This window comes from Clostridium sp. AN503 (assembly GCF_040719375.1).
In the GTDB taxonomy this organism is placed as follows: domain Bacteria; phylum Bacillota; class Clostridia; order Lachnospirales; family Lachnospiraceae; genus Brotaphodocola.
Genome location: NZ_JBFDTP010000002.1, coordinates 1,960,194 through 2,075,536 on the forward strand (window position 1 = coordinate 1,960,194; position 115,343 = coordinate 2,075,536).

Annotated in this window: 99 protein-coding genes and 1 riboswitch (2 of these 100 cut by a window edge); of the genes, 14 read left to right on the forward strand and 85 right to left on the reverse strand. The window is 51.0% G+C overall.

Features of this window, described 5'->3' with window-relative positions; genetic code table 11:
- From AB1I67_RS16445 to AB1I67_RS16460, 4 genes are all read left to right on the forward strand, one after another.
- Positions 1–530, forward strand: partial view of an ABC transporter permease gene (locus tag AB1I67_RS16445; protein WP_367030991.1) — the 3' portion only. The gene continues 115 nt to the left of window position 1, outside the view; the window shows 530 of its 645 coding nt (coding positions 116–645); its start codon lies off the left edge, out of view; the stop codon is at positions 528–530.
- Between the two features lie 80 nt (positions 531–610).
- Complete coding sequence (locus AB1I67_RS16450; protein ID WP_367032631.1) at positions 611–1,333, forward strand: ABC transporter ATP-binding protein; 723 nt, start codon at positions 611–613, stop codon at positions 1,331–1,333.
- Between the two features lie 42 nt (positions 1,334–1,375).
- Complete coding sequence (locus AB1I67_RS16455; protein WP_367030992.1) at positions 1,376–2,284, forward strand: glycine betaine ABC transporter substrate-binding protein; 909 nt, start codon at positions 1,376–1,378, stop codon at positions 2,282–2,284.
- Positions 2,285–2,664: 380 nt separating this feature from the next.
- On the forward strand, positions 2,665–3,573 hold the full coding sequence (locus AB1I67_RS16460; RefSeq protein ID WP_367030994.1) for an Rpn family recombination-promoting nuclease/putative transposase: 909 nt from the start codon (positions 2,665–2,667) through the stop codon (positions 3,571–3,573).
- Between the two features lie 104 nt (positions 3,574–3,677).
- Here AB1I67_RS16460 and AB1I67_RS16465 read toward each other — a convergent pair whose 3' ends face one another.
- The 4 genes from AB1I67_RS16465 to AB1I67_RS16480 form a co-directional block, all read right to left on the reverse strand.
- A complete protein-coding gene (locus AB1I67_RS16465; RefSeq protein ID WP_367030995.1) occupies positions 3,678–5,966 on the reverse strand; it encodes a hydratase in 2,289 nt (762 codons plus the stop codon).
- Positions 5,967–6,037: 71 nt separating this feature from the next.
- The gene (locus tag AB1I67_RS16470) at positions 6,038–7,180 is read right to left on the reverse strand and encodes a PrpF domain-containing protein (RefSeq protein ID WP_367030996.1); all 1,143 of its coding nucleotides are present in this window, start codon (positions 7,178–7,180) and stop codon (positions 6,038–6,040) included.
- Between the two features lie 31 nt (positions 7,181–7,211).
- The gene (locus AB1I67_RS16475) at positions 7,212–8,504 is read right to left on the reverse strand and encodes a 2-hydroxycarboxylate transporter family protein (RefSeq protein WP_367030998.1); all 1,293 of its coding nucleotides are present in this window, start codon (positions 8,502–8,504) and stop codon (positions 7,212–7,214) included.
- 13 nt (positions 8,505–8,517) lie between these two features.
- Positions 8,518–9,372: a DUF6282 family protein gene (locus AB1I67_RS16480; RefSeq protein WP_367031000.1), complete on the reverse strand. Its 855-nt coding sequence runs from the start codon at positions 9,370–9,372 to the stop codon at positions 8,518–8,520.
- A 218-nt stretch (positions 9,373–9,590) separates the two neighbouring features.
- Here AB1I67_RS16480 and AB1I67_RS16485 point away from each other — a divergent pair, with 218 nt between their 5' ends.
- Positions 9,591–10,553 (forward strand): sugar-binding domain-containing protein, encoded by a 963-nt coding sequence (locus tag AB1I67_RS16485; RefSeq protein ID WP_367031001.1) that lies wholly within the window; start codon positions 9,591–9,593, stop codon positions 10,551–10,553.
- A 113-nt stretch (positions 10,554–10,666) separates the two neighbouring features.
- Here AB1I67_RS16485 and AB1I67_RS16490 read toward each other — a convergent pair whose 3' ends face one another.
- The 9 genes from AB1I67_RS16490 to AB1I67_RS16530 form a co-directional block, all read right to left on the reverse strand.
- Entirely contained in the window at positions 10,667–12,955 is a 2,289-nt protein-coding gene (locus AB1I67_RS16490) for a hydratase (RefSeq protein WP_367031002.1), read from the reverse strand.
- A gap of 122 nt (positions 12,956–13,077) precedes the next feature.
- Positions 13,078–14,421 carry an MATE family efflux transporter gene (locus AB1I67_RS16495; RefSeq protein ID WP_367031004.1) on the reverse strand — a complete coding sequence of 448 codons (1,344 nt, stop codon included), beginning with the start codon at positions 14,419–14,421 and terminating at the stop codon, positions 13,078–13,080.
- A gap of 162 nt (positions 14,422–14,583) precedes the next feature.
- Positions 14,584–15,402 carry a MerR family transcriptional regulator gene (locus AB1I67_RS16500; RefSeq protein ID WP_367031005.1) on the reverse strand — a complete coding sequence of 273 codons (819 nt, stop codon included), beginning with the start codon at positions 15,400–15,402 and terminating at the stop codon, positions 14,584–14,586.
- Entirely contained in the window at positions 15,399–16,700 is a 1,302-nt protein-coding gene (locus AB1I67_RS16505) for a 4Fe-4S binding protein (protein ID WP_367031006.1), read from the reverse strand. Before AB1I67_RS16505 ends, AB1I67_RS16500 begins: the two co-directional genes overlap by 4 nt.
- Before the next feature lie 47 nt (positions 16,701–16,747).
- Positions 16,748–17,626: a patatin family protein gene (locus AB1I67_RS16510; protein ID WP_367031008.1), complete on the reverse strand. Its 879-nt coding sequence runs from the start codon at positions 17,624–17,626 to the stop codon at positions 16,748–16,750.
- Positions 17,627–17,653: 27 nt separating this feature from the next.
- Positions 17,654–19,831 (reverse strand): ATP-binding protein, encoded by a 2,178-nt coding sequence (locus AB1I67_RS16515; protein ID WP_367031009.1) that lies wholly within the window; start codon positions 19,829–19,831, stop codon positions 17,654–17,656.
- Positions 19,821–20,510, reverse strand: a complete 690-nt coding sequence (locus tag AB1I67_RS16520) for a response regulator transcription factor (RefSeq protein WP_367031011.1) — start codon at positions 20,508–20,510, stop codon at positions 19,821–19,823. The genes AB1I67_RS16515 and AB1I67_RS16520 overlap by 11 nt, the downstream gene beginning before the upstream one ends.
- A 192-nt stretch (positions 20,511–20,702) precedes the next feature.
- Entirely contained in the window at positions 20,703–22,001 is a 1,299-nt protein-coding gene (locus AB1I67_RS16525; RefSeq protein WP_367031012.1) for a citrate:proton symporter, read from the reverse strand.
- A gap of 81 nt (positions 22,002–22,082) precedes the next feature.
- On the reverse strand, positions 22,083–22,751 hold the full coding sequence (locus AB1I67_RS16530; protein ID WP_367031013.1) for a YkgJ family cysteine cluster protein: 669 nt from the start codon (positions 22,749–22,751) through the stop codon (positions 22,083–22,085).
- 281 nt (positions 22,752–23,032) lie between these two features.
- On the opposite strand from AB1I67_RS16530, the gene AB1I67_RS16535 reads away from it, so the two are divergent.
- Positions 23,033–23,473: an Hsp20/alpha crystallin family protein gene (locus tag AB1I67_RS16535; RefSeq protein WP_367031015.1), complete on the forward strand. Its 441-nt coding sequence runs from the start codon at positions 23,033–23,035 to the stop codon at positions 23,471–23,473.
- Positions 23,474–23,578: 105 nt separating this feature from the next.
- Here AB1I67_RS16535 and AB1I67_RS16540 read toward each other — a convergent pair whose 3' ends face one another.
- The 6 genes from AB1I67_RS16540 to AB1I67_RS16565 form a co-directional block, all read right to left on the reverse strand.
- A complete protein-coding gene (locus AB1I67_RS16540; RefSeq protein WP_367031016.1) occupies positions 23,579–24,103 on the reverse strand; it encodes a low molecular weight protein-tyrosine-phosphatase in 525 nt (174 codons plus the stop codon).
- Positions 24,087–24,653: a methylated-DNA--[protein]-cysteine S-methyltransferase gene (locus tag AB1I67_RS16545; protein ID WP_367031017.1), complete on the reverse strand. Its 567-nt coding sequence runs from the start codon at positions 24,651–24,653 to the stop codon at positions 24,087–24,089. The genes AB1I67_RS16540 and AB1I67_RS16545 overlap by 17 nt, the downstream gene beginning before the upstream one ends.
- A 269-nt stretch (positions 24,654–24,922) precedes the next feature.
- Positions 24,923–25,561 carry an acetyltransferase gene (locus AB1I67_RS16550; RefSeq protein WP_367031019.1) on the reverse strand — a complete coding sequence of 213 codons (639 nt, stop codon included), beginning with the start codon at positions 25,559–25,561 and terminating at the stop codon, positions 24,923–24,925.
- Positions 25,562–25,571: 10 nt separating this feature from the next.
- On the reverse strand, positions 25,572–26,372 hold the full coding sequence (locus AB1I67_RS16555; protein WP_367031020.1) for a PHP domain-containing protein: 801 nt from the start codon (positions 26,370–26,372) through the stop codon (positions 25,572–25,574).
- On the reverse strand, positions 26,372–27,268 hold the full coding sequence (locus tag AB1I67_RS16560) for a PHP domain-containing protein (RefSeq protein ID WP_367031021.1): 897 nt from the start codon (positions 27,266–27,268) through the stop codon (positions 26,372–26,374). The genes AB1I67_RS16555 and AB1I67_RS16560 overlap by 1 nt, the downstream gene beginning before the upstream one ends.
- Positions 27,261–28,526, reverse strand: a complete 1,266-nt coding sequence (locus tag AB1I67_RS16565) for an MFS transporter (RefSeq protein WP_367031023.1) — start codon at positions 28,524–28,526, stop codon at positions 27,261–27,263. Before AB1I67_RS16565 ends, AB1I67_RS16560 begins: the two co-directional genes overlap by 8 nt.
- A gap of 149 nt (positions 28,527–28,675) precedes the next feature.
- Here AB1I67_RS16565 and AB1I67_RS16570 point away from each other — a divergent pair, with 149 nt between their 5' ends.
- Positions 28,676–29,620: an AraC family transcriptional regulator gene (locus AB1I67_RS16570; protein ID WP_367031024.1), complete on the forward strand. Its 945-nt coding sequence runs from the start codon at positions 28,676–28,678 to the stop codon at positions 29,618–29,620.
- Here AB1I67_RS16570 and AB1I67_RS16575 read toward each other — a convergent pair.
- From AB1I67_RS16575 to AB1I67_RS16645, 15 genes are all read right to left on the reverse strand, one after another.
- Positions 29,565–30,284, reverse strand: a complete 720-nt coding sequence (locus AB1I67_RS16575; RefSeq protein WP_367031025.1) for a biosynthetic peptidoglycan transglycosylase — start codon at positions 30,282–30,284, stop codon at positions 29,565–29,567. The genes AB1I67_RS16570 and AB1I67_RS16575 overlap by 56 nt on opposite strands.
- Positions 30,285–30,508: 224 nt before the next feature.
- Positions 30,509–32,695: an ATP-binding protein gene (locus AB1I67_RS16580; RefSeq protein ID WP_367031027.1), complete on the reverse strand. Its 2,187-nt coding sequence runs from the start codon at positions 32,693–32,695 to the stop codon at positions 30,509–30,511.
- 1 nt (position 32,696) lies between these two features.
- Positions 32,697–36,683 carry a diguanylate cyclase gene (locus AB1I67_RS16585; RefSeq protein WP_367031028.1) on the reverse strand — a complete coding sequence of 1,329 codons (3,987 nt, stop codon included), beginning with the start codon at positions 36,681–36,683 and terminating at the stop codon, positions 32,697–32,699.
- 23 nt (positions 36,684–36,706) lie between these two features.
- Entirely contained in the window at positions 36,707–38,728 is a 2,022-nt protein-coding gene (locus AB1I67_RS16590; RefSeq protein ID WP_367031029.1) for an ATP-binding protein, read from the reverse strand.
- Positions 38,729–38,744: 16 nt separating this feature from the next.
- A complete protein-coding gene (locus AB1I67_RS16595; RefSeq protein ID WP_367031030.1) occupies positions 38,745–41,111 on the reverse strand; it encodes an ATP-binding protein in 2,367 nt (788 codons plus the stop codon).
- Positions 41,112–41,282: 171 nt separating this feature from the next.
- Positions 41,283–42,590 (reverse strand): extracellular solute-binding protein, encoded by a 1,308-nt coding sequence (locus AB1I67_RS16600; RefSeq protein WP_367031032.1) that lies wholly within the window; start codon positions 42,588–42,590, stop codon positions 41,283–41,285.
- 192 nt (positions 42,591–42,782) lie between these two features.
- Positions 42,783–43,931: a class II fructose-bisphosphate aldolase gene (locus tag AB1I67_RS16605; RefSeq protein ID WP_367031033.1), complete on the reverse strand. Its 1,149-nt coding sequence runs from the start codon at positions 43,929–43,931 to the stop codon at positions 42,783–42,785.
- Positions 43,932–43,991: 60 nt separating this feature from the next.
- Complete coding sequence (locus tag AB1I67_RS16610) at positions 43,992–45,491, reverse strand: lactate racemase domain-containing protein (RefSeq protein WP_367031034.1); 1,500 nt, start codon at positions 45,489–45,491, stop codon at positions 43,992–43,994.
- 17 nt (positions 45,492–45,508) lie between these two features.
- Positions 45,509–46,348, reverse strand: a complete 840-nt coding sequence (locus tag AB1I67_RS16615; RefSeq protein WP_367031036.1) for a triose-phosphate isomerase family protein — start codon at positions 46,346–46,348, stop codon at positions 45,509–45,511.
- The gene (locus AB1I67_RS16620; protein ID WP_367031037.1) at positions 46,345–47,571 is read right to left on the reverse strand and encodes a diphosphate--fructose-6-phosphate 1-phosphotransferase; all 1,227 of its coding nucleotides are present in this window, start codon (positions 47,569–47,571) and stop codon (positions 46,345–46,347) included. The genes AB1I67_RS16615 and AB1I67_RS16620 overlap by 4 nt, the downstream gene beginning before the upstream one ends.
- A 28-nt stretch (positions 47,572–47,599) precedes the next feature.
- The gene (gene nagA, locus AB1I67_RS16625) at positions 47,600–48,751 is read right to left on the reverse strand and encodes an N-acetylglucosamine-6-phosphate deacetylase (protein WP_367031039.1); all 1,152 of its coding nucleotides are present in this window, start codon (positions 48,749–48,751) and stop codon (positions 47,600–47,602) included.
- A 17-nt stretch (positions 48,752–48,768) separates the two neighbouring features.
- Complete coding sequence (locus AB1I67_RS16630; protein ID WP_367031041.1) at positions 48,769–49,590, reverse strand: glucosamine-6-phosphate isomerase; 822 nt, start codon at positions 49,588–49,590, stop codon at positions 48,769–48,771.
- Between the two features lie 84 nt (positions 49,591–49,674).
- Complete coding sequence (locus AB1I67_RS16635; protein WP_367031043.1) at positions 49,675–50,757, reverse strand: ABC transporter substrate-binding protein; 1,083 nt, start codon at positions 50,755–50,757, stop codon at positions 49,675–49,677.
- Between the two features lie 42 nt (positions 50,758–50,799).
- On the reverse strand, positions 50,800–51,591 hold the full coding sequence (locus AB1I67_RS16640) for an ABC transporter ATP-binding protein (RefSeq protein ID WP_367031045.1): 792 nt from the start codon (positions 51,589–51,591) through the stop codon (positions 50,800–50,802).
- On the reverse strand, positions 51,567–52,373 hold the full coding sequence (locus tag AB1I67_RS16645; protein ID WP_367031047.1) for an ABC transporter permease: 807 nt from the start codon (positions 52,371–52,373) through the stop codon (positions 51,567–51,569). The genes AB1I67_RS16640 and AB1I67_RS16645 overlap by 25 nt, the downstream gene beginning before the upstream one ends.
- Positions 52,374–52,624: 251 nt before the next feature.
- Between AB1I67_RS16645 and AB1I67_RS16650 the strand changes: the two genes are divergently transcribed.
- Together AB1I67_RS16650 and AB1I67_RS16655 are read left to right on the forward strand one after the other, a co-directional pair.
- Positions 52,625–53,680 carry a LacI family DNA-binding transcriptional regulator gene (locus AB1I67_RS16650; RefSeq protein WP_367031049.1) on the forward strand — a complete coding sequence of 352 codons (1,056 nt, stop codon included), beginning with the start codon at positions 52,625–52,627 and terminating at the stop codon, positions 53,678–53,680.
- A gap of 32 nt (positions 53,681–53,712) precedes the next feature.
- Entirely contained in the window at positions 53,713–54,597 is an 885-nt protein-coding gene (locus tag AB1I67_RS16655; protein ID WP_367031051.1) for an aldose 1-epimerase family protein, read from the forward strand.
- A 111-nt stretch (positions 54,598–54,708) separates the two neighbouring features.
- Here the strand turns inward: AB1I67_RS16655 and AB1I67_RS16660 are convergent, their stop codons facing one another.
- The 4 genes from AB1I67_RS16660 to nrdD all read right to left on the reverse strand — a co-directional run bounded on the left by AB1I67_RS16660 (position 54,709) and on the right by nrdD (position 61,189).
- On the reverse strand, positions 54,709–56,709 hold the full coding sequence (locus AB1I67_RS16660; protein ID WP_367031053.1) for an FMN-binding protein: 2,001 nt from the start codon (positions 56,707–56,709) through the stop codon (positions 54,709–54,711).
- Positions 56,710–56,851: 142 nt separating this feature from the next.
- Positions 56,852–58,453, reverse strand: coding sequence for a potassium/proton antiporter (locus AB1I67_RS16665; RefSeq protein WP_367031055.1), 1,602 nt, complete (start codon positions 58,451–58,453; stop codon positions 56,852–56,854).
- Positions 58,450–58,977, reverse strand: coding sequence for an anaerobic ribonucleoside-triphosphate reductase activating protein (gene nrdG, locus AB1I67_RS16670; protein ID WP_367031057.1), 528 nt, complete (start codon positions 58,975–58,977; stop codon positions 58,450–58,452). Before nrdG ends, AB1I67_RS16665 begins: the two co-directional genes overlap by 4 nt.
- Before the next feature lie 61 nt (positions 58,978–59,038).
- A complete protein-coding gene (gene nrdD, locus AB1I67_RS16675; protein WP_367031059.1) occupies positions 59,039–61,189 on the reverse strand; it encodes an anaerobic ribonucleoside-triphosphate reductase in 2,151 nt (716 codons plus the stop codon).
- Positions 61,190–61,557: 368 nt separating this feature from the next.
- Here nrdD and AB1I67_RS16680 point away from each other — a divergent pair, with 368 nt between their 5' ends.
- The gene (locus AB1I67_RS16680) at positions 61,558–61,752 is read left to right on the forward strand and encodes a helix-turn-helix transcriptional regulator (RefSeq protein WP_367031060.1); all 195 of its coding nucleotides are present in this window, start codon (positions 61,558–61,560) and stop codon (positions 61,750–61,752) included.
- Positions 61,753–61,756: 4 nt separating this feature from the next.
- The gene (locus AB1I67_RS16685; RefSeq protein WP_367031062.1) at positions 61,757–62,194 is read left to right on the forward strand and encodes a DUF6773 family protein; all 438 of its coding nucleotides are present in this window, start codon (positions 61,757–61,759) and stop codon (positions 62,192–62,194) included.
- A 278-nt stretch (positions 62,195–62,472) separates the two neighbouring features.
- Here AB1I67_RS16685 and AB1I67_RS16690 read toward each other — a convergent pair whose 3' ends face one another.
- Positions 62,473–64,227, reverse strand: coding sequence for an ABC transporter ATP-binding protein (locus tag AB1I67_RS16690; RefSeq protein ID WP_367031063.1), 1,755 nt, complete (start codon positions 64,225–64,227; stop codon positions 62,473–62,475).
- A 1-nt stretch (position 64,228) separates the two neighbouring features.
- On the reverse strand, positions 64,229–65,998 hold the full coding sequence (locus tag AB1I67_RS16695) for an ABC transporter ATP-binding protein (protein ID WP_367031065.1): 1,770 nt from the start codon (positions 65,996–65,998) through the stop codon (positions 64,229–64,231).
- 153 nt (positions 65,999–66,151) lie between these two features.
- Between AB1I67_RS16695 and AB1I67_RS16700 the strand changes: the two genes are divergently transcribed.
- Positions 66,152–66,988, forward strand: a complete 837-nt coding sequence (locus AB1I67_RS16700; protein WP_367031067.1) for a YihY/virulence factor BrkB family protein — start codon at positions 66,152–66,154, stop codon at positions 66,986–66,988.
- 27 nt (positions 66,989–67,015) lie between these two features.
- Here the strand turns inward: AB1I67_RS16700 and cysK are convergent, their stop codons facing one another.
- The 24 genes from cysK to ruvA all read right to left on the reverse strand — a co-directional run bounded on the left by cysK (position 67,016) and on the right by ruvA (position 92,342).
- Positions 67,016–67,948 (reverse strand): cysteine synthase A, encoded by a 933-nt coding sequence (gene cysK, locus AB1I67_RS16705; protein ID WP_367031069.1) that lies wholly within the window; start codon positions 67,946–67,948, stop codon positions 67,016–67,018.
- 104 nt (positions 67,949–68,052) lie between these two features.
- A complete protein-coding gene (locus AB1I67_RS16710) occupies positions 68,053–69,087 on the reverse strand; it encodes an NUDIX domain-containing protein (protein WP_367031071.1) in 1,035 nt (344 codons plus the stop codon).
- A gap of 3 nt (positions 69,088–69,090) precedes the next feature.
- Positions 69,091–69,408: a hypothetical protein gene (locus AB1I67_RS16715; protein WP_367031073.1), complete on the reverse strand. Its 318-nt coding sequence runs from the start codon at positions 69,406–69,408 to the stop codon at positions 69,091–69,093.
- 142 nt (positions 69,409–69,550) lie between these two features.
- Entirely contained in the window at positions 69,551–71,260 is a 1,710-nt protein-coding gene (locus AB1I67_RS16720) for a S8 family peptidase (protein WP_367031075.1), read from the reverse strand.
- A gap of 83 nt (positions 71,261–71,343) precedes the next feature.
- Positions 71,344–72,807: a carboxypeptidase M32 gene (locus tag AB1I67_RS16725; protein ID WP_367032632.1), complete on the reverse strand. Its 1,464-nt coding sequence runs from the start codon at positions 72,805–72,807 to the stop codon at positions 71,344–71,346.
- 164 nt (positions 72,808–72,971) lie between these two features.
- Positions 72,972–74,792, reverse strand: coding sequence for an ABC-ATPase domain-containing protein (locus AB1I67_RS16730; protein WP_367031076.1), 1,821 nt, complete (start codon positions 74,790–74,792; stop codon positions 72,972–72,974).
- A gap of 71 nt (positions 74,793–74,863) precedes the next feature.
- Entirely contained in the window at positions 74,864–75,385 is a 522-nt protein-coding gene (locus AB1I67_RS16735; protein WP_367031077.1) for an isochorismatase family cysteine hydrolase, read from the reverse strand.
- Between the two features lie 278 nt (positions 75,386–75,663).
- On the reverse strand, positions 75,664–75,927 hold the full coding sequence (locus tag AB1I67_RS16740) for a DUF2164 family protein (RefSeq protein ID WP_367031078.1): 264 nt from the start codon (positions 75,925–75,927) through the stop codon (positions 75,664–75,666).
- Positions 75,928–75,977: 50 nt separating this feature from the next.
- A complete protein-coding gene (locus AB1I67_RS16745; protein WP_367031079.1) occupies positions 75,978–76,958 on the reverse strand; it encodes a hypothetical protein in 981 nt (326 codons plus the stop codon).
- 141 nt (positions 76,959–77,099) lie between these two features.
- The gene (locus AB1I67_RS16750; RefSeq protein ID WP_367031081.1) at positions 77,100–77,693 is read right to left on the reverse strand and encodes a DNA-3-methyladenine glycosylase I; all 594 of its coding nucleotides are present in this window, start codon (positions 77,691–77,693) and stop codon (positions 77,100–77,102) included.
- 151 nt (positions 77,694–77,844) lie between these two features.
- On the reverse strand, positions 77,845–77,967 hold the full coding sequence (locus AB1I67_RS16755; RefSeq protein WP_367031082.1) for a hypothetical protein: 123 nt from the start codon (positions 77,965–77,967) through the stop codon (positions 77,845–77,847).
- A gap of 16 nt (positions 77,968–77,983) precedes the next feature.
- Positions 77,984–78,232, reverse strand: a complete 249-nt coding sequence (locus tag AB1I67_RS16760; RefSeq protein WP_367031083.1) for a hypothetical protein — start codon at positions 78,230–78,232, stop codon at positions 77,984–77,986.
- Positions 78,229–79,167, reverse strand: a complete 939-nt coding sequence (locus AB1I67_RS16765; protein ID WP_367031084.1) for a hypothetical protein — start codon at positions 79,165–79,167, stop codon at positions 78,229–78,231. The genes AB1I67_RS16760 and AB1I67_RS16765 overlap by 4 nt, the downstream gene beginning before the upstream one ends.
- A 34-nt stretch (positions 79,168–79,201) precedes the next feature.
- Complete coding sequence (locus AB1I67_RS16770; protein ID WP_367031085.1) at positions 79,202–80,671, reverse strand: tetratricopeptide repeat protein; 1,470 nt, start codon at positions 80,669–80,671, stop codon at positions 79,202–79,204.
- A 191-nt stretch (positions 80,672–80,862) separates the two neighbouring features.
- A complete protein-coding gene (locus tag AB1I67_RS16775) occupies positions 80,863–81,342 on the reverse strand; it encodes a hypothetical protein (RefSeq protein ID WP_367031086.1) in 480 nt (159 codons plus the stop codon).
- 37 nt (positions 81,343–81,379) lie between these two features.
- Positions 81,380–81,634, reverse strand: coding sequence for a DUF3781 domain-containing protein (locus AB1I67_RS16780; protein ID WP_367031087.1), 255 nt, complete (start codon positions 81,632–81,634; stop codon positions 81,380–81,382).
- Complete coding sequence (locus AB1I67_RS16785; RefSeq protein ID WP_367031088.1) at positions 81,631–83,892, reverse strand: excinuclease ABC subunit UvrA; 2,262 nt, start codon at positions 83,890–83,892, stop codon at positions 81,631–81,633. Before AB1I67_RS16785 ends, AB1I67_RS16780 begins: the two co-directional genes overlap by 4 nt.
- Positions 83,893–84,127: 235 nt before the next feature.
- Positions 84,128–84,580, reverse strand: coding sequence for an NUDIX domain-containing protein (locus AB1I67_RS16790; protein ID WP_177960179.1), 453 nt, complete (start codon positions 84,578–84,580; stop codon positions 84,128–84,130).
- A 151-nt stretch (positions 84,581–84,731) separates the two neighbouring features.
- Positions 84,732–86,159, reverse strand: coding sequence for a penicillin-binding transpeptidase domain-containing protein (locus tag AB1I67_RS16795; RefSeq protein WP_367031089.1), 1,428 nt, complete (start codon positions 86,157–86,159; stop codon positions 84,732–84,734).
- Complete coding sequence (locus AB1I67_RS16800; RefSeq protein ID WP_367031090.1) at positions 86,140–87,468, reverse strand: FtsW/RodA/SpoVE family cell cycle protein; 1,329 nt, start codon at positions 87,466–87,468, stop codon at positions 86,140–86,142. Before AB1I67_RS16800 ends, AB1I67_RS16795 begins: the two co-directional genes overlap by 20 nt.
- Positions 87,469–87,482: 14 nt before the next feature.
- The gene (locus AB1I67_RS16805) at positions 87,483–89,807 is read right to left on the reverse strand and encodes a DUF3656 domain-containing protein (RefSeq protein WP_367031091.1); all 2,325 of its coding nucleotides are present in this window, start codon (positions 89,805–89,807) and stop codon (positions 87,483–87,485) included.
- An 85-nt stretch (positions 89,808–89,892) separates the two neighbouring features.
- Positions 89,893–90,573, reverse strand: coding sequence for a cell division protein ZapA (locus tag AB1I67_RS16810; RefSeq protein ID WP_367031093.1), 681 nt, complete (start codon positions 90,571–90,573; stop codon positions 89,893–89,895).
- Between the two features lie 107 nt (positions 90,574–90,680).
- Positions 90,681–91,679 (reverse strand): Holliday junction branch migration DNA helicase RuvB, encoded by a 999-nt coding sequence (ruvB, locus tag AB1I67_RS16815; protein ID WP_367031094.1) that lies wholly within the window; start codon positions 91,677–91,679, stop codon positions 90,681–90,683.
- 45 nt (positions 91,680–91,724) lie between these two features.
- Complete coding sequence (ruvA, locus tag AB1I67_RS16820) at positions 91,725–92,342, reverse strand: Holliday junction branch migration protein RuvA (RefSeq protein ID WP_367031095.1); 618 nt, start codon at positions 92,340–92,342, stop codon at positions 91,725–91,727.
- A gap of 195 nt (positions 92,343–92,537) precedes the next feature.
- Between ruvA and AB1I67_RS16825 the strand changes: the two genes are divergently transcribed.
- Entirely contained in the window at positions 92,538–93,635 is a 1,098-nt protein-coding gene (locus tag AB1I67_RS16825; RefSeq protein WP_367031096.1) for a ribonuclease H-like domain-containing protein, read from the forward strand.
- Between the two features lie 20 nt (positions 93,636–93,655).
- On the opposite strand, the gene AB1I67_RS16830 is transcribed toward AB1I67_RS16825, so the two are convergent.
- Both AB1I67_RS16830 and AB1I67_RS16835 read right to left on the reverse strand, forming a co-directional pair.
- The gene (locus tag AB1I67_RS16830) at positions 93,656–93,892 is read right to left on the reverse strand and encodes a helix-turn-helix transcriptional regulator (RefSeq protein WP_367031097.1); all 237 of its coding nucleotides are present in this window, start codon (positions 93,890–93,892) and stop codon (positions 93,656–93,658) included.
- Positions 93,861–94,565, reverse strand: coding sequence for an AraC family ligand binding domain-containing protein (locus AB1I67_RS16835; protein WP_367031098.1), 705 nt, complete (start codon positions 94,563–94,565; stop codon positions 93,861–93,863). The genes AB1I67_RS16830 and AB1I67_RS16835 overlap by 32 nt, the downstream gene beginning before the upstream one ends.
- A 216-nt stretch (positions 94,566–94,781) precedes the next feature.
- Here AB1I67_RS16835 and AB1I67_RS16840 point away from each other — a divergent pair, with 216 nt between their 5' ends.
- Complete coding sequence (locus AB1I67_RS16840) at positions 94,782–96,182, forward strand: MATE family efflux transporter (RefSeq protein ID WP_367031099.1); 1,401 nt, start codon at positions 94,782–94,784, stop codon at positions 96,180–96,182.
- 3 nt (positions 96,183–96,185) lie between these two features.
- Here the strand turns inward: AB1I67_RS16840 and AB1I67_RS16845 are convergent, their stop codons facing one another.
- From AB1I67_RS16845 to AB1I67_RS16935, 19 genes are all read right to left on the reverse strand, one after another.
- Positions 96,186–97,166: an immunoglobulin-like domain-containing protein gene (locus tag AB1I67_RS16845; protein ID WP_367031100.1), complete on the reverse strand. Its 981-nt coding sequence runs from the start codon at positions 97,164–97,166 to the stop codon at positions 96,186–96,188.
- 50 nt (positions 97,167–97,216) lie between these two features.
- Positions 97,217–97,936 carry a 5'-methylthioadenosine/adenosylhomocysteine nucleosidase gene (locus tag AB1I67_RS16850; RefSeq protein WP_367031101.1) on the reverse strand — a complete coding sequence of 240 codons (720 nt, stop codon included), beginning with the start codon at positions 97,934–97,936 and terminating at the stop codon, positions 97,217–97,219.
- Between the two features lie 73 nt (positions 97,937–98,009).
- Complete coding sequence (locus AB1I67_RS16855; protein WP_367031103.1) at positions 98,010–98,702, reverse strand: aspartate/glutamate racemase family protein; 693 nt, start codon at positions 98,700–98,702, stop codon at positions 98,010–98,012.
- A gap of 86 nt (positions 98,703–98,788) precedes the next feature.
- Positions 98,789–99,457, reverse strand: a complete 669-nt coding sequence (locus AB1I67_RS16860) for an HAD family phosphatase (RefSeq protein WP_367031105.1) — start codon at positions 99,455–99,457, stop codon at positions 98,789–98,791.
- Between the two features lie 132 nt (positions 99,458–99,589).
- Positions 99,590–100,882: an adenylosuccinate synthase gene (locus AB1I67_RS16865; RefSeq protein ID WP_367031106.1), complete on the reverse strand. Its 1,293-nt coding sequence runs from the start codon at positions 100,880–100,882 to the stop codon at positions 99,590–99,592.
- A gap of 269 nt (positions 100,883–101,151) precedes the next feature.
- A complete protein-coding gene (locus AB1I67_RS16870; protein ID WP_367031108.1) occupies positions 101,152–101,970 on the reverse strand; it encodes an Rpn family recombination-promoting nuclease/putative transposase in 819 nt (272 codons plus the stop codon).
- A 378-nt stretch (positions 101,971–102,348) separates the two neighbouring features.
- Positions 102,349–103,779, reverse strand: a complete 1,431-nt coding sequence (gene purB, locus AB1I67_RS16875) for an adenylosuccinate lyase (RefSeq protein ID WP_367031109.1) — start codon at positions 103,777–103,779, stop codon at positions 102,349–102,351.
- A 13-nt stretch (positions 103,780–103,792) separates the two neighbouring features.
- The gene (gene purC / locus AB1I67_RS16880; protein WP_367031110.1) at positions 103,793–104,503 is read right to left on the reverse strand and encodes a phosphoribosylaminoimidazolesuccinocarboxamide synthase; all 711 of its coding nucleotides are present in this window, start codon (positions 104,501–104,503) and stop codon (positions 103,793–103,795) included.
- Positions 104,504–104,681: 178 nt separating this feature from the next.
- Positions 104,682–105,068 (reverse strand): hypothetical protein, encoded by a 387-nt coding sequence (locus tag AB1I67_RS16885; RefSeq protein ID WP_367031111.1) that lies wholly within the window; start codon positions 105,066–105,068, stop codon positions 104,682–104,684.
- Between the two features lie 145 nt (positions 105,069–105,213).
- Positions 105,214–105,567, reverse strand: a complete 354-nt coding sequence (locus AB1I67_RS16890; protein ID WP_367031112.1) for a hypothetical protein — start codon at positions 105,565–105,567, stop codon at positions 105,214–105,216.
- Positions 105,568–105,743: 176 nt separating this feature from the next.
- The gene (gene dapB, locus AB1I67_RS16895) at positions 105,744–106,508 is read right to left on the reverse strand and encodes a 4-hydroxy-tetrahydrodipicolinate reductase (protein ID WP_367031113.1); all 765 of its coding nucleotides are present in this window, start codon (positions 106,506–106,508) and stop codon (positions 105,744–105,746) included.
- A 77-nt stretch (positions 106,509–106,585) separates the two neighbouring features.
- Positions 106,586–107,470 carry a 4-hydroxy-tetrahydrodipicolinate synthase gene (dapA, locus tag AB1I67_RS16900; protein WP_367031115.1) on the reverse strand — a complete coding sequence of 295 codons (885 nt, stop codon included), beginning with the start codon at positions 107,468–107,470 and terminating at the stop codon, positions 106,586–106,588.
- A 131-nt stretch (positions 107,471–107,601) separates the two neighbouring features.
- Positions 107,602–107,774, reverse strand: a riboswitch (Lysine riboswitch).
- 49 nt (positions 107,775–107,823) lie between these two features.
- Positions 107,824–109,728, reverse strand: a complete 1,905-nt coding sequence (locus AB1I67_RS16905) for a PfkB family carbohydrate kinase (RefSeq protein ID WP_367031116.1) — start codon at positions 109,726–109,728, stop codon at positions 107,824–107,826.
- Between the two features lie 135 nt (positions 109,729–109,863).
- Positions 109,864–110,865 (reverse strand): nucleoside hydrolase, encoded by a 1,002-nt coding sequence (locus tag AB1I67_RS16910; protein ID WP_367031117.1) that lies wholly within the window; start codon positions 110,863–110,865, stop codon positions 109,864–109,866.
- 28 nt (positions 110,866–110,893) lie between these two features.
- On the reverse strand, positions 110,894–111,529 hold the full coding sequence (locus AB1I67_RS16915; RefSeq protein WP_367031119.1) for a YitT family protein: 636 nt from the start codon (positions 111,527–111,529) through the stop codon (positions 110,894–110,896).
- Between the two features lie 22 nt (positions 111,530–111,551).
- Complete coding sequence (locus AB1I67_RS16920) at positions 111,552–112,511, reverse strand: nucleoside hydrolase (RefSeq protein ID WP_367031121.1); 960 nt, start codon at positions 112,509–112,511, stop codon at positions 111,552–111,554.
- A gap of 13 nt (positions 112,512–112,524) precedes the next feature.
- Positions 112,525–113,460, reverse strand: coding sequence for an ABC transporter permease (locus AB1I67_RS16925; protein WP_367031123.1), 936 nt, complete (start codon positions 113,458–113,460; stop codon positions 112,525–112,527).
- Positions 113,460–114,554, reverse strand: a complete 1,095-nt coding sequence (locus AB1I67_RS16930; protein ID WP_367031124.1) for an ABC transporter permease — start codon at positions 114,552–114,554, stop codon at positions 113,460–113,462. The genes AB1I67_RS16925 and AB1I67_RS16930 overlap by 1 nt, the downstream gene beginning before the upstream one ends.
- A protein-coding gene (locus tag AB1I67_RS16935) for an ABC transporter ATP-binding protein (protein WP_367031125.1) crosses the window boundary here: on the reverse strand, positions 114,551–115,343 show its 3' portion. 758 nt of this gene lie beyond the right edge of the window; 793 of the gene's 1,551 nt are visible here — the last part of the coding sequence; its start codon lies off the right edge, out of view; its stop codon occupies positions 114,551–114,553. The genes AB1I67_RS16930 and AB1I67_RS16935 overlap by 4 nt, the downstream gene beginning before the upstream one ends.

Here is a 115,343-nt window from a genome sequence, read left to right on the forward strand (position 1 = left end):
TGGTACTGGGCGTCCTGATCAGCGAATACCGGAAATATTCCACCTGGATCATCGGGGTCATCAATATCGCCTATACGATCCCGTCCATTTCCATGCTGGGATTTTTGATCCCGCTGACAGGGATCGGTGATAAGACTGCCACCATCGCACTGACCATCTACGGCCTGCTGCCCATGGTCCGCAATACCTACACCGGGATCACCACCATCGAACCTTCCGTCCTTGAAGTGGCGAGAGGGATGGGCAGCACGCCCTGGCAGATCCTCTACAAGGTAAAACTACCCTTAGCGCTCCCTGTCATTGTCTCCGGGATCCGCAGCATGGTCGTCATGACCATCGCTTTAAGCGGTATTGCATCTTATATCGGAGCTGGAGGGCTGGGCGTAGCCATCTACCGCGGCATTACCACCAACAATGCCGCCATGACCTATGCCGGAAGTATCCTGATCGCCGCTGTCGCGCTTTTTTCTGACCAGCTTGTAGCCTTTATCGAGCGCCATATCCGAAAGAAATGGCATCTTGCACCTTAAGGGCATCTTCCTTTTAAAAGGACGGCACACAAAAAGGCCAGTGTATAAAGGGCCGGAAGTAATGAAGAATGGAGAATGTTATGAGTGTCATCGAACTGACAGACATCACTGCTTCCTACGGGGAGCAGCGGATACTGGAGCATTTCAACCTGACTGTGGAACAGGGGACCTTCCTCACGATCATCGGCAGCTCCGGCTGCGGCAAGACAACCGCACTGAAGCTGATGAACGGTCTTTTGACACCGGAAAAAGGCACGGTACGGATCAACGGCGAGGACATCGCCCGGACCGACATCCACGAACTGCGCCGGAATATCGGTTATGTCATCCAGGAGATCGGCCTCTTCCCCCACATGACCATCGAGAAAAATATCAGCTATGTTCCGAATCTTTATAAAGAAAAAGACAAAGCTGCCATCTCGGCACGCGCCAGGGAGCTGGCCGAGACCGTCGGTCTCTCTCCGGATATGCTGGCACGCTATCCAAGCGAGCTGTCCGGCGGACAGCGCCAAAGGGCCGGCATCGCCCGCGCTCTGATGAACCGGCCCAAAATCATCCTGATGGACGAGCCTTTTGGAGCCGTGGACGAGATCACCCGCCGGAAGCTGCAGGAAGAGATCCTGCGCATTCATGGAGAGCTTGGCGGCACCATCGTGTTCATCACCCACGACATTGAAGAAGCTTTAAAGCTGGGAAGCCGGGTCCTGGTCATGGACGAGGGGCAGATCATTCAGGACGGGACGCCAACTGAGGTCAGGAATCATCCTGCAACCGATTTTGTCCGCAGGCTTGTGGGCGGTTGAATCAAGCATTGAATCATTTAAAATAACAGGAGGTAATCTATTATGAAAAAGAATCTCAAGAAAAGAATTGCTGTTGTCACCATGGTTGGCGCTGCTGTTGCTGCGCTCTCCCTCAGCGCCTGTGGGAAAAAGGAACAGGGCACCATCAAGATCGCATCCAAGCCCATGACCGAACAGTATGTGCTCACGGAGATACTGGGCGCGCTCATTGAACAAGATCTCGGCGTCAAGGTGGAGATCACCAAGGGAGTGGGCGGCGGTACCACCAACATCCATCCCGCCCTGCTGAAGGGTGATTTTGACTTGTATCCAGAATACACCGGCACCGGCTGGCTCACTGTACTGAAAAAGGAACAGGAGAACGATCCGGACGTCCTTTATGAGAATCTGCAGAAGGGCTATGAGGAGATGGGGCTTCACTGGACCGGCCTTTATGGATTCCAGAACTCCTATGTGCTGGCAGTCCGGAAGGAAGCTGCTGACCAGGATCAGCTGAAGACCTTCTCTGATCTGGCTTCCGTCTCAAACAAGCTGGTCTTCGGCGGCAACCCGGACTACATGGAGCGCGAGGATGGCTTTAACTACCTGGCGTCCGCCTACAATATGGATTTTAAGGATGTGAAGGACATCGATATCGCCCTCAAATACAAAGCGATGGAGGGCAAGGAGATCGACGTCACTAACGCCTACACCACCGACGCCCAGTTAAGCGCCGCAGACGTCACTCTCCTGGAGGATGATAAACACATTTTCGCCACCTACTACGGAGCAACCGTTGTCCGCCAGGATACCCTCAAGAAATACCCGAAGCTGGAGGAGACTCTGGAAAAACTCACCGGCCTTATCTCGGACGACGAGATGCGCGCCATGAACTATGCAGTTGAGATCGATAAGAAGGACGAGAAGGACGTTGCAAGGGACTTCTTGAAAAGTAAGGGTCTTTTGAAGTAAGCAGCCTGGACAGATTTTGTCCTGAACTGTTATGATAAAACAATGATTGAGAAAACACGGGAGGCATTCTAAGCCCTCCCGTGTTTTTTATTCCCTGCTCTGCCCAAATGCTCTGCCCAAAACAAAAAACACTTGCAGAAGCGTCCTCTGTCTGCTATACTGAATTCACTTTTCTCAGAAGCTTTCTGCCAGAGGCATGATGAGAGGTATCATTCCTGCGGATTCCAACCGCAGAAATATCCGCTGTCCGCCAGAGACAGTCTTATGGCAGGGTATCTTTCCTGCTGTGTTTAGCCAAGTTCGGCTGATGTTCGTAGTTTCATATATTACCGCTTGTATTTGTATTTTAAATTCAGTATACTATAAGGAGGAGTATCACATTGGGTGATAAAGATATTCAGGAAAAGCTGCTGGAGGATTGTGAAGATGTCTTTGCCGATATCGTGAACGTATTAGGCTTCCAGGGAGCACGGATCGTGACGGAGGAATCCCTTGTGCCGGGTCCCACCGTATCCATTTACAAAGCGCAGGATGGCCGGAACCGGGAACAGCTCCGGGACGTGACGAAGTTTGATACTAAGCTGGGCGCTGTTATGATGCTTTTAGGTCTGGAGAACCAGACCGATGTGGACTATGACATGGTTTTCCGCGTCATGCGGTACGACGGAGCATCCTACAAGATCCAGGAGGAGGAAGCAGAAAAATATCCTGTGATCACCTGGGTTCTGTATTTCGGGATGAAACGCTGGCGTGCGCCAAAAAGTATTCATGAAGCGATCATTAAAGGATTTCCAAACTGGAAGAAAATGATCCGGACGGTTCCCAACTATCATATCAATCTGATCGAGGTAGCGTTTCTGCCAAAGGAAATACGGGAACAGCTCACCTCTGATTTCCGGATCATAGCGGACTACTTCCATGCGGTCCGGACCGGCACGGAAAGGGAGTTTTATGAAGGCCCCGAGGGAAAGCGCCGGATCCGGCATGTGGAGGCTATGATCGATTTTCTCCAGGCCTTTGCGCAGGATTCCCGATACGCGGATATGAAAGAAACATTTTGTAAGAATGTCAGGAAAGAGGAGGATGTTACAATGTGCAGTATGTTGGATTATGCGGAAAATAAGGGGTTAGAGCAGGGGTTACAGAAAGGAATCCAGGCACTGATCGAAGCCGGATTCGCCTTCGGTCAGACCTATGACAGTACGTTTAACATGGTCATGGAAAAGTACTCCATGGATGCGGAGACTGCCAAAGAAAAGATGCAGTTGTATTGGAAAGGGCGTTCCTGACACGGATGTCTTAGGGTTATGATGAAAAGTCCGAAACCAGATCATATACAGTATCTTGATTTGATTTCGGACTTTCGCTGTTTTATTAAGACAATAAAACAAGGTTATCTGCTGCGGTTATAATTGATCAGACTCCCCGCCTTCACGATCTTCTTTTCGTCATCTGTCATCTCCGCAATATAGAGCTTGATCTCCTTTACGGTATCCCCGATAACATATGCTTTGATATCCCTCATATCCCCGTCCAGGGCCGCCTTGATCCCCGGTACATAGATATAGTCTCCCACCTCGAATTCCGGCTCCGCTTCCATCTGGAACGGCAGCATTCCCCAGTTCATCACGTTGGAACGGTAACGTTTGGTGGCGTACTCTTTACAGATATTTGCCAGACCGCCGATGACCCTCTGGCAGCTTGCCGCCTGCTCGCGGGCGGAACCGTCGCCGGGCTTCACCGCGTAGACCATGCTTCCGATCTCAGTCTCGGACGCCTTGACGCTCTCATTGCCAGGAATCGTCCGGATCATCTCAAACACCGTTTCCAGCTCCGGCTCTGCCTTGACCGGGCAGGCTCCCGCTGCTCTCGCCTTCTCGATCCGGTCCACGGCCTTACTCCTGCCCACATACTCCGGGTCCCTTCTGGATAAGGTAAACTCTGCCAGCCCCAGAGGGTTGGAACGGTAGGAGGAGGTCTCGCCGGACGGGATCAGCTCGTCTGTCGTGGTCACCGGGTCCATGATCTTTGAGCAGACCTTTAAAAGGATATTGTCGGTCAGCGGGCTCATCTCCGGCCAGTCCTTGATGTTCGGGCCGTATACCAGCGCCGCATTCTCATCGCCCTTTTGATACCCCTGATAAATTCTCGCCTTATATACCGCATCGTCAAAATGGTATTCCGGCACCTTATAATCATCGATCACTGCCGTGGCTGAGGTGAGAAGACCTCCATTTGCGGCGGTCGCCGCGATGGAGCGGGCATCCATAAGGGCCACTGCCGCCATCTGGCCCACTCCCGGCTTGGAGCCTTCCCGGTTCGGGAAGTTGCGGGTGGTATGACGGATGGAGAATCCGTTGTTGGCGGGGGTGTCACCTGCGCCAAAGCACGGTCCGCAGAACGCGGTCTTAAGCACTGCGCCTGCCGCCATCAGATCCGCAACCGCCCCCTTCTTCACCAGATCGATATACACCGGCTGGGAAGACGGGTATACCGATAAGGAGAACTCGTCCGCGTCGCAGCTTGCGCCCTTTAAGATATGGGCCGCCTCCATCACATTGGTGTAGTTGCCGCCCGCGCAGCCTGCAATGATCCCCTGGGTCGCGCGCAGCCTTCCATGTTCAATCTTATCTGTAAGCTTGAAATCGATATCCGGGTTTCCGGAAATCTTCGCCGCTTCCACCTCGATGCCTCTCAAAATATCCCCCAGATTGGCGTTCAGCTCATCGATCTCGTAGGTGTTGCTGGGATGGAACGGCAGGGCGATCATGGGTTTCACCGTACTTAAGTCCACATAGACCACGCCGTCGTAGTAAGCCACATCTGCCGGGTTCAGCGCTTTAAAATCCCCTCCTCTGCCATGCTCCGTCAGAAATGCCTTTGTATCTTCATCCGTTCTCCAGATGGAGGAGAGACAGGTAGTCTCCGTGGTCATCACGTCCACACCGTTGCGGAAATCGGTAGTCATGGAGGAGATACCCGGCCCCACAAACTCCATCACCTTGTTCTTCACATAACCGCATTTGAATACGGAACCGATGATCGCAAGAGCGATATCCTGAGGCCCTACGCCCGGCTGAACCTGGCCGTCTAAATAGATTGCCACCACCCCCGGATAGCTGATATCGTATGTATCGCACAGAAGCTGCTTTACCAGCTCTCCGCCGCCCTCTCCGATCGCCATGGTGCCCAATGCGCCGTAGCGGGTATGACTGTCAGAACCGAGGATCATTTTCCCTCCTCCGGCCATCGTTTCACGCATATACTGGTGGATGACTGCAATGTGCGGAGGCACGAAGATACCGCCGTATTTTTTACAGGCCGACAGGCCGAATACATGGTCGTCCTCATTGATGGTGCCGCCCACCGCGCACAGGGAATTGTGACAGTTGGTGAGCACGTAGGGAAGTGGGAACGTCTCCATGCCGGACGCTTTCGCAGTCTGGATGATCCCTACGAACGTGATATCGTGGGAGGTCATGGCATCAAACTTAAGCTTTAACTGTTTCATATCACCGGATGTATTGTGGGCTTCCAGGATGGAATACGCCATGGTGCCTTTTCCTGCTTCTTCCTGATTGACTTCTTTTCCGGTAAGGGCTTTTACTTTAGCCGCATCCTGTTCCGGCACCAGCTTCTCTCCGTTTATGAGATAAGCGCCCTGATCATATAACTGAACCATATGGATTCTCCTTTATTCTATCATTTGATTTTTAACGTTTTGCCGCAGCCTGGAAACGCAGTCCTGACAGGCTACTCTCTCACATACACCGTGCCGTCCATGATCCTTCTTGCGGTTCTCTGCACCGCTACGCTGGGCAATCCGATGTCGCCGTTCTCCTTAACGATCTCCGGGCACATAGTCATCACGCCGCTGGGATGGCCGATACGCACGGTCTCCACGCCTGCTTCCGGCGCGCCTAAAGTATCATAGAGCAGGGACCCTTCCAAAAATGCCGCCACGGAAATGGAGCTGGCAGAAGTCAGCGGGCACGCCTTGTGGCATTTGAACACGGAGATCACACGCGCACACACATCCATCTCCTCTTTTTTTACCTGCTGCCCCGCAATATCCGTATAATCCTTCGGCGTGGTGAAAAATCCCACCTTCGGCACCGCCGGGCTGTTCTGAGTGGCATCCTCAAGATCCTTCGCAAACCCCATCATGCAGGCAGCGGTCCCCCGGATCTTCTCAAGCAGTTCGCTGACCCGGCTGTTCTGGTTCACTTCCTCCGGAAGCTCGGTGCCGGTCATGCCGATATCCTCCGCACGGACCAGAACCATCGGGTTTGACACGTCCAAAATGGTGGCCTCGATGTTCCCGAACCCGGGAATGTCCAGGATATCCTTTACATTCCCGGTGGGAAGCAGTTTTCCGGTCTTGGCCCCTGCCGGATTCATAAATTTTACCTTCAGCTCCGCAGCCGTTCCATCCACACCGGCGATCGCGCAGTCCCCATCCTGGGCAAAGGTTTTTGTGGCGGGGTCGATGGGCACGGTCACCTGGATATGCTTATCCGTATTCCGGTTCAGCATGCGGACCGTTGTTACCGGCTCCACAATATCCACCATGCCCTCCTCCACCGCATAAGGACCTACCGCAGCGGTCATATTGCCGCAATTGGACTTGTAGTCCACCTGGCTCTTGCCGACGATGACCTGTCCTACCAGATACTCCACGTCCACATCCGGCTCCTGGCTCTTCCAGACGATCACGATCTTATTGTTGGAAGATACCGTACCGCCCAGGCCATCGATCTGCTTGGGGTCCGGGTCCCCCATGCACTGTAAAAATATTTTATCCCACTCCGACTGGTCTGCCGGTAAGTCCTCCTTATGGAACATGCACCCCTTGCTGGTGCCTCCACGCATAAATACGGTTTTGAATTTTCTCATGATATGCTCCTCCTTGTTAAATGAAATTCATTTATAAAAACTGAAAGATCAGGCTTCCCAACAGCAGTACCACAGCGCCGCCGATCCGGGAAGAGATCTGCGCGTAACTCATTAAGTTCATCCGCTTTGCCGCTCCGAGGACCGCCAGGTCTCCGGCTCCCCCCATATTTGCCATGCACAGTCCCGCCGTGATCGCACATTCCACCGGGTAAAATCCCACGAGCAGGCCAAACAAAGCGGTTCCCAGGACAGCTCCCAGGACGATCAGAATTGTGATCACCAGATTCCCGACACTTAAAACGCCAAGCATCTCATTAAAATCAATCAGCGTGATGCCGCAGCCCACCATCTGGATCCAGATCAGCTTGCTGCCGCAGAACTGCTGGCATTTCTGCGCGCCGCTTTTTAGATTTTCCGGGATTAAGTTTAACACATTGGCAAGGGCCGCAAAAATGATCAGGTAGGCAAAGTTCGGGATTGCCACCCCAAAGATCGACGGGAGCAGCTTCTTTGCCACCAGCTGGGACAGGATAAAGAATCCCGCCGTCAGGAATATCCCCGCCGCCACATCATCCATGGTTACACGGATTTCTTCCTTCTTCTGGATCTCAATATTTTTCCCTTTCCGGACCAGCTCCCCTTTTCCGGTGATGGCCGGAACGATCTCTCCTGCCGCATTCAGGATCACCGCAAAAACCACGGAGACGATATTTCCCACGGCCAGGATCGCCAGCGCAAAGGAAAGGTAGCTGGAAGAATCCTGCCCTGTAACGTCCGCGTAGACCTGGGCCATAGGCACAGCGCCCGCCCCGGCGCCGCCTCCCATGATCGGAAGGACATAGGCGGTCAGGATCTCAACCGGTGATTTACCAAACAGGACTCCGCCAAGCATCCCGCACAAGGCTGCCCCCACAAGGCCGGCCAGAATCGCCGGCAGGTACAGCACGCTGGATTTGATCAGCATATCCCGGTCCAGTCCAAGAAGGCTTCCCACCACCAGGAACGCAATAAACAGATTCAGGAAGCTGTAGTCGTTCATCCATCCCTTAGAGATCGCCACGACGCCCTCCGGCATCATCCCCTTGTAGGTCAGCAGGCCGCACACTAAGAATGCAAGGATCGCGCCTCCGCCGCAGTATTTATTCCAGATCGGGATCCGCTCGCCGATCTCCCCCAGTATGATCCCCAGCGTGAACATAACTGCGATCGCTCCGATCAGCTGATTCGGCACGATCCCATAATAGATCGCCAGCAGTACAACCGCTCCGAAAAATGCAAATATGTACCATTCCATCCCGTATATCTTAAAACCCTTCTTCTCCATTATATCCCCCTGTTCATAAAATACCAAGCATCTTTGCCGGATTTGTCCTGGTCATCTGATCGATCTCTTTCTGGCTGAAGCCCGCGTCATACAGATAATCCACATAAGCTTTGATCGTGCAGAACCACTCCGGGTTCTGCATCTGCCCGCTGTCGGTTGCCACGATGAAATGCTCACAGCCGATCTCCCGCATGGCTTCTGCGTTGTCCTTCAGATTGATCTTGTAATCCCCTCCTCCGATGGGCTGCGCATATACACGCTCCAGAAGCACGCCGTAATCCTTCACGATACGCTTCTGCTGTTCTAAGGTCATTCCCACTATATGGAATTCCGGATGAGTGATCACAATTTTTTCCACCCCTGCGTCCCGGGCCGCTTCTGCTACGGCAAAGCACTCGTCAGCAGAGATATGCCCGGTTTCCAGCACCGCATCATAATCCCGGATCAGACGGAAAATAGCTTGCAGCTCCTCCACTGCCCTGCCATCCTTCACACAGGATACAAAATCGCCTTTGCCTTCCTTTTTACAGTGGTTCTCCGATGTGTTGGTCGGCAGCCATACCACCTTTCCGCCCAGCTTCAGGGCTGTCTCCACCGCCCAGGGATTTAAGCCCCCTACAAACCGGTTCAGCGCGATCCCCCCGAACATCTGGAAATCAGACGAGCCTCCATATTTTTCTTCCTTCACACGGTTTACCAGATACGCCCTGTCCACGGTCGGCACATGATGGGATTTGATCACGACCGCGCGCACCCCGCGCGCAACTGCCGCCTCCATGATCTGAAGGTCATCCATCTTCCGCTCCCTGACATCCGGCGCGGAATGAATGTGCAGATCGATAATTCCTTTTAAACGCCCTGTTTCCATAACCTCCTCCTGTCTTTTCTCATTTGTTAATTTAATTAACATTTGTTACTATCCAGATGATATCATTTTATCATTTGTTTTTCAATATCACATTTGTTTAATAATATTTTTTCTTTTTGTCACATTTGCACAAAATACATACATATGAGATTCCTGTTTGCATTTTCATATGGAATATGGTACAGTTTAACCAAGAAAATCCAACAGGAGGGATACACGTGGACTTTGAAAGACTATCCAAAAAGGAACGGTATGACGCCCTGACCGAGATGGCGGACATGTATTACAATCAGGGGAAAACCCAGGTTGAGATTGCCGATCATTTTGACACCAGCCGCTTTAAAGTGGCAAAGCTGCTTCAGGATGCCAGGAATGAACAGATTGTTGAGATCAAGATCAATTTTTCCAATGAGCGTAACAAATCCATGGAGCAGGAGCTTTTAGATACGCTTCCTCTGAAAAAGGCGATCGTGGTCAACACCCAATACACTCCCTACATTGACAGCCTTCGGCAGGTTGGACAAGTCGGGGCTGCCTATTTAAACAAGCTTTTGGTTCCCAACTCCGTGCTGGGCATCTCCTGGGGCAAGACGATCCAGACCGTGGTCGGGCAGCTTCCGCAGAAAGCCCACAACCCGATCGCCGCCATCCAGCTTGCGGGCTTCATGCCGCTGTCTAATCCGGCCGCTGAGTCCAGGGAACTGGTGCGCGCCGCTGCAGCTGCTTACTTCGGCGCGATCCATTATCTGAACACCCCGTTATACATCAACAGCCCGGAGGTGAGATCCCGGCTGCTGGCAGAGCCGGATATCCACAACACGCTCTGCAAGGCGAAGGAGCTGTCGGTTGTTCTGACCGGAATCGGAGGACGTTCCAGTCTTCCCCTTATCAATCCGGTCTTCCGCCCTTACTTGACCGAGAAGGACATTGCGGCGGCAGAGCACTGCTGCGGCAGTATTTTCGGGTATATATTGGATAAAAATGGACAGATCGCAGACCTTGACCTGAACCGGAAGCTCATGGCTGTACCGGCAGATGACATCCTGGCGGCCCCCCACCGGATTGCCGTAGTATATGGGAGGCATAAGGCACAGATCACGGCCCTGGCTGTCAAGAACCAGTTTATCAACGAACTGGTCACGGACACCGACACGGCCTTGACCCTGTTGGAACATTCATAGAAACACTGACAAAAGCAGAATAAACGGTGACCGTGGTCACCGTCTATTCTGCTTTTGCTTATAACTTACATATGGAATTTATAGTAACAGAAAGCCGTGTAGCTTGGGAATGCTTATCTGTTTCTATTGTAATTGATCAGGCATCCTGCCTTGACGATCTTCTTCTCATCCGGCGTCATGTCGGCGATAAAGAGGCTGATCTCTTTTACACTGTCCCCGATGACGTAGGCTTTTATATCCTTCATATCCCCGTCCAGCGCTTCCCGGATGCCCGGAACGTAGATATAGTCTCCTACCTCAAACTCCGGCTCCGCTTCCATCTGGAACGGCAGCATCCCCCAGTTCATCACGTTGGAACGGTAGCGCTTGGTCGCATACTCCTTACAGATGTTCGCCAGGCCGCCTAATACCCGCTGGCAGCTGGCAGCCTGCTCACGTGCGGAACCGTCGCCCGGCTTCACCGCATAGATCATACTGCCGATCTCCGTCTCAGACGCTTTCACCGCTTCATTTCCCGGAATCGTTTTGATCTTTTCAAATACGCCCTCCAGCTCCGGATCTGCCTTTCTCGGGCAGCTTCCTGCGGCTCTTGCCTTCTCGATCCGGTCCACAGACTTACTTCTGCCCACATATTCCGGGTCTCTTCTGGACAGGGTGAACTCAGCCAGGCCCAGGGGATTGGAACGGTAGGAGGAGGTCTCGCCGGACGGGATCAGCTCATCGGTCGTGGTGACCGGGTCCATGATCTTCGAGCAGACCTTTAACAGGATATTGTCAGTCAGCGGGCTCATCTCCGGCCAGTCCTTGATGTTCGGGCCGTATACCAGCTCGGCGCTCTCATCTTCCTTCTTGTATCCCTGATAGATCCTTGCCTTGTAAACCGCGTCGTCAAACGTGTATTCCGGTACCTTGTAATCATCAACAACCGCAGTGGCCGGGGTGAGAAGTCCGCCATTTGCCGCGGTCGCCGCGATGGAACGTGCGTCCATAAGGGCTACTGCCGCCATCTGGCCTACGCCCGGCTTGGAGCCTTCCCGGTTCGGGAAGTTGCGGGTGGTGTGGCGGATGGAGAAGCCGTTGTTGGCCGGGGTGTCTCCCGCGCCGAAGCAGGGTCCGCAGAATGCAGTCTTTAATACTGCGCCTGCCGCCATCAGATCCGCAACCGCGCCCTTCTTCACCAGGTCGATATAGACTGGCTGAGAGGATGGATATACCGATAAGGAGAACTCATCCGCGCCGCAGCTTGCGCCCCTTAAAATATGAGCCGCTTCCATCACGTTCGTGTAGTTGCCGCCTGCACAGCCCGCGATGATCCCCTGGGTCGCACGCAGCCTTCCGTTTTCGATCTTGTCGGTCATGGAGAAGTTTAAATCCGGGTTGCCGGTAACCTTTGTGGCTTCCACCTCTACGCTTCTCAAAATGTCGCCCAGGTTCGCATTCAGCTCATCAATCTCGTAGGTGTTGCTGGGATGGAACGGCAGGGCGATCATCGGCTTCACGGTGCTTAAGTCCACATATACCACACCGTCGTAGTACGCGACATCAGCCGGGTTCAGCTCCTTATAATCCTCGCCCCTGCCGTGGGCTGTCAAATATTCCCTTGTATCCCCATCCGTTCTCCAGATGGAGGACAGACAGGTAGTCTCTGTAGTCATGACGTCCACGCCGTTGCGGAAGTCGGTGGTCATGGAAGAAACTCCCGGTCCCACAAACTCCATTACCTTATTCTTCACATAGCCGCATTTGAACACGGAACCGATGATCGCAAGGGCGATATCCTGAGGACCAACGCCCGGGTTCGGCGCCCCGTCCAGATAAATAGCGATCACGCCGGGATAGCTGATATCGTATGTATCACACAGAAGCTGTTTTACCAGCTCGCCGCCGCCCTCGCCGATGGCCATGGTACCCAGGGCGCCGTAGCGGGTATGGCTGTCGGAGCCAAGGATCATCCTGCCGCAGCCTGCCATCATCTCACGCATATACTGGTGAATGACCGCAATATGCGGAGGAACAAAGATACCGCCGTACTTCTTGCAGGCAGACAGGCCAAATATATGATCGTCCTCATTGATCGTTCCGCCTACGGCACAGAGAGAGTTGTGACAGTTGGTGAGCACATAGGGGAGTGGGAACTTCTCCATACCGGACGCCTTTGCCGTCTGGATGATCCCCACAAAGGTGATATCATGAGAAGTCATGGAATCAAATTTGATCTTCAGCTTTTCCATATCCCCGGACGTATTGTGTTTCTCAAGGATCGAATAAGCGATCGTGCCTTTTCTTGCCTCTTCCTTATTTGCCTCTCTTCCTGTAAGCGCAGCAACCTTCCCTGACTCTGCTTCCGCAACCAGCTCTGTCCCGTTTACCAGATATGCGCCGCCTTCGTACAGCTTTACCATTTTGACTTTCCTCCTGAATGAGCATTTTTCGTGTTTCTTGTTAGTTACAGTATGCACGATTTCTACTCATTGGTCAAATACTATAATCATGATAAACTGTATAGCTTTTACCTATACCTTTTTTATACTGCCGCCTCTCTTGCGCTCATAAGCCTCAGCACATAAACTGTCGTATAGACCGCCATGATGCCGGACACCACCGGCGCCACCATGCCGATCACGCCGAGATTTTCCGGCACGTACCGGCAGACCAGGTAGATCAGGGGGACGCGCAGCACCAGGGCGCCGAAGCAGCAGCTGAGCATCGTGAAGATGGTCCTGCTGCGCCCGTTTAAGTAGCCGTTCATGGCGAACACCAGGAGCACGCACAGATAATCATAGCTGCAGGTCTTAAAAAACGGGATTCCCGCAGCGATGACAGATGCATCCTTTGTAAACACACCGATCATGGTCTCCGGCGAGAACTGCGCCCACAAAAAGAATGCAAAAGAAAACGGCGCTGCTGCCATAATGCCGACCCACAGGGACCGGTTCATCCTCTCATGCTTCCCCGCGCCATAGTTCTGAGCCACGATGGACGCCAAAGCGCTGGCAATGGAGGTGGCCGGCAGCATGGCGAACACGTCGTATTTGCTGGCGATCCCCACCGCAGAGGCCGCCGAGACCCCGAGGGCATTGGTCACAGAGGTCAGATAGAGAAAGGAAAACCGCACCATGCATTCCTGCAGAGAGATGGGGATCCCGATCCGCATCAGCTCCCTCACCTTCTGACCATGAATCCTGAAATTAGACAGATGGAATTTAAAAATAAAATCCCTACGATTCAAATATACCATGGCGCATACCATGGAAAATCCCTGGGAAGCAATGGTCGCCAGAGCCGTCCCCTTCACGCCCATACCGAAATATTTTACCAGGATAATATCTCCCGCCACATTCATGCAGCCTGCGATCGCCACAAAAAGCAGGGGGCTTTTGGAATCCCCGTAACCCCTTAAGACCGCGCTGATGGCATTGTAGCCGCAGATGAACACCACGCCGCATGCACAGACATTCACATACTGCTTCGCCTGCGCAAACGCCTCCTCCGGCGTCTTTAGGATCCGCAGCACCGGAACTGTAAATAGAAACAGCAGCACCGACAGTACCACGCCGGTCATAAAAAACAGGCACAGGCTGGTGCTGATGGTCTCCTTCACATCCTCCGGCCGTTTCCTGCCCACATAGCTGCCCACCATCACCGTCCCGCTCATGGTCAGCCCTGAGATAATACTGGTGATGATCTGGGTGACCTGGGTACCCGTGGAGACCGCCGCCACCGCCTCCTTCTCACAGTACCATCCCACGATCATCAGATCCACCGCACCGTAAAGGGCCTGGATCAAATTGGCCAGCAGAAACGGGATGGCAAACAAAATAACCGTTCTGATCAGGCTTCCCTTTGTCAAATCATTACTACCGCTCATGTCTTTTTACTCCTGTCGTATTTCTGTTCTGAAATCCCGATATCTGCCGCTGCAGATCTTTTTTCGGATTTTCTCTACGGAACAAGATAAACCCTCCAGTAACTGGAGGGTCAAGAGTTTTTTACTATTTTTTTCAATTTTGGGGAAATAGTACAATCATTGTTATCCTGCTGCCACCGGGACCTGCAGCTCCGTCACATATTTTTCCAGCTGGCTGGTGATGCCGGAATCGATCAGGGTGATCTCCACCGAATCCCCCGCTACGGTATATCCCTGCCGCGCCAGTTCATCCAGCAGACGGATATAATACCCGGCCGACTCCTTGTGGGTCCCCCTAAAACGCACCGTGATATACGTTCCCGCCGGAAGCACACGCCTCTCGCCGTGATAGCTGTCGCCTTCCTCCAGCACGACGAAAAGAGAAGAAAAACCGTCGAACCGCCGCCGCTTTAAGTCCTCCCGGCTCACCGATACTCCGACCTTTCCCAAGAAGATGGCGTCTGCCAGCTCATTGCGGCTGTCCAAGTCCCGGATGGACACCTCCAAGTCAGCGGCCACCGGGATCTCTCTTTTCAGGATCACAAGCTCCCGCCTGGGAAACTCCCGCATGGCGATCCGCTCATACACCGTCTCCATGGCGTCCTCCAGCTGCGAGATGCGCGCATCGACCTTTTTCCCGATCCGATCCAGAAGCTCCTGCTTCTTCCGAACGTTCTCCCGCTGCTCCCGGAACATCTCCACCACCGTGTCCACTTCCCGGTGGGCAAAAAACCGGGAGATCTGAGCCAGCGGCATGTCCAGGGCGCGCATATACCGGATCGTATTGATCCGCTCAAACTGCCTGGTGGAATAATAACGATAGCCGGTATCACTGTCCACATATTCCGGCTTCAAAAGCCCGATCTCATCGTAATACCGCAGCGTCCGGATATTCATCTGAAACAGCCGCGACACTTCTCCTATGGTAAATAAATCTTTCATCTCCGTGTCTCCTGCATGGAAAGCAGCTTGTCCAGATACACCGACTTCATCTGCCTGCTGGCAAGGGCCTGTTTCACCGGCGGAAGCTTAAGGATCGCGCCAAGCGCCGCAGCCAGCGCCCGGTGGTTGGCAAACGCCTGGTTGTCGAAGATCAGATTGGGAAGGGTCCCCTTCTCAATGGCCTGCAGTACAAATCGGTGGGTACTGTTGACCGGAGTGATAACCTGTTCCGGCCTCCGTTTCAGCTCGATGGCCTTCGTGGGACAATTGCGGGCGCAGACGCCGCAGCCTAAACAGATATCCTGATCCACCACCGCTTTCCTGCCCTCATCTGCCGCCTCGTCCGTTTTCACCTTCCCCTTCACGGAGATCGCAAAAACCGGACACACCTTCTCACATTTCCCACAGCCTACGCATTTGTCCGCCAAAACCTCCGGGATATAGTTGGTGGTGGCGACCGGCTGCATGGGGGCGAATTTCCTTGCCGCCTGCAAAGCCTCGCAGCAGCATCCGCAGCAGTTGCAGATAAACGCCGGGTGCTCCCGCACATTCTCACCGATCTGCACCAGATTGCTGGCGTAGGAACGCTCCAGCGCGTCCATTGCCTCCTCTCTGGAGATCAGCCTTGCATAGTCGTTGTGCTGCGCCAGGGACCGCGCCACATTGTCAAAGGTCAGGCACACATCCCAGGGCGCATTGATCTCACAGGGGTGGCCCGCATGGGACATCTTATGGCGGCAGTAACACAGGCCCAGGCCAATGTACTCCGCCTCCTCTATGATATGGGTCGCCCGCTCATAGTCCAGGATGTGGTTTGCCTTGTCGCTCAGCAGGACCGGCTCCTGCACATAGACGCGCCCCAGCTTTGTCTCTGTGGCATAGAACAGATCCTTGATAAAATCCTCCTCCACATTCATATACTGGTAGTAAAGCTCCGCCAGATACTGCTGGTCGATATCCCCGCGTGTCCGCATCAGTGCAAACTCAATAAAGCCTGCCATGGGCGGCGGCATCACAAACTTCCGCTCCCCATTGTGCCAGGAATCCACCAAAAGCGCCTTGCCGCAGAGATGGTCCAGCAGCTTTTCCGCCTTATATTCCGAGGTCCCCCAGACCTTCGCCGCCTTTTTTATGGTGAAGGGGCGGACCGGGAGAAGAGCCACCCATTTTGCCTCTTTTTCCGTGTAGAGAACCTGGAGGATCTTATAGAGAGTCTCCGATTCCGGCGCTCCCTGGGTGAACCAGTTGATCCTGTCGCCAAGACTCCGGTATGCGTCACGCGTGGTCAAATGTCCCATCGTTCATGCCTTCTTTCTTCTAATTTGATTCTTTTTTCTTCCGCCTCTCATGAAGACTTTTTCTGCCGGGCATCCTCCGCCATCAGCCATGCGCTTAAATCCCGCATCCTGCACAGCGCGTCCCGCCGCCCGATGTCATAGACCTCCTGGAGCCGGTTCGGATCGTGCTCCGTCCTTCCGATGGAAAGCTCCCTGCTGGGCCGGATCACGAAAATCTCCCCCGCCTGCTCCAGTTCCTCGATCCGGCGGATCGTCTCATTGTAGGTGTTGTGCCTGTTCTCAAGCGCTTTCACGAACTTCGGATACTTCCGGTACACGATGCCTGCCAGCCGTGTGCTCTCCGGTTCCTTCCGGTAGCCTCTATGTCTGGTCAGGACCACCACTGTTTTCTCAAAGCCCATCTGCCTGAAGGCCATCACCGGAATGCTGTCGCAGCAGCCGCCGTCCAAAAGCTTCATCCCATCCATCTCTACAGTACGGGAAACATAGGGCAGGGAGGCCGACGCGCGCATAAGGTCAATCTGCTTTTTCATATCATGGATGCGCAGATACTCTGCATTTCCCGTCTCTAAGTTACTGCATGTCACATAAAACTCCGTACCGGAACGATTGAACGCCGCATAATCATATGGGTCCAGCTTCTCCGGCAGGTCGTGGTAACAGAACCTCTCCCCCGCAATGTCTCCGGTCCGTAAAAGATTCCAGAAGCTCATGAACCGTTTGTCCCTGCTGTATTTTTTATAATAGCGGATGCTGCGCCCTTTCTGCTCCGAAACAAAGGAACATCCATGGATCGCCCCGGCCGACACTCCGATCACTCCGTCAAAGGAGATCCCGTGCTCCAGAAATACATCCAGCACACCGGCGGAGTAGATTCCCCGCATGCCGCCTCCTTCCAAAACCAGTCCTGTCTTTTTAAGTCCCATCTCATGTCACCCTTTCTGTCATGTTATCTATAATCCGGATTCCAGCCTTTTTGCAAGACCGGACTTTAAAATAAACTCATCGATGATCCCATTTTTCAGATACCATCCAAACTGCTCATCCTCTGTTCCGCTCATGAGGATCAGGCGGATGCCGGGATCCAGCCTGCGGACCAGCTCTGCAAACTCCAGTCCGTTCATGGACGGCATATCAAAATCCGTCAGGATACAGTCACAGTAATCCCGGCGGTTCTGTAGCTTTGCCAGCGCTACCGCCGGATGACTGTAACACTCCACCACACAGCGCTGCCGCTTCAGCCTGGCCTCCAGAGCTTTTAGGATCTCCGGGTCATCATCCACCACGACAAAGCGAACCGCAGGTTTATGCCCGGCTGCCTTTCTTTCCTCTGTTTCCGGTTCTGTCAGCGGAAAATACAGACGGAAAACCGTCCCTTTCCCCGGTTCGCTCTCAACCCTGATCTGCCCTCCCACAGAAAGCATCACATTGCGGATCACAGAAAGCCCGAGCCCGGTTCCTTTCCCGCTGCGCTTTGTAGTGTAGAATGGCTCAAAGATCTTGCTGAGCGTCTCTTCTTTGATGCCGCATCCGGTGTCCGAGACAGACAGGCACGCCCAGTCTGTTCCTGTACCGTCTGCACTGGCGTCCCTTATAGCCTCGCCCGCCGTTTTGACCAGCCTCACCGTCAGACTTCCCGCGCTGCCTTCCATGGCATGGTAAGCGTTGCTGCAGAGGTTCATCAGGATATGCTCTGCCATCCCGTGTTTCCCCCTCACGTACAGCGGGCCTTCCTCCAGCTCCGTCTGAAAGGAGATCTGTTCCGGCGTAAGCCGCCGGACCATATCTGCCGCTTTCTTGACCTCCGCTGACAGATCCAGGACCATCAGCCCGGCCCCGGTATCCTGCCTGCTGAAATCCAGAAGTTTCCTTGACAGGTCCGCAGCCTGTCCCGCCGCGTCCAGGACGCCCTCCACAAGCTTATGGTTCTCCCCGTTTATGGAGGCGTCCTCCTTTAACATCTCACCGTACAGCAGCACTGGAGTTAAATAGTTATTGAACTCATGGGCAATATGGCTGCTCATCTGGCCGATGGACTGCAGTCTCTGGTAATGCTGGATCTCATCTTCCTTCCGGCGCAGCAGCTCCATGCCCTCGTTGATCTCTTTTAAGTAAGCGATCTCCTTTTTCTGGCTTTCCGAACGCATCAGGCTCCGGGTCATCACAAACACAAAGCCTCCCGCCAACAGAATAAACAGGCCGCTCATTCCCAAAAGTCTCAGCAGCATCCTGTTAAGGGGGCCATTCAGCTCCTTAAACGGCAGCGTACTGTTGACGATCCAGGTCTCTCCTGGAAGCCGGACCGTAGTGTACGCCACGATCCGCTGCTCCGGCGCCAGGTTTTCGTCATCCCACACATAAGACCGGATGACAGCCACACCCTCCGGCTGTATCTCCTGCATATGGATCCACTCGAACAGATCTGTCAGATCCAGCTGCGGATACTTCCTGCTCCGGTCATAGACCGCATCCATCCCGATCTGGCTGGGCGCATGATGCATGATGATAGAAAGCTCGCTGTCCTTAACGACCGAATATCCGCCCTGCCCAATCTTCACCGGCTCCACGATCCGGGTATAGATCTGATCCAGATCCATGGCATAGACAGCCGTATACTCCTCGCCGTCCCACCCAAAGCTTCGGGAAACATACATCTCATAATGATCTCCGCAAAGCCTCTTGCCGCAGATGGACGCCCCTTTCTCCCCGCCAAGCCACTGATGCCCAAAATCCATGGACCCCTGCTGGAACATCAGGCTCCCATCCTTATGATAACATGCCATAGCGGTATACAGCCCGTCTTTCCGGTTTAAAAATGCTTCTGCCGCCTGCTTCGCAGCATTCTTCGGCCCTCCCTCCCCGCCTCCTGTCTCAAGCAGGGAAAAATACAGGTCGATATTGTCAAGCTCCTGCTCCACAAAATTGACCAGGCTGGTCCCCACTGTCTTCGCCATGGTAAGCAGCTGCTCCTGTTCCGTTTCGATCAGCTCCCGCCGGTACTGGTTATAGGACCAGACGCCAATGCTCCCGATCACAGCTGTTGCCAAAATTGTCCCAAGGATCCCCAGGATCAGGATACGATTTCTGTAAAATGCTTCCTTCCAGTTCTGTTTTTCTCTGTTATCTGCCATCGAATATGTACCCGATTCCCCTGACGGTCCTTAAATATACCGGATTGCGGCTGTCTTTTTCTATTTTCTCCCGCACCCGCTTCATATATACCATGATCGTATTGTCATCCACAACATTTTCATTCCACACCTGGCGGTAGAGCTGTTCCCTGGTAAATACCTGGCCCGGGTGCTCCATGAAGAACCGGAACAATGCCAGTTCTCTTGCCGTAAAGGGAAGGAGCGCCCCGTCCTTATAGCACTCCAGCTTCATCAGGTCAAAGGTGAACGGCCCCACCGTGATATGATTCTGCCGCTGCCTGCTGTAGATGCTGTTCCTGCGTATGAGCGCCTTCACCTTCTGGATCAGCACCGACAAGTGAAATGGCTTCGTCAGGTAATCATCCGCGCCCAGTCCAAGTCCCAGCACCTGGTCCATCTCCTCCTGCCTGCCGCTGAGCATCAGCACCGGCGTCAGGTTGTGGTCTGAACGCAGCTTCTGCAAGATCATATACCCATCCATATCCTGCATCATCACATCCAGCACGATCAGGTCATAGACCCGCTCTTCCAAAAGCTCCAGGGCCTCCCGTCCTCCTGACGCCTCCTCCACCAGCATCCCCTCCCGGGTAAATGCAGTCTTAAGCGCCATGCGGACAGAAAGCTCGTCATCTACCACAAGAATTTTCTCATTTGCCACGTTTTTCGCTCCCCCTGTTTTAAAGCCATAGTAAAATTATAACGTTTTCATCCTTTAAGTGCAATCCATATTTGCCCGGAGCCGGAAATTCCATCCAGCCAGGACGCAGTTACCAGTATACCACAAAAGCGATACGGAAAAGCAGATATTCTGCTTCCCGTACCGCAATGATACTTCTGTGATAAACCGGATTTATAACGGAATGATCCCAAAGATCACGCCGATCACCAGCATGCAGAGGCTGACCACCCAGTAAACCGGAATACTGAATTTCATGTGGTCCTTCAATTCCGTGTCCGCCAGTCCAATAGCAAGATAGGTGGCCGGAACCAGCGGACTGACCATCAGCGCCAGATTCTTGCCGATCACCATTGTAAGTGCTGTGCTTAAAGATGCGACCCCATAAGTTTCTCCTACCTGCATGACAAGCGGCATGATGCCATAGAAATACGCGTCTGTGCCGATGCACAAGCCCAGCGGCAATGCCAGGATACCAAAGATAATATGGATAAACTGCCCCAAAAATCCAGGGATCACACCCATGATCGCATTGGCCATCTCAGTCAGCATCCCGGTACCGTCAAAGATTCCCACCATGGCCCCCGCACTGAACAGAGTGGCGGAGATGATCAGCGCTGCCGGAGCATGCTTCTTGATCAGTTTATCCTGAACCTTCAGGCTCGGATAGTTGACTGCCAGAGCCAGGCACAGCGCAACCAGGAATGCCACATAGCTGGTGACCACACCCACTGACAGGATCGCAACCAGGCCGATGGTCAGCGCCAGGTTGAAGATCAGAAGCTTCGGCCGTCTGAGTGCTTCTTCCTCGTCCTTTGCCTTCTGGTCCTGGGCAACCACTTCCCCTTTGCCTGCTCCTGCGCCCTTCTTCACGGCAAACATGCCCAGGAGGACAGCCAGAACAATATTGAAGATAAGACCCACGATCTGGATCGGGATCAGGATATGCCACAGCTCATTGGCGTCCATAGCCAGAACCGTCGCGGCCCTTGCCACCGGGCCTCCCCACGGAAGCAGGTTCATAACCCCCATACAGGCCCCTGTCAGACATAAAAGGATCCTTGTGTCGATCTTCATCGCCTTGTAAACCGGATACAGAGCCGGTATGGTGATCAGGACCGTGGTGGCTGTGGTGCCGTCCAGGTGGGCGATCGTCGCGATAACCGCCGTTGCGACTGTGACGGCGATCACGTTATTTCCCGCCTTCTTCACCAGGAAGTTGACGATCACGTCGAACATTCCGGTGTCCGACATCACGCCAAAATAGATGACAGAAAAGATAAACAGGATTCCGTTGCTGGTTGTGGTACTGATCCCGTCCTTGATGAACCCGGCTACCTCCACCGGCCCATAACCAAGAAGCAGCGCCGCCGCTGTTGGAATCAGCGCCAGCACAACGATCGGTGACATTTTCCCTTTCAGGAGCAGAACTACGATCAGTACGATCATGGCAAATCCGACTAAAGCTATCATTTGTTTCCCCCTCATTTCTTTTTGATAATCCCATAATAAAAAACCAGCCTGAATAGATCCTGACTGGTTTCTTACAATCTGTTAAGAAGGGAAATTCTTTGTCCACTGCTCTGCCGTTTTCAGCCGGCTGTAAAACTCTTCATAGAACCCGCCGCCGGGCTGGTATTCCGTCAAATAAAAGTTCTGGAGCACATACATACTGATCTCTTTTGCCGTCTGAGCCTGACTCTGCATCATTTCCTGCAGGCTCTTTAAAAAATAATGCCAGTCAACGATATACCGGTCATACCGCGCCGCGTCCGGCGTATCGATCCATTTGCGCACCTTGACCTTGGTGCGGTTCTCCTTCCTGCATTCGTGGATCTGAAGGAAATACGAAAAACTGCCGTCCTCATAGCACCGCCCCAGCGGAAACAGACGACAGATGCCCGGACGGTACGGGTGAATGGAGCACCTGCCTCCCTCATTTAAGAAAGAACAGCTCTCCTCCTCCCCCTTCATCCCCAGATTGGGGAGAATGATCCCATCCACCACATGGAGTTCCAAGTTCTCCGCCAATAGCTGCTGGGGACTTTTCTTCAGTCCCGCCGTCATGCGGTATATGTCATATGGGTCCAGCACAATGGATTCCCCCATCCCGCGGCAGCAGGAGGAGCAGCCGCTGCAGTCATCGCAGCCCACCTTTGCCATATCGTTCAGACTGTATTTTCTGCCGTCGGAGATTTCCTCCAGGCTCACTTCTCTAAGCATCCTTTTTATCCTCTTTCCCACCGTATTATCATTCTCTTTTAGAGGGAGCCGGCATGATCAGCCGTCTCCCTGTTCCGCTACAGCTATCATAGCATTTTATAACCGAATCCGAAATACTTTTTTTATTTCCTGTTCACAGTTTTTTCACAATCAAATTAGCACTCACCTATTGACAGTGCTAACAATTCGTGATATAGTACTGTTAGAACAAATAAAACAAAGCAAGCAGAGCAGAGGTTTTGAAGAAACCTCCCCCTGCTCACAATAAGGAGGTAAAGCATATGTTATTCACACCATCAAGAAGAAACTATGGATTCGATGTATTTGACGACTTTTTTAACGACCCGTTCTTTACCACCCCCGCCCGCGGCAACAACAATACGCTGATGCGTACAGATATCAAGGACGACGGCGCCAACTACCTGCTGGAGATGGAGCTTCCGGGCTTCAAGAAAGAGGACATCAAGGCAGAGCTGAAGGACGGCTATCTCACCATCTCCGCCACCCACGAGGAGAACAAAGATGAGAAAGACGCGAACGGCAAACTGCTGCGGCAGGAACGCTACAGCGGCTCCTGCAAGAGAAGCTTCTATGTAGGCGAGGCCCTGAAGCAGGAAGATATCCGCGCTGGTTTTGAGAACGGAATCTTAAAGCTTCAATTCCCGAAAGAAGCGCCGAAGCAGGTCGAGGAAACACCGAAATATATCCAGATTGAAGGCTGACCCCCTCTCCTTTCACCAATCATCACACACAGCCCCCGCACGGACAGGCATATCCGTGCGGGGGCTGTAGTTTGTACCTGCATTTCTTTTATGGTCCTCAGTCTCTCAATCCCGGCTTTCATTTTCCAGGATATGCTCCAGCAGTCCGCTGCAGCCATCCATCACATCCTGGTAGGTAGCCTCAAAATCCCCCGTATACCATGGGTCAGCCACATCGCGTCCGGTATTCTTAAGAACATTCTTTCCATCCGTTCTTTTGCTGTTGGAAAAGTCCAACAGCTTGTAGACTTTCCCCTCCGGGTCTCCCCCCAACATCCGCAGCATATTGCGGATATTCCAGTCGTCCATGCCGATCAGATAATCATATGCGGCGTAGTCTGACTTCTTTAGCTGTACGGCAGTCTTTCCAGCTACACTGATGCCCTCCCGCTTCAGCCGCTCCCTGGTCCCCCGGTGTACCGGGTTGCCGATCTCCTCGGTGCTGGTGGCGGCAGAGGATATATGAAAATGCTCCGCAAGTCCTATTTTTTCTACCATATCTTTCATGACGAACTCGGCCATTGGGCTTCTGCAAATATTTCCATGGCACGTAAAAAGCACATTCCAACATTTATTATTGTCTTTTCTCATTTAAAATCCCCTTCCCCGGAACCGTAAACACGGACACATCCACACCCTCCAACTCCAACAGCCTTATCTTTTTCTCGACCCCTCCGGCGTAACCGGTCAAACTTCCATTGGCGCCCACCAGTCTGTGGCAAGGTATTATGATTGATATGGGATTATGCCCCACCGCTCCCCCAACCGCTTGGGCCGACATGGTCTTTTTTTGAAGCTTCTCTGCCATCTTCGCGGCAATCGCCCCATAAGTCGTGACCTCCCCATAGGGGATCTCACAGAGCAGCTTCCAAACCTCCTGTCGAAAATCACTTCCGGCAGGTGAGAGAGACAGTTCCATGATCTCCGGCTTTTCTCCCGCAAAATAGCGGTCCAGCCAGTCTTTTACCATATAAAATACTGGAAGCTTATCTTCTGAGACCACTTTTCCGGAAGCTAATTCCAACTTTATGGCTCCGCCAAAATACTTCTGGTCTTTCATCCACAGGCCGACAAGATGTACTCCGTCACTTGCCAGTGTCAGCTGTCCTATGGGAGAATCATAATTTGTCATGTAATACATATGGATATCCTCCTTAAGTGTCCAGGCATATATTCTCACTAAGTTCAGCCTGCGCCTTGCGGCTTGTCTTCATTATCTGTTCATATTATATCATAAAAACCTTAAAAACTCCTCCCTTTTATGAATAACTCCCTGCAATATCTACAATATCCGCACCTTCCAGGATAACCAAAAACCGCTGCAAACACAGATACACAATCTGCATTTACAACGGCTCCACATTTCAAAACCTTCTTATCTGCCTCAACGTTCCATCATGCTTGGCATCCTCAGAATTCTCTGCGCCTGATCACCCGCGCCGGAACCCCCACTGCAGTCGCACGGTCCGGGATCTCCCTGACTACAGCCGCTCCCGCACCGATTATGGCTTCTTCACCGATCCCAACCTCATCCTTCACACTTGCGCCCACGCCAATGAACGACTTCCGGCCTATCCTGCAATGGCCGGCAACAGCCGCATTGGGACAGACATTCACAAAATCTCCAACCATACAGTCATGCTCCACAACTGCGCCGGTATTTATGATGCAGCTCTTACCGACCGACGCATGGGTGTGGATGACAGCATATGCAAATACCATACAGCCCTTTTCCAAATTCGCTGATGGACTGATGAATGCCAACGGATGGATGACAGAAGCCAATGATACTCCCATAGACTCCAGGACAGCGCACTTTGCTTCCCGGATATCATTATCCCCTGTCGCCACGATCACTTCGTCATAGGAATGGAAGAAGCATTCCGGTTCTATGTCTTCCTCCCGGTACAGCCTGCAGCCCTCCATAAGACGGCTCCCCCGCTCTTTTATTTCCAGAAAATCAATTCTGCCGTATTGGTTCATTGACAGGGCACAGTCCAGGGTCACCATCCCCTGGTCGCCAGCCCCCCAGATCAACAAGCTTTTCAACCTCTGCCACCTACCTTAACTGGATTGTCTCAACAAAGTTAAGCGGAATCCCCTTCAATATCTCACCGGCCTTTCTCTCTCTGTCTGCTTCCTGAAACGCAATCGGAGTGTGGGCGTCATAGCCATACAGCACCTTACATCCGTAGGAAGCCGCGATCTCCCAGAATTCCCGGAACGGGTAGGGATACCGCTCCTCCCGGATGTCTGGCCTGTCATAGAAGGCATAAGTCTTTTTCCCATAATGAAATCCATTTAGATTGATCTCCAGAGGTACATCATATTGGATGCTGGCTTTTGCGATCCGATGGGCTGCCTCCTCGCAGGCTTTGGAAAAAAAACGCCTCCCCAGCAAATAATAATCCGGATGCGCTACGCAGGTTATAAAATCCTTTGCCAGAGCCTGCTCAATCTGTTTTGTATAAAACAGGACATCCTCATCAGAGCAAAAACAGTCATACTCATAACCGATGAACTTACAGTGCTGGCCCAATATCATATAATCACATTCCCGCCTCATCTGCATCAGATACTCCTCATGGTCCTCCATATACTCCACTTCATATCCGGTCCTGATCGTGATCTGGTTGCTGAATATCCTTTGCAGCCGACCGATCGATGACAGATACTCTTCCTTATGTTCATAAAACATCCGGCAGTCCGGGCGCCTAAGCTCCACAAAAGGAATATGCTCGCTGAACCCTAACATTTCAAATCCTGCCTCCACTGCGCTCTGGATATACTGGATATCCAGTCCCTCCGCATGGCCGCATCTCGCTGTGTGCGTATGAAGATTAAACTTCTGTTTTCCCATCACAGAGCTCTCCTTTCCGGCAGTTTCACCAGCCTTTCGTCCATCCCTGGCGCAAACACCGCTTCTCCCAGCCGGATGGAGGGTTTTGTTTTTCCATGAAAATCGCTGCCGCAGGTGACTATCCTTCCATTCTCCGCCGCCTTTTGATAGAAAAACCGCGACAGCTCAGGAGTATGGTAGCTGGAAAAAGCCTCTACTCCTTCTACCCCCAGTGAAAGGATCCCATCCAGCAAATGCTCCCTTCCTCTTAAATTCACGCCTGGGTGTGCTAAAACCGCGGTCCCATGATTCCTGTGGATCATATCAACGATCTCTTTCATGGGCGGAAAATCAATCTTCACATAACAGGATTTGCCCTGGGAATAAAAATCCCAATAGAAATTCACATAGGGATTGCTGCTGCGCGGGCCTCCGGGCCGGTATGCATCTAACAGCGGATGATCCGCATATTCCGGCATGCCAAGCAGCACCTCGGCGAACATCTCCCCCGTCCATACATCCTTCCGGTAGCATCCCCTGGATACTTCCTGCATATCCTGTTCCGTCACCTTCTCAAAACCCAGCTTCTGCGTTTTTTTGAGCATCACCTGTGACGCTCTGATATTCTGCCTCTCTACACTGCTCTCAATCTGACTAAAATCACTGCTGTCAAAATCAATCCCGTATCCAAGCACATGGAAATTCACACCTTCGTATACACAGTCGATCTCCACCCCCGGAATACAAGTGATCCCCTTTTCCCTCGCAGCCTCCAGCGCTTCCGGTACTCCCCGAACGCAGTTATGGTCCGTAATGGACATGGTTTCAATTCCCTGTGCCGCACACTGTTCCACCAGCTCTGCCGGTGTGTATTCCCCATCATCACTGTAGCGGCTGTGCATATGCAGATCAATCATAAACGGCCTCCCTCACACATGAAGTTATTTTCCGGATCAAGTTTTCGTGCATGACCACCATCAGTACCAGAGCAAGCAGCAGATAAAATGGCAGCAGCGCAACACTTATATGATTTGCGATCAGCCCGAAAAGAGGCGGCATCAGGCAGGTTCCCACATAAGCGCTTGCCATCTGTACCCCGATGACTGCCTGCGATTTGTCTGCGCCGAAATTGTCCGGTGTGGCATGGATGATACATGGATAGATCGGGGCACATCCAAGCCCGATCATCACCAGCCCCACAAGCGGCAGGTATCCGCCAAATGGTAAGAGCAGAGCGGCAATCCCTGCCGCCGCCATCCCCTGTCCAAGACGGATCATCTGCACATCGGTAAATTTTATGGTCAAAAAACCGCTGAGCGCCCTGCCCGCCGTGATCCCAATGAAAAACAGGCTGGCAAAGCCGGCTGCCGTCTCCGCAGAGATCCCGCGATGCAGCACAAGGTAACTGCTCGCCCAAAGCCCTGCGGTCTGTTCCAGTGCACAGTAGCAGAAAAATGTCACCATGATCTCCTTTGCTCCCCGGATCTTCATGATCTGAGGCAGTGTAAGGGGCGCTTCCACGTAATTCCCAATCGGATTTTGCCGGTCCGCTGTACTCCCCATATCAGCTGTATCTGCCGCAGGTGAGGCTTCCGGCACAACAGTCTCCGGCTCCGAAGCCATGCCTCTCCGTTTCTTCCACAAAGGCAGGCTCACAAACAGAACCGCCGTGAGTCCGATCTGAAGGACAGCGATCGTGAGATATCCTGCGTTCCACCCTTTTCCTCCCGTCAGCGCGCTCCCCATGACATACGGTCCCAAAGAGGCTCCGACGCCCCACATGCAGTGAAGCCAGCTCATATGGCGGCTCGCATAGTGCAGGGCCACGTAATTGTTGAGGGATGCGTCCACGCTCCCTGCTCCAAGGCCATAGGGAACTGCCCACAGGCACAGTATCCAAAAAGAGTGGCTGGTATAAAATCCGAACAGGGCAAAAGCCGTCATAGCTACGCTGATCGCTGTAACTTTTCCTGTTCCAAGGCTCCTGGTAAGCCGGTCGCTCTGAAGACTGGATACAACAGTACCCAAAGCGATGATCATAGAAATAATGCCTGCATAGGAAACCGGTACGCCAAATTCACCGTACATGGACGGCCAGGCTGACCCCAGCAGGGAGTCCGGAAGCCCCAGACTGATAAAAGACAGATAAATAACTGCTAAAAGTAAATGTGCCATATTGTATTCCTCCTCAACCTCTGCTATGATTATACCAGCAAAACACTCCGATATATAGAAAGAAACCGCCTATTATCTATGACAAAACCGTCAAACCAGAGCATCACCTGATGATATTGGCACATTTAACAGCCTGAAGGGAGAATATCATGGCGCTTTCCGCATGCAATACCAAAACAGACCCGCAGGGCCGGGAGCTGATCGAACACGGCACCGCTCTGTTTCCAGTGGCCTGCTATCATGACAACCTGGCCGTAGAGGAGGTCCCCTGGCACTGGCACGAAGCCCTGGAGGTCGCCGTTGTGACCGAGGGACGGTCTGTCATGGCCGCAGGCACGGAAAAGTATGTCCTTTCAAAGGGAGATGCCTTTTTTATCAATGGAGGAGTCCTCCACGCCATGTGGGATGCAGACAATTCCAGAAGCCGCTATCACTCCGTAGTTTTTCATCCGAGGCTGGTGGGGGGCAGCGTGGACAGTATTTTCTGGCAGGATTATATTCAGCCCCTGCTTGACACCCCGTCCCTAAAGAGTGTCATCTTTGATTCTACCGCCCCCTGGCACCAAGAAGCGGCTGACGCCATTGAAACTGCCTGGCAGAGCTGCGTAGCAGAGCTTCCCGGATATGAGTTCTCCGTCCGGGCCGCCCTGTCGCAGCTGATCTTTCTGCTCTCCAGCCACCACCCGGTCCCCCGGAGCCTGCCATCAGAAAAAGCGCTCCGCGATGGGGAGCGCATTAAGATCATGCTTCAATATATTCAGGAACATTATTTCGTGGAGTTAACTACAGCTATGATCGCCGGAAGCGCCATGATCAGCGAGAGTGAGTGCCTGCGGTGCTTCCACAACACGATCGGCACCCCGCCGATCAAATATGTCAAACAGTTCCGGATCCAGGAAGCCGCAAGGCTGCTGGCTGCGACCAATCAGAAGATCGCAGATATAGGCGCACAGTGCGGATTTCCTGACACCAGCTATTTCACAAGGACCTTTCGGGAAATGAAGGACTGCACACCGGGAGAATACAGGAAACAGTTTATCAATCTGCAAGCGCAATCATCTGCGCCGCTACCGTCTCTGCTTCCTCCTCGGTGAAGTACCCACACGCCTCCATCCGGCGCAGAACCTGCTGCTGGCGTCTCTCTGCCAGCTCCGGGTTCTTGCTGGGGGCATACTTGGAGGGTGCGTTGGGCACTCCCGCTAAAAGGGTGCTCTCATACTCGTTCATCTGGGACGGCGCTTTTCCAAAGTATCCCCGGCTTGCCTCCCCGATGCTGTAATATCCGTCTCCAAAGTAAATACTGTTCACGTACAGCTCCAGGATCTCATCCTTGCTGTAATTCTTCTCCAACTCCAGTGCCAGGAACACTTCTGCCGCTTTCCTTGTCATTTTCTTTTCCTGGCTGAAGTACAGGTTTTTCGCCAGCTGCTGGGTAATGGTGCTTCCGCCCTCCACATAACGTCCTGCCTTGATATCATTTACCACCGCGCGTCCTATGGCAATCGGGTCCAGACCAAAGTGACTGTAGAAACGGTGATCCTCCACAGACACCACTGCTTCCAGGTAAGTCTGGGGAAGATCCTCAAGCTCTGTGTAACCTTCCCGATTCTGAATCGATGCCACTTTATCATCGAGGCTTTGCACACCGACGGCCTCCCGGTACATCCCATATCCCTCTCCGGCAACGGCGAACCCGGTACAGGCTGCTGCCGTCACCATCATTGCTGCGATCCATCCCGCTATTTTCTTTAATTTCATGATTCACCGCTCCTTTCAGGTTTTTCATCTTATGTCCTTATTTTACCACGCAAATTCCTGTAAGACTTTACCATTCCCTTAGGGATTCTGACACTATTTGGAACATTCTGACAAAAAAATTACGAATTATTAAGCAATACGCTAAAATATGGATTCACCGCGGTGCATAGAAAAACTGCACTCTCTGATCCGCTTCAGAAAGTGCAGCCTGGAAAAACTGTATTTTATTTTCGTCCTGCATACTGCCAGATCGTCCGGTACAATACCTCTGCATCAACAGGCTTTGATAAATGCTCATTCATTCCTGCTTCCCGGCTCATCTCCATATCTTCATCGTAGGCATTGGCCGTCATTGCAAATATAGGCACGGAAACCGCATCCGGCCGGTCCATAGCGCGGATATTCCGGGCAGCTTCCAGCCCATCCATAACCGGCATCCGGATATCCATCAGAATCGCATCATAGCTGCCCGGTTCAGAATCCCGGAACCGATCCAGTGCCTCCCTGCCGTTGCCCGCACAGTCAACCACTGCACCTGCCTCCTCCAGGAGATAGACCGCGATCTCCATATTCAGTGCATTGTCCTCGCAGAGCAGGATATGGAGTCCTTCTATGGAGATATCCCTGTCTGTCTCCGAAGCCTGCGGCTGTTCTGTTTGCGGCACCATGTCCACCCAGACATCCAATAAAAACTCCGTGCCTTTTCCAATCTCACTGTTCACCTGGATGGTTCCCCCCATCAGTTCCACAAGTGATTTTACAATTGCAAGCCCCAGTCCTGAACTCCGCTCATCTGAGTCGGCTGTCTTCCTTCCCTCCTGGGTAAACGGTTCATACATGTGTTCCTGAAAGTCGCGGCTCATTCCAATGCCGTTGTCCCGGATCACCATCTGGTTGTGAAGCCTGCCCTCTCTTTCCTCCACCTCCCGCACCATAAATTCAATCCGGCCTCCGCTTGGAGTATACCGCACAGCATTATTGAGCAGATTGAACACAGCCTGATTAAAACGCAGTTTGTCCAGCATGATGCTCCTGTATTTCAGATTCTTCGTGATGAACTCAAATTCAATCCCTTTCTTTCTGCATTGCGGGACGATCAGCGCATCCACCTGCTGCCGGAATTCCTCAATATCATAAGGTTCCAGATGCAGGGTGACGGCGTTCCTCTCAATTCTCGATATATCCAGGATATCGTTGAGCAGCCCCATCAAAAACTGGCCGGAAGCTTCCAGTTTATCCAGATAGGATCTCACATCCCGTCCTTTCTCCAGTTCATTTCTGGCAAGCGCAGCCAGACCCAGGATGGCATTCATGGGTGTTCGGATATCATGGCTCATCCTGGAAAGGAAGTCGGTCTTCGCCTTGCTGGCCTGCTCAAGCTCAGAGGAGATAAGCTTCTGCTGCTCCAGCGCTCTTGAAAGCTGCATCTGAAGCTCATGCTCTTCCGTCACATCCGTATAGGTTGCATAATACAGTTTATACTCCGGCGTTGTTTCCTGAAGGCACAGATCAGCATTCACCCAGACATAGCTGCCGTCCCCCCTAAGAAGCCGGTACTTCTTAACAGAAAAATCACCGGTCTTATATCCTTCCATATAAGCGCTGCGCACCCTCTCCATATCCTCCGGATGGACTCCCGCAAAGGCATCGTCAAAATACTGGCTTTCCAGCTCCGCCGCATCCTCATCCGGAACCCTCGCATCTACAGCAGTCCTCTCCAGACGCAGCATACGGTATTGCCCCAAATTGCCGTAGACAGGGAGCAGTTTATCGTAGGAAGGCGTCTTCAGCACCACAACTCCTGAGGATATCTTATCCAGTATCTCATAAGCAGTTTCTACTTTTTCTTCTGACTGTTTCAGGGATCCTTCCAGCTCCTTCTGATAACACGCCATCTGGTGTTCCTGCCTTAATTTCTGCAGGAAAACCGCCAAAAGCCGCGTCAGATATTTGAACGCATAATTCCCCTCATCCCCGCGTCCCCAGATCTTCCAGTCTTCCCTGTCCCTGCGAAAATCGCAGATCAGGATATAACCGATCAACTGTCCATGATACAGGAACGGACTGGCAATCAATGAGCGAACACCTGATACAGCAAACGCATTTCTCAGTTCCGTCGAGAGCGGATCCAGGGCTGTATAAATCACCGTCTCCCAGCTATTTGATCCCTGGAACATACTGCGCACACTGCCTGCCATATCTCCTGCGCAGACGCGGATATCTGGTTTTGACCATTCATATACATGCTCAACAAACGAATCATCTCCTTGCAACTCCACAAGGCAGGCACTGCTTGCCTGAAAATAACATGATATCCGGCTCAAAACCTGCTCCATAGCATCTTCAACCCTGGGATTTTCATATAATGCATCAAATATATCACCCATGAACTGTTCTAACCCTGGATTCATATTATATTCCCCTCTCCTGCATGTATTTCATTTCAAACTGCTCTACTGGCATCGGTCTATCAATGAGATACCCCTGCGCATAATCACAGCCAATCTCCCGCATAAAATCTAACTGCGCCTTCGTCTCCACACCTTCTGCACAGCACTTGGCCCCGATGGAATGCCCCATATCAACAATGTGCTTCACCAGTACTTTTCCCCGCGCCGCCTCCTCATATCTCTGTATAATACCCTTATCAATTTTCAGTACATGAAAGCCGGCCATCATTAAAAATTCATAAGAGGAATATTCCACGCCAAAATCATCCAGCGCAATCTGAAACCCATGTCTTGTCAGCTCCTCCAGTAAGAAGGCCATCTGCTTTTTATTCAATGTCTCCTGGGTCTCCGTAATCTCAATCTCAAATTGTTCCGGTTTCAGATCATACCGGCTAAATATCTTCCAGAAATTCTCCAAAAATTTTTTATCGAACAAAGTGATCCTGGAAAAATTCAATGCCAGCTTCATATTGGCAAACTTCGTATTCTGCCATGTGGTCAGCAGCCGGCACACCTCATCCAAAACAAAAAAATCAAGGTTTGATATGATTCCTTCACTTTCTAAAAGCGGAATAAATTTCACTGGCGAAGAAATGGAACCATCCTTTTCCCGATAACGCACCAACACCTCAGCGCAGTCTACTTCACCGGTACTTATATTTAACTTAGGCTGAAGATAAATCAAATATTTGCGGTTCAGAATTGAGTCGGCCACTTCTTTGAGCAATGGAATCTTTTCAGCGGCAAGCTCTTTGTAGCCCCTGTAATAATCCTGTTTACGGATATGCATCAGTTTCTCTGCCTTATCCACCAATTCCGTCAGTTCAACTCCCACATCGCTCCAGGTCGTTCCAATCGATACGATAGACGCTCCATTTGCAGCAAGCCGCTCCTCCATCAGATTAAACCGTTTCTGGAATTCATCATATGGGACAGCTTCTGTGACGATCAGGAATTCATCCCCACTCAGCCGGAACTTCTTATCTTCTGGAAAATACTGTTTCATCAGATCTGCAACATGTGTGATCACCATATCGCCATACATATGCCCTCTGACGCTGTTAAGCTTCTTCAGGCCATTGATATCCATAAAGACCACACCTGCCGGAACCGGAGACCGTTGCGAAAAGTCATCACAATACACCATATAACTGTTCCGGTTCTCAAGACCTGTCAACGTATCTTCATAACTCATCTGTTCCAAGCGACGGCGCATGGCATTTTTCGTAATCTCATTCTCTAAAAAATAGGTCAGCTTTTCCAGATACCGAAAACTGTCTTTGTTGGCCTTGGGATCATCAAGACCTAAAAACCCTTTGATCTCCCCCTTTATATAAAGAGGAAGCGCCATCAGGCTTCTTATCCCCTGTGCTTTTAAGACCTCGTATTCTACCTGGCGGTCCGGTCCCAATTCCTCAATATCATCAATTCTGATATAATCCCGGACTATAAACTGCTTCAACCAGAAAGAAATCGCCTCAATCGGCACATTCTGCAGTTTTTCAATCTGTGGAACAACGTCTTCTGCGCATACTTCATAGATATTGCTCCCAGTACCATTCAATTCATCCGCTTCAATAATGTACGCCCGGTCTGACTGATAATACTCCCGAATGATTCCCAGGACATATTCAATCGGGTCCCCCCGATAATCAGATGCGGTCAGCCACTGAATACAGCCGGCCATATTTTTTTCTGCGTAAGCGTTAGATATGATGTCATCTGCCGTATTTTCTTCATTTCCACTTCGCTCTGAATCAAAATGACGGAAATCTATGAGATATGCATCCTGCTCCTCCCATTGTATTACAGTATCATTTACCAGTGTACACATATCCTTCCGGCTAAAGTCAGACTGCCCGCCATGCATCGGACAGGACCTGCAGGGCCGGTCCCTGTAAAAGAAGGACTCATAGCACCGGGAATTCGGATCCAATCCGGATACCATCTGTTTCATTCTGCTATTTGCAAATAATACATTGTAAGTGTCTTTTTTGATAACGCAGATATAATCGTCTTCATTTTCCAAAATATACCGCATCATTTGCTGCATCATCCGAAGCCGTCTCTGCACTTTTTTCTCGTTCAGAAAGGTATCCAGCAACTCTGAAATCTGAGAGAGCGCACTCACTTCCTCCTGTGTCCACAGACGCATACCGGTACACTCGTCAAATCCGATAAAGCCGGCAAATTTTTCTTTTTCCCATAAAGCATACTGAAGAAACGAATGGATACCCTGATCCTCGAAAAGTTTCCGCTGTATTGGCGGCAGCGCGTGAGTATTCCTGCAATAATAAATAGAATCCGGTCCAAACAGTTCTCTGTAATCCCCTGCTGTCTGCAAATCCAAATGCTGAAGATTTTGGATCTCCGGTAAAATTCCTTCATTGCACCACTCATATGTATTCCTGTAATAATCCCCGCTTTCCCCAGTTTCAAAAATGTACGCCCTGCTGACATCAAACCAGGTTCCAACCAACTTCAGGCATTGATTAACCGCCTGATCTAAGTCCTCCGCTTTATATAAAAGTTTAAACGCACTCACAAGCAGCTCCCAGGAAACTCCCATGGATACGGCTGGTGAATCGATCGTAGCTCCCAATGTGGAATACCCCGTATCCCCAGACAGATTCGCACGTTCCTTATCATAAAGCATATATCCGTCTTTTCCCTGCTTTTTCGCCTCATATAAAGCCCTGTCCGCATGCCTGTATAAAGTCTGAAAATCCTGTCCATCGTCAGGATAAAGCGCTACACCAATGCTGCAGGTAATTTTAATCGAACGCTTTTCATTCTCAAACAGCCTGCGGAACATTCCGGCCAGCTCCTCTGCCTTACAGACAGCCGCTTCTTTAGACGAGATATCTTTCATAAAAACAGCGAATTCGTCTCCTCCGATCCTCCCGACCACATCATCCCTGCGCATGATTTTTTTCATGCCTGAAGCCATTTCTGTCAGGACAACGTCTCCCAGCATATGCCCCTTCGTGTCATTAATCTGTTTAAAATTGTCTGTGTCAATCATAAACAGAGCGCATAAGGCCTGCTTCCTGCGGTCCAGATAGTCCTTGATCTGTCTCTCAGTTTCATTCCGGTTATATAACCCGGTCAGCGCATCACACTCAGCCCGGATTTTAAGGTCCTCGATTGCCCTTTTTCTCTCGTCAATATCAAAAATCACACAGACTGCCTTCACTGGCTTTTCATCTCTGTCATATAAAAGAACCGCATGCATCTGACACCACACATATTCTTTCTTTATATTGATGATCCTAAATTCTGTAGTTCCATATACGCTGCCTTCCCGCAGTCTCTGCAAAAGCCCGGAATAAGCGGCGCGGTCATCGGGATGAATCCGCCCTCGCATATCCACCTGCAGACAATTCTGGTTATACGCAGGTCTGATCCCGGATTTATCACTCCAATTATAGGAGTAAGACAGGGTATCCGTTTTCATCTCCCACTCACAGAGCATGACTCCAGAACCATCCAGGCCCTCTATGTGTTTTCCCCAAAACGGACTTAACGTGTCTGTTCTGCCCAGTCTGCATTCCTCTTCCCCTGCTGCAGACAACCGCTCTATCATAACACCTGTCCACTGCTCCAGACCATCCATGCCGGAATGAAAACGGCCGCAGCACTGCACCTGCTTATATCGGCCGTCTTTACACTGAATGCGGAACAAAAGCGATATGAATTCATTGTTCAGATAATGTTTCAGGATCCGCTCTGACACAGCTAGAAAATCCTCCGGGTGAACAATATCCTTAAGATAATCATGGGAGCTTTCTTCAAACTCCTGCACCGTGTACCCTAATAACTGAAGGAGGCCGTCATTTGCCTCCATTATCGAAAAATACGCATCAAACTTACAAGTCAGTATCCCAACTGGAATACAGGCAGACAAGTCCTGAAACGCATCGCTTTTCTGTCCCACACAAGCTTCCATGTTCGTTCTCCATCTCAAAATGATTATATTATCCACTTTTTCAGAGCTTCCAACAACCGGCCAATCTCTATTGGCTTGGTCAGATGGTCGTTCATCCCCGCGCTGCGGGCTTTGGCTGCATCTGTGGTAAAAGCATTGGCCGTCAGTGCAATGACCGGTATCTCACGGGCATCCTCCCTTTGAAGGCTGCGGATTGCAATTGTCGCATCATATCCATTCATGACCGGCATCTGGATATCCATAAGAATCGCGCTATAATACCCTGGATCAGATGCTTCAAAGATCTCCTTTGCCCGCTGTCCATTTTCAGCAGAATCCACAACCATACGATGCATATGAAGGATCTCCCCCACGATCTCGCGATTAATGTCGTTATCCTCCACCAAAAGCACCTTTCTTCCTTCAAGCACTTCCCACAATCCGGCAGCCTCAGACTCGTCCTCTACGTGTTTTTCATCAGAAAGAGACGCCTTCATCTGGCGTTCCGGCACTCCATCGGCACCAGGCTTTTCTTCTTTACAGACCACCAGCGGAATGGCCACAGTAAATACGCTGCCCTTTCCTACTTCGCTCTTCACATCAATCGTGCCGTCCATCATACGTACAATATTCTCCGTAATTGCCATTCCAAGCCCTGTCCCCTGGATCTTGCTGATCTGCGGATCCTCCGCCCTGGAAAACGGATCAAATAAGCGCGGTATAAAGTCTTCTGATATTCCTATTCCATTATCGGTACAAACAAACTCATACTGGCTTTTCTGATTCGCCGCTATGTACCGCTCATTGATCTTTAAGGTAATCTCCCCACCTTCGGGAGTATACTTGATGGCATTGGAGAGAAGATTCATCAGCACCTGCCGCAGACGATCCTCATCTGCCATCACATTCTCATGCCGCATATGGCCAATGCTAACCTGAAACTGCTGGCACTTCTCACTTGTCAGCGGACGGCACATATCCATAACAGTCCGGATCATGGCGGGCAGATTCACTGGAGACAGTGCAATGCTGATATTGCCGCTCTCAATCTTGGACATATCCAGCACTTCGTTTATCAAGCTGAGCAAATGATGACTTGAGATATTGATCTTGCTTAAACAATCCTCGATCTTTTCCATAGAACCCAGATTGGCCTTTGCGATCGCAGTCATCCCCATGATCGCATTCATCGGTGTCCGGATATCATGAGACATGGAAGACAAGAAGTTCGTCTTCGCCGCATTGGCCACCCTGGCAGCCTGATAGGCTTCCTCCAGTGCTTTCCGCTGCCGTTCCTGTTCTTCTCTTTCTCTTGTGACATCAATCCCCACACTGTAAAAAGACTCGATGCCATCCCAGCTGTTATCGCTGCTGACATAGCTAAACGTCATCGTCAGAATCTTCTGTTTTCCGTCTCTGGTTATAATGCGCCCTTCCGCGGCTGTGGGCTTCCCGGTCTCCTTTGAATGATTCATGATCTTTGTAGCACGGATCATATCATCTGGATGAATATAGCTGCACTCGGAATTCAGTTCATTCTTAAACTGCTCCTTTGTGTATCCTATCATGTGCAGAAAATCCCCTCCATACCAAAGAACCGTCCTGCCGTCGCGGGCATCCACCCGGGCAAACCCTCCCGGTATCGTCCGCATAATCGCTTCGCGCTCCCGGTCCATCTTTTCCAGCTTGTACTCCGGACTGAGGTTGTCGATGGACAGCTCCAGACGTGCCTTCCGCCCATTCCAGTATATGATCCGGTCCTTGAGCATATAGGCCCGTTTCAAAAACGGATTGTAAAATTCCCACTCAAAAAACGTATCCTCTTTCAGTGTAGCATTGTTACAAAACGGACAGGGGGAGGTTCTATTCTGGATCATCTCATAGCATTTTCGGCCAATCAGCTTTTCCTCTGGAAGCTGTAATGTCTCCCTGGAAGTTTTATTGAGATAAAGAAGCTCGTAATTCTCCACATCTGCAACATAAGCATTGCCGGTATACTCATCCAACATCCATTTAAAGTAACCGGAGGTCTTCTCCAGCTGCAGATATTCTTCTGCTTGTTCCATAATCATTCTCCTTCAATCAGGGATTTATTTTCTTAAAAACATCCTGCAGAATCTGATATAAGTACCGGATATCCACCGGCTTCGGTATATGGCCGTCCATCCCTGCATTCCTGGCTGCTATGACATCTTCAGCAAAGACGTTTGCAGTCATGGCAATGATCGGAATGCGTCCCGCCTCAGGATGGCTGCAGGAACGGATCGCCGCAGCCGCCTCGTACCCATTCATGACCGGCATCTGGATATCCATCAAAATTGCGTCATAATATCCTGGTGTAGACTTTATAAAACGCTCTAATGCCTGTTTTCCATTATCGGCAACCTCTACCTCTGCTCCATATCCATTCAAAAGCTCTACAGCAATCTCCTGATTAATGGCATTGTCCTCAGCCAGAAGGAAACGTCGTTCTGCAAAGGAAATCCCAGTCGCAGGTTCTGGTTCCTGATCAGGTTGTTCCATAAGGCTTTTCTCCTGCAGCTCCAGCTCCAGATCAACAAGGAACGTTGTCCCACAGCCTTCCTTGCTCTTTACGGATATCTGCCCGCCCATGGCGGAAACCAGATTCTTTGTGATTGCCATCCCAAGTCCTGTCCCCTCTGTCTGACGCACCACCGAATCCGCAGCCCGTTCAAAAGGCGTGAATACAGTTTTCAAAAACTCAGGAGACATCCCAATCCCATTATCCTCAACGCTGAACTGATAGAGCGCACACTCTGCCCGACGCTGCTCCTGCTCTCTCACTGTAAGAGTGATGCTTCCACCCTGTGGGGTAAATTTCACTGCATTCGAAAGCAGGTTCATCAAAATCTGTTTTATACGAAGGGCATCTCCCAAAACCCGTTTATGCCTGATCTGTATATCAAACGTCAACGTCTGCTTCCTGTCGTCACATTGGGACTTCAAGATGGCCTCCAGCTCCCAAAACAGTTCCGGCAGCTGGAACGGATCACTGGTCAGAGCCAGTTTTCCGCTTTCAATCTTACTCATATCCAGGACATCGTTAATCAAGCCTAAAAGATGGTTGGATGAAAACTCAATCTTATTCAGACAATCCAATACCCGATCCCGGTTATCCAGATTATTCTTGGCAATAGCTGTCATTCCCACGATTCCATTCATCGGAGTCCGCATATCATGGGACATATTGGAGAAAAAGCTGCTCTTTGCAGCATTGGCCTGTTCTGCCGCCACCACCGCCGCCGAGATCCGCTCCCGGTCCTGGCGCTCCTTTGTTATATCAGTGACAGCATAAATACATTTAAGCTCCGCTCCCATGTGAAACGGACAGATCAAAATCTTCAGCCACATATCACAGTGGAGACGGTCATTATACCAGTTCACCTCGCGCTGGCAGCCTTCCTCCGGCCATGTTTCCTGAAGCAGCGACTGGAGTTTTTTAAAAAATGCGCCTTCCTCTGTCTTATGATTTCTGCCGTCTACAAACTCCTCATAAGATATCCCCAGCAGCCGTTCGCTGTTCTCAAACACATATTCCGGGTTCTTACTCCTGCTGTCTAAAATAAAGATGACTGTATCTGTATTTTCGGATATTGCCTGGTAAATATCCCGCAGGAACCGGTCATTCTCCCGCTGCCTGCGAAGCGCCGATAAATAAGACCATACCCCCGCCATCAGCGCGGTAACGATCGCGGCGATAATCAGACCCGCCATATAAATAGCCGTCTGAATCGTTCGGGCCCCTTCCCGCTCTGCTACCTCCAGAGGTACGGTTGTGACAAACTGCCACTCCTTTTCTGTCTTTACCGGTTCAAAACACAAAATCTGTTCCTGCCCTCTGATCATGAAAACCACAGAGCCTGTCTTTCCACTGGACAGCGCTTCCATGAACTGTTCTATTTTGTCCGCAGGATTCCCACTGTCGCTTAATAGTATGCTGATATTTTCATATACCTGCTCATAGCTGTACCGGACCGGGGGAATGATAATCTCCCCATCACGCTTCAATACATAACTATATCCCACTCCCAAATAAGTATCTTCTCCACAGGTTTCCTGTAAAAGCGCTGCTGGCAGCGCGCAATACACAGCCCCTCCTCCGGGAATCACCGAACCAAACAGGATCTCACGGCCACCGTCAATACCAATTAAGGTATCAGACATGGCAAAACCTTCAGCCTGTACCCTGACTGCAAAATCAGCCGGAATTCCTTTCATGGCAATGGATTCCTGGTCACCGAACAGGCAGCTGCCTTCTTCATCCAGGACTGCCAACGCACTCAGTGCATGACTGTACTGAAACATTTCCAGTATGGCTGCGGCTGAGGACTTGTCCCTGGCAGCACCGAGTGCATAAGCCAGATTCTGTATATCCCGCTGCATCTCCTCCAGAACCGAGCCCAATGTCAGCACCTTACTGTTGGTCAACTCACCGATAACCTGAACCGTCGTACTGCGGACATTGGTCCGTATATAATTTATGCAAAATTTCACTGTGCCGGAAATAAGAACTGCCAAAGCAAGCATCGCTGCGGTTGAGCCAGCCCCAACCGGCCGACTCTGACCTTTCCTGTCCCTGTTTCCGGGCGTTTCCAGTTCTTATGGAACATTGACTCTCACTTTCTCCGTCTGTATGCGGTTATACTCCTCTGCTGCCTCCTCAGGCGTCATTCCACCGATGATGTCCAGACACAGCGTCCGTGTGGTCCCCCAGTAATCAAAGCAAAGCGACATATCCTCAATCGGAATTTGACCGGGTGAGACCGCATCCTCATACAAAGCCTTTATTTCCGGCTTCACATCTATCTTCTGTTCATCAAAAACAGAAAGGAATCCCTTTTCCTCCGACAGGCCTTCTTTCACTACTCTGGTTGTCAAATATTCCAGAACCTCCAAAGCCTCCTCCACATGCTCTCCCTTTGCATTGACACAAAGGCGTGAGGATATGGAGGGCAGACTCACCGTTCCGTCCGCAAGTACAGGAAAACCCTGTTGGATATATTCCATATCCGGAACCTGCTCCTCTATATCCTTCTCTACTCCTGAAGGAAATACAACAAATGCTGTTTTCCCAGTTTTAAAATCCTCCCAGTCGGAGGTGTTGGCCTTGATCGAATCCACGCCTTCAACAGTAAGATCATCCCCGTAATACCCATGTTCTACCAGTTCAGCAAAAAAGCGGAATCCCTCCAGCATATATTCACCGATCTTAACACTGCCATTGTTCATGCCTGAAATAATCTCATCCCTGTTCTCTGCCTGATAAACAGGATACAGCCCGCGGGCCATGGTAATTGCTGTCATGGCATACCAGCGATTGATGCTTAAGGGCGTTATACCGTTTTCCTTCAGGACCTGACAGCAATGCAGGAATTCGTCCTTATTCTGCGGCGGATTCAGGCCGTACTGCCGCAGAAGCCCCACATTGACATAAATGCCATAAGCCGTCATCTTTGTCGGAACACAGTACGCTGTCCCATTCACAACAGCCTGCTGTTTTGCTGCGTCATTCAGCTGCTTAAAAACCGGCTGTTCAGACAGATCATAAAAGTAGCCCTTGGAATAAAGCTGCTTCACGCTGTCTGCATTTACAACAAACAGATCGACGTTCTTCCCGTCATCCAATCGCCGTTCCAGCGCTTCATTGTAACCGTCTGCGGTAGGCAGACCATCCACACGCACCTCTATGGTATCGCTCCCGGCATTGAATTCCGAGATGAAATCCCGATAAATACTGACAGACTCCGTTCGATTATTTTCTATATTCATAAACAGGGTGAGGACTATCTTATCTTTCTTTTCAGGCTGGGTCTGAAGTGTATCCGGCGCCGGAGTGCTCTGGCATCCAGATAACACGAACGATGCAAAAGCCAGGGCAGCTATTGTGCGAAACCATCTCTTTTTCATATGTATTGCTTTCCTTTCATCGGAATGAACCTCATAACCTTCCGATCATTTATTCACAAATTTAACTATTCTTCCAATTATAACAAATTACGTCAAAAATAGCAATATTCCACCACAGCACAAACGGCGCACAGACAAGATATAGCGAAAAAAGGCCGGCTGTCTCCAGCTGGCCTTAAAAACATTTTTTGTTTATTTTTTGTACCGCTCCGCCATCTGATCCAGGCTGACCTGCTCCACAAGCGGCGCCTTGCCGTAGGACCCGAACTGTACGATCAGAGTCCCCACAACCTCTTTTACGCCGCGCTCCACGCAGTCTGTCACTGCCGCCACGTCATCGTCGGGAATCCTGCCGTACATCACCGTATCCATGAGCGGCGGAAGGAATACCCGCGGATCAAACTGGTCTTTCTTTTTCTCCAGAAGCTCATAGACTGCTCCGATGGACGGGCTGGTCCGTTTCTCCGGATATTTGACAAACAGCTCCTTTAAATTCCTTGTGACCGCCAGGCGGATGTCCGTGTCCACATTGATCTTGCTGATCCCGCAGGGGATCACTGCCTTCAGCTCCTCGATGGAGATCCCGTAGGTATTGGTCAGCTGACCGCCCATCCCGTTGATCTCGTCCACGATATACTGCGGGACCGTGGAAGATCCGTGTGATACCAGCGCCCCGAAGATCCCCAAGTGGTTCATGCATTCGCGGATGGCGATGGCGATCTCCTTGCGGAGCTTAACATCTTTCCCCTTAGAAGCGCCGTGCATGGTGCCGTAGGAGATCGCAAGGGCGTCCACCTCTGTCTGCTTAAAGAACTCCACCGCATCCAGCGGATTCGTATAGGTGGACGATGCAGAAAACACATGATCTTCCACACCGGCCAGGACCCCAAGCTCCCCCTCCACACTGACACCTCTGGCGTGGGCGTACTTCACTACCTCCCGGGTCAGCTCCACATTCTCCTTAAAGGGCAGGGACGAGCCGTCGATCATCACGGAGGTATATCCGCCCTCGATCGCCGCCACGCAGGAGTCAAAATCCCTGCCATGGTCTAAATGCAGCACGATCGGGATCTCCGAGTCCGCCCCATACCGTCTGACTGCGTCTGCGATATTTTTAGCGCCAATCTTCTTATCCTCCAGAGTGGCATTCATAAAATCCGTCCTGCCGCCCATAAAACCGTTTGCCAGGTCCGCCCCCTGCAGGATCGCCGCCGAGCGGAACATCTCATGAACCTCGATCGCCGCTTTCGCCTGGGCCACCGCATTGACATTGAACGCTCCCTGCCCAAAGCCGTATTTAACTGTTGCCTCTAAAAGAGGCCGCAATGGAATTAATGGCATCTTTCCCTCCTCCCGGTTTCTGCCCGGTCTCCGACTTTTTCAACATATCCTAACATATTCCTATCTGTGCCCATGCATATGGGCCGCACAGTGGCAGTCCTCCGCGCCCTTGCCCTCATAGACATCATCCTTCATCATCAGATGGACCGCACCCAGCTTGAAGGTCTGGGGCATCGCCAGGATGTTCGGGTCTGGCCCCACAAATTTCTTCTTTGCGTCCTCCAGCGCCTCCTCGATGGTGGCGCGGGTCTTCATGCCCATGCCTCTGGCATAGCCCGGTTCCTGTGCCCCGCAGATATAGATCGCCGAGGTGTTCATCTCCGCAATGTGGGCGCAGCTTATCATGGAAAATCCATGGAACGGATGGAAGGCGTTGGCAAACCGGTATTTCCTGATATATTCCTCATTGGTTGCAAAATACTCCCCGTAACGGTTCATATCCGGCAGGGTGTTCATGGAATCCTTTTGGAACATCTCATACATTTCCCTGGTGTAGGGCCACAGCTCATCGTGGAAATACCCGTTGCAGATGGATGCGCAGATGATCACGCAGTTGTCGCTCATGATCCGTTTGTGGCGGATGACCTGCGCGGAGATCGCCTGCATCATCATGATCGGGTTGGTACCCATGCCCTCTCCGTAATGGAAGAACTGGGGCATCCCAAAGATCATCACATCATACTTTTTCTCCGCCCACGGCACGTAAGTGCGCTTGTCCGCCATGACCCAGGAGTGGGGCTGCATCACCTTTGCATAGCCGCTGTTGATCTCGATCTGCCGGGATCTGGTGTCCAAAACCGCATCGCAGCAGAAGAATTTTTTGCCCATGCAGGCTTCCATGTGCTGTCCGATCTCATCAAACTTGGTGCGCATCAGGGACTTGCCGCTGACCGGCGTGAAATCCTTCCGGTGCATCACCTCCGGCACATGATGGGAGGCGATGGATCTCCAGTGGGTGATCCCTGTGGCGCAGTGCTTATAGCCGCCGGAATAGCCGCCGTAAGGATTGCCCTGGGTATGCCCGATCAGGATCGCCACGTCGCTGTCATAGACATATTTGTTCATCAGCACCGGGTCCCCCCTGTCGGTGGTCCCCAAGTCTACCATGTGCTCGTAATCCTCGCTGTCATGGTTGATGATCTGGTGGGTATACCAGAATTCATGGAACAGCTCATCCCCCAGCACGCCCCGGATCTCCTGCTCCGTATTTCTGCGGTGCAGGCCGTTGGAACAGATCAGAAGGATATCCTTCTTCTCCACGCCTGCCGCATAGAGCTCATTGAGGATCAACCGGATCGATACTTTCCTGTGGGATGTTGGCTGCTCGCCCCCTTTTACCCGGTCCGGAAAGATGATCGTCACCTTAGAACCCTTGTGAGCCAGCTCGGAGAGCGGCTCCATCCCCATAGGATTCCGGATGGATTCCAGTGTCTTCGCTTCGATCTGGTCCTCCGGGATACAGGGCGGGTCCGGGACGGTCTCGCCCGGGATAAAGATATCTGTGCTGTCCGGCAGCTCTGCCGCCATAAGTCCCTGTCCATATTCAAATGATACTTTCATAGATTCTGCTCCTTCCCCTAACTGCCCATATAAGTGCGGATGATCTCCAGATATTCCTCCGGATAAAATCCGATCTCGCCCTGAAACCGGGTCAGCGCGATCAGCCCGCCGTCCATCTCAGAGACCGACTTAAGCATTTTGGCATTATCCGTCTTCAGTCCGCCTCCGTAAACCACGTCAAGGCCTCCGGTCACATCCTTTACAAAGGCTCCGATCATAGAGATATAGTCTTCGCCCGGCGGCGTTTTCCCCGGTCCGATGGCCCATACCGGTTCGTATGCTATGGTAACCGCTTCCCGGTCCACGCCGTCAAGGCCCACGAGCAGCTGCTCCCGCAGCACCTCCTGCCAGCGCGGCTGCTCCGCTTCCGACTCGCCGATGCAGTAAAGAACGGAAAGGCCCGCCTTCACAGCCGCCTGAATCTCCTGGTTCAAAATCCGGTTTACCACGGCTCCCGCATCCGTCACCCCGGCTTCTGCAAGGATTCCCGCCTTGTCCCGGCGCTCCTCACAGTGCCCTATGATCGTTGACGAACATCCCAGGGCTTTTGCTGCATTGGCGGTACGATTGGTGGTAAATGCGCCAAAATTGCCGCCGGCGGCAGTGTCGTCCCGGTATACGCCCTGACAGCCGATCTTCACCGGGCTGCCATCGCACAGTGCCTGTACTGCCGGGATCAGATGGGCTTCCGGGAAATACATGGTAAATTCCACCTCATCGCCGGGATAAGCTCTTAAAGCCTCCTGGGTCTGCTCCACAATGAAGGCTCCCCATTCCCGGATTGGTGTAATGCTGTTGACGCCGCCCTTTTCCTTTGGGATGTCAAACCGTTTTAGATTCAAAAAAATATGTTTCATGCCTTCCCTCCTTTGTCCACGAGCCGTTGTCTGCACTCCTGTTCCTGATTCTGGTATATTTCCTGAAAATCTATGAATTTCCTGATCTCTGAGCCGATGAGTGGTTTACACCATCTGGCAAAAGCATCTGTCACATCATTTCCGCGTTCGTTTATATATTCATCCGGTACGGTTCGCTCATACATCATCACCTGGCTGACAGGTATCATACGGACCTGAATCCGATAGCTGCCATCCCCGGTCTCCTCCCGGATGAATCCAGCCATCACGCCGCTCTCTCCGTTTAGAGCTGCCTTCAAAGCCTCGCGTCCCGCAAGAACCGCCTCCGCCCGATCCACAGGAGACTGTAGGGCGATAGACGCTCTCCCACAGATACCCGGCTTCTCACTTCTCGCCTTAATACCCAGCTTCCGAATCACAAGCTCCGCCAGATAAGCGCTCACATCCCCATAATAGGTAGAACGTCCGGTCTGGAAAATGGGCGGCACGATTGGCCTCCCGTCCTCCCCTTTCAGCCCCTCGCTGGCAACCACAACAACTCCGCCCTTTTCCTCATACAGCCGCTTCACATCCTCCAAAAACTCGGTTTCCACGAAAGGGCGTTCCGGCAGATAGATCAGATGAGGGGCATCGCCAGGCTTTTTTCTCGCCAGCACAGACGCCGCAGTGATCCATCCCGCATTCCTGCCCATGGCTTCAACAATGCATACATGAATCGGCAGGGACTTCACATCCGCTCCCACCTCTGCAACCGTCTCTGCAAGATATCGGGCCGCGCTGCCGTAACCAGGTGTATGGTCGGTGACTGCAATGTCATTGTCTATGGTTTTAGGTATCCCGGTCACACGGATTCCCGCCTCCCGGCATGCCTCGTAAAGCCTGCCGCAGGTATCCATAGTTCCATTCCCGCCATTTAAAAGCACGCAGGTGATTTGATGGCGGCGACATATCTCCACCATCACCGCATAGTCCTCCGGCTCCAGAGCATACCGTGAGGAACCGATTGCCGATGCCGGCGTGGTCAAAAGCAGCTTCAGCGTTTCTTCCGGATACGCCATAAGATCCAAAAAACGCTCTTTTAGGACCCCTTCCGTGCCTCCGACCGCTCCGTAGACATGGTCCACGATACCGCTTTCCCTGGCCTGCTGAATCACTCCATAGAGGGATGCATTGATCACAGCTGTCGGGCCGCCGCCATGCACCACCAATACATTCTCTGCCATACTGTCTTTCCTTTCTATCCGATAAAACCTATGCTTGATAACAATGCCTGCCCTTCACAAAGGTATGGGCAATATGATATTCTTTGTCTAACACAACCAGATCCGCATCCTTTCCTTCTGCTATGGAACCGATCCTGCCAAAGGTTTTCGTCAGCTTGGCCGGGTTCTCTGTCAGAAGCGGCAGAATATCCTCAAGAGGCCTGCCTGTAAATTCCAAAAGGTTTCGAAGTGCTTTTCCCATAGTCAGGGTGCTTCCCGCTCTGACGCCGTTGCTGGCCAGCTTTGCATCTCCATCTACAACGACCACATCGTTGACCCCCAACTTGTAATCCCCATCCGGAAGTCCTGCCGCCATGATGGAATCCGTGATCGCCACCACCCGGCCCAGTCCCTTCGTCTTGATAATCAGGCGCACCGTCCCCGGATGCAGATGCCTGCCGTCACAAATGACCTCACAATAAACCTCATCATCCTCCAGCACTGCTCCCCAGATAGCAGGGAAATGCTGATGGAGCAGTTTCATGGCGTTGCCCACATGGGTTGCGCCCATAGCGCCCGCGGCGATCGCCCGCCCTGCGGTCTCATAGTCAGCGCCGGAATGTCCGATCGCTACCACCATGCCCAGACTGCAGATCTCGGGAATGAACTCCGGTATGCCCTCTACCTCAGGTGATACGGTGATATAGCGGATATCTCCATGCGCCGCATCCTGGTATTCCCGAAGAAGTTCCATATTCGGCTTTTGCAGCAGGTGTTCCGGCATGGCACCTTTATATTCCGGTGACAAGAACGGCCCTTCCAGATGTATTCCCATCAGGTCTGCCCCCTGGTGCTCCATCTCCTTCCAGCGGTTGTACTGGCCGATACACCACAGGGTCTGTTCCCTGGTGTCCGTCAAGATGGAGCCCTGCCAGCTGGTGGTACCCTGGCTCGCCTGGAAACGGCAGATTTTTTCAAAATCCTCTGCAGAAGCGGCATTGACATCTACCCCCACGGCTCCATGCGTGTGGATATCAATGAATCCCGGCACAACTTTTTTTCCTGCCAGATCCATGACCCTGGCGTCTTCGTCCTGAAGGTCCGTCCCGATCTTTTTGATCACACCGCCATCTGTCAGGATATCTAACGGCAGGAAGCTGTGGTTCTGATAGACCAGACCGTTCTTCAATATCATTTTCATAAAAGGCTCCTTTCCTGTTACCCTTCCAGGGCGGCAACATAGTCCGTGAATGTCAGAGTGATATCCGGATGCTGCTGAAGCAGGCTCACCGGAAATGCAGCGGTGGCTTCTCCATGCCCCGCTCTACGGACAACCGCACGGTGCCAGTTGCGGAAGCAGCCCAGCCGGATCTTTCTTGCATGAGCGATCTCCCAGATTCCGATCGTGATACAGTAATTTGGCATATCCTCCAGCGCTCCGTTGAAATCGCCAATGGCGTTAGCCGTTCTGGTCTCCGGTGTGATCTTTAAAACGCGGGTTTTCTGGGCGAGAAACGCTTCATTGCTCATAGATGGGTCCGCCTCGTTAAATGCAACATGCCCATTGATGCCGATACCGCCAAAAGCAATATCCACACCGCCCAGACGTTCGATCAGCTCCGGTATATATTCTACATTCCCAGGATCTGGAAACACGCGCTGCGCTTCCGGCATCACAAGCTCCGGCCTGATCCTGGTATACACGGTCCGGTTCATAAATCCACGGAAGCTCAAAGGATGGCTCTCCGGCACCCACTGCATCTCATCATCCAGATATTCATCCATATTGATAAACCAGGTGTCTTTCAGACTTATCCCTTTTTCATTCACCATATCTACAAAGCAGGGATACTGTCCGACCGGCCCTACGGGACAGATAAACACGGTATGCCTTCCCGCCAGGTTATTCTTCTCAATCTCGTCGACCATCTGCTGTGCCATCTGCCTGAATACTTCCGCATTATCCTTCAGACAGTACAGGGGCATCTTCGGATTCTCCAAAAGCTGCTCTTTTGTATAGGCGTAATATTCGTGCTTCATTCTTCTCGCTTCCCCTTTCACAAAGTCAGGCTGCAATTAAAGCAGCCTGACATCCTGTTCTTACACGTTATAAATCCTGCCGCCTTATTTACCGGCCTCTTCCATAATATCCAGCATTACATAATCGGAAACCGGCGGATCCACTGTGACGGCTCCGTTTGCAATAAAGTTCTGTTTCTGAATCTCGTAGTATTTCTCTACTGTACCATCAGCAGCACCCTGGGACACTTCTTTTCCGGTGAGCCAGTCTGCATCGCCGCGCTGTGCATATACCACATCGTAATCGTTGGCCACCTGAACCGCTACCGCCTTTGCCGTCTCGTCATAATGATCGTCTGCAGCATAATCCATCCCTTTAAACAGCGCTTTTGTAAATCTCAAAACATTATCCCTATGCTCCTCGGCATACTTTGGCATACAGATGAAACTTCCAAGGGAAACAGTCTTGTCAGCAAAGGTTAAGTTGTCACACAGCTTTGTGGCATCCTGCATCTCCTCAAGGATCTTTAAGCTGTTTGGTGACCAGGTCGCACATGCGTCCACGCCGCCGGAGATCATAGCTGTCACGATACCAGATGCATCCATATCCACTGCAGTGATATCATCCATAGTCATACCCGCGCTCGTCAGAGCATTGAGCAGGATATCCTCACTGGAGCTGCCAGAGGAATATGCCACTTTTTTCCCTTTTAATCCCTCGATCCCGGTGATGCCTGGACCTCCGATCACCGCATCGCCGTTGGATATGTGGGTCAGTGCAAAGATCTTCGCCTGTCCGTTGATACAGAGCTTGTGAGCACCCTGTCCGATAAACCCAACATCAATACTGCCGGACTCCATTGCCGAGATGATCGTGGGGCCGTCTGCGAATTCCACAAGATTCACCGTGATCCCGGCTTCATCAAAATATCCTTTATCCTTTGCTGACATCAACGCCCAGAGACTTCCATAGTTGGCCATATAGGCCACATTCATAGTGATCGCTTCTTTTTCAGCCTCTGTCTCCTGAGTCTCAGCTGCTGTGGTATCCTCTGCTGCCGCTTCTGTCTTCGGCGCTTCTGTTGGAGCTGCAGCCGCCGTAGTCTCTGCGGGCTTGCTCCCTCCACATGCCGCCAGGGACAACACCATCGCTGACGCCATTACAACTGATAATAATCTCTTTTTCATAAAAAATCCTCCTTTAAAATTTTATAATATGTTTTGATTCTTTTACTTTCGCACCTCTAAATATTCCTTGTATACCTCGCCCCAGATATAGGACTTCAGATCCAAAAACGGCAGTTCCATCTTCATCTCCTGGGTACGCGGATATGGCAGGTTAATATCCACGATCTTCTTGATCCGACCTGGCCTGGCGCTCATGATGATGACCTTAGTCGCCAGAATGACAGCCTCCTCCACATCATGAGTGATGAAGAAACAGGTTTTCTTTTCCTCCTGCCAGGTTTTAATCAGCTCCGACTGAAGCTGAGTTCTGGTCTGGGCATCCAGCGCTCCAAACGGCTCATCCATAAGAAGCACCTCGGGCTGTACCGCATAGGCCCTGGCGATTGCCACACGTTGCTTCATACCTCCAGAAAGCTCTTTGGGGTAAGCATCCACAAAGTCTTCCAGCTCTACCATCTTTATGTATTTCATTGCGACCTTCCGAGCCTCGTCGTCGCTCATGCCTTTTAGCTTCAAACCGAACATAACATTTTTGATTACGGTCAGCCAGGGAAACAGTGCATACTGCTGGAACACTACGCCACGCTCGGTCCCCGTACCTTCCACCTTGTTCCCATCCACATATACAGCGCCGGATGTAGGTTCCAAAAGACCGGCGATGATATTTAAAAGTGTGGATTTGCCGCATCCAGAGGGACCCACCACACAGACAAACTCATTTTCCATGATATCCAGGTCGATTCCGTTCAGGGCGATCATCTTCCCCTTGCGGCCTTCGTATATCTTTTCTACGTGATCGATCTTTACTTTTACACGTCTCTCGTCTCCTGCCATCCTGTGAACTTCCTTTCCAGATATTTAATAATCTTTTCACTGGTGATACCGATAATACCGATAATGATGATATAAAGCAGCATCGGAGCCACTTCAAACGTATTATTCAGGGAACGTATCCTCATACCAAGACCTGCCATAGCTCCTGTGGACTCCGCAGCGATCAGAGTCGTCAGTGCAACAGAAACCCCGAGGCGAACTGCTGTGATGATAAACGGAGTCGTCGCCGGGAAAATGACTTTCACAAAAATATCCCGGTCCTTCGCTCCCAATACCCTTGCTGCCTTGATTAGAGTCTCATCCACGTTCCGAACCCCCTGATAGATGGTAACCGTCATGATCAGGAAGGTAGCCATCCAGATCACAATCACCTGCGGCTTGCGGCCGACACCCGCAGAGAGTACCACCAGCGGTACATAAGCCAGCGGCGGGATATTGCGGATAAACTGAATCCATGGCTCCACAACATATCGAACCGGTCTGTACCATGCCATCAAAAATGCAACTGGGACCGATGAGACAAACCCGAAAACAAACCCCAGTGCAACCGAGATCATACTGCTGCTAAAATCATTCCATAACACTCCGCGTTCCACCATGGTCTTCAGTGACCCAAGCACTTCCGGTGCAAATGGAAAACTGCGCGCCGTCCTGGGATTTACGGAAAGAAACTTCCACAAAACCATAGCTGTCAAAAATGAGATCAGAAGCCATCCCCCATTCGGGATCCTGCTGATGATGTCCTGGTCTCTTTCTTTTTTCTTCTTTTTTTCAGAAGACATGTTTTTTCCTCCTGCTTGAATTTTTCTTTGATTTTTGTCACTTTTCCCGACATTATCCTTGCTTTTATACTTTGATTATAACATATTAGCCAACAAAATCACGTTGTTTTTACCCAAACGTTTGCCTTGGTGTTTTTGTATAAATTTGGCTCAAACGTTTGTGCAAACTGCGCTGTTTTTTCTGCCGGGAATCCGTTATACTATAAGAAATCATGTATCAGAAGACAGGATAACTATGAGAGGGGGATTTCATGACACTGAAAGAAATTGCTGCGGAAGCCGGTGTTTCCATCTCCACCGTCTCCCGCGTCATCAACAAGAGCAGTAAATCGCCTGCCAGCCAGGAAGTCCAGGACCGGATCTGGGAGATTGTGCGCCGCACCGGCTACACGCCCAACAGCACTGCAAGGGACTTAAAAAAAGGAAATCCAGGCAGCGCAGAACCGCCCTCACGTTCCATAGCCTGCCTGTTTGCCAGAGTAGCGGATACTGAAACCGATACCTTTTTCTCATCCCTCGCCAGAAGCATTGAAAAAGAGGCATTCCGCCACAACTACATTTTGAAATATACCTTCACTGCATTCGACATCCATCATCCCAGCACATTCCGGCTCATTACGGACAACCATGTGGACGGTGTCGCAGTTCTTGGACGCTGTGACAAGCAGCTTCTGAAATTCTTAAAACAGTATTTCAAATATGTAGCGTACACTGGCTTAAACAACCTGGAAGCTAAATACGATCAGATTATCTGTGATGGCTGCCAGGCCAGCATCAGCGCCATCCGGCATCTGATCAGTCTGGGCCACAAACGAATCAGCTATATTGGAGAGGTGGAGAATGAAGACCGCTACCGGGGTTACTGCATGGCTATGAATGAGGCACGGCTACCAGTGCGTAAGGAACTGGTCATCAATGTCCATCTCTCCTCAGAAGGCGGCTATCGGGGCGCCAACACCCTGCTGGATAAAGACTGTGAAGTCACCGCTATTTTCTGTGCCAATGACAATACTGCCATCGGCGCCATGAGAGCCGTCAAGGAACATGGCCTGTCTATCCCGGAAGACATCTCTGTCATCAGTATTGATGATATTGATACCGCCCAGTACTTAACTCCCATGCTGACCACCGTACACATCCCGGTTGAGGACATGGGAAAAATGGCTGCAAAAACTTTGATTGACCGGATTGAGGGAGGACATACACTCCCCATGAAGATCAATCTGCCCTACTATATTGCCAACCGGGAAAGCTGCGGCCCCTGCACAGAATATGGACACAAACGCAGAAAACAGACCATTATCTAAATTATTTATTCTAAGAAAGGAACCGAAGTATTATGATCATTACAATTCATGACAACCACTCCACCGTCTCCATCGATACCATGGGCGCACAGCTCATCTCCTTCCAGGATGCCGCCGGAAAAGAATACATCTGGCAGAGAGATCCCGCCTTCTGGCCGCGCTGCTCCCCGCTTCTCTTCCCCGCAGTGGGCAACAGCCGAGAAGGAAAGACCATGTTTGACGGGGTCTGGTATGACCTGCCGAAGCACGGCTTCTGCAAGGAATCGGATTTTGAAGTAGCTGCACAGTCTGAAAGCGAGGCCGTCTTCCGACTGGCTTCCAATGAAATGACCCGAAAGCATTACCCGTATGACTTTGTCTTAAGCCTGGCTTACCATTTAAAGGACGGCGTCCTCTCCATGACCTATCAGGTCACGAACCCGCAGGACACCCCGCTCCCCTACTGCATCGGCGCCCATCCCGGCTTTGTCTGTCCCATGGAGGAGGGTGCGTCCTTTGAGGATTATGAGCTGGAATTTGAAGAGGACGAGAGCACCTCTTCCATAGTCTATGATCTGGAGAACATGCAGTTTGACGTGAGCCGCCATCTGGTCTCTCTTGAAGGTACCCGCGTGGTCCCGCTGCGCTACGGCCTGTTCGACCAGGACGCCGTATACTTTAACGAGATCCGGTCCCGGAAGGTCTCCCTGATCCACAGGGAAAGCCGGAAAGGGATCCAGGTTGCTTATCCGGGCTTTTCCTCCGTAGCGTTCTGGACCCCGGACCACAAACAGGCTCCATTTCTCTGCATCGAACCGTGGAACGGCTCCGCCATCCGCTCCGACGAGGATGATGAATTCCTCCACAAACATGATGTGCAGATCCTGGGTGCGGGAGAAAGCCGGAGCCATCTGCTGGAGATCCGGATCTTAAATTAACTGACTCTGCTGTTTGAAACCTGACAATATCCTGTATGGCATCAAAAAAAGGAACAGCCGGATAACTGATATGTTCAGATATCCTCGCTGTTCCTTTTCTATTGTGTGTATTTACTCCGCTACAGAGATATTGGCGTCCTTCGCGTTCTTCCAGGAATTGGCGATCGCCCCCAGGATATCCCCATGGGGATCTCTAAGGCTCATGGTCGCGCCGGAGATCGCATCTAAGTCCGCTCTCTCCGCATCGGTCAGCGCCTCGTATTTCTTCACATCCTCTTCCTTGTCAGAAGTACCGTGCAGCGGTCTGCCGTTTAAGTCGGAGCAGTACGCATCAAACCATGCGTCCACCTCGTCGGTGGTCATGCCTTTAAACTTCTCCTCAAACAGATTCATCTCGTCTTCCCATGTACCAGCGCCAAGCTTGTAGGTGCTGCCGCGCTCGCGTTTGGTCTTCCAGGACTCGATCTGCGCCAGGAAGCTGTCTTCTGTCTGCTCCAGCACAGTATCAACCTTCTCGTCATGGTCTTCATCCGCATTGTAGCTGTGTCCCGGGAATCCGGTCAGCTTAGGCATATGCTCGCCGTCATAGTTGGGGGTCGCAACCTCCATCACATCCGTGTAGAGAGCCACGATCTTCCCAGCCTCATCAAAGCAGGCGCCTGCCGCCTGGGTATTGAAGCTGTAAACACCGACCTCTTTATCATCCTTACCCGGACCTACTCGCCCGGTATTGGTGAAGCCAAGGCCAATCTTTGCCACCTTCTCTGCATCCACCGGTTTCCGGTTCTCATAAGCGCGCACGATCGCTCCCACAATATTGCCGTGGGCATCGTTTAAGGACATGGTTGCGCCGGAAATGGCATCCAGCTCTGCCTTCTGTTCCTCACTGAGCGCCTCATGCTTCTTGATATCTTCTTCCTTATCGGAGGTCCCGTGAAGCGGCCTGCCGTTTAGATCAGAGCAGGATTCTGCGTACCACTGCTCCACCTCTGCCGCGGTCATGCCTTTAAACATCTCCTCAAACAGATCCATCTCATCTTCCCAGGTGCCTGAACCCAGCTTGTAAGTGCTGCCGCGCTCACGCTTGGTCTGCCAGGACTCTACCTCTGCCAGATAGGTGTCATCAGTCTGCTCTAACACTCCGTCAATCTTCTCATCATGATTCTCGTCCACGTTGTAGCTCTGCCCCGGGAATCCGGTCAGATGCGGCATATGCTCGCCGTCATAGTTGGGGGTCGCAACCTCCAGCTGGTCTACTTCCAGATCAAGGATCTTTCCGTCATTGTCAAATAAAACATAAGCGACTACTTCATTGATACTGTATACGCCCACGTCCTGGTCATCCTTGCCCGGGCCAAGGCGTCCATTGGAATAAAAGCCCATCCCGTGTGAAATCCCGGATGCCTGCACTTCCTGCGCCGCCTCAGTCTCCTCTGCAGCGGTCTCCTCAGAACCTGATACGGTACCGGCAGCAGCTTTGACTGCTTCAAATACGCCGTTGGAGGTCCAGGTGGCTCCGGAGACTGCATCCACACCATCCAGCCCTCCGGCTGCCAGGATCGCTTCCTTCAGCGTGTTCATGGCTGCTCCGCCAATCTCCGGCGTCTCGCTCTCTCCGGTCAGCTCCAGGCCAACGATCTTGCCGCCTGCCAGAGTTACCTGCGCCGTGATCGGGCCGCCGTAGCCCTCCGCCTCGCCGCTTGCAACTGTAGTCTCCTGGCTTCCCGCCGCAGACCCCATTGCAGACTTGACCGCATCAAATACGCCGTTAGAGGTCCAGGTAGCTCCGGAGACTGCATCTACGCCATCCAGCCCCTGCGCCGCCAGGATCGCTTCTTTTAAAGTGTTCATGGCTGTTCCGCCAATCTCCGGCGTCTCACTCTCTCCGGTCAGCTCCAGGCCGATGATCTTGCCTCCCGCCATGGTCACCTCCGCAGTGATCGGCCCTCCGTAGCCTTCCGCTTCCCCTTTCACAACTGTGGTTTCCTGACCTCCTGCCGCATTTTCCATGCGTTTACCCTTGATCGCATCATAAGCAGGATTTGCCAACGCGATCACAGCTACAGAAGCAGCTGCCATTACGCCAAGGCCCACAAGATTGCTTTTGTTCATAGAAATTTCCCTCCGTATGTTTTTCTCTGTATCCTGTTTAAAAATTCAATTATAGCCTATCATTATATAAGATTCTTGTCAATATTTTAACAGCTTAATTTCCTGTAAGGATTTCTATTTTCGCAACGCATCCGCCGGTCTGTCAGTCCAACGTGGAATGGATCACCAGTACATCCCCGATCTCAAGGACAGTATCTCCACGCGGTATCACCGTATCCTCCCCGCGCCGGATCAGCACCACCAGCTCCTGCGGGTCTTTTGAGTACTCCGATAAAGTCTTCCCTGCGCACAGATCCCCTTTCCCAATGGTCTTCTCCAGAAGCTGCACACCGTGTTCATCCTGGTATGCAGGTCCGCTGAGCACAACCCGGTCCCCTTCCAAAAGCTCTGTATCTCCTCCGGGAATCAGATTGTCCCCGCTGCGGAGGATCAGCACGATCAGAAGCTCCCGCACAAGCCCCAGCTCCGACAGCTTCTTTCCCTCCCATGGATGCCCCGGTCCAATGGTAAGCTCCATAAACTGCACCGGAACTTCATCCACATAATCCGTAAAAGTCCTGCGCACATCCAGCTCCTCATCGATCATATCAAGACGCTTTGCCGCCCACGGGATCAGGGTCCCCTGGAATGCGATGGACAGCAGCACGATACAGAAAACAATATGGAAAATATCATCCTTCACATAAGCGTCGCTGACTGTCGCCATGATCGCAAACACGATGGACGCGGCTCCCCTGAGTCCTGCAAAGGATACCAGGATCTTTTGCTGCATACGGGCGCGGAAGGGAGCCATCAGCAAAAACACTGCCAGCGGGCGCGCCACAAAGGTCAGGAACAATGCGGCAGCCAGCGCCACACCTGCCACTGCCGGCAGACGGGACGGAAAGGACAAAAGCCCCAGCAGAAAAAATACAGCCATCTGCATCAGCCCTGTCACACCGTCAAAAAAAGGAACCAGCGTCATTTTATTCTTGATCTTTGAGTTCCCCAATATGATACCTACAATATAGACGCTGAGATACCCGTTCCCGCCGATCATGGCCGCCGCCCCATAGGACAAAAGCGCCACCGCAGTCACAAATACCATATCAAATCCCGCCGCCCCGAACCGGAAACGCCGCAGCATCCACAGGGAAAAAGCCGACATCACAAGGGCAACCAGGATGCCAAAGGCAAACTGGGCAAATACCATCCAGGCCACCTGCCCCGGGCTGGCGCTTCCCGCCATCACCGTCAGCACTACCACCGTCAGCATATAGGAACAGGGATCGTTGCTGCCGCTCTCCATCTCAAGCAGGGATGCGGTATTATCCTTCAATCCCAGCTTTTTTGAGCGCAGGATGGAAAACACCGACGCCGCGTCCGTCGAGCTGATGACCGAACCCAGTAAAAAGCTCTCCATCATTCCCATACCCAGCGCCAGATAACAGAATGCACCGGTGATCCCGGCCGTCAGCGCCACTCCAACGGTAGAAAGGAGGGCTGCCTCCACCGCTACGGGCTTTGCCTGTGTCCAGTTGGTCCCGAAACCGCCGTAAAACATGATAAAGATGAGCGCCACAGAACAGACCTGCTCCGCAAATCCAAAATCGCTGAAGGCGATCTTCCAGATACCGTCGCTGCCGAACAGCATCCCCAGCAGGATGAATGCCAGAAGGATCGGAATCCCCACCCTGTCGGTGATGCGGTTTAAGAACACACAGACGAGCATGATACACGCAGCCGTCACCAGAAAGACGGTCATAAAAACTCCTCCTGCCATACGGCCTTTCCTGCATCCAGAGAGCGTTTTACATCCAGAACCCTCTGATTCTCTGAACCGCGGAACTTCAAGCTGAGATTCTTCTTCTCTGCTACGAATCTTCCATCCACCATCACATCAAACAGAGGCACCAGTTCCCTTGTCGTCTGGTGCTCAGGCATCATCCTGCCCAGGATATCCTTCTCAAAATCATAACCGGTAAAGCACCAGATCGTCTTTTCCGGCAGCCGTTCCCGCACCTTCTTAATAAAGGGCAGCAGCCGTTCCTGGTTCTGCGGCTCCATCGGTTCTCCCCCGAGCAGCGTCAGCCCTTCTATATAATCATGGTCCAGATAACCTATGAGCATTTCCTCCGTCGCCTCCGTAAATGGCTCTCCAAAGTGAAAATCCCACGCTTCCTCATTGAAGCAGTCCCTGCAGCGGTGCGTACACCCGCTGACAAACAGCGACACACGCACCCCCGGCCCATTGGCGATATCCACCTGCTTAATCGTTGCATAATTCATGCCGCTTTCCTCCATTTTACATTTTCTCTTTTATCGTCAGCCGGGCTTTCCAGCCCATCCGTCACAGATGGAGCACCCGGCTCTTGATCTCCTTCGTCTTCCCGCTGTTCCAGAAATTCTCCCCCAGATACCCGCAGGTACGCCGGGTCACGTTCATCTTGCTGTGATCCTTATTATGGCACTGCGGACATTCCCATTCATAGTCCTCATTTAGAAGGATCTCGCCGTCATAACCACAAGCCTGGCAGAAGTCGGATTTTGTGTTGAATTCCGCGTACTGGATATTGTCGTAAATATATTTTACCACAGTTTCCATGGCGTCTAAATTCTGCATCATATTAGGTACCTCTACGTAGGATATGGCGCCTCCGCTGGAGATATTCTGGAACTCGCTCTCGAAGGCAAACTTATCGAAAGCGGTGATCGGCTCCCGGACATCTACGTGGTAAGAGTTGGTATAGTAACCCTTATCTGTCACATTCTCCAGTATCCCGTATTTCTGACGGTCTATCCGCGCAAACCGGTAGCACAGAGACTCCGCGGGAGTCCCGTAAAGACCAAAGCCCAGGCCGGTCTCCTGCTTCCACGCGTCCACCGCCGCCTTCATATGGCGCATCACCTTAAGCGCAAATTCCCTGCCCTCCGGCGACGTCTGGCTGGTCCCCTTCATAAGCCAGGTCAGTTCATAGATCCCGATATATCCCAGAGACAGTGTGGAATAGCCGTCCATCAGGTACCGGTCGATCTTTTCGCCCTTTTTAAGCCTTGCGATCGCCCCGTACTGCCAGTGGATCGGGCTAACATCCGACACGGTTCCAAGAAGCGCCTTGTGACGGCACATCAGTGCCTCACGGCACAGCTCAAGCCGCTCGTCAAAGAGCTTCCAGAATGTCTCTTCGTCTCCTCTGGCAATGATCCCGATCTGCGGAAGGTTGATGCTGACCACACCCTGGTTGAACCGGCCCTCCCATTTATAGTTTCCATCCTCGTCCTTCCACGGGGACAGAAAAGAACGGCAGCCCATACAGCTGAAAACGTTGCCCTCGTAATTCTCGCGCATCTTCTTTGCGGATATGTAATCCGGGTACATCCGTTTTGCCGAACACTGTACCGCAAGACGTGTCACATAGTCGTACGCCCCGCCTTTTAGGCAGTTGCATTCATCCAGCACATAGATCAGCTTGGGGAATGCCGGGGTCACATAGACTCCCTGCTCGTTCTTCGTTCCCTCCAGCCTCTGGCGCAGGATCTCCTCGATGATCATCACGTTTTCTTCTACATACTCGTAATCCGGCTCGATCTGCATAAACAGGGTCACAAAGGGCGCCTGACCGTTGGTGGTCATCAGAGTGTTGATCTGATACTGGATCGTCTGGACGCCTGACTTTAATTCGTCGCGCAGGCGGATGTTCACAATACGTTTTAGCTCTGCCTCTCCAATGCTGCCGGACTGCTCACCGCCTGCCTCCAGGCCAAACTCCCTGCGCAGCTCCCGGTCGTATTTTTCACGGCTCCTGCGCAGATATTTTCCCAGATGCTTTACCGCCACGGACTGTCCTCCATACTGGTTGCTGGCAACCGCCGCGATGATCTGCGTTGTGACGATACAGGCCACCTGAAAGCTCTTCGGCGACTCGATCAGTTTCCCGTTCATCACGGTTCCATGATCCAGCATATCCCCGATATCGATCAGACAGCAGTTAAAGATCGGCTGGATAAAATAATCGGCATCATGGAAATGCAGCACTCCATTCTCATGGGCCATGGTGATCTGCTCCGGCAAAAGCAGCCTTTTAGTCACATCCCTGGAGACCTCTCCCGCAATGTAATCCCTCTGGGTAGATGCCAGCGTGGTGTTCTTGTTGGAGTTCTCCTCCGCCAGCTCCTTATTCTCATTGCGGATCAGCTTGAGAATGGACTCATCCGTGGTGTTGGATTTACGCAGCAGCGCCCTCTGAAAGCGGTAGATCATATATTTCTTCGCGAGAGCATACTTGTTGCGCTCCACCAGACGCGCCTCGATCATATCCTGGATCGTCTCTACCGGCATCACGTCCGTGGCCTGCGATTCCACATAGCGGATCGTGTCCTCGATCAGGGCCGCGTCCACCCGCTCCTGCTCCTCCACTGTCTCATTGGCTTTTTCTATGGCGGCGCGGATCTTCTCCGCGTCATAGGCCGCTACACGGCCGTCACGTTTCTGTACTTTCATGGTAATCCCCCTTATGATAAATAAAGCAGATTAAGATCCTGGCTGCACCTGGATCTTGATCCGGCTGATCTGGTCAGTTTTGTCTGTTTACTATATTTTGTTTGTAGGTTTTCGCAAAGCGCTATATATAGTTTGATCTTCTTTTTCTGTAGGATTTTATTATAATCGGTGACTGCCTCTTTGTCTATATCATAATCCATAAAAAAGTTCTTGATGCAGCGGTATGCAGCGGTACTTCCCCCGGGATAAAGCCTGGGATTTTCTTTGGTCAGGCGATCTTTTACCAGCTTCTGTTCGCATTGCAAAATGCAATATATATTTGACATTTTGCAATGTGTATGGTATAGTGGAATCAGGAGGCAGGACCAATGAAAAATCTGAAATTGAAATCGGCGCGTGCCGCCAAAGATATGTCGCAGGGAGACCTGGCGGCTGTCGTCGGGGTGACGAGGCAGACCATCGGCATGATCGAAACCGGCGATTATAACCCGTCTTTGAAGCTCTGCATCGCAATCTGCAAAGCTCTGGACAAAACATTGGATGACTTATTTTGGGAGGTATGATGATATGGATGAACGTGTGAAAAGTACTTATGAAAAGATTTACGCGGAATTGTTCCGGATCGTCCTGTTTGGATGCTGTGTATCGATCATAATCAAGACCGCTGTGCTGGGGATGGGCGCCCTGGACTGTATCCCGGAATATCCGATCTTGGTTGGATGCCCTGTCTATCTTCTGATACGGGGCAGGATGCTGGGTGTGACGCAGGTTATGGTTCCTGCAAATAAGTTTAAACAGAATCTGGTGCTCGCGTTAGTCTGCGCTCTGGCGGTTTCTGTATTTGTGTTCGTGGCGGTTCTGCAAAACAGGGGTAAGGACGTGGAATGGGCGAATGTGCTGGGGTTTGCATTTTCTTTTATTGGATGCTTTTTGGCGGCACAGATTGGATTCCGGAAGTGGGCGGATCGGCAGCAGAAAAAGATGGATGATAAGTATGATGATTAGTCCGCAGATTAGTCCGCAGTGCACCTCCATTCCGCTTCGCTGCATGCCCTCTGTGCGCTTTCACACCAGGCTCGAAAAACCCTCGCCAAGTGTTCAATGCGTCGGTCGCGGGCTGTCGCATTGGTCGCGTTGATCTACTACGCAGTGCACCTCCATTCCGCTTCGCTGCATGTCGGTCGCGGGCTGTCGCCCTATGTCAAGAAACAGAGTGGAACCGCCGCTCGAAAGCAAGCTTTCGGACGGCGGTTCCACTCTGTTTCTTTCCGCACTGCTCATAGCTAGCACGAAAATTGGCTCTCGTACAGGTTTGCGTAGAATCCTTTTTTCTCTAATAACCCTTCATGCGTCCCCTGCTCTATAATGTGTCCGTCTTTCATCACCAGTATCACATCTGCTTCTCGGATCGTCGACAATCTATGTGCCACAATAAAGCTGGTTCTCCCTTCCATCATCACAGCAAATGCCTTTTGGATGCGGATCTCAGTTCGTGTGTCTATGGAGGAGGTGGCTTCGTCCAGGATCAGCATTGGCGGCAGGCAGAGCATGACGCGGGCGATGCACAGCAGCTGCTTCTGGCCCTGGGACAGGTTTCCTCCGTCTTCTGAGATCACAGTGTCGTAGCCCTGGGGCATCCTTTTGATGAAGCTGTGGGCATGGGCCTCTTTGGCGGCATGGATGACCTCTTCGTCTGTGGCGTCTGGCCGGCCATAGGCAATGTTTTCACGGATCGTTCCGGATTTCAGCCAGGTCTCCTGCAGTACCATGCCGTAGCTGGTCCTCAGGCTTTTTCTTGTCACATGACGGATATCTTCTCCGGATACCTGGATCGAACCGCCCATCACATCATAAAAGCGCATCAGCAGGTTGATCATGGTCGTCTTGCCGCAGCCGGTCGGACCTACGATGGCAATCCTCTGGCCCGGCTTCACGTCCAGGTTTAAATCCTCGATCAGCGGTGTTTCCGGGTCATAGGAGAAGGATACGTTCTGGAGCTTTACGCTGCCGTCCACATGCTCCAGTACTACAGCGTCCTCATCCTCCGCCGGGAACGGCGGCTCGTCTATCAGCTCAAACACCCGGGCGGCACAGGCCAGTGCATTTTGCAGTTCTGTCACCACGCCGGATATCTCATTAAACGGCTTCGTATACTGGTTGGCATAGCTTAGGAAAATAGAGAGCTGGCCAACGCTTAAAAGCCCCCGGATCGCCGCATATGCTCCAGCCACGCCCACACTGGCATAGACAATGCTGTTCACAAACCTGGTGGATGGATTGGTGATGGAGGAGAAAAAGATCGCCCGCAGACTATATCCCCGAAGCCGCTCGTTGATCTCCTCAAACCGCGCCTGGGCCTCCGCCTCGTAACCAAAGGCCTGTACCACCTTCTCATTGCCGATCATCTCATCCACCAGAGAAGTGAGCTCCCCCCGGGTCTGGGACTGGAGCTTAAACATGGCAAAAGTCCTTTTGGCAATAAAACTGGCTACAAACAGCGACAGCGGCGTCACAAGCACCACTACTACCGTGATCAGCGGGTTTACCACCAGCATAAAGCCCAGGGTCCCCAGGATTGTCAGGACGCCTGTAAAAAGCTGGGTAAAACCCATCAGAAGCCCTTCTGAGAACTGATCGATATCTGCGATGATCCGGCTGATCACATCTCCGTACTGGTGGGAGTCAATATATTTGAGCGGCAGGATCTCCAGATGGTTAAATGCCTTCGTCCGGATGTCCTTCACCACATGGTAAGTGATCTGGTTGTTGATATGGTTCATCAGCCACTGCGCCAGAGCTGTGACTGCAATGACCACCACGATCTTTTTCAGGATCTCCGCCAGACCGGCGAAGTCCACATTCCCCGGCCCCAGGATCAGATCCACGCCATTCCCCACCAGGATCGGGGCATAAAGGGTCGTCGCCACAGTCACAGCTGCAAGAGCCAGGGACAGCAGGACGAGCCACTTATAGACGCCAATGTAATCCAGAATGCGCTTCAGTGTAGATTTGTGCTTTCCAATTTCTATTTTTGCCATCCTACTGCACCTCCTCTTTTGAAAGCTGGGACAGGCAGATCTCCCTGTATACGTTACAGGAATCAAGCAGCTCCCTGTGGGTGCCGCAGCCCGCCACCGCACCGTCATCTAAAACCACGATCTGATCCGCATTCCGGATCGTGGTGGCGCGCTGGGAAACGATAAAGACCGTCATATCTCCCGTGCTCTCCTGGATTGCCTTGCGAAGATTGGCATCCGTGGCAAAATCCAGCGCAGACGCACTGTCGTCCATGATCAGGATCTCCGGCTCCCGTACCAGTGCACGGGCGATCGTCAGACGCTGGCGCTGTCCGCCTGATAAGTTTTTGCCGTTCTGCTCCACAAACATTTCCAGGTCTCCGCCTTTATCATCCACAAATTCCCTGGCCTGGGCTATATCCAGCGCACGGTAAATATCCTCATCAGAGGCATCCTTTCTGCCCCACTGCATATTTTCCCGCAGAGTCCCCTTGAACAGTACCGACTTCTGCGGCACCACGCCGATCTTACTGCGCAGCTCCTGGAGTGGGTACTCCCTCACATCCCGTCCGTCTACAAGCACTGCCCCCTGCCGCACATCGTAGAACCGTGGGATTAAGTTCACCAGCGTAGATTTGCCGGAGCCTGTACCGCCGATGATACCGATCGTCTGTCCCCGCAATACCGTAATATCAATATCTGTCAGAGAATCGGCTTTGGTATTTTTATAGGCAAAATCCACATGCTGAAACTGCACCTTGGGCAGCACGGCTGCGGCTCCTGCCTCCGACATCCCGGCTTCCGGCACAATATCCTCGGAACGCATTTTTCCTGTCGGGTCTGTGATGCTGCTGGTCTCGTCAAACACCGCACTGATCCGGTTGGCACAGGCAAGGGCCTTGGAAATCGATACGATCAGATTGGCCATCTTGATCAGCTCCACCAGGATCTGCGACATATAGTTGACCAGCGCCACGGTCTCGCCCTGGGTGATGATCCCCGCGTCCACCTGCTTGCCGGAAACCCAGACCACTGCCACGATCGCCAGGTTGATGATCACGTAGGTAACCGGATTCATCAGCGCGGAGATCTTGCCCACAAACACCTGGAATTTTACCAGGAGGTCATTGGACTGGTCAAAATTCCGGATCTCGTCCTCCTGGCGGTTAAAAGCGCGGATCACCCTGGCTCCGGTTAAGTTCTCTCTGGTCGCCTGGGTCACCTGGTCTAACTGCCGCTGTACCTTCTTATAGAGCGGCATACTGGCCGCCATCACTCCGAACACCACTACGCTCAGTGCCGGGATCGCCACTACGAACACCATAGCGGCTTTTACATTGACCGTAAACGCCATGATCATCGCGCCAAACACGATGAACGGGGAACGCAGGAGCAGGCGCAGGGCCAGATTCAGCCCCGACTGCACCTGGTTCACATCACTGGTCATCCGCGTGATCAGGGTCGAAGTCCCGATCACATCCTGCTCACTGTAGGACAGGCTGTTTATATGGGAAAACAGATCATTGCGCAGAGCCGTGGAAAATCCCACTGACGCCTTTGCCGCAAAATACTGCGCAGTCAGGGAACATGCCAGCCCCACCGCAGCCAGAAGGAGCAAAAGGCCGCCCATCTTCATAATATAGGAAACATCCCGGTTCCCGATGCCCACATCGATGATCTGCGCCATGACCAGCGGCACAAACAGTTCAAAACTGGCCTCCAGCATTTTAAACAACGGCCCCAGTACGCTTTCCAGTTTATAATTCTTTAAATATCGAATCAGCTTTTTCATATTTTCCTCCGTCGTGAAAAGACATCCTATTGATTATAGCATCCAACGGAAACCGCGGCAAGTGCCTCTCTTTATTTTTGTTTTCCACCTTGCTATTTTTCCACTGCCGTGATACTATAATCCATAGAATTTCAATAAAATTCCGGAGCGCTTATGATTGAATTTATCATTGACTGCAAAAAAATATGGGACAAATACGTGAGGGATGAAATCACCGTTTATGCGGCGCAGGCATCTTTTTTTATTGTGATCGCATTTTTCCCGTTTATCATGCTTTTATTGACACTGATCCAGTTTATACCGGCCATAAACAAATCGGACCTGCTTGCTATCCTGGTCCGTATCATGCCAAATATGCTGGATTCCCTTGTCATCGGCATTGTGGATGACTTGTACATCAAATCCCCCGGGACCATCCTGTCCATCACCGCGCTGGTGGCACTGTGGTCCGCAGCCCGGGGTATGATGAGTATTGAGCGGGGCTTAAACCGCATCTACGACACCTTTGAGAAACGCAACTACATTGTGAGAAGGCTGATCTGTTCCTTTTATACCCTGATCTTCATGGTGGTCTGCGTGGTATCCCTGGTGCTTTTGGTGTTTGGTACCAGCATCCAGAATCTGTTTGTAAGGATCTTTCCTCTGCTGGGTTCCATCACACAGCATGTCATCAGCTTCCGCAGCCTGCTTGCCATGATCCTGTTCTTCAGCAGCTTTGTGGGGCTTTATACGATCCTTCCAAAGAAAAAGCAAAAACCCCGGAATCAGATTCCCGGGGCTGCCTTTTCAACCGTATGCTGGCTGCTGTTCTCCTATGCATTTTCACTGTATTTTACCAACTTCAGCAACTTCTCCTATATGTACGGGAGTTTGACTGCGATTGTTCTTTTGATGCTGTGGCTGTACTTCTGCATCTGTATCCTGTTTATCGGTGCGGAGATCAACTGCTTTTTAGAAACCTCAGGATACCAAAATCCACCCGAAGCTTAAATCCGCCGTCTGCTCTGCATCCTGCCTCTACTGGTGAAACAGCGGTGTGGACAGATACCGGTCTCCGGTATCCGGCAGGAGCACCACGATCGTCCTGCCTTTCATCTCCGGCCGCTTCGCAATCTGGGCTGCCGCCCACAGCGCCGCACCGGAACTGATCCCTACAAGCACGCCTTCTGTTTTCGCCATATCACGCCCGGCCTGGTAAGCATCCTCGTCTGCGACTGTGATAATCTCATCATAGATCCTGTCATTTAAAAGCTCCGGCTTAAAGCCTGCACCGATTCCCTGGAGTCCGTGCGGGCCTTTTTTTCCTTCTGAGAGGAATGGAGATCCGGACGGCTCCACTGCCACGATCTTCACATCCGGTTTCCTGCTCTTTAAATATTCCCCGGTTCCCGTGATGGTGCCGCCGCTTCCGATCCCTGCCACGAAAACATCCACATCGCCTTCTAAATCCTCCCAGATCTCCGGGCCTGTGGTGTTAAAATGAGCTTTTGCATTGGCGGGATTCTCAAACTGGCCCATGATGACAGAGCCTGGGATCTCCCGCTGAAGCTCCTCAGCCTTTTCGATAGCGCCCTGCATGCCCTTTGCGCCCTCAGTCAGCACGATCTCCGCCCCGTATGCTGAGAGGAGCTGTCTCCGCTCCATACTCATGGTCTCCGGCATGGTGAGGACTGTGCGATACCCCTTCATAGCGGCGATGCTTGCCAGGCCGATCCCTGTATTGCCCGAGGTCGGCTCGATAATCGTGGCGCCCGGTTTCAGCCTTCCGCTCTCCTCCGCATCCAGGATCATATACAGTGCTGCCCGGTCCTTGACACTTCCCGCCGGGTTTAAGTATTCCAGCTTCGCCACCAGATGCGCTTCCAGGCCATGCTTCTTCTCATAATTGCACAGCTCCAACAGCGGTGTGTGCCCAATCAGTTCCATCGCGCTTTTCTTTATATGTCCCATCTGCATTTCCTCCTCAAGCTTTAATTCATATTACTTAACTATGAATTGATTTTTCTGAATTATAGTCTCATTGCAGCCTGTTGTCAACCTGTTTATCGATTTATTTACAGATTTTTGGCCTCTCGGATCTCAAGATATTCCCCCAGCATGGCAAACTCATCCTCGTAGATGCAGTTTTGCATTGTGCGCTGCTGCACCTGCTCCATACATTCCTGGCAGTCCATCCAACACACGCATTCCACCTCCTCGTCCTGGAGAGTGAGCACCGCTTCGTCCACAGGCTCCCGGTACACGTACACGGCGCTGATCTCATAGTCACGGAATACCCTGCCGTAAAACACATCTTCGCAATAGCCCTTGTGGTATCCCACAAAATGCATCTGCTCCGGGTCCGCACAGATCCCCAGCTCCTCACGGAGCTCCCGCACTGCCGTGTCCAGGAAATCATCTCCCGCCGCCACATGGCCCGCCGCTGAGATATCATAACAGCCCGGATAGGAATCCTTTTTTGCGCTTCGTTTCTGGAGCAGCACGTCATATCCGCTCCTGTCATTTTCCCGGACGATCCATATATGGGCTGTACCATGAGGGCTTCCATCCCGGTGCGCCACGCCGCGCTCCCGCACTACTCCGGTCTTTTCCCCGCTCTCCGTCAGCACATCGAACAGTTCCATGGGGGTTCCGTTAAGAGCTGCCGAAACCAGTCTGTTGTTCCCGTCATAGACAAGCTTCAGTGAAAAGAAATCCTCCGTCTCCTCCAGCAGCCGGAAAAAGATCTTGTCTCCCTCCCAGATATTCAGCTTCAATACCTGTTCCTTGTCTACCCACTCCAGCTCGCCCTCGTTGCAGGCGACCGGTTCCCCTGTAAAGCCGTCCGCCGTGAACAGCGACATATATTCTGTCACGCCGGTTCCGGATACAAAGGTGACCACCGCCCGGTAACGGTAGGAGGTCAGCGTATATCCGGTCTCCTCCCACACCTCCCGCAAAAGACATTCTTCCGGGCTTTCATCCTGCTCAAAATGGCCGCCCACGCCAATCCATTTGTCTTTATTCACATCATTCTTTTTCACAGTCCTGTGAAGCATTAAATATTTTCCGTTCTGCTCAATATAGCAAAGGGTGCTTAAACCTGTCATCGTCTATTTCCTCGTATAATAATGTTCTAACTGGCTGACCGCCTGCATGATCGTTTTGCAGGGAATCCCCTGTACCTTGATCCCGTTGTCTGCTATGCTGCCAATATTAAATATATAATCATTCACCGGCACATAATCCATCTCCAGGAGAACATTGGCATCCAGGTCCTGGAGCAGGACGACCGTGACGCTTACGCTGTTGATCTCGTTCTGAACCTTTGCTAAATATTTCAGGCATTCCTTTTCATCCTGAAACGCGTTTGACAAATCCCTGATCTTTTCTGCTCTGTCCGATGCCGTACATTTGGTATAAGTCCACATATGTCCTCCTGACTGGTTGTGACCGCTCGCAGCTCTGAGAGTGCTGAAGCGTTACGAGTATATTTAAAACAGGTGCTGTATGACTATTTATTTTATCACACTATGCACATTTTGACCAACAAAAATTACCATGAATAACCGCTTATACCGGCAGACTGTCCCGCACGCACAGCGCCCCATACCCTACAAACGGGTTCGGATACACAGAAAACCCTGGAAGCTGCCTTGCCCCGCGGTGCAGATAGGCCTTGATCTTCTCCCCATAGAGAAACGGGTCCCTGCCGTCCACGATCCCCCACTGCATCATCAGCGCCGCGCTCCCGGTCACCACCGGAGTGGCAAAGGAGGTGCCAGTGACCGACTTGTAGCCGCCGCCCACAGCAGGCGCCATGATCCCAACGCCGGGAGCCGCAATATCCGGCTTTACCTGATTTGTTCTCCTGGTAAAGCCCCGGCCCGAAAAATCGGCATAGGAATTGTAAGTGCTGTTATAAGCGCCTACAGTAATGACTTTGGCCGCAGACGAGGGGATGGTGAGCGTAGTATCCGGCGTTGCAGTCAAAAACCTTGTGGATGCATTCAGCACTCCGGAGGATGGGAGCCACAGATCATAGCGACCTTCCACAACCTGCTGCGGCCTCAGCTTGAACGTCCAGATCCCGCTCTCTACATAAGCCCCTTCATCTGGCACAAAATCAAAATAGATCTCCTGCGCCTGGCTGTAGGGTCCCGGTTTTCCGTAATAGACCAGGATCTGAGTGTTTCGATAGCGGTAACGCAGCGGTCCCAGCCGTTCTGACAGCGGCCCTAAAATCTCTCCGGACGGAGTCTGCAGACTGATACCAAACTGATCCGTGTATGCCTTCCACAGCTGAACGCTGACTCCCGGTTCGTAGGGGGCCACGGACAGTTCGATCTGCTCCTCCGGCCCGGAAGTGGTCAGCCTTCCCGACACGTGTCCTGCGGAGGCTCCCTCATTTCCACTTCCCACCATGATCGTAGTCCTTCCATAATTGCCGATATCATCCAGAAAGGTCTCCAGCAGGCTGGTCCCGTCATGAGAGCCATATGTATTCCCAAAGCTGATATTGACTGACAGCGGCCGCCCCAGCTCCACAGCCTTCCCCACCACAAAATCCACCGCCCTCATCAGTTCCGTGGTCCGTGGAAATCCTCCTGCCCGGGCCGTTCCAAGCTTCACAACCAAAAGCTCGCTCTCATAGGCGATCCCCCGGTATGCGCCGGCATCCTCCCGTCCATTTCCGGCAGCGATTCCGGCAACGGCTGTCCCGTGGCCGCTTAGATCCACAGAGGGCACCAGTGTCCTGCCCTGCTGCCTGTTCCCGGTCTCCAGCGCACGGTTTATCTCTTCCGGTGTGAACACCCGGTCCAGAGTCTGGTCCCACAGCGCCGCAATCCGGGTCGTCCCCTCCTCTGTCCGGAAATCTTCATGAAAATAATCAATCCCCGAATCCAGCACGGCCACAAGCACCCCTCTTCCGGTCAGATCCTGCGGCGGTTCCTGCAGAATATTAATACAAGAGGCTGCTCTCGCCCGGTCAACGACGAAAAACAGCCTCTTTGGTTTCTCTATATATTCAATCTGCGGAAATGCACTGATTGTCTCGATCAGACGCTCTGGAACAGTCAGGATCGCATACTCGTTGCGCATCTCCTCCACCGCCGCGCCCAGGCTGCGTATCTCATCCAGGCTGCCCGAATATTTTACGATCAGCTCCCAGGTCTGCTCCTGCGGATCATAGCCGGTCTCCAGTTCCTGTGAACGGGCCCGCTCCTGCGGCGAGACATCCAGCGCAAGGTTTAAAAGGTTCTCCATTTTCTGGTTCGGCATATGCTTTTCCCTGCCATTTACAAAGCTTTTCATTCTATTCTATGCCATGTTTCCGGCAGTTATCCATACAGCCTTTTTACAGATCAGCCCTCTATCTGATACAGCTTCCCATACTTGTCCTTCAGATAATCTATATAATATTTCGGGTCAAAATCCTCTCCCGTCATATCCTTTAAGATCTCACGGCTGGTCTTCAGCTTGCCGAAGCGGTGGACATGCTCCCGCAGATATTCCCGGATCACATCGATCTTTCCATCTTCCAGCAGACGCTCAAAATCCAGCTCTTTTTTCATATGGACATACATCTGCGCACCAAAGGCGCTCCCCAGGGCATAGGATGGAAAATAGCCGAAGGACCCCTGAGCCCAGTGGATATCCTGCAGCACGCCCTCCGATGCATTCTTCGGACGCACGCCTAAATACTCCTCGTATTTATCTGCCCAGAGCTTGGGAAGCTCCTTCACATCCAGATCTTCTTCGATCAGCTGTTTTTCCAGCTCATACCGGACCAGTACATGAAGGCTGTAGGTCAGTTCATCCGCCTGGGTCCGTATCAGGCCCGGCTGGACTTTATTGATGGCCTTTACAAACATCTCACGGCCTATTCCTTTTAACTGCTCCGGGAACAGTTCCTTAAGCCTGGAGTAAAGCGGCACCCAGAAAGCTTCATTCCGCCCGATGATATTTTCAAAGAAACGGGACTGGGATTCATGCATGCCCATAGACGCCCCCTGTCCTACCAGGGTCTGCGTCAGCTCGTCCCCAACACCCAGCTCATAGATCCCATGCCCCGCCTCATGGATCACGGAAAAGAGGGAATTGTCCATCCGGTCTGTATAGTGGGTAGTGATACGCACATCATGGTTGTGGAGGTTGGTGGTAAACGGGTGTGCGCTGGTTGCAAACACGCCCTTCTTAAAATCAAAGCCCACATACTCTGCCAGGAATACTCCCAGCTCCCGCTGTTTGTCCTCCGGATAATCACCTTTTAAGAAATCGTCCGCGATCCTGACATCGCTCTCCATCACCCTGTGGAGAAACGGTACCAGCTCCTCTTTCAGCTGACGGAAAAACTCATCCAGCTTTTCCATATTGAAACCCTTTTCGTAGCTGTCCAGCATGACATTGTAAAGCTTCTGTCCGTCCTTGGCACGATAAGAAGCAAACTTCTTTTGATAGTCGATGATCTTTTTAAGCGTCGGGGCAAATGCATCAAAATCCTGGTCCTCTTTGGCCTTTGCCCAGGTTCTGGCAGATTCGGACACCAGTTCCTTGAATGCCCTGTATTCCTCCGGAGGGATGCAGGATAGCTGCTCTGCTTCCTCCTTTGCCTCCCGGATGATCGCCCGCTCCACTAAGGAACTGTCCCCGTCTTCTCTTCCGAGCTCTTTCTCGCACTCTCTGATCAGCTCCATGACCCGCTTATCCGTTATCACATTCTGATACGCCGCAGAGAGCGTTCCCTCCACTCTCGCCGTGTAAGGTCCCGCCTGCTCCGGCGCCAGGGTTTCGTTATCCCACTCGAGAAGGACCAGAGCCGTTCTGATAGGCCATTGCCTGCTCTAAGTATTCTGATAATTCTTTATATGCCTCGGTTTCTTTTATCGCCATATGATTGCTCCCTTCCGTCTTCCATGCCGCGTCCATACGGCATTCTGATTCCAGTATCCCCAGAAAAGCCTGGTCTTATGCCTGGCTGAAACTGCTCAGATCACCCACGGTAACGGTTTAAGCATGCAAATATTTCCTGTCTGCGCGGTTTTGCCAGTCCGCATGGCACATAGGAGCCGCAAAATGGTTCCCAGCCCTTCTGATCCAGCGTGTTGGACAGCACGTCAACCACCTCTCTGACACTGCGGCGGCCATCGATCACATGCTCGACCGCATACCGCAGCAGATAGGCCAGCCCGCAGGTCTGCTCAGAATCTGCAAGCTGCTCCACATAACGCAGGTCCACAGTCTCTTTATCCAAAGAAAATGAATCTTTGCCAAAGGTCTTTACCTTTTTCTGTTCATGTCTGTCACTGCCGCGCCTTTCACCGTCACCGCCGCGCCTGCCGCCATAACCTCTCGGTCCGCCGCCATATGCTCCACTGCGGTTCTCAGCTCCCTGTTCGCCGCGCTGCGTTGCACGCTCGCTGCCAAAATTCCCACTGCGTCCTGCACTGCGCACCGCAAACGGACGCTTATATTCCGGAATGGCAAAGCCGGGCGCCATGGTTCTCGGCTCCTTATGCTGCCCGCAGAGCGCCTTTACATTTTCTGTGATATCCACTGGCCGGTAACAATCCATCTGCAGGATCCGGTCAGCAATATAGAAGAACGCTCCCGAACTTCCGGCCACCAGGACCGTTGACACACCGGCATTCTCATACAGCTCTTTGGCCCGTTCCAGAAATGGCGTGATCGGTTCCTTTTCCCGGCTTATGACCTGCTGCATAAAATCATCACGCACCATGAAATTGGTAGCGGAGGTATCCTCATCGATCAAAAACAGGCCGGAACCCGCCTCGATGCTTTCCATCACTCCAGCCGCCTGGGAGGTGCTTCCGCTGGCATCCTGGGTTGAAAATGACCGGGTGTCCTTTTTATTGGGAAGGTCGTTGATAAAGAGAGAAATATCCATGCCGCGGATAAATCGTCCTTCCTCCGCCCGCAGCTTCACCGCCGAGTCATCCGTGATCACGAATTCCCGTCCATCCCCCGCAATGTGGTCATATACTCCCATCTGAAGTGCTGAGAGCAGAGTCGACTTGCCATGATACCCGCCTCCCACGATCAGCGTAATGCCCTGGGGAATCCCCATTCCTGTGATGCTTCCTCTATGGGGCAGTGTAAATGTCCTCTCCATGGAGGCCGGAGACGTAAATGGCACGCTGTCCTTCATCGGCAGATCCGACACTCCGCTCTTTCTCGGCAGGATGGAGCCGTTTGCCACAAAAGCCACCAGCTTCTCTTCTTTCAAAAGCTTCCTGACCGCCTCCTGGTCCTCCGCCAGATGTACGGCAGACTCCACCCTGCGCTTGTCCGCATTCCGGTAAAAAAAGCTGTTCTCCATACATTTGGGCAGGAAATCAAACAATATTTTTTCCAGGCCTCCCGCATCGATGGTCCGTCCAAAAGCCGGAAATCCAACGTGGAACCGGGCAGATATCCCCCGCTCCGTGATCTGGCAGGCGCTGCGCTCCAGCACCTCCTGGCCGCACCGGGTGATGGAGATCAGCCCGCTCTTTCCAGATCCCTTCGCCTTGAAATTGTAGGCCTCGATCTGGGCGGCAAACTGCCTCGTCAGATAATCCTGAAGCGCAACCCGCCCACAATCCTTCCCGTAATAAACCGCCGGAAATCCTGCATCCTTATGAGCGATCTCCACATGGATACTGGATGGGGAAGCAAACGGATCTCCCTGTACATGATCGATAACCAGCACAAAGCTGCCGAACTGATAGGCTCCTGCCAGGGATTTATATGCCGGATAGCTTTTCCGGTCAATCGCGCGCAGCATCGTGCGCAGTTCATTTGATGATTTCATGAATCTTACTCCTAACCTGTTTTTAATCTGTTAAAACCTTTGCTCTGATTGCGCCTGGATCTGTTCACGCCTCAGTCTGCTTCTACCTGGATCTGGCAAGCCTCCATGGCACGCAGAGCGGTCGCATGGCTCTCCGGGGTGACTCCGGCACAGCAGGAACCATCCACCGCAATCTCCATCTCCGGGCAAAACGCCTTTAAAAGCATCGCATTGGAAATCACACAGATATCCGTGCAGAGCCCTACAAGCTCCATCCGGTCAAAGTCTGACTTCACAGCATAGGTCCCCAGTTCTGCGCTTCCGAAAGTGGTCTTTAAGAAAAACTCGATCTTTTTTCCTGCTGCGGCAGCCAGGATCTCCTCCGGGATCTCCCATCCGGGTGTACCCTTGATACAATGCTTCACCGGCAGACGCTTTCCCTCCTGGGTGTCTAAATAGTCTTCAAAATGGGTATCCTGCGTAAAAATGATCTCGCCGTCAAATCCTTTTATCTTTGCAACCACTCCCGGTACGATCGCCTCTGCTTCTTTTGTCCCCAATGCCCCGTCGATAAAATCCCGCTGCATATCTACAACGACCAGCGCTTTTTTCATGTTTTCCTGCCTCCTGTTATTTTACCATATTGCATTCAGTATAACATATCATACTTTTATTTTACAGACCGATTTTAGTTGAGATTTATTTCTGGACAGCGAAATGACCGGTTGGGGAACCGGTCATTTCAGGAGAAGGTATTTCGTTTTTTGGGTGTTGCAAAAACTATATAATGTATTGGGGGGTTTACGTCTATTATAATAGCATGTCCCCGCCAAAAAGTGTGCACAAACTTTTTTTAATCTGAAATATTATTTTATGCATTTTGATAAAAGCCTTACCTGCCAAACGCCTTATAGAGCAGATAATAATCCGACTCCATATTCTCCTGCTGGCGCAGATACCACTGTTTTATATCGTCCAGTGCCTTATCATAGATAATTGGAGCAAGGGTTTCTGCAAACAGCTCCAGCAGCTGTTCCTGCTCGATAATACCAATCTCTGTCCCCCTGACATCCAGATAAAATGCCGCGATCTCTTCCCTGATCCGTTTTTTCTGTACTTCTGTCAGTGGTACTGCCGACACGCTCTTCCGCCTCATTGATTCCTCCTGTTTAGCATTCTATTTTAAAAAAAACGTAAGACCTGATATCATTGCATTTTGTCCATAAATTCCTGTAGCGTCTCTGCTTTTGCCGCCAGTTTATGCCATCTTTTCAGAACGTCCAGATCGCGCTGCGACATGACCTGCTCCCTTAAGTGTTCCGGGATCTCACCAAGATCTTCTAAAAGCTCCAATACATCTTCAGCTTTTCCCTCTATTTTTCCGTCCATGATCATTTCCTGCAATGCCTCACACATATTGATCTCCTCCTCGTCTTCTTTTTCCTGCTTCAGATACTGCCCCAGTTCCCGTGCGCCGCCCAGGACTGAGATGGCTCTGACCGTTTCAGATGTCAGCGTCTGAAAGATATCTTCATTCTCCATGACAAACCGGCTGAGCGCCGCCTTATCCTTCTGGTATCTTAAAAAGCCAAACAGCGCCTTAAGTTCTCCTCTGTAAGCCTCCAGATTTTCCATGGAACAGACCTCCAGCAGATTCATCCGGTAATCATTGATTATGTCTTTATATTGGGACAAAACCGGCGGAATGTCAAGCATTTCAGAAAGGCTTTTAGCTCCGTCCCAGGGTTCTTTTCCCCAGTAGACAGTCAGTGTGATCACCGGTATCAGCCGATCAGTCTTTGTCAGGCCGCTTAAGTATTCCGCTCCCCGCAGATCCTTCTTCTCCCGATGTTCCCGCTCCAGCCTGATACGCTGGCTTTCGTACTTGAGCACGTCGTATAGCATCTGGCGCAGCGGCATCGCGTAATGTACTTCCTCCTGGTTCTCGATCCCCAGGATCAGAAACATGACCTGGCTGTCATAAATGCGCAGCACATCCCGGTATTTTTCCAGGATTTCCAAATCCGGGGTGCGTTCCCCTTCCACCATCAGTTCCTCCGGATCCAGCTCTTTTAACTTTTCCGGCTGAATGACCTGTCTGCCGCCGAACAACTGATTGTTGCAGATCTGTGCGAACCGCTGACTGTCCGACAGATAACTCTTTGAAACTGCATTCTTAGTTCCCATGCTGTTCCCTCCTGTGTATATAATAAATGTTTGGAATCTGCCGGTGAAACCCGGACACGAAACCAGATTACGGATAAGCAAGGAAAGCTTATCGGATGTCTGATATTATATCACAGATAGAACAGTCAAACAAGGCTCAGGTTAGATTTTTATTGTTGGATAGTTTCGGATAAGGTCCTGGTACCGGAAACACTCCTCTGTATGGTCATTGATGATGCCGCAGGCCTGCAGGTGGGAATAGACCGTGACAGGTCCCAGGTACTTAAATCCCCGTTTCCTTAAATCCCGGCTGATCTCCTCCGACAACTCATTCTGCGCCGGTATTCCTTCTTTCTGATGGCTTTGATACAGGATCGTCTTCCCCTTTGAAAAGGACCACAGGTAATGGCTGAAGGTACCAAACTCCTCCCTTACCTTCTGAAAACACCGGGCATTATGGATCACTGCCGCAGCTTTTCTGGGGGACCGGATCATCCCCTCTGTTGCGATGATGCGCTCAATATCAGACTCCTCATAGGCAGCTACCTTATCATAGTCAAACCCATCAAAACATGCCCGGAATATCTCCCGCTTCTGTATCATCATGTTCCAGTTCAGCCCGCACTGCATCACCTCCATCATCAAAAACTCAAACTGTTTTCTGTCATCATGAAGGGGGATACCCCACTCTTCATCATGATATCTTATCATTTTTTCATTGCACAAACACCACTCACACCGTTTTTGCTCCATCATGTTTTACCTCTTCTCTATCCCCAATTGATTTACACCTGCTGTTTTCATGCCCGAAACAAAGAGTTCTGCCAGCGGAAATCTGCATGTCACTCAAACAGCTCCGGATTGACCATAAGCACGCTCACTCTCCGCAAAATAAACTGCAAAATAGTCATTGTAATATATCCTGCTTTTGCATTTCAGCCTGCTTTGCCTGCTCCATCCAATACGCCCGAATATCCTCCACGATCTTCTTCGCCACTTCCTTCTGCGCCTGATTCATTGTCTGATCCATTTACCAGATTCCTCTTTCAAATAATACGAAAAGCCTGCGCCGCTTTCATCAGCTCCCGGATACCAGAAAAGATAAAATTCCCCGGCCACTGCGGCAGCTGATACGCCATATGATGAATCAAAGAATAGAAACAATTTGAATTGCCGTAACGGATACAATAGCTGGCATTCCTCAACGGATCAAACACCAGCAGACCATTTCCATCAATACCGATCAGCAACTGCTCCCGCTCATCCCAATATAGCTCCACATTGAGCATCTTCACGAAACAATGCACCTGATCATTTCGCTGTAGATAACAGGACTGCACCAGAGTGGGAACAAAGGGAAACGGTATGATTTTCTGTGCCTCCAGCTTTTTATCCGGCATTTTTCCCGGCGATGATAAAAGAGAGCACACATTAAATTCAGCAGCACAGATCCCGGTTTTTCTGCAAAACTGCTGCTGTCCTCCATGAAATCCAGATCAGGACAAAAGTTTAGCAAAAAGGTATCGGAATCCAGCCATACTGCGCTCTGATCCCAATCATCCCCATATATCCAGTCCTCTCCGACAGCAAGGTCAATCCGGCTATTCTCATATTCGGTTAAAAAATCCTCCACACAATAGAGTACAGGTACCCCTTCCGGCTGCCATACCCATCCGGTATCCACAAAATACCGGTAATCCGGGGAAAAGAAGATTCTGCCGTGGAAATAATCCACATAATTTTTCTTTTCATATTTTCTTTCGCCCCGCTCGCCGGTTTCCTCAAGTATGCGGTAATAGATTTCCCGTTCCGTCAGAAGTTCCCCTGTCTCCAGGTTAGTGATGTCCAGCCGGTTCCACTGTGTTTGATGCAGCAGGCAGATTTCTCCCTTATATTCCATCAGGCCATTGGAAAAGCCAGACACCTCCGCATGGTAGTTTTCCCTGCTGAAAAGTTTTATTTCCCCAGACTCCAGATGATAAACGCATCCATTGGTTCCATATTGCTGAAACACGCTCAGCCACGGCCACAGGATCTCCATGGTATAAGACTCATCGGTTGCTTTTGCCGTGTCATACCGGTCAAATACTCTTATCTGCTCAACCGCAGGATATTCCTTCAGAGGCTCTCTTTGTCCATTTTGGTATAGTGCAAGCACACCATCCTCACGAATCGCATAATATTTGGATGACTCCTGCGGATGCACAATACAATGAAGCTGTTTTGCCATGTCTGTTCCCCCTCTTCCCGGATATAAAAACGCCTCACTGCTCCCGGTCCAACAAAAACACAAGATCTGCATCCCGGCGGAAGGTTTGGAAAGCTGCCCATTTCAGACTGCTCTTTTCAAAAAATTCCTTCGCCGCCCCCAGTACCGGCCGCAGGTCCCATGCGATAAAATCCAGATAACCGCAGTACAGTCCGGTAGCGCCTCCCAGAAAGGTAACTGCATCCTCCCCCGCCTGTTCTGTTATGGCGGCCTGCAAAGCGTCCCGGAAATCCAGGATATCAGCGGCACGCTGTTCTCCGGCAAAACCATCTAACGGATATCCCAGAAAGCCGCCCACAGCACCATCCCGGTGCAACGCATCCATCACATCACTGTCACCGCGCAGATATTCCCCGATCAGCGCTTCCAGCCGTGTAGACGCGATATATACATCCAGCCTCCAGTCGGCATCCGGATCCTCCACCGGTTTCATTTCATATCCGGAGTAGCTGTTGTCCAGATATTCCTGAGCGTCCAGATTCAGGCTCAGGCCCATGCTCTCCAGGGCCCGGGGCAGCTCCGTCAGGAGGATGGGCGGCTCCTCTCTGGGCGTATCCGTCACGTCAAATGCATCAACGCAGGACATGCTGGGAATCTCCCCCAGTATCTGATCCGTAAGCGTACAGAGCAGCCACCATACCCGGTTCTCATTCTCCTGCAGCAGGGGAATCAGCTTTTCGCAGTAGAGCGTTAAGGATACCCGGTTATTCGCCTGCTTTTCCACCCAGACCAAAACGTCGCTGCCGGAGACCTCATTACCGTCAGAGCGCAGGGAAAAACCGATAGACGGCTGACGCCCCACCCAGATATTCCAGCGTTCCAGAACAGCTGCCGGGGCATGACGCTCAAAATATACCATCTGAAAGAGCTGCGCCTTATCCCCCTCCGGAGTAAGGATCAGTTCGTATTTCTCTCCATTATAGCCAAGCTCAAAGGAAACGTCTCCGAAGGCAGTTTCCAGGATCTCACTGCATGTTCCAATGAGTTCCTCCGCAACGGAGTCCCGGTCCTCCCGGTCCATCATGCTGCGCAGTCCTGCTTCCGCCTTCTCAAATGCAGCCCATGCTTCCAAAGTCCGCTCCCGGAAGTTCTTTTCAAATCTGGGAAGGGACAGGCTCCTGCGGCAGGCATCCAAAAACTCTTTCGTATCCTCGTCTCCTGGGCGGGCCTCCAGTGCTTTTTCAAAATAGGACTTAGCCTCCCCTTCCCGTCCCAGGTAAAAACAGGCATAGGCAAGACGGAAGTTCCAGCTATGATCGCCTTTAAAATATTCCTTATGAGGGAGTAAAAGTCCGACCGCCTTCTCAAACAGTTCCTGATCCGTCACCTCCGCCAGATTATTATATGCGCGGGCCAGTTCACTGTCCAACTCCGGCGTGCGGTCTCCGGAAGGGACGGCTTCTATCGCCTCTATGATCCTTTGGTATTCGTCGTGTTCATTCCAGATTTGGCATTGCTCCAGCAAAGTCATTCTCTTTATTACCTTTCATTTTTAATTACCCATTATAAAAAACACTACAGGTTGATTATACTATATCACACTTCTGTTTTTCCACATAAATAAAGATATTAAACGACTTTTTTTGTTCTCTGCTCTCCATCCTGGATTCTGCACAAAAAAACAGACGGAGTTTCCTCCACCTGTCTTTCCAACAGCTACGGTTTCACAGCCTCCTGCACCTCGCGCAGCACCAGAGCTTCCACAAAAGGCTTGCTTTCTTCCGTGAGCAAAAACAGGAACGCCCCATTACGGCATTTCTGGAAACGCTCGCCCTTCATGATAAAATCATATCCCATCTGACATCTCTGGTTGCAGTCAGCAGGATTCAGCAGGCGCTTACATACCGGCGCTTTCTGGATCGTCTCTGTCATCGTATCCGGAAACGTGTCCAGAATATCCATATATTCTGCAATGTGGTTTGCATAGATCCGCATGATCAGCCCTTTTTTTCGGAAAACATAATTCGCCGCGGTCTTTTTATTTGCCAGATAAGAAACGACGTAACCGCTTTTTGCCGCCTTCACATCCGCCCTGCACCCAAGCGCTGTCAGTTCCTTGTGCACCCCTCTTACAAATTCCTGATCCTTATCCTCCACCGTTGCCAAAAAATCATCAAAGGTATATATTTCACTCATAACCATACTCCTCTCAAAATGCCGCTTCATTATCCTTTCATTTTTCCTTGTGTGCCGTTATAATGGTATAGCTGTACGCATTGATCGTTATGATGCAGTTTTCTATCCTTACATACCAGTTTTTACCAGTTCTCGTGATGACGGCCCCGGAAGAGCTGATCTTTGTTTTACACCACGAAACGGTGTCATTCGTATCTAAAGAAAGATTTCTTCTGATCCGCAGACTTCCCAACTCCGTTGTGTGCAGCCTGTCCAGATTCGCCAATAAAGCATGCTTTTCACAGGCATTCATATTCCCTCGCCTCCATATTCACCGCATGATGCCCGCAGGCTGTCCGCCGTAAGTGTTCTGGCGCTTTCCACCATCTCCTTTGGCGTCCCGGCAAACACCACCTCACCGCCGTTTTTTCCTCCGTCGGGGCCGATATCGATGATCCAGTCCGCCTGCTTCATCACATCAAGATTATGCTCGATCACCACCAGGGTATTTCCTCGGGATACGATCAAATCAAACAGCCTCAGCAGATTCTGGATATCGGACATATGCAGGCCCGTGGTCGGCTCGTCCATCACAAAAATACTGCCCTTTTTCTTTAAGTTCTTAGCCAGCTTGAGCCTCTGGCGTTCTCCGCCGGACAGAGTACTGAGCGGCTGGCCCAGGGTTAAGTAGGAAAGCCCCACCTGCTCCATCACCTTTAAATGTTTTGATATCCCTGGATCTTCAAACACCTCCAGAGCCTGGGAAGCTGTCAGTCCCAAAAGCTCCACAATATTCTTTCCCTTATAGGTACAGGCCAGGGCTTCCTCACAATACCGCATTCCGCCGCAGGCCTCGCACTCTGTAACGACCGGGTCCATAAACGCCAGCTCGGTCACGATAACCCCCTTACCGCCGCACACCGGACAGGCGCCTGTGGAATTAAAGCTGAACAGGCCCTCCGTTTTCCCGCTCTCCTGTGCCAAAAGCTTCCGTATCTCATCAAAAAATCCCAGATAAGAGGCCGGCGTGGATCGGTTCGTTGCTGTGATCGGACCCTGGTCGACCATGACCACGTCGTGCTCATACTGCCCGGCAAACACCTTGGAGATCAGAGTGCTCTTTCCGGAGCCTGCCACGCCGGTTACCACGGTCATAACCCCCAGCGGAATATCCACATCCACGGATTTCAAATTGTGCAGGCTGGCCTGCCGGATCGGCAGGCTCCCCGACGGGCGGCGCGGTTTCAGCTTTACAGGCAGAGACTTTTTCATCGCGTTGCCTGTCAGCGTTCCGGATTCCAGAAGTTCCTCATAGGTCCCCTCAAAAACGATCTCTCCCCCGTTCTGCCCCGCATAAGGCCCCACGTCGATCACATGGTCTGCAATGGAGATCACATCCCGGTCATGCTCTACCACCAGGACCGTATTTCCCTTGTCACGCAGCTGTTTTAACAGGTTGTTCATGCGGTAGACGTCCCGCGGATGCATCCCGGTGCTCGGTTCATCAAAGATATAGGTCATTCCAGTCAGGCTGCTGCCCATATACCGGACCAGCTTCAGCCTCTGCGCCTCTCCGCCGGATAAAGATAAGGTCTCCCGGTTTAAGTGCAGATACGGCAGGCCGATCTCGATCATACGGTCGAGTCCCTCTATCAAAGTATATCGTAACAGCTCTGTCTGAGGATTGGAAATTCCCGACAGGACATCCCGAAGTTCAGTCAGCTCCATCTCGCACAGATCCGCGATGGAATAGCCGTTTATCTTACAATTTAAAGCCGCCGCATTCAGCCGTTTCCCATGGCAGTCGCCGCATTCTGCCTCCACCATGAGACTCTGTGATTTTTCCCTGGTATGTCTGCTCTTGCAGCTGATATCCCTGGTCAAAAGAGTCTTTGTATATTTGTGGTACACTCCAGTCACTTTGGGATTCTCCGGCTCCCCCACGCCGTCACGGGAGCCGTACAGGAGAAGGTTATATTCCTCTTTCGTGTATTCTTTTATTGGTTTATCCAGATCGAACAGGCCTGACTGGGCGTACTGCTTCCAGTACCAGGAGCCGGGGCGGTATAAGGAATCCTTCATGCAGCCCTCATTCCACGACTTGTCGGGATCGATCAGAGACTCCACGTCCACCTTCATGATCTTCCCAAGCCCTGAACATGTACGGCACATGCCATTGGGGTCATTAAAAGAAAAACAGGACGCCGTCCCTGCATATGGTTTCCCGGCTCTTGAAAACAACAGCCGGAGGCTGGAGTAGAGGCCGCTTATCGTCCCCACCGTTGAACGGGCATTTCCGCCCAGAGAGGACTGGTCCACGATCACGGACGCCGTCAGGTTATCGATCCGCTCCACATCCGGCTTGGGATATTTCGGCAGTCTTGACCGCACAAACGGCGGATAAGTGGCGTTCATCTGCCGCTGCGACTCGGCGGCAATGGTATCAAAAACAATGCTGGATTTACCAGAACCGGACACGCCGGTAAACACTGTGATCTTTTCCTTCGGAATCCTGAATGAAACATGCTTTAGATTATTCTGGTTCAGTCCCTGTACAACAATATCCTTCATTTGCTTCTCCCCTGCTCACTTAACTTCTATTTTTTGCAACTGTCAATGCCCTCGCAGCTGCGTTTTCCTTGTGTCCATACTGAGCTCTACATGATATCATAACAGAAGCGCTCGTCTCGTACATGATATTTTGTGCGGTGTCTTACACTGTACCAGATGCAGAGGAAGAACTTGACGCACTTTCGAAATAAAAAGAGATGAGGCCCTCTCAAGCCTCACCTGCATCTTCAAAACACTAAAAATATTTTTTGTTGCCCCAGAGGTTAGCCTTCTTTAAATCCAGGTACTCGTTGTACGCCTTCTCCAATATCTGCTTCTCATTGGAAAACTTCAGCAGATGGTAAGCTTCGTAAAACTTGTAGTAGCCTGAATCGACGAAGTGCTCTTCCCGTTGTGGTTTGCTGTAATAGCTGTCAGCCATCATCAGATACCAGTGCACGTCCTTCTCCACCATATCCTGGGGAGTATTGAACGAATAGGAACTCTTCCCGATATATTTGATGATCGAGGCGCTGACACCGGTTTCTTCTTTAACTTCCCGAAGCGCCGTTTCTTTGTATTCCTCTCCTGCTTCTACAGTTCCCTTTGGCAGGACCCAGCCCTCATACTTGTTCTTGTAATTCTTATAGAGGACCAGAATCTTGCCGCGAAATATAACCACACCTCCACAGCTCGTTGCTTCTATCATTGCAATCCCTCCTGGTCGCGCAGTGCCGGGCAGCACCGCAGTGGTGTGTCGCATAGACTGGGTTTAGTATACCTCTAATCGAAGAAACTTGCAAGATGAAGTTTTCCGCGGCTTACATCTGTTTCTCCGCGAAAGCCGCTTTTTCCTGTAATTACCTTGAAAACCAGGTGTCAAAAATACTCCTGGCGATGGGCGCCGCTACCTGTCCTCCGGAGCCGGCTTCCTCCACAATTACGGTCACCGCCAGCTGCGGGTCCTCCACCGGGGCAAAGCCGGTAAACCATGCGTGTGTTTCTTTTCCGGTCTCAAACTCAGCTGATCCGGTCTTTCCGGCCACCGCATAAGCATCGGTGCGGACTGCGGAGCCAGTCCCCTCAGCCACCACCCTGCGCATCAGGGCCGACATCGTCTCCGCCTCAGAAGCATTCATAAGCGGTCCATAAGCGGCAGGAAGAAACTTCTTTACTTCCTCCCCGGCTGCGCTCTCCACCCGGTCGATCAGGTACGGTTTCATCAGCACTCCGCCGTTGGCGATCGCGGCTGTCAAAAGGCAGTTGTGCATCGGCGTCATCTGGGTGCTTCCCTGGCCGATGGAGGTCTGGAGACGCTCCCAGGCATCCGCACCGGTCCCCATGGTAAAGGAGCTTTTGCTGTAGGCGAGAGACAGCGGAAGCTCGGTATTGAACAAAAGCTGATCCGTCAGTTCCCGCATGCTTCCCAGATCCAGCTCCAGTCCCAGACTCGCAAAAGCCCCGTTGCAGGAATTGGCAAAAGCTTCCTCTAGGGTCTGATGTCCATGGGCATTGCCGTGATAACAGGATATCTTATAGTCTTCATATTCAAACTGGCCATCACAGTCAAAGGTAACCTCTCTCCAGGTATCAGGATGCTCCCGTATATATTCCAACATCGTCACGATCTTAAAGGTCGAACCGGGAGGATAGACCCCCTGGGTCGCCCGGTTTAAAAGCTGAGCTTCTTTATTGTCCCCGGAGATCAGGCTGTCCCAGTCTGCGGCAAGGGTATTGGGATTGTAGCCGGGCTTAGACACCATAGCCAGGATCTTCCCCGTATCAGGCTCCATCACTACCACAGCCCCCTTGCGGTCACCCAGGGCGTCAGACGCCACCTGCTGCAGATCCACATCCAGAGTCGTCACCACGTTATCACCAATATTTTTCTCATCAGAAAGCTCATTTATGGTCCGTTCCACCAGATTTACATGGGAGGTCAGCAGATAAAAGTTCGCCAGCGCCTCCAGCCCTGTCTTTCCATGGTCGGAGTACCCTGCCACATGGGCAAACAGGGAATCATAAGGATAGTGCCGCGTCTCCGTGCCATCCTCCGACACCCTGGTCTGGGCCAGCACCCTGCCGTCGCTGCTTAAGATCTCCCCGCGGATGATCCGGTCTGAAAAACGGTCCAGCCTGGCATTATAAGAATTGTTGATGACCGTCTCACTCTGTACCTGCAGGAAATATCCAAAATAGCCTGTCATACAGAGAAACAGACCCACAATCACATAGGTGATGACCAGAATACTTTTATTTGATTTGGGATTAGGCCTGTGTTTCTTCATATTCCTCCTCATCATTCTTCTTCAGGATATATAAGCCCTGGATCACCCCAAACAGGATGAATGTGCTTAAGATCGAACTTCCTCCGTAGCTGACAAACGGCAGGGTCACGCCGGTGGACGGAATAAATTTGATCACGCCCCCGACAGTCAAAAAAACCTGCACCACATAGACAATACCCAGCCCGAACGCGATCAGCTTGTAGAAAACCGCCTGCATCCTGGCAGCGATCATCATGAACTGTATAAAACACCCCAGACAGATGAGCAGCACGCAGACGGCAAATATGCCCCCCAGCTCCTCTGAGACCGCAGCAAAAGCAAAATCCTTTTCCACCACAGGGATCTTGTACGGCATCCCCTGATACAGCCCCATACCAAACCAGCCTCCTGTACCGATCGCAAACAGGGACTGGGTGATCTGGTAGCCGCGGTTATCAATATCCGCCCAGGGATTTTTCCAGGCTGCCACCCTGGTCCGCACATGGGAAAACAGGGCATAGGCGAGCACCGACGCCCCGCATCCGCTTAAGAACCCCGTAAAAAGGTACATCCAGTTGGTGGTAGCCACAAACAGCATCGTTAAGTAGGTGATAAAGAAGATCAAAGCGCTGCCCAGATCCTTGGACAGCACCAGCACCAGCACATGGGCCGCCGCCATGACCGTCGTAATGATCACCGTCTTAAAATCCACCGACCGGTAGAACATGGTCGCCACATAAAACACAAAACTGATCTTCACAAATTCGGACGGCTGGAATGCAATTCCTCCGAAATTGATGGAAAGCTGGGCGCCGAAGCTGTTGTTGCCCACCATCCACACCACGACAAGGAGGATCAGCCCCAGGCCGCCATACACCCACGGTATCTTCGCCAGCTGCCACACCCGGTCCATGATGAACGGGATGATCCAGGTCACCAGAGCAGACACCGCCACGATCATAAACTGCCTCACCGCCTTATCGAAGGAAAGCCTGGTCAGTATAATAAAGCCCACACACAAAAGCATGCACATGTTGTTGACCAGGATACGGGACATATTGCGGTAAAACAGCCGGTAAAGTCCAATATAGGCAGCAAAAAATACCAGCTGCGCCAGATAAAACAGCACGACCCGCTCGTCCTCAGACTTCAAAAACAGGATCGCATAAGCCACAAAATGCATCAGGAACATAGCCGCATTCTGCCTGCCGCAGGTCCGGTTCTGTCTCCGCTCATCGTGAAAACGGAAATAGCTGAAATTCAAATAGGTGTACACCGCGATCAAAAGTATCAGCAGATACTTCGACACCTCGATGATGACATTAACCATAGTTCCCCCTTCTTTTATTCCACGCCCCGTTTCAGATGTCCCCGTGTGAAATCCTCAAACGGCGCCGGAGTATCCTTCCCGTACCGGAAATGATCTGCAAATGCATCCAGGATCTCCCTAGTCTGCTGCGAGCTCTCAATCGTAAAAGCAAGGCGCAGCACAGAAGGCTTTAAGCGCTCCACGATCCGCTCCTGCCCTAAAAGAGAAAGAGGGCTGGGATTATATACCGTGTTGTAGCAGAACCGGCAGTGATTCTTTACCGGCAGTTCCTTGCCTGTCCTGTCTCTCATCCGCAGGACCTCCGGCCGTCTGGTGCAGCCCTTCGTGGTCCGCACGATACACTGGGCGGAAACCATAGCCGGAAGATAACCGTAGGCTAAAAGCTCCCATTCCATCCGGCTGCCGGGCTTTCTTTCATGGCACGAACCCTCTGAGAAAAAAGCATCCGTACCGGCTAAAAGCTCCTCCAGTTCCCGGCTGTTCTCTTCCAGCGGCAGGGTCAGGCGGGACGCGCCAAGAAGCCGCATCTCATTTGCCGCCAGATGGTTCATGGTATAAAGATTGCTGTCAAACACCTGCGGCGCCTTTGCAAGCCCTGCTTCCCGCAGAAATCCCACTTCCTCCATGGATCGGAGGACCATCTCGTCAAATCCGGCCTCTTTCAGTTCCTCAATATGTTCTGTCAGATATTGTTCTGCTTCTTTGCGGAAAATATGTGGCAGCAGCAGAGCACAACGCTTCCCTGCCGCGTGGCACTGCTTCACCGCCTCTGCCCAGGTCTCCGCCCCGAACCCTGCCGCGTCCAGATAAATCTCATCCACGTCAGGATGGGCAATGGCTGTCGGCAAAACCTCCGGTTCCTCTAAAGAGACGTGAATGCGCGGCTCCCTGCCCCATTCTGGCATTCCGGCATCCTGTACCGTATCCTCTGTCGTATCCTCTGTCATGTCCTGCGCCCTATCCCGTGCCCTATCCTCTGCCGATCCAGACACGCCTGCCTTTCTCCTGTATGGCTCAAGCACAGACTGTTCAAGCAGCTCCATCCCCTGGCGGCGCAGCTCGTTGAGCGCCTGTACCGGGACAAAACAGTTCCCCTCCAGTTTAGCCGTCAGCTCTTTAAAACAGAACGGGCTTTCCCCTGTCTTGTTGATCTGTTTTAACAGCTTCTCCTCCGTCAGCGGCTGGTTCTGCGCAGTCTGGGCCACTGCTCCCTCCACAGACGCAGCAGCCTGTCCGCCGGCCTTATGAAGCTCCAGGCGCATGGGCTGTCCCTCCCGGATGGTCACGATACCGCAGACCGGTTCCTGCTTTTTCCTGTCCACAAACTCTGCGTCCAGACGGTCAAATAATGCCTGGTTGCTTTCCCGGAACGCAGGTTTTTCCTGCAGCGCCACCATATCCCGGCCATTGTGCTGTCTGTAATACCCTTCTGTAAATCCGCCCCGGTCAAACAGCTCCAGAAGCATCTTCTTGTCCTCCGCATCCACCCGGTATCCCTTCCTGCCGCGCTCCAGATAACGGTCCACATACTTCCGGTAGATGCTCACCACACCGGCGGTATAACGGGGGCTTTTCATCCTCCCCTCGATCTTTAAAGAATACACGCCCGCCTCGATGATATCCGGCAGGATGTCCAGGGTGCACAAGTCCTTCAGATTGAGTACATACCGCTCCTTTTCTCCTGGCCTGGGTTTCTTCTCTTTGGACTGCCTGCCCCTTTCCCGCCCCGCCACATCATAGGGCAGACGGCACGGCTGGGCACAACGCCCCCGGTTGCCGCTCCTGCCTCCGATCAGGCTGCTGAGCAGACACTGGCCGGAATAACAGTAGCACAGCGCTCCATGGACAAAGCTTTCAATCTCGATATCTACCCGGTCACGGATCCTTAAAATCTCCTCCAGAGAAAGCTCGCGCGCTGTCACCACCCGGGTGACTCCCATCTCCTTTAACAGCCTGGCACTCCGATAACCAGTCACCGTCATCTGTGTGCTGGCATGGATATGCAGGTCCGGAAAATGCTCCCGGATAAAGGCGCACACCCCCAGATCCTGAACGATCACAGCATCCAGCCCCCGCTCATAGCAGGGCTTCAAAAAATCATACAGCTGGCCCAGCTCCGACTCCTTCACCAGAGTGTTTACCGTCATATAGAGCCTGCAGCCATGCAGATGCGCATAATCGATCGCTTCCAGGAAACGGTCTTCCTCCGGATTCTTTGCATAAGCGCGTGCTCCAAACCGGCTTCCTCCCATATAAACCGCATCCGCTCCAGCATTGACAGCGGCCTTCATACTCTCCATCGACCCGGCTGGCGCCAGGATTTCCACACGTGAATTCAAATCTACCTCCTGTAAAAAGTGAAAGAGAGGATATCCCCCTCAAAATGAGATTCCCCCCTGTACCTGTCGTTCCTGTCCTCAAGCTTTAACGGCGCTGCGGCTTCTTCGCCGCCACCGCTGCCGCAGCAGCCTGCAAAGCCTTCTGCTTCTCGTCCTCCGCCTTCTGCCAGTCTTCCTCCGCAGTCTGATGCTCTGCCTGATGCTTCGCCTCTGCTTCCTGTGCTGCTTCTGCCGCCTGCTGTTCTGCCTTGTGCTTCTTCTCCTGCGCTGTGTGAGCCCGCTGCTCTGCACGGTTCTTCCTATTCTCTGCCTCTGCGGCCTGCTGCTCTGCACGGTTCTTCTTATTCTCCGCATCTACAGCCTGCTGTACCGCCAGGTTCTTCTTTCCTTCTGCCGCCGCTGCCTGTTCGGCTTCCTGAAGCTTCCAACGGGTGGCCTCCAGCTCCTGCTCCAATGACTCCAGCTTCATCTGTATCGTGATCAGTTCATGCTTCAGGCTATATGCATCCTTCTCCAGCGCCGCCTTCTGCTCTGCCAGCAGATCCGCCCGCTCCTGCTCCTTGAAATAGTCGTCCGCAATATTCAGATGTATGGTCAGGTTCTGGTAATCCGCATTCATTCTGCGGAATCCGTCCTGCTTCCGGATCTTCCCAATCTTTTCATTCAGATATGCAGCCACCTTGCGGAGGTAAAACTCCTCCTCAGCTCCACCCAGGGTATATATGGTTCCATCTATCAAAACTTCCGTATAATTTTTCTGTTCCATTTCTATTGGCTCCTGATCTTTTCTTCATTCTCTGTCTTGTTGTCTGATTTTAAATACTCATAGACAGTTTACCATATCTATCGCCAATCAACAAGCCGAAAAAAGCATCATCCCTCAAAAGGAATCCCCAGATGCCGGTACGCACTCTCAGTGGCAACCCGGCCACGGGGCGTCCTGTTTATAAATCCGTTCATCAAAAGATACGGCTCGTACACATCCTCCAGCGTTCCTGCATCCTCTCCCAGCGCCGCCGCCAGAGTATCAAGACCAACCGGGCCGCCGCCGAACTTTTCTATCATCAAAAGCAGGATACTCCTGTCATTGTTGTCCAGTCCCAGCTTGTCCACATCCAGGATATCCAGTGCAAAATCCGCTACCGCCTTCGTGATCACACCGTCATATTTCACCTGCGCAAAATCCCTCACACGCTTAAGAAGACGGTTCGCCAGACGCGGCGTCCCCCTGGAGCGCCGTGCGATCTCCGCGGCTCCTGTATCTTCAATCTCCACTCCCAGCACCCGCGCCGAATGCTTCACAATGACCGCCAGCTCTTCTGTAGAATAAAACTCCAGCTTCTGCACCACACCGAAACGGTCCCGCAGAGGCGCAGTCAAAAGACCTGCCCGCGTCGTGGCTCCCACCAGAGTAAAATGCGGCAGATCCAGCCGGATAGACCGCGCCGAGGATTCCTTCCCCAACATGATATCGATCGCAAAATCCTCCATGGCAGGGTACAAAACCTCCTCCACCTGGCGGTTCAGCCGGTGGATCTCATCCACGAACAGAACATCCCCCTCCTGGAGGTTATTAAGGATCGCCGCCATCTCTCCGGGCTTCTCGATCGCCGGGCCGGAGGTGACCTTCATATGGACCCCCATCTCATTGGCTATGATACCAGACAGGGTTGTCTTGCCCAATCCCGGCGGGCCGTAAAACAGCACATGGTCCAGGGACTCCCCTCTCGCCTTGGCCGCATCGATATATACCTTCAGATTATTCTTGATCTTTTCCTGCCCGATATACTCGCTCAGCATCTGGGGGCGTAGGCTCGGCTCTATGTATTTATCCTCTTCCGTGACTTCCGTCGTTATGATCCGTCGTTCCATTCTCTGCTCCGTCGTCCTGCTTATTTTGTCTGCCTGGGATCTTCGTTAAAATGCCAGGTATTTCAGGGAACCCTTTAACACCGCTTCTGCCGACATCCCTTCTGTGATCTCCACCTGCCGTACCGCCTTCGTGGCTTCCGTCATGGAATATCCCAGAGCCACTAAAGCCTCGATCGCCTCTTTTCCGACGCCCTCCATACCGGTTGCCGCCGAAGAAGGCACTTCCGATCCGCCTGCAAAACTGCCCGGCAGAATATCCTCCATCTTGATCCGGTCTTTCAGATCCAGGATCACCCGCTTCGCCGTCTTCGGTCCAATCCCGGGCGCCCGGGAAATAGCCTTCGCATCCTCGGAAATGATGGCCATCCGCAGGTCATCCGGCTGAAGTGTGGACAGAATACCCAGCGCCGCCTTCGGTCCAATGCCGTTCACCCCAAGAAGCTGCTCAAACATCTGCTGGTCCTGGCGGCTTAAGAAGCCATACAGCGTCATGGCGTCCTCCCGTACCTGGAACGAGGTGTAGATCCGCACCTCCCCGCCGGTCCTGGGAATCCGGTCAAGCACTGACAGAGGCACATGGATATTCCATCCGATGCCCCCGGTCTCCACCACGATCCTGTCCTCTAAAATCTCTTCCAGCGTACCTTTTATATATGAAAACAAGCTGTTCATCCTCCCACAGTCCTGCCGTGAAAAAAATTCTCATCCGGCAGATTTGTCTGCCGTCATCATACCATAATCCATGTCCCATTGCAAGATGAATCGAACAAATATTCTGTTTACAGCGTTGACTTTCCAGCCGCCAGCCGCTATAATTCATGATAGAAAACCAATACAGTGATGACACAGGAGTACCCCATGATAACGATAGAAAAACGCTTAGACCTTCCCAACACCTACCCGTTAGAACGGATCGGACCGCTGGAAGAACTGCTCTTTTTTGACATTGAGACCACCGGGTTTTCCGGTGATTATTCCAATCTGTATCTGATCGGCTGTACCTATTATAAAGATGGCGGCTGGAATCTGATCCAGTGGTTTGCAGACAATGCTGCCTCGGAAGTGCAGCTTCTGGACAGCTTTTTCGATTTTCTCAAGGCCTACCGCATCCTGGTGCATTTCAACGGAGACGGGTTTGACATCCCTTATCTCTTGAAGCGCTGCCGCCACTTCGGACTGTCCTATGACTTTTCATCCGTGGAGAGCGTGGACATTTACAAAAAGATCAAGCCCTACAAAAAGTTACTGGGGCTGGAGAGCATGAAGCAAAAATCCATTGAGCAGTTTTTGGGCATATCCCGCTCGGACAAATATTCCGGCGGGCAGCTGATCGAAGTCTATCAGGATTATCTGGTGACCCGTGAGAAGTTCCTTTATGACCTTCTCATATTACATAACGAGGACGATCTAAAGGGAATGCCGGTCATACTTCCGATCCTGAACTATCCGGATCTGCTGGAGCATCCCCTGCGGTTTTTAAGTCATCAGGTGCTTGAAGAGACCGGCTTTTTCGGCGATATCCATCATCTGCTGAAACTGACCTGCGAGAGCGACTATGAAGTACCCGTACCATTTGACAGCTCCAATACACCGGTGAACTGCTCTGTGGAGGGCCGCCGGATGGAGTTCACCATCGACTTATTCGACGGCACCCTCAAACATTTTTATCCCAACTACAAGGATTACTACTATCTGGTTTATGAGGATACGGCTGTCCATAAGAGCATCGGCGAATATGTGGACAAGGACGCCCGGGTAAAAGCCACCGCCAAAACCTGCTATACCAAAAAGAACGGCTGTTTTGTGCCTCAGTTTGAACCGATCTGGGAACCGGTGATGAAGCAGGAACCCAAGGACAAGCTGTGTTACGCTGACTTAAGCGATATCTGCCTCCAGGATCCGGCCTGTTTCCAGGCATATCTGCGGCAGCTCTTAAAGCACCTGGGCGTGAAGTAACGATCCGGGACGGCCTTACATCACAATATCTGGGGATTTTTCCGGTACAGACGCGGGGAGATCCCCTTTTCCTTTTTAAACAGATCTCCGAAATAATTCCCGTCCGAAAATCCGCAGAGCTGGGCAATGTCCATCACCGGCAGATCTGTCTCCAGAAGCATCCTGGACGCCTCCTTCAGCCGCACATAGTTTAAATATTCCTTATATCCGAAACCGGTCAGTTTCTTAAATCTCCGCGAAAAATAGGAGGGAGTCATGTGAACCCGCTCCGCCACCAGTTCCAGCGTCAGAGGCTCTCTGAAATGGCTGACAGATATATCTGGCAGCATTCTGGATCTCCGTCTCCTGCGCAGCCTCCTTCACATCCTCCATCTGCGGCTGACGGCTCTCCCTGCCGCAGCGCCCCATAAAAGCCAGCAGTTCAAACAGATAGTTCTGGCTCAGCATGTCCGTGAATTCATCCCGGTTTGTCTGCTCCGCCAGGATCTTCCGGAACAGGCTCTCCACATATGCCCGACGGCCCGGTTCTACTGCACATAAGGGAGCAGAGCCAGGATGAGTCCTCCATCCGGCGCCGCACTGTGCTTCCATCCGTTCCATATAGTCTGCATGGAAACTGACTGCGATCCGCTCGCTCTCCTGCACCAGCCCATAGATCGTGTGATGGAGCGCCAGCGGCTCGATCAGGATCATATTCCCCGGCTCCATATGATAGATCGTATGGTCGAGAAACACCCGGCACCGCCCTGATACCAGGTAGTAAAGCTCATAATACCGGTGATAATGGTCCTGCGGCATCATAAAATCCGCCGGCCGCCGCCTGCGGCTGACCGTAATACCGGACCTGGCCGTCTCAAGCTCCACGCTGGATTCTGCCGTCTTCCCCTGCATCCGGCACGCAGGACACTTTTTTTCTTCCTGTTTTATCATAAGATATTCCGATCCCCTCTCCACATCCTGACCCTGTTCCCAGATTCTACCACAGTTTTCATGTTTGTGCAAATAATCAGTAGTTGCAAAGAGTTTTTTCCATTTTTTCCGTAAAATAACCGTATTTTTTATTGTATGATATCTTTCGAAGCTACATTTTCGAGGAGAATATGCCGTATTGACCGCGGCTTTATGAAAAAGGAGAACTTAGAACTCATGTCAAACCAGGCAGCACTGTCCGAAAAGGACGCCCAATTCCGTGATTTTGCACTGCACAGCAATATGTGGAGAGTCGTGTTTTACGTCTGTGTGCCTCTGGCTCTCTACCAGAGCCTGACACAGCTTTTCAAGATATTTGATTCCATGATGGCGGCGCACATCAGTGCGAATTCCGTTTCCGCCGTGGCGTACCTTTCCCAGATCAACCTCATGCTGTCCGCTCTGGGCGGCGGACTGGCCATCGGCGCCAGTTTAAAGGTCAGTGAAGCCTACGGCGCGGGGGATTTCCTCCTGGTCCAAAAACGCGTGAGCACCCTGTTTGCCATGTGCGGCATCCTGGGCGCCGGAATTTTGATCGTGCTGGTGCCATTCACCCCGCAGTTTCTGCGGTTCGCTAAAACGCCGGAAGAGTTTATCGCGGAAGGCTCACAGTACTTTATCCTGGAGCTGTTCGGCATGGTCATCAGCTTCTTTAACAACGTCTACATCGCGATCGAGCGGGCACGCGGCAACTCCAGGCGGATCCTGAACTTAAATATTGTGGTGATCGCGATCAAGCTGTCCCTGACTGCGCTCTTCGTCTATGTGCTGCACAGCGGCATCAATATGATCGCCGTGGCAACGATCGTTTCCCAGATGTCGCTTTTGATCGCCGCCATTGTAAACTTAAACCAGAAAGGCAACGCTTTTGGGTTCTCACTCTCCAGCATTTCCCTGAAAGGCCAGGTAGCAGCCCCCATGCTGTCTCTCTCCATCCCGGTCATCATTGAGAAGGTGGCTTTTGCTTTCGGCAAAGTCATCATCAATTCCATGAGCACCGTATACAGCGCCCTGACCGTCGGCGCTCTGGGTATCTCCAACAACATCGGCGGCTTTACCACCAATCCGCAAAGCGGTTTCCAGGAAGGCGGCTCCGCCATCATCAGCCAGAGCCTGGGCGCCGGACAGCCCAGGCGTGCACTGCAGGCGTTCAAATGTGTGTTCATCGTCTGTGTGGCGATCGGCGCGGTGTTTATGAGCCTGTCCCTGATCTTCCTGGATCAGATCAGCTGGCTTTTTGCAGGATCCGATGCAGAATTTGGGAAGATGATCGCATCCATCTACCGTTACGAGGCCCTGGGGGCCATCCCTCTGGGAATGAACGCTGCAGTCATGGCCCTGCTCTATGGTTTCGGAAAAACCCGCATCACCCTGTTCATCAACTTCAGCCGCGTGTTTATTTTCCGCGTGCCGGTGCTGTGGTTTTTGCAGCAGTTTACGGATTACGGCAGCATCAGCGTCGGGATCGTCATGGGCGTCAGCAATGTGTCCATCGGCGTTACCTCTGTCGTGATCGGGATCTATGAGATACGGAAAATATGTAAGGAGTACGGGATCTCGTTCTGGGGGCGGGCGTAAGGATCACTGGGTCTGGAACTCCAAAGACAGGCCCTTCAGTACGATCCGGTAAATACCCGGCGGCAGTTCCCCATACATGGACATGGGGAGTGTCATACTCTGGCTCTCGCCTTTGGGAAGAAAATACCCCAGACAGTTAAAGCCCCAGTTACCCGGCACAGTTGGGATCTCATACCAGGAACCGTCAATCTGCGCCTGAATCTCAAAAAACTCGCCAAAGCTCCAGTCCTCTCCGTTCTCATTTGCAATGATGACCACCGCATTGTTTTCCTCCCACGCATCCAGCGTCATCGTAATGCCTTCCGGCGGATCAAGAGGCGCTGCCGCAACCAGATACCGGGTATTCCATTGATCTCCCGCCTGTGTAAAGATGCGGGCGCATGGAAAACTGGTAAAGGAAGGAAGCTCTCTTTCATCTTCCCACGGTTCCTGCTCTTCCAGACGTTCAAAATCAAAATCGAAACGGTACACTGCCCCGTCCTGTGCGATCCAGTATCCATTGGACCAGGCCGCAAGAATACTCCAGCCATCTTCCCGTCCAATCTCGATGCCATAGACCGGCAGTGTAACATCATCAACTGTCCAGTCCGCTGCCCTTTCTGCATCCACTCCATTGAAAGCATCCAGGATCTTCTGTTCTGTTTTGCTGTCGTAGATAGCGGAACTTTTCACCGTTTTCCCGTCAAAAGTAAAAAGAGTCATTGCGCTGGTCTCAGGGGATGCCTGCGCCAAAAGACTGTCCTCCGAGGTCCGGACTGCCGATGTGGCAAAATCCAGTACTGCTGACTGGGTCGTCCCCGGGTATGGCACTCCTTCTGTCATGGCTTTCTCTTCTGGTTCACTGTGCTCTTCCTGTATGAAAGATTCTGAGGCTGCCGGGGTGTCCGGAATGTTTTCCCCTGTATCCCGCTGCGTTTTGCTGCATCCAGTCATGATGACCACCAGAACCAGTGCTGTGATCATTGTGATCTTTCTTCTGTTCATTCTAATCTCCTTTTGTCTGCCAGATGAAACCTTATAATCCCTGTTCTGAATCATCTGAAAACCCGATGTCTCTTATCCTGTCCGCGGCCAAGCTCACTTAATAAAGCCACCGTGATATCTTTCGCAATGACTGAAGCTTTGGCGCAGTTTTCTTCGAAATGATCGGCCCCACTGTGCGAGGCGGTATCCGTAACACATCGGATTGCCAGAAACGGTACCCGGTTCACATAGCACACATGGGCAATACTCGCCGTCTCCATGTCCACTGTCAGAGGCATAAATTCGTCATTGATTTTGTCCCGCCCCTCATCGGTTATAAAGGATTCCCCCGTGACCATCCGTCCCCAGAACACATCCCCCGCCGGTTCTATCCTGTCGACTGCGGCCTTTGACTGTTCTATCAATTCAGGGTCTGCTTTAAAAAACACTGATTTCATCCATGGGTGGAATTCGGTTAAAATATCGGCCGCAACATCATGGTAACAGACTTCTGTCGAAATCACCGTATCAAATATTTTAAGATCAGGATTCATTCCGCCTGCCGTTCCTGAATTAAGCATGATATCTACACCATATACATCGACCAGGATTTGCGCCGCGATCGCAGCGTTTACCTTACATACTCCAGAATATAGTACAACAACCCTGGTATCCTGGATCTGTCCCTCATAGAACTTTAACATGGCCCGTTCCGTTATTTTGCAATTGGTTATGGTTGGTAAAAAAGGGGCTGATTCTTCATCACCTGCACATATAATTCCGACTTTCATGTTTGTCACCTCCTGCTTTTGCCATCTATATTCCTGTTTTCCATTAACCCGCAGTATACGAAAACCACCCGCATCAGAGATCCAACGCGATCTCAACTGCACGTTTTGCATGGATCAGAGTTGTATCAAAAACAGGCAGGGAGGAATCCGGCTGTTGGATCAAAAGACCAATCTCTGTACACCCTAAAATAACCCCTTCTGCGCCCTTATGAGCTAAACTGTCAATGATATTCTGAAATTTCCGGCGGGATTCCTCCCGGATCTCTCCTACGCAGAGTTCCCGGAAAATAATATCATTCACAACATCAATCTGTTCCCCATCCGGAATCACCACATCGATGCCTTTATCGATGAGTTTTTGCTTATAAAAATCCTGTGTCATTGTATATTTTGTTCCCAACAATCCGACTTTCCGAATCTGACATTTTTCCAGTTCCTGTGCCGTGGCATCAGCTATATGTATGACAGGAATCTGTATCATAGATTCAATCTGTGGAGCTACTTTGTGCATTGTATTCGTGCAGATCAAGATAAAATCTGCACCTGCCGCTTCCAGGCCTTTTGCCGCTTTCCCCAGAATATCTCCACTCTTTTCCCAATCGCCGTTTGACTGACATTTTTCTATCTCATCAAATTCCACACTATAAAGAATAATCCTGGCGGAATGAAGCCCTCCAAGACGTTTTTTCACTTCTTCATTGATAATCTGGTAGTAGGAAACGGTACTCTCCCAACTCATCCCACCGATTAACCCAATTGTTTTCATGTTCATACCCCTATCTATTTTGATTTTTCTCTTCTGCAGGCGAAGCGCTGCCTATTTCTTTAAGCCACCGCATCTTCTGAAACAGTCTACTGATCCTGCTTCCACTCCTGCCCTTTCACATAATCAATCACATCTTCCAGAGAATCCAGAACAGCCTCTGTCTTGTCCAGATAACCCTGTTCCGGGAGCTTTATATCCGGGATACAGATAACCGGGATGTTTGCAGAAAAACCAGCCTGGATCCCGGCTTCACTGTCCTCTAAGATCAGGCAGTGTTCCGGTTTCTCCGAAACCTTAATGCAAGCTTTTAAAAATATCTCCGGGTCCGGTTTGCTCTTTTCCACTTCATCGCCAAACACAAATCCATCGAAATCCCCAACGATTCCATGCTGTTCTAATATTTTCAGAGCACGGTCTTTTGTACTTGACGATGCGACAACGGTCTTGTAATGGCAGGCTCTCAAATATGAAAGTAATTCCTTTGCGCCTTTTTTTAGCGCAACGCCCTGATCCAGAAAGCCCTTCTCTATGATTTCCGCCAGCTCCAGACCGCCCTCCATAGACAACGGCAGCTGGTATGTCCGGATCAGCTTCTGCATATTCGCGATCCCGGTCTTGCCGCTGTAATTCTGAGCATATTCGTCCATTGAGAATCCATGTCCGTATCGGTCCAGTATTTCCTGAAAAATTTTATAAGATATGATCTCACTGTCGATCAGCAAGCCGTCCAAATCAAATATCACTGCCTTGATCATCTGTTTTCTCCTTTTCGCCTGGATATCGGAATTCCATTTTAATTCATTGTATCACAAAAGACAGAAAAAAGCACCCGGACCACAATGATAATACCTCATGATTCGGATGCTTTTCATTCATCTTAAATTATCTTACTCTCTCACGATCATGGCTTCCCGGTCCGCCCCGGTCCCGATAAATTTTACCGGAATACCGATATACTCCTCAATAAAGCGGATGTATTCTTTGGCCTGCTCCGGTAACTCCTCAAAGCTCTTACAGGATTCCAGCTCGCCAAAGTCGCCGTCAAACTCCCTGTATACCGGCTTCGCGCTGTTTAAGAAATCCAGGTTGGTAGAGAAATCCTCCGTCACAGTCCCGTTGCAGTCATAAGCAACACAGACTTTGATCTTGTCAAACTTGCCGATCGTATCGAGATGGTTCACGGATAAAGCCGTCAGACCATTGATGCGCTTTGCATATTTTAAGGTCACCAGATCCAGCCAGCCGCATCTGCGCGGTCTGCCCGTGGTGGTGCCGTACTCATGTCCCAGTTCCCGGATCTTGTCGCCGGTCTCGTCAAGCAGCTCTGTCACATAGGGGCCGGCTCCTACACGGCTGGAATACGCCTTGATCACCCCGTATACATTCCCGATATTGCTGGCACTTAAACCGGTCCCGGTGATAATGCCGCCAATGGTCGGATTAGAGGAGGTCACAAAGGGATAGGAACCGAAATCAATATCCAGAAGCGTTGCCTGAGCGCCCTCGACCACAACCTTTTTATCTTCCTCCAGCGCTCTGTGCAGATACGTGATCGTGTCGCACACATATGGCCTGATCTGCTCTGCATAAGCGGTGTAATCGGCAAATACCTTTTCAAAATCCAGTTTCTCATCAATAGCCGTATCCGCCGGGTCGTAGAACTTGAGAAGGGCTCTGCGGTTCTCCACCAGCTCTTTTAACTTCTCCTTAAAATTCGGTGCATACAGATCCTCGGTCCGCAGCCCGCAACGCTCGTACTTGTCACAGTAGGCCGGGCCAATCCCCTTGCCGGTAGTACCGATCTTGGATGCGGCTCTCGCTTTTTCAAGGGCTACGTCCATCAATCTGTGGTAAGGCAGGATAATATGCGCCTTGTCACTGATCTTTAAATTATGCTCCACATCATACCCGTGGGCTTTTAAGTTCTCAATCTCTGCCATAAGGACTTCCGGGTTCAGCACCACGCCGTTCCCGATTATGCCGATGGTATGGCCGGACAGGATTCCAGATGGGATTAAGTGCATGGCGTACTTAACACCGTCTACCTTGATCGTGTGTCCCGCATTGTCACCGCCCGTAGCCCGGACTGCGATATCTGCATGGACCGCAAGATAGTCGATCACCTTTCCTTTTCCCTCATCACCATAGAAGCAACCTAATACCACATCAACTTTTGACATAATCAGTCTCCTTTGTCAGTTTTGAGAACACCTTTATGTTTCTATACCTGCATATCCATAAATGCTCTCATTTTTCACAACATTAACAGTATATAAGATAATCCTGCTAAAATCAATATGCAATGGAAAAGACTGACGGATTTTTTCTAATCGGTCCCCTGTTTTTATAAGTATATCTTATTAATATTGATTTCTAAATAGATATATTGGATCATCTGCACTGACACCCCCAGCAAAAACCATAGATTTCTTCCTCTCATCACCGGATTTCACTCAAGAATCTCTGTGATCTCCTGTATAGATGCACCGGTCTCTTTCGCAATATCCGCTTTCGAAAGGCCTTCCATCGAAAGTTTCATCACCCTTTTTGTCAATGCAATTCCTTTAGTCTTGCCCTCTGCCACCCCTTCTTCTCGCCCTTCCTCTTTCGCATACACCATCTCTTCCCACTTCTGCATATATCTCACCCCGATCTCCTCGCTGGTCTTGATTCTGCGGATTCGTTCGTGAAGCTCTTTAATACGCTCACTCTCACAATCTGCTGCCACTTCATCCGTTGTTTTTTCAAAATAATGCAGCAGCTCTACCAGTTCCGGATTCACATCCTGTGGATTCTCGCCTTTTGTGTTTAGAAAGATTCGGGTCACCCCGTCTTCCAGCCACATATCTTCCTCTTTGCATTTCATTTGAAATGTGTAGCGGTAGCGTTTTTTTCCAAAGAGATCAAAGGGCGCTATCATAATCTGATACGTGTCCTGCATCTGATTGAAGTTCACATCCCCCGGCTCCAGTAAAGAGCTGTCGATCAGGGCCTGGTAAAACCGGCCTCGCCGTACCAGATTCCCGGTATTTTCGCGCTGTACCTCTGTATTGTACAACTGGTCCTCCTCATCAAATGCCATCACATCCAGCCTGACCGAACGCAGCCATGGCACCGTGCGCAGCTCCTTTTCCACTTGTGTCGGATCAACAAGTGCCATCTCTCGTCCCAGGATAATCTCCAGCACTTTCTGCATGATCCATGTATCTTCCATGGCGCAGGCAAACAAGAAACGATCCAGCAGAGTCAATTCTGATAATGGTTTCATGTCACATTTCTCCTTTCATTATATGCAATTTTTCACTTTACTTCAAGTTAAAAACAACTTGAGTTTCCGCCTGCCACCGCTGTAAAATGCGGAAACTCAAGAAAAACAAAACTTCACCATCATTTAGGCCATCACCATATCGATCACCTGCCATTCGTTCAATTTCCATAATTGGATCATGGGAAGAATATCCCTTGACTGTCACAGCCTGAAAGTCTGTGAGAATCGTAAAAACAGTTTATCACATTTAGAGCTGACGGACAATCCCTAAAAACTGCATTTTCTCAAAATCAATAATATTTAAAAACAGGATTCCCCCGTACCCTGGTAATGTTCGGGAAAATCCTGTTTTCAATATTTTATCAAGAACATGCAGCTTTACACAGTAATTTCAGCCGTCATCCCCAGAATATCCTGATTCTCATCCAGAACCGGCTGCACCACCTCGTATAAGAACTCCTCCACCTGCTGCGGCGCACGTCCCACATAACGGGACGGCTCCATACAGGACTCAAGCTCCTCAAGACTCAGTCCAAATGCCGGATCTGCTGCGATCAGCTCCAGAAGGTTATTATCCAGCCCCTTCTCCTTCACATTTCTGCCAGCCTCCATGGAAAGCTGGCGGATGCGCTCATGCAGCTCCTGACGGTCACCGCCGGCCTTTACTGCATCCATCATGATGTTCTCAGTAGCCATAAACGGCAGCTCCGCCATAAAATGCTTCTCGATCACCTTTGGATATACCACAAGGCCGTCCACCACATTGAGATACAGATCCAGAATCCCATCGACAGCAAGGAATCCCTCCGGAATACTTAAACGCTTGTTGGCGGAATCATCCAGAGTGCGCTCAAACCACTGGGTGGATGCCACTAACATCGGGTTCATCACATCACTCATCACATAGTTGGACAGGGAGGCAATGCGCTCTGAACGCATCGGGTTCCTCTTATAAGCCATAGCGGAGGAACCGATCTGGTTCTTCTCAAATGGCTCTTCCACTTCCTTTAAATGCTGGAGCAGACGGATATCGTTGGAAAACTTGTGGGCGCTCTGGGCAATACCAGCCAGCACGTTCAGCACACGGGTATCCACCTTCCGGGAATAGGTCTGTCCTGATACCGGATAGCAGGCAGAAAAGCCCATCTTTTCCGCTATCATCTGATCCGCTTTACGGCACTTCTCGTGGTCTCCCTCAAACAGCTCCAAAAAGCTTGCCTGGGTACCGGTAGTTCCCTTGGAACCCAGAAGCTTCATGGTATCCAGCACATGATCCAGATCCTCCAGATCCAGTAAAAGCTCATTGAGCCAAAGCGTCGCGCGCTTGCCAACAGTCGTGGGCTGGGCAGGCTGGAAATGGGTAAATGCAAGGGTCGGCTGGTTCTTGTATCTGTCGGCGAACTTTGCAAGCTCTGCCATCACATTGATAAGCTTTTTACGGACCAGCCTTAAGCCCTCGGTCATAATAATGATGTCCGTATTATCTCCTACGTAGCAGGAGGTTGCTCCCAGGTGGATGATGCCTTTCGCATTCGGACACTGCTGTCCATAAGCGTATACATGGGACATTACATCGTGGCGCACCAGCTTCTCCCGCTCTTTCGCTACTTCATAATTGATGTCGCCGGCATTAGCCTTCAGCTCATCAATCTGCTCCTGGGTGATGGGCAGTCCCAGCTCCATCTCGGTCTCAGCCAGTGCAACCCAGAGCTTCCTCCAGGTCTTAAACTTTTTATCCGGAGAAAAAATGTACTGCATCTCACGGCTGGCATAGCGCTCTGACAACGGGCTCTGATATCTGTCGTTCATAAAAACCTCCATTTTATTCAATCCCAAGACGGCGGAATACTTCATTATATGCATCCTCAACATTGCCCAGATCTCTCCGGAAACGGTCTTTGTCCAGTTTCTCATGGGTTTCTTTATCCCACAGACGGCAGGTATCCGGAGACACCTCGTCCGCCAGAATGATGGTGCCGTCTGCCAGTCTGCCGAACTCAATCTTAAAATCGATCAGGTCGATGCCAAGGCTCCCAAAATACTCCTGCATCACATCGTTTACGATAAATGCGTATCTGGTGATGGTATCGATCTCCTCCTGGGTAGCCAACCCCAGCGCCAGGGCATAATAGCTGTTGATGAACGGGTCATGCAGATCGTCGTTCTTGTAGCTGAACTCCAGAGTCGGGCAATTGAACTTCACGCCTTCCTCCATGCCCATCTTCTTTGCGAAGCTCCCTGCAGAGTAGTTACGTATAATGACCTCAAGCGGAACGATCTCCACCTTCTTCACTGCGGTCTCGCGATCGTTCAGCTCCTCCACCAGATGAGTCGGCACGCCCTTCTTCTCCAGCAGTTTGAAAATATGATTGGTCATACGGTTATTGATAGCGCCCTTTCCGACGATCGTGCCTTTTTTCAGGCCGTCAAATGCGGTCGCGTCATCCTTATAGGAAACGATCAATACGCTCGGGTCATCCGTTGTAAAAACCTTTTTTGCCTTGCCTTCGTACAGTAACTCTCTTTTCTCCATGGGATCCACCTGTCCTTCTCGGTAATTTATCGTAACAGTCCAGACAAGCCATGCAGGAAGATGCCCTGCCTGAATCGTTACAATTATAAGTTTCAGATATAAAAGAATGCTAGTTCAGAAGGAATTATAATACAGCATATGGAGAATTGCAATAAAATTTTTCATTTGCTTCGATCCGTTAATACGGTTCAGAAGGCTGGACTTCCTGCTTCTGGTGATAAAACTGAATTTCCAGACTGTCCGGATTCAATCTGATACCATAGACGTCCTGTACTTTTTCCTGTTGCAGTACCTCTTCCCTGGATGCCGCGCCGTACTGCTCCTCTTCTCCCGGTCCCGGCTTCACCCATTCCACACAACGGGACTCCTCACGGTGCAGAAGGCGGATGTTCGACCCGAAGGACGCCCAAAGCTGCCTGGCTCCCACAGCCAGCTCCAGACACAGAATGACCGTAAGGGCAGTTCTCAGCCGTTTTATCTTTTTGTATGTAGAGCGCTTTTCTGCAGCTTCTCTTATGCGCAGCCTCCTCCACCGTCTGTCACCTGGCCGCCAGCGGTAATCCATCACAGGCATCCGCCTCCTCCCTTGCTTCCGTTCATAAGAAAATGATACCACAGCCCAGTTCCCCACACCAGAAAAATCTGCAAAAAAATTGGGCAGGAAGCATTGCACTTCCCACCCAATTTCTTTTGATCCCTCAAATCCGCTCCTACCGGCTCTCGTCGGCTGCTGCGGAGGTTGTTTCTCCGGTCAGATCGTCTACGCCCTTTTCCACATCATCCATAAGGCCGTCGATCACGCCGGTGCTGCTCTCCTCACCGCCGTTTGCCCCGGTGTTTCCGGTGCCGCCGCTTTCGCTGTTCATCCCGGCTCCGCCGGACTCTCCCGACGCTCCGGAACTATTCTGGCCCGCAGCACTGGAACCGCTCTGGCTGGTGGAGGACTGGGTCGTCTGGCTGCCGGACGTGCCCTTGTTTGCATTATCCTTATTACTACAGCCTGCAAGACCAGCCACCATCAATGACAGCAGCAGGATACAAAATGACATTCTGATTTTTTTCATAATCATATTCTCCTTTCACTTGTTGTCTTTAGTATGTGACCGGAGAATCATTTTTATGAGGAAATCGAAGCGCCATTCCCGCCAATATCTGCCATCAATCCCGTTTTTTTCCAGACAGCATATCATAAGGGCCTGCCGGCATATTCTGCCGGCTGCCAGTTATCGCCGGCCGCAGCTTACGACGCTGCGTCGATCACGTCTGCCATATCATAAAGCCCGGCTTCTTTTCCTGCCAGAAATACTGCCGCCTCCAGCGCGCCTTTTGCAAAAATGGCTTTGGAATAAGCCGTATGGGTAAAGGTAATCACTTCGTCCCTGCCTGCAAAGATCACCTCATGCTCGCCCACGATAGAACCGCCCCGAACCGCCAAAATCCCGATCTCCTTCGGATCCCGCTTCACCCGCTCTGTGCTGCGGTCGTATTTATAATGGTACTGCTCCTCCATGGCTTCATTGATGGAATCCGCCAGAGCAAGCGCCGTTCCGCTGGGGGCGTCCACCTTCTGGTTATGATGCTTCTCAACGATCTCAACATCAAAACCGGCGCCCGCCAAAACCCTGGCAGCATCCTTTAAAAGCTTCAGAAGCGTATTGATCCCCAGGGACATGTTTGCAGAGCGGAGCACCGCCGTGTGCTCTGCCGTCTTCTGAATCTTTTTTACCTGGTCTTCGGAAAGTCCCGTGGTACATAAAACCAGCGGCATTTTCCTCTCCTCACAATAGTCCAGCAGATGATCCACCGCTTTTGCAGAAGCAAAGTCCACGATCACATCCGCCTCCACGCTGCACTCCTCCAGGGCTGCGAACTGCGGATAATCCGACTCTGCAAGAGGGCTTAAATCGATGCCCGCCACAACCTCAATGCCTTCCATATCCCTGGCCATTGCCGAAATCGTCCTGCCCATGGCGCCGTTACAGCCATGCATGATCATTCTTACCATGTTGTAATCCCTCCTGTCCTTTGTAGCATTTCAGGACGGCGCCTGTTTTCCCGCCGTCCTGAAATGTTACCGTCAATTTATAAAATTCCGTAATCCTGCATTGCTTTTTTCAGACGCTCCTTATTCTGCGGTTCCATCTCCGTCAGCGGCAGGCGCATGGGTCCGGCTTCCTTCCCCATAAGGTTAAGGGCAGCCTTTACAGGGATCGGATTCACCTCGCAAAACAGCGCATTAATCAACGGGATCGCCTCAAGCTGCAGCTCACAGCTCTTCTTCACATCGCCCTTAAAAAAGGTGTCGCAGATATCGTGAGTCTGACGCGGCGCAATATTGGACAGCACGGAGATCACGCCTTTTCCGCCCATCGCCAGGAGCGGTACGATCTGGTCATCGTTGCCGGAATACAGATCCACACAGCCGTCGGCCAGGCTCATAATCTCTGCGATCGCTGAGAAATTGCCGCTGGCCTCCTTCACGCCCACAATGTTTGGTACCTCCTTACAGAGCTTCACAATCGTCTCCGGCTTCATGGTCACGCCGGTACGGCCCGGAATATGGTATAAAAGGATCGGGATCTTCACAGAATCCGAGATCGCCGTATAGTGGGCGATCAGGCCTCCCTGGGTCGCCTTGTTGTAGTAGGGAGTCACCAGCAGAAGTCCGTCGGCTCCGGCCCGCTCTGCCTCCTGTGATAAATGGATGGCTTCCTTCGTACAATTAGAACCGGCGCCTGCAATGACCGGAATACGCTTATTCACTGCCTCGCAGACGAACCGGACCACGTCGATGTGCTCCTCATGTCCCATGGTGGACGATTCTCCAGTGGTCCCGCAGACGATGATCGAATCGGTTCCACCTGCGATCTGCTCCTCCACAAGGTCTTTCAGCCTCGGGTAATTCACCTCCCCGGATTCTGTAAACGGGGTAACCAATGCAACGCCTGCTCCTTCAAAAATAGCCATAAATCCTTCCTCCTTCTTTATTCATCATCCTCTAAATAAATTCCAGCAACAAATTGTCCGAAAAATAAGGGCTGACAGATTAAGTCAGCCCTTAAAGTCCGTAATCATGCAAGTCTGCATGCGGTATTACTTCTTTAAGTAGCCCTCCATCCATTCAGATGACAGTCATATGGTTCTTCACCATACGCCCAGAAAAAAATGTCCAGTACATCTTCATCTTCGGCGTCCGCCCTTTCCGGTATCTTCTTCTGCTTCTGGCGCATCCGATACCTTACTCATGCTTCACGCAACCTCTACTTGCTTTTATGTAGTAATACTATCATTAACTTGCATAATTGTCAACTATGACTGCACTAACGCAGCAGCCCCGCAATTTCTTCCTGATATAAAGTAATCCCCTGCCGGTCAACCATCCCGGACTGAACCCCCTGCCTGGTAATACTGATACCAGCAGCGTAAGTAGCAAAACTGATTGCCTGGAGAATATCCTTTCCCTCACTCAGATAAACCGCCAATGCTGCAATAAACGCATCTGCCGCTCCTGTCGTATCCACAGGAAAAAAATCTGCCGCCGGAAAATATCGTTCCTGCTCCCTGTTCCGAAAATAACAGCCCTTTTCCCCTAATGTTATAATCACATTCTTCACACCTTTATCCAGAAGGATCACCGCCTTTTCTTCAATCGAAGCTTCTCCCGGTAACAATTGCTTTAACTCCTTCTCGTTCGGCACAAAATAGGAAATCTGACCAAACAGGCTTTCTTTCATTTTTTCGACTGCCGATGGTTTTAGGATAACCTCAACCTGCTTTTTCTGGCATTTACGAATCGTATATTCTACAGTTTCTTCCTCAATTTCCAACGTTAAAAGACAATATTTTGCATCATCAAGCAAATGTTCAAATTGTTTCACCTGCTCTCTTCCCAATTTTTCATTGGCTCCAGGATAAATGACAATTGTGCTTTCTCCATTTGAAGCCACGTTAATATATGCCTTCCCTGTCGGAGTAGAATCATCAAAAATCACTCCATCTGTACGGACTCCATGATCTACCAGACTGTTATAGATCACCTTTCCGTCACTATCATTACCAAGACGTCCAACCATATATACTAACCCGCCCAGTTTCCCTGCGCCGACTGCCTGGTTAGCGCCTTTTCCACCTGGCAGTGAAACAATGCTTCCGGCTTTTAGCGTTTCACCTCCGGTGGGAATATGTCCCACACTAATCATACAGTCCATGTTCATGCTGCCAACCACAACTATTTTTCCGCCTTGACTATATTTTACCGGCGGTACGACACTTCCTCGTTCTACAATCTCCAATTCTGCTTTTTTTCGGTATTCATGTGCTGATTTTTTTCCTTCGATAAGTTCGATCAAAATATCAACAGACTCTTTCCCTAATTGTTCAGATGGAATATGGACAGCTGCCATTTTAGGAAACAAACGATCTGCCAAACGGCTGTTCCGCACACTGATAACAGAGATATTGTCAGGCACTACATCTCCCCGTGCCCGCAGCTTTTCATAAAATATATTTCCCGTTTCTACATCCGTACAAATAATAGCAGTTACATCCATCTCCAGGCATTTAGGAATCCCCACTTTCACCAAATCTTCTTCATTTCCACGAATCAGCCATTCCCAATCTGGCGAAAGGAACTGTTCCTTAAACGCCCTTAAATATCCTTCCATAACATCGTTGTCCTCTTCACTGAGAAGACATGCTATTTTTCGATGTCCTTTTTCAAACAGATAAGAAACTGCCAGATACCCGGCATCCGTCATTTCAAAATAAATATCTGCAACTCCAGTTATACTGGTCTTATGTTTTTTATGATCCAGGCGAATTGCCGGAATCGTGGTCTGCGACAGAAGCTCCTCCTCCTGGAAGATGCTAATAATTCCATCCACTCCTTTATTATTAAGAATATGCAGGCATCTGGATGCCAGTGAGACGTCCCCGGAAGTATTACACAGCATAATACTGTAACCATTCTCAGAAGCTGTTCTCTCAATATGATACAAAAGTTCCTGTGCTCCATATTCCTGCTCCGATATCAACACTCCAATCGTGTTCGTCTTGGGCGCAGCATTTTTCAAGACTTTTGAGTACGGTACATACTGATACTTTTTAATAACTTCCAGTACCTTTCTACGCGTTTCTACACTAATGTCATCATCCTTATCATGAAGGATTTTCGACACAGTAGACGGCGACACACCACATAAGTTTGCGATATCCTTAATATTCATACAAGATCACCTTTTATTCGCTTCCCTTTCCCTCTATACTCCGGACCAATAAACTTACATTGAGTATAACATACCAAAAGGGAGAGAGCAATTATCTTATCATGCCCTCTCCTCTTTCCTATCACATCTAATTGTTTATCCAATAATCGTTTTCACAAACAGATCCATGAATCGTTTTCCCTGAATACTTTTTGCTATCCTCACGTTCCTGTGTTCCTTTTTTGCATTTTTTACTATCTGTTCTCCAAAATACGCAATGGTCTGTCCTCTTGCCAGTTCTCCGTCCAGTTCAATATCCACAAACACAGGCTCTGTATATTCGCAAAGTTCCGGATTGACCGTCAGCGCTAAAGTAATCACATCGTCCATTGGGAAGCCGCCCAGTTTAAAAAACTCGCGCCAGATATCAATATAAATCGGGAACTTCTCCACGATATATTCCACCACTGCCCCTTTTCCTTCATACTTGAGTTCTGACAGATGGTCCCGCGTCAGCATTCCATCTGCAAAGTGGTTATTCTCACATACATCCAACGGTACCAGCGTGACTTTCATATTGGAATTCAGCACGATTTTAGCCGCCTCCGGATCCGCCCAGATGTTATATTCTGTCACAGGCGTGATATTGCCTGCCACGCGAAATGATCCACCCAGAATATATGCTTCCTTTATCTTTTCAGCAATTGCAGGTTCCTTAATCAATGCCAGCGCTATATTAGTAAGTGGTCCTGTTGTCACTAATGTGATCTCTCCTGGCTTTTCCAAAAAAGACTGGATCAGAAAATCTACTGCCGACATGGTTTCAGCTTCTATTACCGGCTTTTTCGCCACTTCATTGAATTTGTCCAGACGGCTTCCGAATTTCCAGCGCAGTTCTTCATCAAAGTTCACTGGATCTCCGTCTGACGAAGTCTTTCTGGGATTAAGCATTTCCTCTGCTCCTGCATAAACCGGAATATGCTTTCCAGTAAGCGCTACCGTATTCAAAGCTACATTAACCGCCTGTTCAATGCTGCCACAGGCGCCATTTACAGTCGTAATTCCAAGCAGATTGATATCCGGATTCAGCGCGCCATAAAGCACTGCCAGGATGTCGTCTCCTACGGAATCGATATCCAAAATTACATTTTTCACCATGACCTTCCTCCTTGTCTAAATAAGCCATTTATGCTGTTGCCGAATCACCAAGCATTTTATCCGTCAGCAGATAAACGTATGGTCTTACAAATTGCACTGCCGGTCCGGTCATAAATGCAGCTACCACAGTTCCGATTCCAACAGTCCCTCCCAGGAAAAAACCGATGACAACAAATGAGATATCTCCCACAATACGAACCATTCTGTATGAACGATGAAGTTTGGCACTGATAATTTCCGATACCAGGTCTATTGCCCCCACTCCCAGTTCTGCACGGATATAAGTTGCTATTCCTATAGCCATGATAAGACAGCCGACTAAAATCATAACAATCCGGACAACCAAATCCAATTCTCCCCTAATAAAATGATCCAGCACAAAGCTGGTGAAATCGGCCGTATATCCAATTCCGAAAATAGCCAGTACAGAAGATAAATTGATGTAGGATTTATCCACAAAAAACACAATTCCCAAGATCACAATATTTGTCAATGCCGACGCCGTACCATAACTGACATGAAATACATTGCCAAGTCCCAGTTCCAAAACGCTGGCTGGGTCCACTCCCAACTGACTATAAAGGAAGATGCCTACCCCTACACCACTTATCATAAGTCCGATAACCGCTACTAAAACCCGCAGCGCTAAATGATCTTTTTTCACTGTTATGCTCTCCTTTTTAAGTCTAATTCAGCTGCTTCATTGCTGAAAAGAAATATTCTACATATTTCTGCCTGTCCACCTGAAAAAGAACTGTCGTATTTTTATCGACCTTCTCTCCAAATATTTTTTCTTTATATCCGATAGTATCCACTACTGTCATACCGGTAGTCAACTCACCAGATACCTCCACATCCACATTACAGGTAACACCAGTGAATATCTCCGGATACAGAAGCACCGCAATTGCAGTAGGATCATGCATCGTACATCCCGGAAATCCTTCTACCTCATAATGATAACGGCTAAAATAATCGATCAGTTCCGCAGCAAAAACAGAAATCTCATTTCCCTGTGCCCTCAGCCTTTCGTTTTCCTCTCTGGTAATATAGGCCTTGTGCGTAACATCCAAACCCGACATGATAATCGGCAGCCCACTGTTAAACACTACTTTTGCCGCTTCCGGATCGGCCCAGATATTGTACTCTGCCGCCGGAGTCCAATTTCCCATATAGGCACCACCGCCCATAATAGAAAGCCGTTCTATTTTCTTTTTCAAATCTGGTCTCACAATGAAAAGCGTGGCAATGTTAGTCAATGGTCCGATTGGAACCAGTGTAATCATTTCATCCGATTCCTCTATAGTCTTTATAAGAAGCTCCAATGCAGTCATTTCAGACGGTTCAAAACCACACTCTGGAAGAACCGGCCCTTCCAGACCAGAACTTCCGTGCACTACTTCACCACCAACCACAAGTTTCCTGATCAATGGCTGTTTTGCCCCCATTGCTACAGGAATATCCAGTCTGCGAGCTTTTGTCAGCACCTTGATCGCATTATTTGTTACTTTTTCGATTGTCTGGTTTCCCGCCACTGTCGTTACCGCACGCAGTTCCAGCCTTGGAGATGACAGTGCCCACAGTATTGCCATCGCATCATCATGTCCCGGATCACAGTCTATAATAATCGGTATTCTTTTTTCCATTTTTTTATCCTCTCTATTTTGCCATCAATTCTCTTTTTCTTTTATCTAAAGCAGTCCGCCTGGCTGCATATGCGACCAGACCGATAATCGTTACTAAATATGGCAGCATCTGCACCAGTTCTGGCGGAATCGATGTGATCTGCAAAGAATAGGACAACGCTTCTGCCGTTGCAAAAAGCAGTGCCGACAAAGCTGCTCCTACCGGAGTAGAATTGCCCATAGCGTCTGCCGCCAAGGCAATAAAACCGCGTCCTGCTGTCATGTTCTTTGAGAACCACGTTACATATCCCATAGACATAAATGCCCCTGCCATACCTCCCAGGATGCCGCTGATACCCAGAGCAATATATCTGGTTCTTACCAGGCTGACGCCTACGGAAGACAATGCATTCGGAGCTTTGCCTGCTGATCGTATCCGAAGTCCCAGGGGGGTTTTATACAACAGGATATAAACCAGCACGACCATCACAATTGCAAGATACGATACTACATTGTGATTTGATAAAAATTCTCCTAATATCGGAACATCCTTGATAATCGGAAGTTCTACAGATGGAAGCTTACCGGAATTGAGCGCAATTGTCGTGCCTTTATCCCGAACCACCGCATACATAAAATACACGGTCCCTCCTACTGCCATGGTATTAAATGCAATACAGGTCAATACGCTGTCCGCTTTCAAACTCATAGAAACATAACCAATCGCCAAAGAACATAAAACACCAGTCAAAATTGCCACAAGGAATCCGAACCATGGACCCGCCCCAAATGCACTGGCAAATACACCTGCCAGGGCTGACACCAACATGACACCTTCAATACCAATATTAGTAATTCCCGCATTCGATGTAATCACCGCACCCATAGATGCCAGGATCAGAGGCGTCGCTACACGGATAACCGAAAAAAGAAACGCTGTGCTAAAAACGGACTGTACAACATCTGACATTATTTCGCACCCCCTGTCTCCAACAAATTTCTGGATACCTTTGCCGTCATCTTGTGACGGTATTTTGCAAGAAAGGCGGTAGCTGCCACCAGGACAATCACCAATCCTTCAATAATTGCTACAATCTCAGAAGCAACATCAGACTGTTTATACATATAATCAGCACCAATACGCAGATACGCCACAAAAAAGGCTGCCACCGGAATATATGCAGGGTTTTCCTTTGCAAGAATATTTAAAATGACTCCGTCAAAACCATAACCTGGCAAAGCAGACCATTGGAATCGTGAGTACATTCCCAGCATTTCCGTACCGCCTCCAACGCCGGCAATAAAACCTCCGATCAACTGAGCGCTCATGATAACACCGGCAACACCTATACCCGCGCATTTTGCAAAGTGAATATTACTGCCTGTCATCCTCAGTTTATAACCCCATTTCGTTTTAAACATAAATATGTAAGTCAAAACAACAAAAACCGCCACAATGAAAATACCTGCATGAAGACGGGTCCTGGGAATAATATTTCCAAGATTCACGCCTTCACGAAATGTGTAGGATGCCTTGTATGCCGAATCCGGATCTCTTGCCACCTGATTAAAAATATAAGTGCCCAAATATAACATCACATAGTTTAACATCAGGGAAACCACCATTTCGCTACAGTTCCATTTTATTTTCAGCACACCTGGAATTGCACATACCATTGCTCCTACAATCCCAGCTGCTGTCATTCCTGTGATGATCACCAGAAGAGGAGGTCCCGGCATGTAAATTGCAATAATTGCAGCAATCAGAGCCCCCATAAAAAATGCGCCTTCCGCCGACAGATTAAACTGGTTCGCTTTAAACATCACATTAACAGCCAACCCTGCAAAAGTCAGGGGTATCATGACCTCTAAGACCGTACTGAACCGCCTGACCGAGGTCAGTGGTCCTACAAACAGATTGCCGATAGCCATGAACGGCGCATCTGTCGAAAATGACATGATAATAAAAGAAATAGCAAATGCAATGAAGATAGCAAGAGCAAAACGCACCATTTCAAACCAGACACTAAATTGCTCCACCGTCATTTTTTTCTTTGATCTCATAATATTGCACACACCTCCTCCTCTGTCTGATGCTTCACACCCAACATGTAATAACCAAGCTCTTCCTCCGTCAGCGTGCTGGTTTCCTTAAAATAAGCACTGATTCTACCGTTATGCATAACTATGGCGCTGTCACTCAATTCCAGCACTTCATTCAAATCTGCGGATATCAGGAGAACTGCTGCTCCTTTATCCCTGTATTCTACAATTTTACGCCGAATCAGTTCCGAGGCTCCTGCATCAATACCACGAGTCGGTTGCTCTGCAATAATGATTTGTGCCTCCTCCGTCAATTCACGGGCAGCTACCACTTTCTGGATATTGCCCCCGGAAAGCATTTGTACCTGATGATTTGTGGATCTGCATAAAATGCTGAAATCTTCAACCAAATGTTCAGCCTGGTCCTTCATTTTTTTCTTATCCAGAAAAATCCGGTTGCGTAAATACTGGTTTATTTTATCTGCAAATAAATTATCCAATATGCTTAATTTCGAGGCACAGCCATTGGTCATGCGGTCTTCCGGAATATAGGTAAGATGATGGCGACGCAAGACTGCCGGTTCAAACTTTTCAATATTTTCTCCCTGAACTTTGACACAGCCGCTGACAGGCTTCTTCATCCCAGTTAATATTGCTGCAAGCTCTGCCTGCCCATTCCCCTCCACCCCGGCTACACTTAATATCTCTCCTTTTCGCAGTTTCAGGCTGACATCATTCAGTGCCTTTTTCCCAATACTGTTGACATAGACCAGATGCTCTGCTTCCAGGAATACATCGCCCCGTTTCGCA

Coding starts and splice junctions, on each gene's coding strand:
- AB1I67_RS16835 (WP_367031098.1), bottom strand. CDS start 94,565: ATGATAAAACAGGAAGAAAAAAAGTGTCCTGCGTGCCGGATGCAGGGG.
- AB1I67_RS16685 (WP_367031062.1), top strand. CDS start 61,757: ATGGATGAACGTGTGAAAAGTACTTATGAAAAGATTTACGCGGAATTG.
- AB1I67_RS16620 (WP_367031037.1), bottom strand. CDS start 47,571: ATGGCAGAGAATGTATTGGTGGTGCATGGCGGCGGCCCGACAGCTGTG.
- AB1I67_RS16510 (WP_367031008.1), bottom strand. CDS start 17,626: ATGGGACTTAAAAAGACAGGACTGGTTTTGGAAGGAGGCGGCATGCGG.
- AB1I67_RS16750 (WP_367031081.1), bottom strand. CDS start 77,693: ATGATGGAGCAAAAACGGTGTGAGTGGTGTTTGTGCAATGAAAAAATG.
- AB1I67_RS16640 (WP_367031045.1), bottom strand. CDS start 51,591: ATGGCAGGAGACGAGAGACGTGTAAAAGTAAAGATCGATCACGTAGAA.
- AB1I67_RS16715 (WP_367031073.1), bottom strand. CDS start 69,408: ATGTGGACTTATACCAAATGTACGGCATCGGACAGAGCAGAAAAGATC.
- AB1I67_RS16930 (WP_367031124.1), bottom strand. CDS start 114,554: ATGAGATCAAAGAAAAAAATGACGGTGGAGCAATTTAGTGTCTGGTTT.
- AB1I67_RS16695 (WP_367031065.1), bottom strand. CDS start 65,998: ATGAAAAAGCTGATTCGATATTTAAAGAATTATAAACTGGAAAGCGTA.
- AB1I67_RS16495 (WP_367031004.1), bottom strand. CDS start 14,421: ATGAGCGGTAGTAATGATTTGACAAAGGGAAGCCTGATCAGAACGGTT.
- cysK (WP_367031069.1), bottom strand. CDS start 67,948: ATGGGACATATAAAGAAAAGCGCGATGGAACTGATTGGGCACACACCG.
- AB1I67_RS16605 (WP_367031033.1), bottom strand. CDS start 43,931: ATGCCATTAATTCCATTGCGGCCTCTTTTAGAGGCAACAGTTAAATAC.
- AB1I67_RS16560 (WP_367031021.1), bottom strand. CDS start 27,268: ATGATTGATCTGCATATGCACAGCCGCTACAGTGATGATGGGGAATAC.
- dapB (WP_367031113.1), bottom strand. CDS start 106,508: ATGGTAAGAATGATCATGCATGGCTGTAACGGCGCCATGGGCAGGACG.
- AB1I67_RS16700 (WP_367031067.1), top strand. CDS start 66,152: ATGATTGAATTTATCATTGACTGCAAAAAAATATGGGACAAATACGTG.
- AB1I67_RS16570 (WP_367031024.1), top strand. CDS start 28,676: ATGGCGCTTTCCGCATGCAATACCAAAACAGACCCGCAGGGCCGGGAG.
- AB1I67_RS16585 (WP_367031028.1), bottom strand. CDS start 36,683: ATGGAAGCTTGTGTGGGACAGAAAAGCGATGCGTTTCAGGACTTGTCT.
- AB1I67_RS16610 (WP_367031034.1), bottom strand. CDS start 45,491: ATGAAAGTATCATTTGAATATGGACAGGGACTTATGGCGGCAGAGCTG.
- ruvB (WP_367031094.1), bottom strand. CDS start 91,679: ATGGAACGACGGATCATAACGACGGAAGTCACGGAAGAGGATAAATAC.
- AB1I67_RS16730 (WP_367031076.1), bottom strand. CDS start 74,792: ATGAAATCATCAAATGAACTGCGCACGATGCTGCGCGCGATTGACCGG.
- AB1I67_RS16850 (WP_367031101.1), bottom strand. CDS start 97,936: ATGAAAGTCGGAATTATATGTGCAGGTGATGAAGAATCAGCCCCTTTT.
- AB1I67_RS16545 (WP_367031017.1), bottom strand. CDS start 24,653: ATGTATTACATGACAAATTATGATTCTCCCATAGGACAGCTGACACTG.
- AB1I67_RS16470 (WP_367030996.1), bottom strand. CDS start 7,180: ATGAGAAAATTCAAAACCGTATTTATGCGTGGAGGCACCAGCAAGGGG.
- nrdG (WP_367031057.1), bottom strand. CDS start 58,977: ATGAATTATGCAACGATTAAGCAGGTGGATATCGCCAATGGGCCGGGG.
- AB1I67_RS16655 (WP_367031051.1), top strand. CDS start 53,713: ATGATCATTACAATTCATGACAACCACTCCACCGTCTCCATCGATACC.
- AB1I67_RS16790 (WP_177960179.1), bottom strand. CDS start 84,580: ATGATAGAAGCAACGAGCTGTGGAGGTGTGGTTATATTTCGCGGCAAG.
- AB1I67_RS16615 (WP_367031036.1), bottom strand. CDS start 46,348: ATGAAACATATTTTTTTGAATCTAAAACGGTTTGACATCCCAAAGGAA.
- AB1I67_RS16530 (WP_367031013.1), bottom strand. CDS start 22,751: ATGCTTAGAGAAGTGAGCCTGGAGGAAATCTCCGACGGCAGAAAATAC.
- AB1I67_RS16840 (WP_367031099.1), top strand. CDS start 94,782: ATGTCAAACCAGGCAGCACTGTCCGAAAAGGACGCCCAATTCCGTGAT.
- AB1I67_RS16590 (WP_367031029.1), bottom strand. CDS start 38,728: ATGGAACAAGCAGAAGAATATCTGCAGCTGGAGAAGACCTCCGGTTAC.
- AB1I67_RS16645 (WP_367031047.1), bottom strand. CDS start 52,373: ATGTCTTCTGAAAAAAAGAAGAAAAAAGAAAGAGACCAGGACATCATC.
- AB1I67_RS16575 (WP_367031025.1), bottom strand. CDS start 30,284: ATGAAATTAAAGAAAATAGCGGGATGGATCGCAGCAATGATGGTGACG.
- AB1I67_RS16500 (WP_367031005.1), bottom strand. CDS start 15,402: ATGAAAGATTTATTTACCATAGGAGAAGTGTCGCGGCTGTTTCAGATG.
- AB1I67_RS16535 (WP_367031015.1), top strand. CDS start 23,033: ATGTTATTCACACCATCAAGAAGAAACTATGGATTCGATGTATTTGAC.
- AB1I67_RS16860 (WP_367031105.1), bottom strand. CDS start 99,457: ATGATCAAGGCAGTGATATTTGATTTGGACGGCTTGCTGATCGACAGT.
- purC (WP_367031110.1), bottom strand. CDS start 104,503: ATGGAGAAAAGAGAGTTACTGTACGAAGGCAAGGCAAAAAAGGTTTTT.
- AB1I67_RS16565 (WP_367031023.1), bottom strand. CDS start 28,526: ATGGCACATTTACTTTTAGCAGTTATTTATCTGTCTTTTATCAGTCTG.
- AB1I67_RS16740 (WP_367031078.1), bottom strand. CDS start 75,927: ATGAGGCGGAAGAGCGTGTCGGCAGTACCACTGACAGAAGTACAGAAA.
- AB1I67_RS16765 (WP_367031084.1), bottom strand. CDS start 79,167: ATGGCAAAACAGCTTCATTGTATTGTGCATCCGCAGGAGTCATCCAAA.
- AB1I67_RS16800 (WP_367031090.1), bottom strand. CDS start 87,468: ATGGTTAATGTCATCATCGAGGTGTCGAAGTATCTGCTGATACTTTTG.
- AB1I67_RS16775 (WP_367031086.1), bottom strand. CDS start 81,342: ATGAGTGAAATATATACCTTTGATGATTTTTTGGCAACGGTGGAGGAT.
- AB1I67_RS16490 (WP_367031002.1), bottom strand. CDS start 12,955: ATGGTAAAGCTGTACGAAGGCGGCGCATATCTGGTAAACGGGACAGAG.
- nrdD (WP_367031059.1), bottom strand. CDS start 61,189: ATGAAAGTACAGAAACGTGACGGCCGTGTAGCGGCCTATGACGCGGAG.
- AB1I67_RS16785 (WP_367031088.1), bottom strand. CDS start 83,892: ATGAAGGATATTGTTGTACAGGGACTGAACCAGAATAATCTAAAGCAT.
- AB1I67_RS16830 (WP_367031097.1), bottom strand. CDS start 93,892: ATGACTCCCTCCTATTTTTCGCGGAGATTTAAGAAACTGACCGGTTTC.
- AB1I67_RS16635 (WP_367031043.1), bottom strand. CDS start 50,757: ATGAAAAAGAGATTATTATCAGTTGTAATGGCGTCAGCGATGGTGTTG.
- AB1I67_RS16690 (WP_367031063.1), bottom strand. CDS start 64,227: ATGGCAAAAATAGAAATTGGAAAGCACAAATCTACACTGAAGCGCATT.
- AB1I67_RS16450 (WP_367032631.1), top strand. CDS start 611: ATGAGTGTCATCGAACTGACAGACATCACTGCTTCCTACGGGGAGCAG.
- AB1I67_RS16845 (WP_367031100.1), bottom strand. CDS start 97,166: ATGAACAGAAGAAAGATCACAATGATCACAGCACTGGTTCTGGTGGTC.
- AB1I67_RS16680 (WP_367031060.1), top strand. CDS start 61,558: ATGAAAAATCTGAAATTGAAATCGGCGCGTGCCGCCAAAGATATGTCG.
- AB1I67_RS16745 (WP_367031079.1), bottom strand. CDS start 76,958: ATGGGAACTAAGAATGCAGTTTCAAAGAGTTATCTGTCGGACAGTCAG.
- dapA (WP_367031115.1), bottom strand. CDS start 107,470: ATGGCTATTTTTGAAGGAGCAGGCGTTGCATTGGTTACCCCGTTTACA.
- AB1I67_RS16925 (WP_367031123.1), bottom strand. CDS start 113,460: ATGTCAGATGTTGTACAGTCCGTTTTTAGCACAGCGTTTCTTTTTTCG.
- AB1I67_RS16890 (WP_367031112.1), bottom strand. CDS start 105,567: ATGAAAAAAATCAGAATGTCATTTTGTATCCTGCTGCTGTCATTGATG.
- AB1I67_RS16865 (WP_367031106.1), bottom strand. CDS start 100,882: ATGTCAAAAGTTGATGTGGTATTAGGTTGCTTCTATGGTGATGAGGGA.
- AB1I67_RS16795 (WP_367031089.1), bottom strand. CDS start 86,159: ATGAAGAAACACAGGCCTAATCCCAAATCAAATAAAAGTATTCTGGTC.
- AB1I67_RS16710 (WP_367031071.1), bottom strand. CDS start 69,087: ATGACAGGTTTAAGCACCCTTTGCTATATTGAGCAGAACGGAAAATAT.
- AB1I67_RS16480 (WP_367031000.1), bottom strand. CDS start 9,372: ATGGAAACAGGGCGTTTAAAAGGAATTATCGATCTGCACATTCATTCC.
- AB1I67_RS16525 (WP_367031012.1), bottom strand. CDS start 22,001: ATGATAGCTTTAGTCGGATTTGCCATGATCGTACTGATCGTAGTTCTG.
- AB1I67_RS16660 (WP_367031053.1), bottom strand. CDS start 56,709: ATGAACAAAAGCAATCTTGTGGGCCTTGGCGTAATGGCAGCTGCTTCT.
- AB1I67_RS16905 (WP_367031116.1), bottom strand. CDS start 109,728: ATGAATATTAAGGATATCGCAAACTTATGTGGTGTGTCGCCGTCTACT.
- AB1I67_RS16455 (WP_367030992.1), top strand. CDS start 1,376: ATGAAAAAGAATCTCAAGAAAAGAATTGCTGTTGTCACCATGGTTGGC.
- AB1I67_RS16735 (WP_367031077.1), bottom strand. CDS start 75,385: ATGAAAAAAGCGCTGGTCGTTGTAGATATGCAGCGGGATTTTATCGAC.
- AB1I67_RS16465 (WP_367030995.1), bottom strand. CDS start 5,966: ATGGTTCAGTTATATGATCAGGGCGCTTATCTCATAAACGGAGAGAAG.
- nagA (WP_367031039.1), bottom strand. CDS start 48,751: ATGAAAATGATATTGAAGAACGGTCTGGTCTATCAGAACCACAGCTTC.
- AB1I67_RS16555 (WP_367031020.1), bottom strand. CDS start 26,372: ATGGGAAAACAGAAGTTTAATCTTCATACGCACACAGCGAGATGCGGC.
- AB1I67_RS16475 (WP_367030998.1), bottom strand. CDS start 8,504: ATGGAGAAGAAGGGTTTTAAGATATACGGGATGGAATGGTACATATTT.
- AB1I67_RS16665 (WP_367031055.1), bottom strand. CDS start 58,453: ATGACCGTCTTTCTGGTGACGGCTGCGTGTATCATGCTCGTCTGTGTG.
- AB1I67_RS16600 (WP_367031032.1), bottom strand. CDS start 42,590: ATGAAAAAGAGATGGTTTCGCACAATAGCTGCCCTGGCTTTTGCATCG.
- AB1I67_RS16920 (WP_367031121.1), bottom strand. CDS start 112,511: ATGGAAAAAAGAATACCGATTATTATAGACTGTGATCCGGGACATGAT.
- purB (WP_367031109.1), bottom strand. CDS start 103,779: ATGAACGACAGATATCAGAGCCCGTTGTCAGAGCGCTATGCCAGCCGT.
- AB1I67_RS16870 (WP_367031108.1), bottom strand. CDS start 101,970: ATGAAACCATTATCAGAATTGACTCTGCTGGATCGTTTCTTGTTTGCC.
- AB1I67_RS16540 (WP_367031016.1), bottom strand. CDS start 24,103: ATGAGAAAAGACAATAATAAATGTTGGAATGTGCTTTTTACGTGCCAT.
- AB1I67_RS16650 (WP_367031049.1), top strand. CDS start 52,625: ATGACACTGAAAGAAATTGCTGCGGAAGCCGGTGTTTCCATCTCCACC.
- AB1I67_RS16855 (WP_367031103.1), bottom strand. CDS start 98,702: ATGAAAACAATTGGGTTAATCGGTGGGATGAGTTGGGAGAGTACCGTT.
- AB1I67_RS16885 (WP_367031111.1), bottom strand. CDS start 105,068: ATGGATTACCGCTGGCGGCCAGGTGACAGACGGTGGAGGAGGCTGCGC.
- AB1I67_RS16580 (WP_367031027.1), bottom strand. CDS start 32,695: ATGAATCCAGGGTTAGAACAGTTCATGGGTGATATATTTGATGCATTA.
- AB1I67_RS16630 (WP_367031041.1), bottom strand. CDS start 49,590: ATGAAGCACGAATATTACGCCTATACAAAAGAGCAGCTTTTGGAGAAT.
- AB1I67_RS16810 (WP_367031093.1), bottom strand. CDS start 90,573: ATGGAACAGAAAAATTATACGGAAGTTTTGATAGATGGAACCATATAT.
- AB1I67_RS16720 (WP_367031075.1), bottom strand. CDS start 71,260: ATGCCGAACCAGAAAATGGAGAACCTTTTAAACCTTGCGCTGGATGTC.
- AB1I67_RS16910 (WP_367031117.1), bottom strand. CDS start 110,865: ATGGTGAAAAATGTAATTTTGGATATCGATTCCGTAGGAGACGACATC.
- AB1I67_RS16780 (WP_367031087.1), bottom strand. CDS start 81,634: ATGAATGCCTGTGAAAAGCATGCTTTATTGGCGAATCTGGACAGGCTG.
- AB1I67_RS16515 (WP_367031009.1), bottom strand. CDS start 19,831: ATGGCAGATAACAGAGAAAAACAGAACTGGAAGGAAGCATTTTACAGA.
- AB1I67_RS16505 (WP_367031006.1), bottom strand. CDS start 16,700: ATGGGACATTTGACCACGCGTGACGCATACCGGAGTCTTGGCGACAGG.
- AB1I67_RS16825 (WP_367031096.1), top strand. CDS start 92,538: ATGATAACGATAGAAAAACGCTTAGACCTTCCCAACACCTACCCGTTA.
- AB1I67_RS16755 (WP_367031082.1), bottom strand. CDS start 77,967: ATGGATCAGACAATGAATCAGGCGCAGAAGGAAGTGGCGAAGAAGATC.